Below are 110,317 nucleotides of genomic sequence, written 5' to 3'. Positions count from 1 at the left end.
CCTTGGCGCATATGCGCGAAGTGGTGCAACAGGTGCGCGCCGTGATCGCCAAAGGGCACACGGGCGAATTGCAGAAGCTGGAGGGCGAATATGCAACGCTCGATCTCTCGCACTTCCGCCTGACCGGCCCGGCGCGCAGATCCGCCGTTCCCATCTACCTGCCGGCGATTTTCGAGAAGGCTTGCGAACAGGCAGGCGAAATTGCCGATGGGCTGCTGGGCCACCCGCTGTGGACCACGCAATGGATCCACGAGAAGGTTGGCCCGCACCTTGGCGCTGGGCTTGAAAGGAGCAATCGGGATAGGTCCGACTTCGACCTGAATCTGATGATCTTCACGGTGATCAATGACGACCGCGATGAGGCCATTGCCGACGCGCGCGCCAATGTGGCCTTCTACACCCAGTCTCCCCAGTACCTGCGATATTTCGAGGCGATCGGCTTCGGCAAGGAGGCCAAGGCCATCCAGGCGGCCTTCGCACAGCAGGATTACGCGGGGATGGCACAGTCCTGCCCCGATGAAATGGTGAGCGCAATCACCGTACTTGGCTCTGCTGATGATGTGAAGACGCAGGTAATCGAACGAGCTGCTTTTGCCGATTCCATCACGCCCGTTGTGCCGCAATTCGGCATGAAGGAGGACAAGGCGGCCACATACCGCAAGCGAATCGCCGATCTGTTCTTCTAAGAAGCTGTCTGTCGACCGTCGCCCCGCGCCGGATCAGCCAGCGAACAGCCCGGCCAGCAGGAATTCAGCCATGGTATCTGCGCGATCTTCGTCCGTCTGCCTGCCAGCACTTCCCTGCGGCGCATCGGGCAGCATCCTTTCGTACAACGGACCAAGCGCAAAGAACGAGCCCACGCCGTGAACCAGCAGCGCCAACAGCGCAGACGAGCCAAGCGGGCGCAAACTGGTGCCGGAGGCAACCTGTTCCAGCAGCTTCTGCAGGCGGCGCTGGAACGGCAGAGTGAAGCGTTCGGTCAGGTAATCGAGGCGCCAACTGGGCTCCCTTCCCTCTTGCTGGCTGATCGCCACGATGTCCGAATTGATGATGGCCCAGCGACAAAAGCGAAACACGAGGTCGCGCAGTTGTTCTTCGGGCGAGCGGGTTGGATCGAAGGCAATCTCCACGTCCCGCGCAGCCTCTTTCAGTCGCCAATCGACCGCAGCCTTCCAAAGCTGCGACTTCTTGCCGAAGCGCACATTCAGCAGATTGTGGCTTACGCCCAGTTCACGCGCCATCGCGCGCATGGTGGCGGCTTCATATCCGAGATTGGCAAAGGTGGTGAAGGCGGTGCGCAGCAGCGCGGCCTCATCCACCGATTCCTTTGCATCCGCACGTGGGCGGCCCCTGCCCCGTTCACGCCGGACCGGCTGACTTGAACCCTGTTTCGCAGAATCCGCAGGATTTCGAGCTATCGTTGCCATTCTCAGACATTGACAATTAAATTGTCATCCGTCAATTTAATTGTCATAAGACACCCATTGGGAGATGCGAGTCGATTATGACCGAAACAGTTTGGTGGGCAGTGGCCCGCTCTGAAGAAGTAAGTGCGGAAAAACCGCTCAGCGTTGATATTGGCGATCAACCGATTGTGCTCTGGCGCGACACCGATGGCGCTGTCCGCGCGCTGGAAGATCGCTGCCCGCATCGCCGCGCGCCGCTTTCGCTCGGCTGCATCCTGGGCAATGGTGCAATACAGTGCGGTTATCACGGCTGGACGTATGACGGCGCAAGCGGCCGGCTGATCGACATTCCCAATCTGAAGAGCGAGCGAAAATTTCCCCCGGTTTACAAGGCCAGATCCTTTGGCGTGCATGAAAGCGCGGGCTTCGTGCGCATCTGCCTCGATGCAAAGGCGCCGCTGCCAGCCGATGATGGCTATACATTGCCCCTTTCGGGCACGTCCACCGTGGCGCTGGAGCATGGCCAGTATATCGCGGCGCTGTTCGATGATCCCTCGCTGCTGATTTCAATCAAGGGCGTGCGCTTCTCGCCCTACCTGCTGTCAGACCTTTGCGAACAGGAAGGGCAACTGGTGATGGAACGGTCTTGCCAATGGGCATCGCCGCACTGGCCCGCCCCCTTCACATCCGATTTTCCGATCAGCCTGCGGATCGCCACCGATCCCGTAACCGGCGAAAGCGATCTCACGTTGCGGGATGACGAATTCAACCTGCTTTTGCATGCCACGCTCGCGCCGGTACCTGGCGCGCGCCGAGTCACGCAGGTGCGCTGGCGCGCCATACTTTCGCCCGAACGTCATGGCCTTGCAGCCAAGGCCATGGGTGTGGGCACGCCACTGCGCGTGCACGATCATATCGATGGCGCTGCGCTGCGGGTGCTGAAACCCTCAGCATCGATCCACGCAGACGATCTGCGGGAAAAGGTTGCGGCCAGCGTTGAACAGCAAGACAAAGTCGCCTGAGAGCAAACCGTACCAGGATAAGGAGCCTGCCATGCTAGAAACTACCGAAAATCCGGCAACCCTCGCGAACGATGACCCGATCACTTCAGACCCGCGCCAATTCTCGGCCAAGGTCAATGCCTGGATGCCGCACGAAATCATGCTGACCGATGCCTGGTTCCCGCTGGCCCACAGCTTTGCCGTGGACAAGAAGCCGGTGCGCCGCGCTGTTTACTCCCAGCCGTTCTACCTGTGGCGCGGACCCGATGGCGAGGTGCTTGCTGCAGAGAACCACCCCAACGATCCGCTGGCTGACACCAAGAGCGAATACACGGACGAAAGCGGCCACTATCCGGTTCTTGAGAAATACGGGTATGTCTGGGGCTGGCTTGGCAAGCCTGAAAATGCCGCGCCCGAGCATGTTCCCAGCATCCCCTACCTGCCAGAAGACGGCGGCCTGCCGCTGCACATGCTGGGTACCGTTCGCTTCGATTGTTGCGCACCGCTGAGCCTGGAAAACCTGATCGACCTGACGCACGCAGATTTTATCCATGCCGACGTCGTGGGTGACGAGAAGATGGATTCCGAGAAGGTGGAAGTGTTCCACGACAGCGAAACCATCACCATGGTTCGCACCTGCGTGAACAAGTCGGTTGCACCGATCATGAAGATGTTCGGCGGCGTTCGCGACGATGTGCAGCAAGTGCGCCAGGTGATCCGCATCTACTTGCGCAGTCATGCCGCGATTGCCTATGGCCGGTTCAGCCCAGGTGACAACGTGCAGTTGTTCCACCCTTGTGTGCCGGAAACCCGTGACCGCACCCGGCTGGACTACGCGATGAACACGTCGAACGTTAAAAAGAGCAATCTTTTTCGCTATATGATGCCCAAGGCGAGCTACAAGGTTTCACGCCAGGACAGTTCGATGACCTCGCCGCAGAGCCCACGCTACATGCGTCCTGAAAAACGTAAGGACTTGCACTCCCCGCTGGATGAAGCAGGCCAGAAATACCGCGTGTTGATGACGGAACTTGCCGAAAGACAGGCGCGCGGCGACTTTGCCTATCGTGATGATGTCAGCGCAGATTGCAGCGACATCATAGGATACGAAAAAGCATGACGAGACTGACGAACGCGACTGGCGGTGAGCGCAAGTGGTGGGGGGTGATGCCAGTTCTGCCTGCACCGGCGATGGGCGGCATTGCAAAGCAGATGGAGCAGGTTGGCTTCGAGGGCGTCTTCTCGCTGCAAATCTATGGCGCGCCCTTTGTGCCTATGGCCGCCGTCGCCGCGATGACGGATACGCTCAAGGTCTCCACCGGCATTGCCGTGGCGGGCACCCGCAGCCCGGTGGAAACCGCCTATTGCGCAATCGAGTGTGACACGATCAGCGAAGGGCGTTTCATCCTCGGCCTGGGCACGTCGCTGCACAGCGCGCTGGAAGGTATTTATGGCGAACCGCACCGCAAGCTGCTGACGCACCTGCGCGAAGTGGTGAAGATCGTCCGTTACGTGAACGCCAACGGTCACAAGGAAATGGAGCCGCTGCACGGCGAGTATTACGACCTTGAATGGACCGAGAAAATGATGACCGCGCCGCCCGTGCGCGAGAATGTCCCGATCTGGATCGCCGCGCTCAAGGACAAGCTGACCAGCATGACGCTGGAGATTGCCGACGGGCTGATGGTGCATGCGCTGTGGACTGTCGATTACACGGTACAGAAGAACGATTTCATTCATTCCGAACTCGCCCGCTTTGGCCGCAAGCGCGAGGATATCGAGATCAACGCCTGGCCCTGGGTCGCCATTAACGACGATAAGCAGCAAGCCATCGACGACAGCCGTGCCACCGTGGCCGGATACGCCGGGTACAAGGAATACGAGGATTTCTTCGATTCCATCGGCTTCGGCGATCTGGCGCGCGATTGCCAGCTTGCCGCAGGCGAGCATGGCGATGTGTCGGGCGTGATCGACAAGGTAAGCGATGAAATGGTGCAGGCCTTCGTCAAATGCGGCCCGGTGGACGAGGTGCTGGAGGAGCTCGAACCCGTCTGGGGCGTGGTGGATTCGCTGTGCCCGATGACCCCCTATCGAAATCTCTCGATGGAACAGCTGACGAAATACAACGAAGGCCTGTTTGGCATGGTCGCGGAGACGAAACACCGAGAGGCCTGAAAAAGAATCAGGTCGGGGAGCGTGAAAATCGCAACCGCAGTCGAACATCGGCGGGCAAACCCGGGAAGTTGAGAGGTTTGTTGCAGGCAGCGCCGATCGATTAGAGCAGTTTCCACTCATTCTGGTTCATAGCCGCACGAGCTGAAGTAGTTGGCGCATTCGTTGGGTTGGAAGATATCGACGAGCTTGCCGATCAGGTCCCAAAGGCCGCTGACGGTTCGCTCGCCAGCCTTGCGCAGCATGGCTTTGAGCCGCGAGAATGCCTTTTCGATGGGATTGAAGTCGGGGCTATAGGGCGGGAGGAAGCGCAGGGTTGCCCCCGCCGCTTCGATCCGCTCCCGGACTGCCGCGCGCTTGTGGCTCGACAGGTTGTCCATGATGACGACGTCGCCGCGGCGCAGTTCGGGCACGAGGACTTGAGCCACGTAGGCTTCGAACCAGTCGCCGTTGATCGGGCCATCGAGGACCATCGGCGCGACCATGCCGGTCATGCGCAGGCCCGCGACCAAGGTGGTGGTCTTGCGATGGCCGGTAAGCATCCGGCGAGCCCCGCCTTGCTGAGGCGTTGAGGGACCGGTCTTAAGGACGCTCTTGTGAGCGCGCTTAGGAGCGATTGATGGGCCAGATTACGGTGTTTTCGGGGCCGGAGCGTCGGCGGCGGTGGAGCGAGGAAGAGCGGCTGCGGATCCTGACCGAAGCGTTTTCGCCAGGAGCCAGTGTGACCGATGTTGCACGACGTCTCGACGGGGCTGATCTATACCTGGCGCCGCAAGCTTCGCGAAGCGAACGCCGAACCGATGCCGGAGGCATTGCCTGAACCAGGCTTCGCAGAGGCCATGATGGCCGAGGACGAAGGGACCGCGCGCACCGGTGTACATCCCACGATGGTTGTCGATCTTGCGCGCGGCAAGCGGGTGAGCATCTTCGCGGCGGCATCGCCAGGACAGGTGACCGCAGCCCTGAAGGCGCTACGATGATCCCTTCGGGCGTGCGGGTGTGGATCGCGATGGGCCACACCGACATGAGGAAGGGGATGCCGGGATTGGCGCTGCTGGTCCAGCAAAGCCTCAAGCGCGATCCCCACGGCGGCGACCTGTTCGTGTTCCGGGGGCGGGCCGGCTCGCTGGTGAAGATCATCTGGCACGACGGGATCGGCATGTCGCTTTACGCCAAGCGGCTCGAGAAGGGCCGCTTCGTGTGGCCTTCGGCCAGGGACGGGGTCGTGTCGCTGACCAGTTCGCAACTGGCCTGCCTGCTGGAAGGCATCGACTGGCGTAATCCGCAGTATTCCTGGCGCCCGGCAAGCGCTGGATAATCGCAACCGGTTTGCCATTTTGATCTTGCGGCTGCGGGTGGATGCTGATTCACTCTCCCTTGTGGAAGCTGCCGTTTCGCCCCTCCCAGACGACGTCGAAGTGCTCAAGGCGCTGCTGGCGGCGACGACTCAGCGGGCTAACGAAGCCGAGCAGCGTGCGGTGACTGTCGAGGCCCAGTTGGCCAACGCCCGCGCCCGGGAGAGCGCGACCGAGGCGCTGATCGCGCATCTCAAGCTGCAGATCGCCAAGCTCAGGCGCGAGCAGTACGGCGCCAGCGCCGAACGCACCCGCCGGCTGCTCGACCAGATGGAGCTGCAGCTCGAAGATCTCGAAGGCGATGCAGCCGAAGACGATCTGGTGGCCGTAGATACTGCCGCGAAGACGGCCACCGTCGCCGCGTTCGAGCGCAGGAAGCCGGCCAGGAAGCCATTTCCCGAGCACTTGCCGCGTGAGCGCATCGTCGTCCCCGCACCGTGCTCGTGCCCGGCTTGCGGCGGCGGCCGCCTGTCAAAGCTCGGCGAGGACGTGACCGAGACGCTCGAGGTGATCCCCCGTTCGTGGAAAGTCATCGAGACGGTGCGCGAGAAGTTCTCATGCCGGGACTGCGAGAAGATCACCCAGCCTCCGGCGCCGTTCCACGTCGTCCCGCGTGGCTGGGCCGGCCCGAGCTTCCTCGCCATGCTACTCTTCGAGAAGTACGGCCAGCATCAGCCTCTCAACCGTCAGGCCGAGCGCTTTGCCCGCGAGGGTATCCCGCTCAGCACATCGACGCTCGCCGACCAGGTCGGCGCCGCGTCATTCGCGCTGATGCCGCTCTATCGGCGTATCGAAGCCCATGTCCTGGCCGCCGAGCGATTGCATGGCGACGACACCACCGTGCCGGTCATGGCCAAGGGCAAGACCGATACCGCCCGATTGTGGGTTTACGTGCGCGACGACCGGCCGTTCGCCGGCACCGATCCACCGGCCGCGCTGTTCCATTACTCGCGTGATCGGCGCGGCGAACATCCCAGGACGCATCTCGCCTCCTGGTCAGGGATCCTGCAGGCCGACGCCTATGGCGGTTACGGCGAGCTCTATCGCGAGGGACGCGAGCCTGCTCCCGTGCGCGAAGCCGGCTGCTTCGCCCATGCGCGGCGCAAGTTCTTCGAGCTGGCCGATGTCGTGGGCACGGCCCGCAGGAAGAGCCGGGGAGCGCGAACCGCCATGATCTACCCGATCGCGCTCGAGGCGGTGCAGCGGATCGATGCCCTGTTCGATATCGAGCGTACCTTGGGCGGCAAGAGCGCCGCCGAGCGGTTCGCCGTGCGCCAGGAACTCAGCGCACCGCTGATGGCCGAGTTGCACAAGTGGCTGACGACCCAACTTGCCAGGCTGTCACGAAGCCACGACCTCGCCAAGGCCATCAACTACATGCTCCGGCGTTGGCATGCGTTCACCCACTTCCTCGACGATGGCCGGGTCTGCCTGACCAACAATGCCGCCGAACGCGCTCTGCGCTGTGTTCCGCTCGGCCGGAAGGCCTGGCTGTTCTGCGGCTCCGATCGCGGCGGCCAGCGTGCCGCGATCCTCTACACACTTATCCAGACCGCGCGCCTCAACAACGTCGATCCGCAGGCTTGGCTCGCCGATGTCCTCGCCCGCATCGCAGAGCATCCTGTCAGCCGGCTCGATGAGCTGCTACCTTGGAACTGGCAGCCCCGACAGGCCGCCATCGCCGCCTGATCCAAGCTAGGCTGCGGCCCTCACCGGATGGCTACGATGGCCGTGCGGGAAGCCCATCCGCAGCCGCTCGCCCTTGGGACAGCGGCCGTGGCTGCGGGTCATGTTGGTCGCGGTCCAGGTCTCGTCGATGAACACGAGGCGCTCGGGCTCCAGATCGAGTTGGCCGTCGAACCACTGGCGACGCTGTTTCAGGACGTCGGGACGGTCTTGCTCGATCGCGTGCCCGGTCTTTTTTTGCGTGTGATGCCGTGGCGCACGAAAAAGCGGTGCAGGGTGCCGATCCCGACCGAGACGCCGCGCTCGATCAACCGCATCTGGATCTCAACCAGGGTCATGTCGCCCTGCTCGGCAACAAGCTCCCGGATGAAGCGGCCATGCGCCTCGATCCGGCCCGAATGCCTGTCACCGCCGCGCGGCTTGGCCACTGCCTGACCATGCTCCAGCGCGCGTTGCCGCCAGCGGATCGCGCTCGACACGCTGACACCGAACCGTGTCGCCGCTGCCCGACAACTCAATCCACCATCAATCGCGGCGATGACCCTGTCCCGAAGGTCCTGCGAAAGCGCTCGTGCCATCCATGCTGGCCTCCTTCCACCAGCAGGAAGCGTGAATCACATCAGCGCCGAAAAGGGAATCCCTGCCGATTCCGTTCGTGTGGAAACCGCTCTAGCTGGCCGGTCGACCCGCCTTGGCCTCCAGATCCTCGCTGATCCGCCACAGCCGCGCCGCGCCGCGCATTCGTCGCTCTGGGCAGCAGGCGTTATGTCACCAATCTTGCGTTTTGCGAGATATTGACCGGTCGCGTCGGGAGCCCCGCCACGCGCCAGCCAGAGAATGGTTTACAGTCTTCATGCAGCCACGCTCCTCCCCGCGATGAAACCAGTCACCAGGGCCGGGCCGACATTGCAGCCATGAGCGGGAGACTTGCCCTGCCAGATCGAATTGGCATCAAGTCCCGCCGCCCACAGTCCGGGGATCGGCTGTCCGTCTTCACCCTTCACCCGGCACTGAGCATCGATTTTCACGCCGACTGTGGTCGAACCATCGCCGGGGAAGATCTGGATTGCGTAATAGGGCCCCTCGCCCACCTGGCCGAAGCAGGGATTGGGCGCATGGTTGGGATCGCCGATTTCCTGATCGATCAAGGTATCACCTTTGCCGAATGCGCTGTCCTTACCCGTTGCGGCATCGGCGTTGACCTTGGCTGCGGTGGCTTCCAGCCCTGCCGCATCTACACCGATCTGTGCGGCCAGATCTGCCAGCGTGTCGGCGGTTTTCAGATACCCCGACGCAACCAGCTCCTTGATTTTTCCGCCACCGGGTAGCGACAGGCCAAAGCCGTATTTCTTCACGTTCCTGGCATTGGAGATAATCCATGCTGGCACATTGCCCGTGGCATGCATGTCTTCCACGAAATGAACGCTGGCCTCGTTGCCAAAACGTTTGCCGTCTTCGCCCACGGCGATGCAGCCCGGTTTCGACATATCTATGAGGTGGGCATAGCGCTCGACATAGCCATCGTCGCGTGTGCGCTTCGAAACAACAGCCCAGACGGCGTTGGCGTGATTGTCCGCCCCCATGACTGCGCCAGAGGCGGTAGCGACCTTGATACCATCGCCGGTGTTTTCATAGGGCAGGATCGAAACGTGCTGTTCGGCAAAGGGAATATATTCCTTGCGCATCTGCTCGTTGGCGGAAAAGCCGCCTGCGGCCAGGATAACGCCTTTTGATGCAAGGACTTGCGTTTCCTCGCCGCCGATCGTGGCCATAACGCCGGTTACCCTGCCGCCCTCCACCAGCAACCGTTCTACCGGCGCATCTGCATATAGATCGACACCTGCATCCAGCACCGAACGGTACAACCTGCCCATCAGGGCGGTGCCCATGGTGAGACGCGAGCCGCGCCCCAGCTTCTTCTTGTCCCGCGCAAACCGGATAGCGATCTTGGCCATGTGCCACAACGCGCCGGGGCGCGGCAGCCTGGCGATGTATGGCAGGTCGAATAGGTCGATCATCATTCCGCCAGGCGCGTTGAATTCCTGACGCGGTCTGGACAGGCTGTCGAAATACGGGCCAAGCTGCTTCCCGTCATACTCGGCAGGTGCGAGCAATCGACCTTCGTGCATCGCTCCCTCAACGTCCGGATACCAGTCGCTGGAAGGCGGAGAGAGCAGGAAGTTTACCGAACTGTTGGCCTCCAGCCACTCGACCATTTCCGGCCCCGTTTCGATATAGGCTTCGATAAGCTCACGTTCCGCCCGGTTGCCCACCACTGACATGCAATAGTCGAGTGCCTTCCGCTTGCTGTCATCCACGCCTGCCGCAACCGCCTGCGGACTTTCGGGAATCCACACACCGCCACCGGAGATCGCAGTCGTCCCGCCAAAGTGCGGCGCCTTTTCCAGCACGGCCACCTTGCGGCCCGCCTTGGCGGCGACCAGCGCTGCTGTCAGGCCTGCACCGCCAGAACCCATCACCACTACATCATACTGCATCGCCATTCCCCTCAAGCACACATGATCGAACGCATGGCCTGGTCATCGATCCCCAGTTGCCCGGCGCAATCCAGACCATCCCAATATTCCCGCCACCACACGATTTTGCCCGCAGCATCCACGTCGAACACACCGGCGACACTGGTGGTCGTTTCCCGCCCATCTTTCAGCTGGCGACAGGTATCGACCCGTTCCGTAAAGACGGTAAAGCCGGAAGTAGCGGGGCTCAGAATGTTGCAGGCACATTCGTCATACAGTTCGTACTGGCGTTCCAACTCTTCGCAGATGGCATCCGCACCCTGCCTGACTGGCGCGATCGGAACGACCGGCTGATACCGGGCATCGTCCGCCAGCAAGGCCCGCACCGCGTCGACATCAAGCTTGCGGGTATGAAACAGTGAGAGGAATTTTCGCACCGTGCTTTCAGGGTTCATGCGGCATCTCCTTGCGACCCGAAGAACGCGGCGACTTTAGCGGTGTCAAAATACTCGCGCCCGTGAACGATCTTGCCGTCGCTGATCACAAACAGATCATGGTATTCATTGGCATAGACCCGCTCGCCGAAATGCATTTCTGAACGCACTTCTGCGGTCACGGTATCACCTTCGGCGACCATGCCGACGATCTCGACCTTGCGTGGGGAAGCAGTCAGCAACATGCCTTTCACCGCATCTGTGTAGGATTCCCGCGAAATTTCGCCGGTTCCGATGATCCACCAGCTACATGCGGATGCCTGCAAGGCCTCGATCGTATCGATCTCGCCAGCTTCTACTGCGCCCAGGAAACGGCGGACAACTTCCTTGTTCTGTTCTTCCTTCGTCATACCGGTTTTACTCTCCGTTTTCGCTTCATCACGCGATGCCTCACTCCCCGCGCCTTTCCTTGGACAGGTTGCGGCATCGGCGACTCTGCAATGCAGGCAAGCGAGAGAGGAATTCGGATGGCTGGCGCCTATATCAGCAAGGAGCAAGGCAACTACCGTTGGTATGTGCTTGCTATCCTGACAATTGCCCAGACCTGTCACGGGATCGACAGGGCCATCATCGGCCTCGTGCTAAAGCCGCTGGGCGACGAATTCAGCCTGTCTGGCGAACAGTTGGGCATCCTTGCAGGCCTGGCATACGGAATTCCCTTTGCCATCGCGGCCCTGCCTTTTGGCTACGCCGTTGACCGCTTCAACCGCAAGAACCTGATGACCCTGGCGCTTGGCGCATGGAGCGGAGCTACCGCACTGTGCGGTGCTGCCACGGGTTTCTGGACCATGCTGATGGGCCGCGCCGCAGTTGGCGTGGCGGAAGCCGGCGGATCTCCCACAGGAATGTCGCTGTTGTCCGACTACTTCGGCCCGGACAAGCGCGCCACCGCCATCGGCATCTGGTACCTCAGCACCGGCATCGGCACGGCGCTGGCATTCTTTCTGGGCGGCTGGATCGTGGAGTTTTACGGCTGGCGATGGGCCTTCGTCGCAGCCGGAATTCCCGGCCTGATGCTGGCACCCCTGCTGTTCCTGACAATCCGGGAACCCAAGCGCGGGCAGCAGGACGCACCGTCCGAAGAGGCATCCGGCCCCTTCCGCCAGCGCGCAGGGGAATTGCTCGGCAGGCCCGGCATCTTCTTTTGCATCGCCGCCATCACCTGCATCGCCACCGGCATCTATGGCATGAGCACATGGCTCGCCACGTTCCTTATCGACAGCCATGACCTAGCAATCTCCAGCGCCGGCATGGTCGTGGCCATCGCCTATGGCATCCTGGGATCGGTCGGCAATCTGGTTGCGGGTTGGGGCACGGATCGGATCAATGCCGCGCGCGGCGGCTTCGATCCGGGCCTGACCGCTTTGCTGGGTGCGATCATCCCGTTCCTGACCGCCATCACCGGGCTTGCCGCCGTGGGCGCGAGCGATACCACGCTTGCGATAGTGCTGGTGTTCGCCGCGGGAATTTTCAGTTCATCCTACAATGGCCCGATCTACGCTGTGATCGTGACCATCGCAGGGCCGCAATTGCGCGGTCTGGCGGTATCCTTCGTGCAGCTTAGCGCGAACCTGATCGGTGTGGGCCTTGGCGCATGGTTGATCGGCAGGGTCGCCGATGAAGTGGGCGGCCGCGATGGCGTTGCCTGGGGCATCGCAGCGGCAATGATGTTCTGTGTAGTCGGCGGCATCCTGCTGCTGCTGGCCGGCCTTCAAATCAAGAAATCACAAGTTGCCAGGAGTTGACCATGGATCCGCAAGCCCCCGCTCAATACAAGGCCGCAGTCGTCGATCCGAACTGCGTGCCCCGGCCCTACCCGGCCCGAACGGAAAAGCTGCCGACGAGTCTGGAACAGGTGGATGCCGCGTGGCTGGGCCGGATGATGAGCTACAAGTATCCGGGCGTTGCCGCCAACTCCATGGAGACGGTGGAACTGCTCAACAGCCACACCACCAAATGGCGGGTAAAGGTTGACTGGAACGATGCCGGCAAGGCGGCTGGCCTGCCCGACCATGTGTGCATGAAAGCCAACTGGTCCGGCTCTTTCGACAATGTCGATATTCATGCCCTGGAAGCCCGCTTCTACCATTTCATGGTTCAGGAAATGAAGGTTCCGACAGCGAAGTGCTACTACGCCGACTGGGACGACGATGGCAGCGCGCACGGTTTCGTGGTGCTGGAAGACCTGGTCCAGCGCGGCGGGAAGTTCGGCCACAGCACCGATGCCAACGGCGTCGACATGATCATGGACAACCTCGAAGGGCTGGCCAAGCTTCATGGCAGCCTGTGGGGCAGCGACAAGATCAGCCCCGCCAATGCGCCGTGGCTGCAGACCCAGATGGATACGCCGGTCGACAGCGACCAGGTGCGGATCATGTGGCAGTGGATCGAAGCCAACCTGAAGGATCCGGCTTTCTGCGAAATTGCGCCGCAGCATTATCTCGATGATCCGCGCAAGGTGGAACGCGCGTTCGACCGGCTGGGTGAAATCGAGCGCGCATACGACGCACCGCACTGCATCGTGCTGGGCGATTGCCATCAGGGTAACACCTACATCCTTCCCGGAGGCGAGCGGCTGTGGCTGGACTGGCAGCTGGTGCGGCGCGGACGGCCCTGGCGCGACCTGACCTATTTCGTGATCGGTGCGCTGAGCATCGAGGAACGGCGCAAGCACCACAAGGACATGGTGAAGCAATACCGCGAATACCTGATCGCAACCGGGGCGCAGGGCGTGCCCGATTTTGACGAGGCGTGGGAGCAGACCCGGCTGTTCGTGATGTACGGCTTGCAGGCCTGGGTCGCCAATCTCGATGCGTGGGGCCAGAACGGCGTGCCCATGAACGAGCGCTTCTTCACCGCCGCCGAAGATTACGGCACGTGGCAACTTTTGGGAGAATGACGATGCGGCTGGTCGAAGGGAAAATTGCAATCGTTACCGGTGGCGGCGCCAACATCGGGGAAGCCTGCGCAAAAATGCTGGCAGATCATGGTGCCGCAGTCGCCATCGCGGACATTAACGAGGAAGGGGCGCAGCGCGTTGCCGGGGAGATCGGCGAAGCTGGCGGCAAGGCAATCGGCCTGAAGGTGGACCTGGGTGACGAAGCAAGCGTTTCCGCGATGGTCGCTGCCGTGGCAGAAGAGTTTGGCCGCATCGACATCCTCCACAACAACGCCGCCAATACCGGTGCCGCGCAGATGACTCGCGACGGCTCACTGGCGGAAATGGAACCGGAGGTGTGGGACGCTGCCTTCGACATCAACGTGCGCGGGACCATGTTCGTGACCAAGCACGTGGTGCCGCAAATGATCGCTGCCGGTGGCGGCTCGATCATCAACACCAGTTCTGGCGTGTCCCTGCTGGGAGACGTTCTCAACCCCGCCTACAGCGCATCAAAGGCCGCGGTGAACGCGCTGACGCGTAACACTGCCACGCAATTTGGCCGGGCCAACATCCGCTGCAACGCAATCCTGCCCGGCCTTGTCCTCAGCCCGGTTGCCCGCGCACAGATGACAGAGGAACAGCTCGGCATGATCCAGCGGCACGTGCTGCTGCCGCGCGAAAGCGTTGCAAACGACATTGCCGGCGCGGTGCTGTGGCTGGCATCGGACCTGGCCAGCTTTGTCACCGGTCAGATCATCTCTGCCGACGGCGGCATCGTCCACCACCAGCCGCATTACGCAGACATGCTGGATATGTTCGCCGCAATGCAGGCGCAGCAATAAGGCCCGCCGGTGCACCCCGGGCTGTAACCCGGAGCCACCCGATCATATCGCTGGCATGATCTCCTCGGCCACCCAGTGCTGGCGGTCGATCCAGGCCTGTTCGCCGGTCAGACCCGGCGGCAGGGGCACGATGGTTTCGGTAATGCCCAATTCCTTCAGCCAGCCGATCTGATCGAGGATCTTCTGCTTGTCGGCGGTACCCGGCGCGCGCGGATCATCGAGAATTTCGTGGTGTGCACCGACGTTGAGCATTTCCAGCGCGAAGAACACATCGATGTGCCGGCCATCGTATTCCGGCTGCGACTTGATGTAGTCGATGCAGTCCGGAAAGGTTTCCGGCGGAGTGCGGAAGGGCGACCAGCCATTGCCGAACTTGGCCACGCGGCGCTGTACCGCCGGGGCATCCCCGCCAAACCAGATCGGCATATGCGGCTTCTGGATCGGCTTGGGGGCAAAGCCGCAATTCTTGAACTTCACGAACTCGCCGTCGAATTCGGGATCGTCCTTGGTCCACAGCTCGATCATGGCGGCGATGTATTCGTCGGCCATCGCGCCGCGCTTTGAAAACGGCACGCCCAGCATGTCGAATTCTTCCTTCAGCCAGCCAACACCGAAAATCGGTTCCGCGCGGCCCCCGGTCAGCCAGTCGAGCGTGGACCACGCCTTTGCCTGCACGATGGGATTTTGCAGCGGCAGGATGGAAATGGAGGAAGAAAGCCGCAGATTGGTCGTCTGCCCGCCGAAGAAGCCCAGCGCCACCGCCGTGTGGAAATACCAGTCGCCCGAAAGCTCGATATGCTCCTTGGGGATAATGAAGTGCTCGCCCAGCATGCATTTGTAGAAGCCCAATTTGTCCGCAACGGCCATCAACTTGCCCACGTCGGCGCCGGACAGGGGATCCTCCCACGGCTGAACCATGGCGGCGACCTTCATGGTCTTGGGAATACCGATACTCAGCTTCATCACCCACTCTCCTGCGGTTTCAGAACCGTTCGTCTAGCATCGCGGCAAGTCGGGCCGACCTGCCGGAAGGAAGGAGGTCAAACCCGCAACCCGCGCTGGCGAAGAAAGGCAAGATCGTCCGGCGTATCGAGATCGGCAGACAGGCCATCCCGTTGCAGCACCGGCATCTGTTCCTCTGCCGCGCCGTGCAGCGCGCGGCTGCCTGGCCCGAACCGGAAGACAAACTTCCTGCCATCGGCCAGCGCAATGGCATTGGTGCCTTCGCCCGTCCGATCCGTCGCCATGGCAATGCCGTGCTCGGTGGCCGCTTCAAGCAGGCCCTTAACATCAGCCTGTGCCAGCAGCGGAAGGTCGGCATGGATCACAAGTAGGGGAGCCGGTCCGAAGTCATCGCGAAAAGCGGATATCTCCGGGTTCAGACCACGCCCGGCATCCATCGCGAACGTGGCCGCAGGATGGTCAAAAGCCTTGTTTGAAAGCACCACGATCCGCTCGATTTCGGGGCAGCGCGATAGCATGTCGATAACATGCTGCGCCATTTCCCGCGCTAGCCGTTCGCGCGTGGCAGCATCCAGCACCGCCTCCAGCCGGGACTTTCCGCCGGTTCCGGTGCGAAAGGGAATGAGCGCGGTCCACCCCATCAGCGGCGACACCGTTGCGCCAGATCCATCGCCGCAAGCGCAACCCGGCGTCGATCTTCCGCCTGTTTCATCAGCGTGTCGGTAACGCCGATTGCTAGATTGCCGGGCGCAGCGTCACCTTCGTGGATCACCATGCCATCCAGCAGATCGCCGTAGTGATCGGCGATAGACCGGTTGGTGACCTGAAGGCCCAGCTCTCCCATAAGTTTCGCGGTCGGCCCTTTCACTGCCTTGCCCCCGACCAGCGGCGACACGGCGATCAGCGGCGCGCGCCTGTCTTTCAGTGCCCGGTAAAGGCCGGGAACGGCCAGCAAGGGATCGATGCTGAGCCAGGGGTTCGATGGCGCGAGAAGGATCATGTCCGCAGCGGCCAGAGCTTCCACCACGCCGGGTGCGGGTTTTGCCTGTTTCGCGCCTTCAAACCGTATGGCGCTGACACGCGGTTCGCAGCTCTGTTGCACGAAATAGCGCTGGAAGGGAAGCAGTCCTGCGTCGGTTTCCAGCCAGGTTGCCACCGGATCATCGCTCATCGGCAGAATGGCAAGGCCAATGCCCCAATTGCGGGCGAAACCCTTCACGATTGCAGACAACGGCTGGCCGGCATCTTTCGCCATGCGGCGCAGCACGTGCAGCGCCAGGTCACCATCGCCAAGGTTGAACCATTCCTCGCCGCCAAGGCTCTTGATGGCCGCCATGAAAGACCATGTCTCGCCCTCGCGCCCCCAGCCAAGGCTGGTGTTGGCCAGGCCTGCGAGGGTATACAGCAAGGTGTCGATATCGGGCGAAATCGGCAATCCGAGATGTTCGAAATCGTCGCCCGTGTTGACGACGGCGGTCAACTGCGCGCCAGGCACGACTTGCTGCAAGCCTTCGACCAGCTTTGCCCCGCCAACGCCGCCTGTAAGCACAACCACACGCTCGTTCACCGGAACAGATCCTCGCCTTCGGGTCGCAGCAGGTCGCTGCTAGTCTGGCTACCTTGCTGCCAGGCAAGACCGCGTACCACGCAGGCGGGCAGGCCTTCCGCCCCCTCGCCCATCGCCAGGCCCGCCGCGCCCGCAACCGCATCGGCAAAGGCGATCTGCGTGACCTGCATGATCCGCCCGTCCCGGTCTGGCTGGCCGCGCTGATCGAAAACCGCTGGCGGCCCTGCCACGCCAATCGCCACATTCGTGGTGCCGACACGCCATGGCCGGCCAAAACTGTCGGAGATGATTACGCCGGGCCTGACGCCAGTCCGCGCATGGCATGCCTCGGCAATGCGCGCGGCGCTCTTGTCCGGGTTTTCAGGCAGCAGCAAAACGTTTTCCAGCGACTTCGAACCTAGGTTGGAAGCGTCGATCCCGGCGTTTGCCATCACGTGGCCCAGCCGGTGCCGGGTAATCAGAACGTTGGGCACGGCGCGCACCACGGCGCTGGATTCGCGCAGCACCAGTTCCACAAGTGCGGGTTCCTTGCGGGTCAGCAGGGCCAGTTCCCGCGCCTCGTCGCTCACCTCGACAGAGGCAAGCGCGACACTGCGCCCCTCTGCCTTGGAGACGATCTTTTGCGTCACCACCAGAATATCGCCCGGCGCAAAGTCGGGTTCGCCTGCCGCAAGCCGTTTGGCCAGCAGCGCAGGCAGATCATCACCTGCGAGGATTTCCGGCAAACCGCTTATGGGTTGGACGCAGAACATCGTCAGTCGAGCGGTTTCAGTTCGCCCGTAATCCGAATGCCGGCACCGTCTACCTTGTAGTTCTTGTTGATGAAGATGAGCAGCGAGGTCATCGCCTCTGCCGCTGCTGCATTGACCAGCGGACCTGCGTGGATGCCGCGCAGGCCCACGGCATCGGCCAGCGCGACCACTTCGGCGCGGGCCGACTTCTCGTCACCGAATACCAGGATATCGCAATCGACCTCGCCTTCTTCGGCCAGACGATGCGCTGCGACATTGTGGAATGCCGCCACCAGCCGCACATCTTCGCCCAGCAGTTTGCTGGCACAAGCCGCTGCCGAACCTTCTTCGGGCAGTTGCACGCGCATCACCTTGGGCGGAACCAGCGGAACCGTGGTGTCGACCACGATCTTGCCCGCCACGTGCGGCTTGATTTCGGCCAGCGTTGCGGCCTGCGCGGAAAATGGCACGGTGACCAGCACGATCGCGCCTTCCCTTGCCGCATCGGCATTGGCCATGCCGACAATTCCATGACCCAGTTCAGCTGCCCGTGCACTTGCCGATTCCGCAGCGCGCGATCCGATGATGACTGTGTGGCCTGCCTTGGCAAGCCGCCATGCAAGCGCGCTGCCGAGTTGGCCCGTTCCGCCGATCACGGCGATTGTCTGGCTCATATTTGTTTCCTAACTAATTAAAAAGTTGCAAGAACCCGGTCTGCGCGCATCGTGTAAGAGGTCGTGCGTTCGCACAGGCGGCGGCCAATGCCCTGCGCCAGCGCACGCATCTGCGGCACATCAAACTCCTGCCCGTTGACACCGCCCGCTGCGCGGGTGATCGATTCATCCATCAGCGTGCCGCCAAGGTCGTTGGCACCGGCCTGCAGGATCCGCGAAGCGCCATCAGGCCCCAGCTTTACCCAGCTCACCTGGATGTTGGGGATGGCGCCATCCAGCGCAATACGGGCAATGGCATGCATCAGCACGGTTTCTCGCCAGGTCGGGCCGGAACGGGTTTGCCCTCGCCGCCAGTTGGGGGCTTCCATGTGGACGAAGGGCAGCGGCACGAACTCGGTAAAGCCCCCGGTTTCCAGCTGCAGCGCGCGCAGGCGCTGCAGGTGCGTGGCCCAGTGCGAGTAATCTTCCACGTGGCCAAACATGATCGTGGCCGTGGTCTTCAATCCCACCGTATGCGCCGCGCGCATGATCGAAAGCCATTGCTGTGTGGAAACCTTGTCCGGGCAGATCAGTGCGCGCACATCGTCCGATAGGATTTCGGCCGCAGTGCCGGGCAAGGTGGCCAGTCCAAATTCCTTTAGCGAGGCCAGGTATTCTTCATAGCCAAGCCCAAGCGTGGTGGCCCCGTGATGGACTTCCAACGGCGAAAACGCGTGCACGTGCATGTCCGGCACGGCATCCTTCACCGCTTGCACGATCCCGCGATAGGTATTCCCGTCATAGCTGGGATGGATGCCGCCCTGCAGGCAGACTTCGCTTGCCCCGCGCTCGTGCGCCTCGATCGTGCGGCGCGCGATTTCAGCATGGTCGATGTTGTAGGCCGGCCCGCGCTCGCTTTTGGTGCTGCCCTTGGAAAACGCGCAGAAGCCGCAGCGATACAGGCAGATGTTGGTGTAATTGATGTTGCGGTTGATCACGTGGGTGATGGCATCGCCCACCCGGTCGCTGCGCAGTTCGTCGGCAAACCGGCAGATCCGCTGGAAATCGCGGCCTTCGGCGGTGAACATCCGCGCGATCTGCCTGCTGTTCAGTTCCTCACCATGCTCCACGCGGCCCAGAGCGATGCGGATTTCCATGTCGCTGGCCGTGCTCAGCAGCAACGGCGCCTCGGGTATCGCCTCTCCCGTGCCGGGGTGCCAATCACTCTCACGTGGCAAGCCGCGTGCATCGGTTGCCTGGCGGATGCATGGCTGCAGAGCGTTGTCGACCCAGACCGCCGGATCGCGCGCGAACAGCGGACCAATGGCCAGTCGCTGGCGCAAGAGGCGACCGGCGCTCGCAGTCTGCGTTTCCAGTTGTTCGAGATGCGGCCAGGGTGCCTCGGGATTGACGTGATCCTGCGTGACCGGGGAAACGCCGCCCCAGTCGTTGACACCTGCACGGATAAGCTTGCCTAGTTCTCCCGGCTGCAAATTTGGCGGAGCCTGCACCACCATCTCCGCTGGCAGGATCAGCCGTGCAGCGGTGATCGTCCAAAGGTGTTCATCGAGGCCGAGATCGGGCGCATTGGCCATCAGCGTATCCGCCTTGGCGCGGAAATTCTGGATGATCACTTCCTGGATATGGCCATAGCGCGCGTGCAGGTCGCGAATGGCCAGCAGGGCTTCCACCCGCTCCAGCCGGATTTCCCCGATACCGATCAGCAGGCCGGTGGTGAACGGCACTTTCGCTTCGCCCGCATCGCGAATGGCGCGCAGGCGGACCTCGGGATCCTTGTCCGGCGATCCGTAGTGCGGCATCCCCTTGGCACACAGCCGGTCCGACGTGCTTTCCAGCATCAATCCCATGGATGCCGAAACCGGGCGCAGGCGCTCGTAATCGGACGGTTGCATGATGCCAGGATTCAGGTGCGGCAGCAGGCTGGTCTCTTCCAGCACCAGCGCCGATACATGCGCCAGGTAATCCAGCGTGCTGGCGAAGCCGCGTTCTTCCAGCCATTGCCGGGCTGCGGAATATCGCGCCTCCGGCTGATCACCCAGAGTAAACAGTGCCTCCCTGCAACCGCGCTTCTCTCCCGCGCGAGCAATCTCCAGCACTTCTTCCGGCTCCAGGAATGGCGCTGTCAGTTGTGAAGGGCGATGGGCGAAGGTGCAGTAATGGCAAACATCGCGGCACAATTTCGTGAGCGGTATGAAGACCTTGCGCGAATAGGTGACCAGCGTGCCATGCGTCGCTAGCGTCTTGGCTTCGGCTTCAGAGGAAAGCTCGTCCAGCGAGAAGCACTCCAGCCTGGCCAGCCAGTCGCGTGCCTCGGTCTTGTTCCACCATTCGGCCATAGCGCGTTACATTCTCTTTCGTGCAGCGGCGAGGCCGCGGATTGTGGTTAGCGGGTCGGCATGCCCCGGCAAGGCGGCGATCACGGTCGAGACGCCCATTGCTTCCAGCCGTTTCAGCACGTCGGCCACGTGCTCTTCGGGGCCGGTAATCGTATCGAAATCCTGCAGGAATTCGGTCAGTCCCATCTCATCCATCAGGCGGACGTTCTTGCCTCCAACCACAACATGTTCGGAAGGATCATACCGCGTCTGGAAGGCCTCGACGAGTGGCCGCACGTTCTCTGGCAACATGGCCAGCGCCTGCGGCGTGCGCAAGGCCATGGCGTTGACCGCGATGAAGGCCTTGAGATCGTCTATCGCCTGCACGCGCCGGGGGCGGACCGAGATAAAGCTGGTAACCCAGATATCCAGCGCATCGGGATCGCGCCCCGCCTTGGTTGCCGCATCGCGCAGCATGGCGATCCGGGCTTCGACCGCGTCAAGGTGCTGATCGCCTGCAAACAGTATCGCCCCGTCCGCCTCCTGCGCGGCCAGTGCCAGCGCCTTGGGACCGAAGGCTGAATAATAGATCGGCACGTTGCGGGCAAAGCGCAGTGATTTGACCGATCGGCCTTCCCACTCGATTTCTTCGCCTGCAAACAATTGGCGCAAGGCAGTAAATTCGGCGCGCACTTCGGCCTGTGTTGCCGGCGGGCGACCGATCGCAAGCACGGTGCTGCCACCGGTAGCAAAGCCCAGAACAGCGCGGCCGCCAGTCAATTCATCGAGTGTGGCAAAGGCATTTGCGGCAACCAGCGGGTGCCGCATGAACGGCGATGTCACCAGCGAACCGATCTGGGCACTCGGTGCTTCCAGCGCGGCAATCGTCATCGAAGTGACCATTTCATGCCAACCCGATGGCGAATCCCCTACCGTGACCAGTTCATAGCCCAGTTCTGCAGCCAGCCTGACTTCGCTGCGAAACAGATCGAGCGAGGTTCCCCACATCGAACAGATGCCAAGTTTCACTGAACTCTCTCCCTTTGCGGAACAGGGTCAGCCATGGGCACCTGGCCGAGGTCTGCAGCTTCGTTCAGGCCATGCTCGCGCACATAGTTCTGCCACACCTCCATCATGGTATCGAAAAGCGCAGGCTCGGCATCTTGCCTGTCTTGAAGTTCGCCTGGGTCATCCGCCGTGTTGTAAAGGTGCCATTGCCCGTCACCAAGCGGACCGACCAGGCGGATGGCTTTCCACTGGCCGAACCGCACCAGCCCCTGGCCGTTGAACCCGAATGCAATTGGTTCGTAATCCGGCAACACGGCGGCATCGAACAAGGATGGCACGAAGCTGGTGCCGGTAATCGCGGCGACGCTTCGCCCACCAACATTATCGGTGGCAGGAACACTGGCCAGCGCCAGCAAAGTCGGCGCGATATCAGGGAACTGTGTCACGGCGTAACTAATGGCACCTGCCGAAACGCCGGGTGCCACAAGAATACCCGGTACCCGCGTGCCCCCTTCGGTAACGAAGCCCTTGAACAGGCGCGATGGTGCGGCAATTGCGCTGGCCCAGCGCGGATCCTGCAAGACGAAACTGGCCGCACTACCCATGGACGAATGCGAATTGTCGGCGCTGCCGTACGTTTCGCTGAAGCCGGAAACAACGGCATACTGGCGCGGATCTTCACCGGCCGGACCATTATCTGAAATGAACAGGATAGTCGTGTTGTCCAGCTCCCCCGCTCTCTCCAGCGCATCCAGCAAGCGACCGATGTTGTGATCCATCCGGTCCACCATGGCCGCGTAGATCGCCATGCGCCGGGCTTCCACGGCCTGCTGCTGGGGCGAGAGGGCATCCCACTGGCTTTGCAGCTGCACGAAAATGGCATCCGCATCGGGCAAACGGGGCTGGAGAATCCCTGCCTGCTGCATGCCCTCTATGCGCCTTCGGGCCAGAGCGCCCCAGCCATCTGCATAGGTATCGGCATAGCGGGCGATATCCTGCGGCAATGCCTGCAAGGGCGAATGCGGCGCAGTGAAAGAGAGGTAGGCGAAGAACGGTGTCTCGTCGTTGCCCCCTTCAAGCTGGTCGATCAGCATGGATGTGAACACATCGGACGAATAGAAGTCCGGCCCCGGCGTCCATGGTGTATCGTTCAGCAAATAGGTTGCACCGCCTATGCCATCGCCATCGCCGCCGAAACCGCCCGCGCCGAAATGGTTCGATGCGCACTGCATCAGGGCAAAGCTGCTGGAAAAACCGCGTTGCGCGGGGCGTTGGCCCTGTTCCATTCCCAGGTGCCATTTCCCCGCCATGGCCGTGCGGTAACCGGCCTCGGCAAAGCGTTCCGCAAGGGATGCCACGCGGCTGGACAGGACGCCTTCGAAACCCTCCTGCCCGCGATAGTGCGGTGGAATGGCCTCCGCCATCGCGCCAAGCCCGGCAACGTGGCTATCGGCTCCTGAAAACAGCATGGCCCGGCTTGGCGAACACGAGGGGGCACTGTGCAGCTGGGTCAGCCGAATACCGCGCTGCGCCAGACGCGAGAGGTTGGGCGTGGCAATTTCCCCGCCATATGGTGCGATATCCGAAAACCCCAGATCGTCTGCAACGATGACGAGAACGTTCTGGCGCTGGGCAACCGGTGTTCCTTCAGCAGCAGGCTGGGTGCCACTGACGCAGCCCGTCAGGACAAGCGCAGCCGTGCAGGCCAGAAGGAAACGCCAAAGGGTCATGAAAGCGGATGCATCATGCCACGATCAGACATTCGTCCGATCGCCGCCCTTCAGGTCCAGGATCTGGCGCGCTTCGTCAGGCGTCGCGACGGAAAGGCCCATGCTTTCCACGATAGACCGTGCCGTTGCCACCTGTTCGGCATTGGTTTCGGCCAGCCTGCCCGGCCCTGCCCACAGCGAATCCTCCAGCCCCACGCGCACATTGCCGCCCATGGCCGCAGCCATGGCGACAATGCTCATCTGCCGCGCCCCTGCGCCCAAAACGGACCATTCGTACTGGTCGCCGAACAGCCGGTCTGCCGTGCGCTTCATATGTGATACGTCATCGGGATGGCTGCCTATGCCGCCAAGGATGCCAAAGCAGGTCTGCACGAACAGCGGTGCCTTCACCAGTCCGCGATCAAGGAAATGGGCCAGGTTGTAGAGGTGGCTGGTATCGTAACATTCGAATTCGAACCGGGTGCCAAGCGGGGTCAACAGGGCCAGAAGCCCCTCGATATCCTTGTAAGTGTTCTTGAACACGAGATCGCGCGAGGCCTCTAGCGTGGCCGGCTCCCACTCATGCTTCCAGTCCTTGTAGCGATCGAGCATGGGGAACAGGCCAAAGCCCATCGAGCCCATGTTCAGGCTGGCAACTTCCGGGGCAAAGCGCGTGGCGGGCCGTAGCCGCTCCTCCAGCGCCATCGACGGGTGGCCGCCGGTGGTGATGTTGAGCACGGCATCGCTGCGCTGCTTGATGACCTTCAGAAACGGCTCGTACAGATCGGGGTTCTGATCGGGGCGGCCGTCCTGCGGATTGCGCGCATGCAGGTGAATGATCGCAGCGCCAGCTTCAGCTGCGCCGATGGCAGCTTCGGCGATCTCGTCGGCTGTCACCGGCAGGTGCGGCGACATGCTTGGCGTATGGATCGCGCCGGTCACTGCACAACTGATGATTACCTTGCCCTTGGCCACAATGCTCTCCCGCCAGAAATATGAATTTTCCTACGGGTAGGAGCCACGGAAGGGAGCGCAATCTAACCTTAGATAGGGTCTCAGGACAAAATCCCCAGCTGTCTGGCTCGCAGCACGGCTTGCGGGCGGCGGCGCACGCCCAGCTTGTCGTAGATTTGCTGCATGTACCACTTCACGGTGCCTTCAGTCAGGCCAAGGCGATCACCGATTTCGCGGTTGCGCAAACCGCCACTGACTTGCGTGAGGATTTCGATTTCGCGCAGCGAAAGGCCGCCACTCGGCCCGAATTCCTCGCCGTCCTCATCCTCGATCTGCGGATTGCCCTTGAGCGAGCGCACAAGCCGGTCTGCAAACCTGTCGACCGGGTTATCCAGTATCGGGCCACTGCCATAGGCCTCGATGATCAGCGATCCGATGGCTTCCCCTTCATCCAGGAACGGACGCACCCAGCCGCCGGGTTCGGCCAGTTCGACAGCCGATCGGACAGATCGGCGGGCTTCTGAACGGTTTCCTGCAAGCACCGCGATTTCCGCCAGCAACAGCTCGAACGAAAGGGCCGAGCGCACGGCCCCGCGTCGCCGGACGAATTCAAGCCAGCGCCGGGCAACCTTGCGGGATCGCACCAGGCGGAAACGATGCATCTCGATCCGTAACCAGGCCAGCGCCAGCCATTCATTGAGACGCGATGGGTTCAGCGTGGGGACGGGTTCGCCCTCGGCTACCAGATCGCAAGAATAGAAGAGGTTTTCGGCTTGCTCCAGCTGGCCGCTTTTGATCAGGGTGCGCACCTGTTCCGAAACCACCATTGCCCGCAGCCGGTCAAGGCCACATTCGATGGCCACGAGGTGGGCGTCTTCCAGAACCGACAAGGCCGATGCAAGATCGCCCTCCGCAGCGGAAAGCCGGGCACGCACCAGATATCCCGAAGCCACCTGGTCGACAAAACCCCATTGCCTGATCGATGGCATATACTGATCGACCAGGCTGCCGGCTTCCTCCAGTTCCCCGCATTCGTAGAGGATTTCCGCCATGGGCAAGGCCGGCAAGGCGCCCAGCCCCGGCACTTCGTTTTCACGCTGACGGGCAATTTCCTGGGCCTCGCGCAGGAATTGCTTGGCGGTCTCGGTCTTGCCTTGCGCAACAAGCGTGGGCGCAACGGAGGATTTCAGAGCGATAGATGCGAAGGTCGAACCAGGCCGGGCCAGCGCCTTGCGCAGTTCGCCTTCCAGTCGCAGCATGTCATGGAAGTGATAAAGTTCACGACGTGCAGACAAGAGCTGTGCCAGCAGCGTGCAGCTGAGATAGGGATGGTCGTCACCCAGATCGGCCAGCAAGGGCCCGCAACCCTCTTCCACAGCCACCATGTTGTCGCGCGCAGCTTCCAGCATCAGCTTTCTGTGGCGGACGTGGAAATTCAGCTGCCGCGCGGAGTAGGCATCGAGTTCACCCGACTCGACCTTGGCCTCGATCGCCTGTTCCGCAGCCTCGATCATCCGTTCAGCCGAACTGAAAGCCAGCCGCCTGCTGCGCCGCCACGACATTGCCAGCAGGATTGCAGGCTTGTCCTCGATAACTTGCCAGGGCAATTGGCTCGCCAGTTCGTCCAACCGTTGCAGCAGACCCGCATAGATCATCTGTTCGGCCAGATTTTCGATCTGCGTCGCCAGAAATTCCTGATCGGCGCTTTGCTCTGCATGTTCCAGCGCCAAATGGTAATTGCCCGATTCCGCATAGAAGCGGCTGGCGCGGCGATGCAATTCCGCTGCCCGTTGCGGCGCCAGTTTGGTCAACCGTCCACGCACCATCTCACGAAACAGCTTATAGTGGCGATATTCGCCGAGTTCGCGATCCAGCTCGATCAGGAACAGGCCGCGCTCGAACGCCTCGTCAAGGTAGTGGCGCGCTTCGTTCTGGCCGATCACCGCCGCACAGGCAGAAGGTGTGAGTTCCTTCAGGATGGACGTATCGATGATGAAGTTGCGCAGTTCGTTGGGCAGGCCCTCCACCACTTCCTCGTGGAAATAGCTGGCGTATTCATAACGCAGCCGACTCTCCGCCCTTTCCGGCTTTTCCTCGCGCAGGCTGTCCTTGTGCCAGGTTTGCGAGGCGAGGATAAGGCCGGCTGCCCAACCCTGCGTATCCGAAATCATGCGCTGTATCTGCGAGGCAGTGGGCTTAGAGCCAATCTCCTGCCGCAACAGGGTGCTTGCCTCTTCGGCATCGAAGGACAGGTCCTGCATGCCGATTTCCAGAAGGTATCCCAGCGACCTCAGCCGGGCGAGGTGCACTTCGTTTTCTCCGCGCGAAGCAATCACGGTGGTCAGGCCATCGCGCGAGCTGAAGATAAGCTGCTCTACAAATTCGTGCACTTCCTTGGGCAGCAACTGGCCATCGTCGATGAACAGGATCGGTGCTGAACCGGATCGCTTGCCCAGTTCCACAAACCATGATCGCGGATCGGTGGATGCAACCCCCAGTCCCGCCACGGTGCAGGCCTGCGACAAGGCTTCAAGGAAGGTTTCCAGGCTGTCGATTCCGGCCCGCGCCGCAATCCAAAGCACCGAACGGCCGCTTTCGGAAAGCACATCGGCCCAGCGCAGCATGGCCGTGGTTTTCCCGAAACCGGCGGGCGCAATGACCGTTACCGCGCGATAATCGCCGATCTTGCCCGCCAGGGTCTCGATCCTGTCACGCTTAACATATACGCGCGCCGAACGCGGCGGCACTATGGTCGTCTGGACTACGCCCATTCTCGCAAACCTCTTCCCACATCCCGGTTGGTCTGTTCTGCCAACTTCAAGATCCCTTATCCTCCACCGAAACAGGTCTTGCAAGGGTCATTTCCTATCCGCAGATAGGTTTTGACAGGCAGGTTTCCCTACACCCTGTAATCAAAGGAGCGCCCGCTGCGTGCGGATCGGGCGTTGGGAGAGCTAAATGGACTTTGATCTACCAGAAGAACACAGCGCGTTTCGCGACGTGATCAGGCGCTGGGTGGACAACGAGTGCCCCAAGGATTCGGCGCGCGAGCTGGAAGCCGATGAAGACAATTATCCGCATGCCCTGTGGGACAAGTTCACCGAAGCAGGCCTGCACGGCGTTGGAATTGACGAGGAATTCGGTGGCCAGGGCGGCGATGTGCTGATGCAGATGGTGCTGGCACGCGAACTGGCACGATCGTTGGGCGGGCTTTCATGGATCTGGGGCATCACCTCGTTCGCGGGATCGAAATCCATCGGCCTTTACGGCTCTGAGGAACAGAAGGCCAAGTACCTGCCCAGGATCGCCGCCGGTGAATTGAAGGCGGCCATTTCTTTCACTGAGCCTGGCGGCGGCACAGACCTTCTCGGCAGTATGGCAACCACTGCAGAGCGGGTTGACGGCGGCTGGGTACTCAACGGCGAAAAGATCTGGAGCTCGTCTGCCCATGTGGCGGATTATCTCCTGTGTATCGCCCGTTCCGACAAGACCGTTGAAAAGGCACACCAGGGGCTGACGCTGTTCTGGGTTCCGGCAGATTCGCAGGGCGTATCGATCACCCCGCTGCCCAAGCTGGGCATGCGTTCGATGGGCAGTTGCACCGTCGTTTACGATAACGTGTTCGTGGCTGACGAGAACGTCCTCGCCGAGCCGCACAACGCCTGGTACACGCTGCTTCCCACGCTGAACAACGAACGCATCATGGTCGGCGCATTTTGCCTCGGCGTGATCGACGGTGTGCTGGAGGATGCGCTGGCTTACGTCATGCAGCGCAAGGCATTCGGCCGGTTTATTGGCGAATTCCAGGCCCTGCAGCATTACATCGCCGATATCGCGACTGCGCAGAAGACGACCGAGCTGCTTCTCTATTACTGCGCCTCGAAACAAGCCCGCGGAGAGCCGGTGGGCAACGAAGCGAACATGCTCAAGCTGCACGCTTCCGAAGCCGCTAACCAGGCCGCAGACCTTGGCATCCAGATGCTGGGCGGCATGGGCTATTCAGCCGAGACCGACATGCAGCGATACTGGCGTGACAGCCGCCTGTGGCGGATCGGCCCAATCACCAACGAGATGGTCAAGAACGGCATTGCCCAGTCGCTTGGCCTTCCCCGCTCCTACTGATCACAAAAGGACTTTGCTCACATGAAAGCTCTCTTGCTTGAAACCACAGACGGTCCCGAATCCGTTCGGGTCGCCGATGTGGAAACGCCCGAACCCGCAACCGGCGAAGTGCGCGTGGCGATCAAAGCAGCATCGATGAACCACCGTGAAATGTGGATTTCACGCGGTCTCTATCCCGGCATGGTTACCCCGTGCACGATGGGCTGCGATGGCGCCGGTGTGGTCGACATGATCGGTGATGGCGTCGAAGGCGTAAACATCGGCGACGAGGTGGTGCTTTACCCGGGCCGCGACTGGGGACCAAACCGCCATGCACCGCAAGCCGAATTCGGCCTTCTGGGCATGCCGCATCCCGGCACGATCGCGGAGTATGTCTGCGTTCCGGCTGACAACCTTGCCCCCAAGCCTGCGGGCATGAGCTGGGAAGAGGCCGCGGCATCGATCCTCACCGGGCTGACCGCCTGGCGGGCGCTGATGTTCAAGGGCCAGCTACAGTCCACCGACACCGTGCTGATCAGCGGCGTCGGCGGCGGCGTGGCAACCTTTGGGCTGGTCTATGCCGTGGCGCTGGGCTGCAAGGTCTATGTCACCGGCGAAAGCGAGGAAGTGATCGAACGGGCCAAGAGCATGGGCGCGGTTGACGGCCTGCTCTACACCGATCCTGAATGGCGCAAGAAAGTCGGCCCGATGACCGGCGGGATCGACGTGGTGCTCGATGGCGCACCGGGGCCGAGCTATGCCAACTATATCCGGGCCATCAAGCCCGGCGCGCGGATCGTGATCTATGGCTCCACTGCGGGCGACAAGTTCGAGATCACTGCGACAGGGGTGTTCCTGAAGAGCGCTAGCATCGTTGGCAGCCAGGTCGGTGATCCGGAAGATTTCCGCAACATGCTGGCCTTCATCGACAAGCACAACATTCGCCCGGTGATCGAAAAGACATTCCCGCTGGCAGAGGCCGACAAGGCGCTGCTTTACCTCGAAAACGATCACAAGTTCGGCAAGGTGGCAATCACCGTATGAACGAGCTGTTTGACCTGACAGGGAAGGTGGCGCTGGTGACCGGCGGTGCCCAGGGCCTTGGGCGCATGATTGCAGAGGGCCTGCTGAAAGCCGGCGCAACTGTTGCCATCACCTCGCGCAAGGAAGACATCTGCAACGCGGCGGCAGAGGAAATGTCCTCGCTGGGAACCTGCATCTCCCTGCCCTGCGACCTTTCCAGCGCCGAAGCCGCGGTCGATCTGGCCGCGCGGGTACAGGCCGAATTCGGCAACAAGTTGCATATCCTGGTCAACAACGCGGGAAAGACCTGGGGCGGAAAGCTGGATGATTTTCCCGACAAGGCCTGGCCGGGCGTGATGATGGTGAACGTGCAGGCGCCTTTCACCCTGATCCGCGAACTGCTGCCCGCGCTGGAAGCAGGCGGAACGAGTGACGATCCCGCCCGCATCATCAACATCGGCTCTGTCGCGGGCCTGAAGACCGCCCGCCTCTCCGCCTATTCCTATTCGGCGAGCAAAGCCGCGATCCACATGTTGAGCCGCGATCTCGCGGGCGATCTGGCGGACCGCAACATCAATGTGAACGCGCTGGTTCCGGGTTTCTTCCCCACGAAGATGACTGCTCACCTGCGTGATGAGGACGAGGTTGACCCGGCAGTGCTGGCCAAGATCCCGATGGGCCGGCTGGGTCGCGCGGACGAAATCGCCGGTTCGGTGGTTTACCTCTCTTCCCGTGCCGGTGCCTACATCACCGGCGTCGCGCTGCCCGTCGATGGCGGCGCGGCTGGCTGCGGATAGAACTGCAATTCCCACCGTCCCTATCCTTGGAGAGGGGAACTGGTGGCTCTTGGACTGAAGTAAGATGCGCGAAGTTGGGCAGGAATTGGAGGAGGCACGCGTGTCTGGTAATGGCGAGGATGCGTCCAGTATTCGGATCAGCGTAAGTCCGCTTGCAGACATGCTGCTCAAGGCCTGGGATGCCCATCCAGAAAAAGAAGCGCTGGTCTTTCCTGCGGGCAGGCGCAGCTACGACGATGTCGTGCAATCGGTGCTGCACCGCGCACGCGGCCTGATCGGACTGGGAATCAAGCAGGGTGACCATGTCGGCATTCTGCTGCCTTCCGGCATCGATTTCGTGGAAACGCTGTTTGCGGTCTCCATGGTTGGTGGCGTTTCAGTGCTGATGAATGCCCGCTATCGCGCGCCCGAAATTGCCTACGTGGTCGAAAATGCAGACCTTGTGGCGGTCGTCACCAACAGTGAGGCCGATGATTTCGTCGATTTCACCACGCGCCTGGCCGAAGCCTTCCCCGAAATCCGCGAGTGCAAGGATCCCGCGGCGCTGCATGTGTCGCAGGCGCCGTTGCTGCGGCGCCTTGTCCTCAGCGGCGGCAAGCAGGCACCCGGCTTTATCGACCAGCAGGCTTTCGATGCCGCCGCGCAAGGTGTTGACGAAAGCCTTGTGCATGATGCCCGGCTTTCGGTGCGCCTGCGCGATACCTGCATGATCCTGTATACTTCGGGGACATCGGCCAACCCCAAGGGCTGCCTGCTGTCGAACGAAGCGATCTCACGCGAAGCCAGCAACCTTGCCCGCAACCGCTGGGCCTTCAAGGAAGACGAGCGCGTGTGGTCGCCCATGCCGCTGTTCCATATCGCCGCCATGCTGGCGATGCTGGGCGCGGTGGAGGTTGGCGGCACATTCATCGGCCAGCCGCATTTCGATGCGGGCGAAAGCCTACGACAGATTGAGGCGGAACGCGCGACCATGCTGTTCCTGCCCTTCGTCACCTTCCACCAGGCCATGATCGCCCACTGCGATTGGGACAAGACCGACATGAGCAGCGTGCGGCTGATGAACAGCTGTTTCTGCCAGATGCCCCAGTCAATCGGCGACGCATATCGCCGCAAGATGCCCAACGCCTTGCAAGTAGGCACCTTCGGCATGTCGGAAGCCAGCGGAATCGTGACCACCGGCGGTTATGACATGGACCCGGAGATGGGTTTCAAGACGCTGGGCTATCCGCTCAAGGGCGTATCGGTGCGCATCGTGGATACAGAAACCGGGCAGGATGTGCCGACGGGTGAACGCGGGGAAGTGCTGATAAAGGGCTACAACATGCTCGATGCCTACCACCGCGATCCGGTGAAAACGGCAGAGGTGATAGACGCGGATGGCTGGTATCACAGCGGTGATATTGGTTCGATCGACGCCGATGGCCACATGCAGTTCCATGGCCGTTTCAAGGATATGCTGAAGGTCGGTGGCGAGAATGTTGCCGCTGCCGAGGTCGAGGCCATTCTCGACACTCACGAAGCGGTCGAATTGTCTCAAGTGATCGGCATCCCTGATGAACGGCTGGCAGAAGTGCCGGCAGCCTTCGTCAAGCTGGCGAACGGCATGCGCCCCGATGAAGCGGAACTGATCGCCTTTGCCAAGGAAAGGATCGCTTCCTTCAAGGTGCCGCGCCATATCCGCTATGTTGACGACTGGCCAATGTCGGCGTCCAAGATCCAGAAGTTCAAGTTGCGCCAGCAATTGATGGCCGAACTGGGAATTTCGGAATGAGGTGTTTTGCATGCGCGTGGTGATTACAGGAGCGGCCAGCGGCATTGGCCGCGCGGTGGCAGAATTGCTGGCCGCGCAGGACGAACCGCACCAGATGCTGCTGACCGACCGGGACGAGGAAGGCGTGAACGCTGTTGTCGCCGCGATCGGTGCGGGGGCGCGTGCGCATTTTGGCGATCTGTCCTCCGTCGATTGCGGGCGCGATATCGTTGCCGCCGCGGTGGATCACATGGGCGGTATCGATGGTGTGGTCAGCAACGCCGGGATCATCTCCAGTGCGCCGCTGGTGGAGCAGACCGTCGACCAGTTCGATCGGGTCTATGCCATAAACACCCGCGCAACCTGGCTGCTGGGTCAGGCTGCCCAGCCCTATCTTGCCCAGTCACGCGGCGCATTTGTCGCCACGGCATCCATGTCTGCCACGCAGCCAACGCCGGGGCTTGGCTTCTATTCTTCCAGCAAGGCCGCATTGCTGATGCTGATGCGCCAGTGCGCGCTGGAATGGGGACCGGACGGAATTCGCTGCAACACCGTTTCGCCCGGACCAACCTATACGCCCATGACTCAGGCCGGATACGACGATCCGGACCGCAGGGCACAGCGGGAATCGATGATCCCGCTGGGCAAGCTGGGCATGGCCGAGGACGTGGCCAATGCGATCATCTTCCTGCTCGGGCCGCAAGCAGGCCATATTTCCGGTGTCGATATCCTTGTCGACGGCGGGATGAGCAGCAACCTTATGCCCGCCACCGGTGGCGGAACCGGCCAGAAGGCCAGCAAGTAACACACGATCGGAGAATGACATGCGCCTTGCACGGGTAAGCAAAGACGGAAAAACCGGCCTCGCGGCCAAGATTGATGGCGAAACCAAGGTGGTCTGGGATGCCGGCCTGACCGATCTGGATGCCCAGATTGCCAGTGGCAAACTGGCCGCCGCCGGTGCTGCCGCTGCTGCCGGGGAAACGGTAGACGAAGCATCGTTGACGTTCCTGCCGCCGGTTGCAAAGCCACCCAAGATCATCTGCATGGGGCTGAATTACCGCGATCACGCGGAAGAGGCAGGCCTTGGTATCCCGGATTTTCCGGTGCTGTTCGGTCGTTTTGCATCCAGCCTTATCGGCCATGGCGCACCGATCATTCTGCCCAAGGTATCCGAGCAGCTTGACTGGGAGGCGGAGCTTGTCGTCGTTCTTTCCAAGGGCGGCAAGAATATCGCCGAATCCGGCGCACTTGATCACGTGGCTGGCTATTCCGTGTTCAACGATGCCTCCATCCGCGATTACCAGCTGCGCACGCCGCAATGGACCGCGGGCAAGAACTTCGATGATACCGGCGCCTTCGGCCCATGGCTTGTCACCCCGGACGAAGTGCCTGCCGGTGCTGCCGGCCTGAAGATCGAATGCCGGGTGAACGGCGAGGTCATGCAGTCGTCCAACACCGGCAACCTGATCTTCACCGTCGCCAACACCATCCACCTGCTGTCCACTTTCATGACGCTTGAAGCGGGCGACGTGATCGTGATGGGCACGCCAGGCGGCGTGGGCGTGGCGCGCGATCCGCAGGTGTGGATGAAGGCCGGCGATGTCTGCGAAGTCGAAATTGAAGGCATCGGATTGCTGAAAAACACCGTGGTGGCTGAATAACGGACCACTGCTGCAAGGGAGAGAGACATGCCGCAGAAACGCGCTGGCGCCCTGGGCGTCCACTCGATCGATCATTTTGGCCTCCAAGTACCCGATCTTGCCAAGGCCAGGAACTTTTACGAAACGTTCGGACTGGACGTGCGTGAAACGGCAGACGGGCTGGAACTTTACACCTTCGGCAACGACCACTGCTGGGGCCGCATTGTCGAAGGGCCGGTAAAGCAGCTGCGCTACATCAGCTTCGGCATTTACGCCGAAGATGAAGACGCGCTGCTTGCCCGCCTTGACGAGAACGGCGTGGAGCGGATCGATGCGCTGGACGGGACGCCCGGCAAGGGCAGCTGGTTCGCAGGGTTTGACGGCATGCCGCTGAACATCGCGGTGGGAGACAAGTGCTCCCCCGATGCCAAGACGCAGTTCACCGTCCAGTCTTCCAAAGCAGGTGAATCGGGCGCAGTCTTCAATTCCAAGGCACCGCAGACGCGGCCCCGCAACCTGTCGCACTTTGCGATCTACACCACCGATGTGATCGCAGCCACGGACTGGTATGAGAAGAACCTCGGCCTGCGTCTGTCTGACGGCAGTGGCCCCGTGGTGGCCTTCCTGCACGGGCCGCACGGCAGCGACCATCACCTGCTCGCCCTTGTCGGCTCCACGCATCGCGGGATGCACCACAGCAGCTGGGATGTCGGCTCGATCCAGGAAGTTGGCCTCGGCTCGGCGCAGATGATGCGCGCAGGCTACAAGGAAGGCTGGGGCGTAGGCCGCCACGTGCTTGGCGGGAATTACTTCTATTATGCCCGCGATCCCTGGGGCAGCTACGCCGAGTTTTCCGCCGATATCGATTATATCCCGGCGGATTGCGAATGGCCGGCAGCGCAGCACGCGCCTGAAGACAGTTTCTACCTGTGGGGCCCCGATGTGCCGCCCGAACTCGTCTCGAACCTTGAACCTGGAGCGCCCGAATAATGGCTACTTACCTTCTGATGCACGGTGGCGGCATGGGCGGCTGGACGTGGAAGTTCATGCGCGCCGAACTGGAAGCGAAAGGGCACACTGTCTACACGCCCACCTTCACCGGCTTTGGTGAGCGCGAGCACCTTATCGGCCGCGACATCGGCAACAGCGTGCATGTGGCCGATATCGTCAACGTGCTGAAGTACGAAGACCTGACCGACGTAATCCTGGTCGCACACTCCTATGCCGGAACCGTTGCGCCGGGTGTTCTGGCACAGGCTGGCGACCGAATTTGCCGGGTAATTTACCTTGATGCCATCGTGCCCCATGCCGGGGAACGCATCGCCTCCATGATGGGCTTTGCCAGCGAGGAAGAAGCCGCCGGACTGGACGCCATGCTGGACGCAGGCGAAGGGCCGATAGGTTCGGGCGTTCACGAACAGCAGCGCGCAATGGCCAAGGAACATCCGCACATGATGGACCGTGACCGCGAGAAATGGCTGCTGGATCACTTGTCAGACCAGCCGATGCGGGCGACCAGTTGCGCCATTCCCGTGGGCGCAGAAGCGATCACCCACCCGGTCGATTACATCGCCGCCGAGCACACCATCATGGGCATGATGCACGAACGTGCCGAAAAGCTGGGTTGGCCGGTGCACAAGCATCCGGGCGATCACGCCTTCAACGTCGGTGATCCCGAAGGTCTGACCAAGATGATCCTGGAGATCGTCGAATGATCGATGCCGCAAACCTGTTCTCGGTCGAAGGGCGCGTTGCGCTGGTAACCGGCGGCAGTGCCGGGATTGGCCGGATGATTGCAGAAGGCCTCGCCGCCGCAGGTGCACGGGTCTACATCTGTGCGCGCAACGCCGAAAAGGTGGCAGCCGCTGCAGAGGACATGGCAGGCGATGTAACTGGAATTTCCGCCGATCTCTCCACGCTCGATGGCATCCAGACGCTGGCAGCCGGCCTTTCCGCCCGGGAAGATGCGCTGCACATCCTCGTCAACAACGCCGGAACCCTGTCTGACGCGCCGATAGATGCATTCTCGGAACAGGACTGGGACGGGGTTCTCGATCTCAACCTTAAGAGCCCCTTCTTCCTGCTGCAGAAACTGCTGCCGCTGCTGCGCAAGGGGGCCACGGCCCAGCGCCCGGCAAGCGTGATCAACATTGGCTCGGTCGGGGCGCTCAAGATCGGCCCGCGTGAAGTCTACGCCTATCAGGCATCGAAGGGCGCGATCCACTGGCTTACAAAGTCGCTGGCGAAGAACCTTGCCGGCGATCACATTACCGTGAACGCGATCGCACCTGGCTTTTTCGAAAGCGACATGACCGTGATTACCGACGATGCCATGCGCCAGATGGTGGAATCGATGGTTCCGCGCGGGCGCACCGGCATGGCAGAAGACATGGCCGGGGCAGCAATCTACCTGGCTTCTCCGGCAGGCTCCTATGTCACCGGTTCGGTAATCCCGGTGGAAGGCGGACTGTCAATCTAGCCCTCCGTTCGATAGGTTGCCAGGCGGAGATCCGGAAGCAAGAGGCGAGCATGGATTTCAATCTTACCGAAGAACATATCGCGTTCCGCGATGTCGTGCGCCGCTGGGTGGATGCGGAATTGCCCAAGGATCTCATGCGCAAGCTTGAAGCGGATGAGGAAAACTACCCCTTTGAAATCTGGGATAAACTGAAGGAGCAAGGCTTCTTCGGCATCGGCATCCCCGAAGAGTATGGCGGCCTTGGCGGCGACGTGCTGATGCAGATGATCTTCGCCCGCGAAATGGCCCGCACGGCGGGCGGCCTGCTGTGGGTGTGGGGGCTGACCTCGTTCGGCGGCGCGCATTCGGTGGCGATTGCCGGCAGCGAAGAACAAAAACAGCGCTGGCTGCCCGAGATGGCAGCCGGAAACCTGCGCGTTTCGCTCTCCATGACAGAGCCTGACGGCGGGACCGACGTGCTCGGCGCGATGAAGACATTTGCCGACAAGGTCGATGGCGGCTGGAAGCTGAACGGCGCGAAGATGTGGACCACCGGCGCGAAGGTTGCCGACCGGCTGCTGGTGCTGGCGCGCAGCGATCGCAATGCCGAAAAGAAGCATCACGGGCTGATCGCCCTGTTCGTGGATGCCAAGTCTCCCGGTATTACCGCCAGCCTGCTGCCCAAGCTGGGCATGCGCGCCATGGGCAGTTGCGAAGTGCACTACGAAGACGTGTTCGTGCCGGACGAGGACGTGCTCGGCGAACCCGGCAAGGCATGGAGCGCGATGCTGCCCAGCCTCAACAACGAACGCATCATGGTGGGCGCACAGTGCCTGGGCGCGATTGACGGCGTGCTTGAAGACGCGCTGGAATACATGATGCAGCGCAAGGCTTTTGGCGGCGTTATCGGGCGTTTCCAGATCCTGCAGCACTATGTGGCCGATATCGCCACCGCACAGAAGGTGACGGAGCTGCTTCTCTATAACGTGGCATGGATGCAATCGAACGGCATGCCCTGCGGCAACGAAGCAAACATGCTGAAGATGGTGGCCACGGAAAACGCCGTGAAGGCAGCCGACATGGGCATCCAGATCATGGGCGGCATGGGCTATTCCGCCGAAACCGACATGCAGCGATATTGGCGTGATCACCGCATCTTGCGCATGACGCCGATCTCCAACGAGATGGTGCGCAATTCGATTGCCGAGAATCTCGGCCTGCCACGGTCGTTCTGAAGGATATCGCAGATGGAAGAATTCCCCCCTGCCCCCAACGTCGCCGGAACATCGCTGGATGGCACCGCGATCTTTACGATCAGCGCCGATGAAAATGCCGCCCTGTGCAAGTCCACCAGAGTGGAACCGTCCAGCGATGGCACCGCGCATCCCATCTATTATTACATCGCCACCCAGGTCGCCATGGGCAAGACCGTGGCAGGCGTTTGCGAAACCTGCGAATTCGACGTTGAAGATGGCCCGATGATGGGTTCATCCGGCGTGCGCTTTGCCCAGCAGCTGATGGTGGGGCAGGACTACAAGGTTACCGGCGAAATCCTCAGCCTGGTGCGCAAGAAAAGCCGCAAGCTTGGCGTGATGGACGTTCTTACTTACCGCCTGCGCCTGCACCCGGCTGAAGGCGGCGATGCAGTGCTGGAGACTGACAACGTGTGGGTTCTGCCGCGCAAGGAGTTGGCCGCATGACCGCCGCAAGCACCATCAAGCCAGGCGATGCCTTGCCGCCCTTAGTGATCGAAAGCGTCAGTCCCGATGCCATGCGAGACTGGTCGGTGTTTCTGGCCGATCCCAACCCGATCCACCTCGATGTGGAAGTGGTGAAGGCAAAGGGCCTTGGCGACAAGCGCATCAACCAGGGTCCGATCAACGTGGCCTATATGATGAACATGCTGATGGCGGCCTTTCCCGGCTGCCGTATCGAAAGCATGGATTCCCGCTTTCTCGACAACGTCTACGAAGGTGACCGCGCGGTCGCTTCGGGCGAAGTTACGGCGGTTGAAGGAAACCGTGTTTCCTGTGACCTTAAACTCGATGTGGATGGGCGCGGCACCGTGAATGCCGGCACCGCCACAATCATCATTTAATTCAAGGAGAAGAACAATGCCCAGCGGTCCCTTTGCCCATGTATGCATGGTGGTTCGCGATCTCGATCAGGCGATCGAGGACTGGACCAAGATCCTCCGCGTGCTCGATCCGCAGTCGCTCGAAAAGCCCATCGTGAAGTACGATGAATTCTCCAGCGGCGATGATGCCGGCATGAAATGGGCTACCTTCGTCAACGAATATTCGACCGAGATCCAGTTCATCCAGCCCGCTCCCGGCACGCCGCTGGGCAAGCGGCTGGACAAGGTTGGCGAGCATGTCCATCACCTGTGCTTCAGCACCGACGATGTGCCCGCCGCGATGGAGAAGCTGAAAGCCGAAGGTCTGCACCTTCCCGGCGGTGGCGAAACCTTCAACGATCCTGACATGACCTGGCAGAAGTGGAGCTGGGTCGGTCCCAAGAGCACGCACGGATGCCTGATCGAAGTGGCATCACCTTATGAAAGCCACGACGATGGCAAGTGGCACCATGCACCCGGAAAGTTCGCCTACAAGGGCCCGGGAGAGCACCCCAGCCACGCCGAAACAGTGCCCATCACGGCCTGATTTGCGCGGCCAAACTGTCAGCTACCAAGGGGACGGACTGCAGCTTTCCGGGGAAGCCTTCGGCGATCCGGAGGCTGCACCCGTCCTCTTTTTTCATGGCGGCGGACAAAGCCGTAACGCCTGGCGCGGCTCTGCCCGGCAGGTTGGCGAGGCAGGCTTCTATGGCATTGCTTTCGACCTGCGCGGCCACGGTGAAAGCGATTGGGCGGCAGATGGCGATTATCATGTCGAGGCGTTTGCCCGCGACGTGGAGGCCCTGCTTGCGCAGTTCACGAGGCGGGTGACGCTGGTCGGCGCTTCGCGCGGCGGGCAGGCCGCACTGATCGGGGGTTCGCGCCACCCGGCAAGGATCCGGCTGATCATGCTGGCCGACGTGGCGCCCGACATGCCCGACGACGGGATCGACGGAATTCGCCAGTTCTTCGCCGAAGGTGCCAGGGGCTATGACAGTCTGGACGCGGCTGCCGATGCGCTGTCCCGCCATCTGGATCAGCCGCGCGTGGCCGATCCCGCCCGGCTCGCCCGATCGATGCGACAGGACGACAAGGGGCGCTGGCACTGGCACTGGGATCCCGCCGCCGGGAACGATGAATTCCTGCATCCACCAAGCGAGAATGAAGCCGTGCTTGCCGCAGCCGCGCGGGTAACTTCCCCGCTGGTGATGGTGCGGGCAGAGCTGAGCCATCTCGTCAACGATACCAACACCGCGCGTTTCAAGACGCTGGCCCCGCATCTGGACGTGTTGACCGCGCCCGGCGCCGGCCACATGTTCACCGCCGACCGGAACGATGCCTTTGCGGCACAATTGCTGGCACAGCTGGCCCGTTATCCAGAGGAGCCTGTCGGATGAGCGCAAGGAATGCCTTGATCGTGGGCGCCACCGGCGGCCTTGGGCAGGCAGCCGCAATGGCACTGGCCGAAGATTTCGACGGCCTCGCCCTCACCTATCGTTCCAGCAAGGCAGAGGCGGAGAAGCTCTGCGCCGGCCTGCCCGCTTCGTGCAAGGGCTGGCCGGTATCCTGCGACCTTGCCGATCCCGCTTCGGTGCATTCTGCCATCGCCGATGCGGCCGCTCAGCTCGGCTCCATCGATACCGTGGTCTTTGCCTCCGGCGTGGCCATAGAGCAGCCGTTCGTCAGCCAGATCGGTGAGAGCCAGTGGCGCGAAGTCATCGAGACCGAACTGATCGGACTGACGCGCGTGGTGGCGGAAATCCTGCCGATCTTCCGCGCGCAAAAGCACGGCAATCTCGTAATCGTTGTCTCGGTGGCGAACTACACCTTCCCTCCGGGAGATGCGCTTTCATCAGTCCCCAAGGCGGGCATGGAGGCGCTTGGCAGAGCCATCGCCAAGGAAGAGGGCAAGTTCGGCATCCGTGCCAACATGGTGGCGCCCGGTATCATCGATGCGGGCCTTGGCACGCACTTTCTGAAGACCCTCTATTCGCCCGAAGTTTGGGAGCAGCAGAAGAAGGCGATTGCACTGCGCCGCTTCGGCACGGGCGGGGAGGTCGCAGAGGCGGTGCGGTTCCTCGCTTCCGACCGGTCTGCCTACATAACCGGGCAAACAATCATCGTGGATGGAGGATTTAGCTTGTGAGCAAGAGCAACCATGACCGTGTTCTGGCGTTTCTGGACGATTTCCACGTTGAGGGAATGCCCGATTTTGCACGCCTTTCGGAATATTTTGCCGAAGATGGGGTATACCAGCCTCTGGTTCCCGCCACCGACCGGATCGTGGGCCGAACGGCAATCGCCGATGCCCTGCAAAAGCAATATCGCACTTACTACGAATGCCGCTGCGAAATCCACGCATCGGCAGCGATAGGCCCCTTCGTGTTCACCGAACGCACCGACCACGTCACGCTGCACAAGGGCGACAGGAAGGTTGGTTCCCGGGTTTGCGCGGTATTCGAACTGAACGATGCAGGGCTGATCGTCAGCTGGCGTGAATACTGGGACAGCGGCGACGTGATGCGGCAGATGGGCGTCACGGCGGATGAACTTGCGGCCGCCATGTGACCATGCTGACGCTGCACCATCTGAACAATTCGCGTTCGCAAAAGATCGTCTGGCTGCTTGAGGAACTGGAGCTGGACTATCGCCTCGAATGCTACCAACGCGATCCCGAAACGCTGCTTGGCCCGCCTGAACTGAAGCGGCTGCATACGCTCGGCAAAGCGCCCGTACTGGAAGACGAAGGCGGCGTTGTGCTGGGCGAATCCGGTGCCATCGTGGATTACGTGCTCGATCGCCACGGCGGCGGGAGGCTGTCGATAGACCCGGCTGATCCGCGCCGGGCTCGGTTTCTGGAATGCCTGTATCTCGCCGTATCGGGCGGCATGAACCCGATCATGATCAAGGTCTATTGCAGCGCTTTCGGGCTAAAGGAATGCGCCATGGACCAGGCGGCTTCAGCCGAACTGGCAAAGGTGCTGTGCTATATCGAGGAATTGCTCGGCAGCGGCGAATACCTGCTGGGCGAAGACTTCACCGTCGCAGACATCCAGATGAGCTTTATCCCCGAGCTGGCCACCGCAATCGGTTGTGCGGGGGAGCATCCCGTCATCCGCCATTGGCAGCAGCGCATCTATGCCAGGCCAGGTTTTCACCGCGCCATTGCCCGCGGCGGCCAATATGATTTCGCTGCCCCGGTCTGACAGCTGCAAGGAGATCATGCCATGGAAGCAAGCATCCGTTCGATCTACTCCTGCTGGAACGCTGGCGATCAGGATGGCGTGATCAGGGCATTTCGCGCGCTTGGGCCTGACGGTTTTACCGTCGAATACGTAGGCAGCGCGCCCATCGAAGGCGAGGCGGCGGTGCAGCAGATGTGGGATGAATTTGCCGGCACCTGCACCGTAGAGATATCCGAACTGCTGGTGAACGGAGATGAAGCCGCGGCTTTTATTCTCGACCACGTGCACGGCGAAGACGGAACAACCACCCTGCCCAGCATCGAAACCTACCACGTGCGCGGTCAGACGCTGGACGTGCGCTATTTCCACCGCTCGCCCGCCTATGGCTGAGATCTGCGCGCGGGGCCTGCGCGCCGCACACAGAAGGAAAGGGGAGGCATTGCTGCCTCCCCTTTCGTGTTCTGCAAAAGGAGGTTTGCCTTACTTGTAGGGATCGACCGGCTGCGGAGCCTCGATCACTTCGAGATCGATCAGCATCGAAAGCACATCCGAGATGGAATAGATGTGCACGATCTTGTCGCCTTCGAACTTGATCCAGCTGAACCATAGCACGTCCAGCTGGTTGCCGGTCGGCTGCACGCCCATGTAGGGTCCGCCGGTGTGCTTGCCATGGTGGTGGCACAGCACACAGATCTCGTCGTCGCCCTTACCCCAGGCCTTCAGCGTGCGATAAACCGACGGCGGGAAAGTTGTGAACAGTGCCATCGGTGAAGTCGACCATTCCTCGAACGTGCCCAGATCAGGACGGTTCGGATTGTCGTAGGTCATTTTCGACTTGTCCATGAACTCGTCAAAGCCCGACCAGTCGCCAACGTTGAGCTTGTCGTGCAGGTCCATCCACTGGTTAACCATGAAAGTCTGGCGCTCGGTCAGACCATCGCAAATTTCTGCTCGCTTTTCGGGCGAAAGCTTGAAGTCGTCCATTGTGAAGGGCGGAATCCTTCCGGCCATAAATTCTCTCCAGTTATCTGCGCTGCGGATTGCAGCTTCGGAATGCATGCGACCGGTATCCATGCGGATCACGGCCTTCGAACTTGGCCCTTTTCAATTTCAAGACTGATGCTGCAACCTACCAATGGGAAGGCACAAGCCACCGTGCGCAGGCGCATTCAGGCAGGGCTTACGGACAGAAGGGAGACTGCCGTGCTTTCTATGGAAGAGATGTCTGACAGGTTCGAGATCCAGGATCTGCTGGTTGGCTATTGCTATGCCGTGGATAACAAGGATTTCGATGCCCTGGACCGGTTTTTTACCGATGACGCGGTGATCGACTACAGTGAGATGGTTGGCGTCAGGGGCTCGCTGCCCGAGATAAAGGCCTTCCTCGAAGCCAGCCTTGGCCCGATCCCGATGGCCCAGCACGCGGTTTCCACCACGCAGTACAAATTCGATGGCGATACCTGCGAAACGCGCACTGTCTGCTACAACCCGATGGTCGTCCCCGGCGACGATGGTGAACCGCAAACGATCTTCTTCGGCCTCTGGTACATTCACCGGTTCCGCCGCACTCCGCAGGGATGGCGCATTTCCAGCCTCTACGAAAAGAAGAGCTACGCCCATAACCTGCCCGAACATATCAAGGCACTGACCCGATGAACCCGGAAGCAATCGCAGCGCAAACCATGGGCGATCCGGTCAATCCCTGGATGATGGAAACCGGCAGCATCTATCTGTGGTGCGGCCTGCTGCTGGCAGCAGCGGCCCTTACCGCGAAAAACCGCCGGATTCCCCTTTTCGGCCTTATGCTGGTGGCCGGATCAAGCGGTTTCTGGCAGGAATTCTTCGCCGACTGGGGCGCCTATGTGGCGTGGAACCCGCAGTTCGAACGCCTCCCCTTCTGGGGCGAAATGGCCTTCACCACTCCGGTGAAGCCGATGTTCATGCCGTTCAGCTGGGGCTGGTGGTTTGCAGTCTCCATCCCTCTGCTGACATCGCTGGTGCTGTTCCTGAAGCGCAAGTTTCCTGCCCGCTCGGTCTATGCCCTAAGCTTCCTCACTGCCTTCCCGTTGTTTCTGGCTTACCAGATCTATGTCGAAGGCAGTTCTGTCGCCAATGGCTGGTGGACATATGATTCGGTGATCGGCCCGGCTCTGGAAAGCGAGCAAGGGCGCTTACCACTGATCTTCCCATTGCTGATCGGGCTGTGGGCGGCATGGTTCGTCGGCCTTCTGGCAGACAGGAATGCGGATGGCTTCATGGCTCATGAAGTGCGCCTTGGTGCGGCTGCAAAACCTGCCGGATGGCGCCGTGAATGGGCCCGGCTGTGGGGCATGGCCCTGCTGTTCCAGGTCACCTTTCTCGCCATCAATCTGGTGCCCGCGATGCTCGGCCGGATCCTGTTTGGCGGGCCTAGTGCGCTGGTGCCCTGATGCATCAATATCGAGGATAAGACCCGCATGACCTGGCTCAACCGTTTGCTGGCAATCGTGCTGTTGTTGCTGGGCCTCGGCCTGGTGTGGTTGGGCGGGAAACTGTTGCTGGCAGGCGGCTCACCCTATTACCTGGCCTGCGGCCTCGCGCTGATCGCCGTTGCATGGCTGCTGTGGCGCCAATCGCCAAAGGCACTGGTGGCCTATGGCGCGCTGTGGGCGGTCTCGCTTGCGTGGTCTGTATGGGAATCGGGGATCTCGTTCTGGCCGTTGCTTGGGCGGATGGGCCTGCTGACAGGGATTGGCATCTGGCTACTGCTGCCGTGGGTCCGGCGATCACTGGCTACGAAGCCCGTAACCCGATTGAGCGCCGGCCTGCTGGCCACTGCAGTGCTGGCATTGGCAGGGGGGCTATCGTGGACCTTGTGGAACGATCGCATTGCCGGTGGGGACGATCTTTCGCTACTTGCCGCCGGCCCCGAAGCCGCGCGCGATGGTGAATGGCACCACTACGGCAACCTTCAGGCCGGACGGCGCTTTTCGCCGCTAGACCAGATTACGCGCGCCAATGTGGGGGCACTCGAAGAGGTGTGGCGCTTTTCAACCGGGGCAGAGCCTAACGGCGAGGCGGCTCCCTTCCAGGCCACGCCCCTGATGATCGACGGCCGGCTGTATTTCTGCACCGGCTACAACGATGTGATCGCCCTTGATCCTGAAAGCGGTGAGCAGTTCTGGCGCTTTGCCGCCAATGCCGACACCGCCGGGGTATTCGGGCAAACATGTCGCGGGGTCAGCCATTACGCCGTGCCCGATGGGGACGAGACCGAAAGCTGCGCCGCACGCATCTATACCGCCACGATAGACAGCCGCCTGATCGCGCTGGATGCCCGCACCGGCGAGCCTTGCGCCGGGTTTGGCGAGGCGGGCGAGGTCGACCTTCTGCGCGGCATGAGCGACGCCCCGCCGGGCTACTATCACATCACTTCGCCGCCAACCGTGGTTGCCGGAAAACTGGTCGTGGGCGGCTGGGTGACCGACGGCCAGATGACCGGAGAGCCATCCGGCGTCATCCGTGCGTTCGATGCGGTCACCGGCGAACTGGCCTGGGCATGGGACATGGGCGCGCCCGATCGCCTTGGCGAACCCGGCGAGGGTGAAACCTATACTCCCGGAACGCCCAACAGCTGGAGCGTGATGAGCGCGGATGAAGAGCTGGGCATGGTCTATGTGCCGCTGGGCAATGCCACCCCCGATTACACCGGCCTGCACCGCACGCCGGAGATGGAAACCTATTCCAGCAGCATCGTTGCTCTCGATGTCGAAACCGGCCGACCGCGTTGGCACTTCCAGACAACGCATCATGATATCTGGGACTATGACATCGCTTCCCAGCCAGTGCTGTTCGAACTTGCCGATGGCCGCCCTGCCCTTTTGCAGCCAACCAAGCGCGGCGAAATGTTCATGCTTGATCGCCGCACGGGTGAACCCATCGCGGAAGTCGCCGAACTGCCGGTAGCCGTGTCCGAAGCGGAGGGCGATCGCGCCTCTCCCACCCAGCCGTTCTCTGTCGGCCTGCCCAGTTTCGAAGGCCCGCGCCCGAGCGAGAAGAGCATGTGGGGCATGGCCCTGCTGGACCAGGCGTGGTGCCGCCTGCAATTCCGCAAGGCCCGTTTTGACGGCCATATGACCCCGCTGGAAACCGAGCGCGCATCGATCATCTGGCCGGGGTCGCTTGGCGGCAACAACTGGGGCAGCGTTGCCATCGATCCGGGCAGCGGCATCGCCTTCGTCAATTCATCGCATGTCATCAATTACAATCGCCTGATTTCCCGCGAAGAGGCTGACCGGATGGGATTGCAGCCGGCCGAGATCGCCAGCTTCGAAAGCGTGGCTGGCCCGGTGCCGCAGGCCGGAACGCCCTATGCCGCTTCGGTCGCGCCGTTCCTTTCCCCGCTGGTGGCACCGTGCACCCAGCCGCCTTACGGGCTGGTCAGCGCGGTTGATCTCAATTCGGGCGAGTTGCTGTGGCAAAAGCCCTTCGGCACCGCGCGCGACAGCGGCCCGCTGCTGTTGCCCCTCGGCATACCTATCCCAATGGGCGTTCCCAACATCGGCGGGGCCGTGATTACCGGGTCGGGTCTGGCGTTCATTGGCGCAACGCAGGAACACATGATCCGCGCCTACGACATTCGCACCGGTGAAGAGCTGTGGCATGGCAGGTTGCCCGCAGGCGGCAACGCCACCCCGATGACTTACTGGTCCGACCAGTCCGGGCGGCAGTTCGTGGTGATCGCAGCTGGCGGCCACGGCGGCATCCTGTCCGGATACAGCAACGAACTGATCGCCTACGCCTTGCCGCAAGGCGTGCGCACAGCGGGAGAGAATTGATGGGCATTGTCACAGTCGTGACCGGCGCAACCAGGGGTCTTGGGCGCGGCATCGCGCGCGAATTCGCCAGCAAGGGGGCAACGGTTGTAGTAACCGGACGCAACGAGGCTGACCTTGCACAAGTCGCCGGCGAGATCGAACAACGCGGCGGCACGCCGATCACCATCGCCTGCGATCATTCCGACGATGAATCGGTGGCAAGCGCCTTTGCCCGCATCAAGGCGGAAGCGGGCGGGATCGATATCCTGGTCAACAATGCCGCCGCCGTTCACGCGATGGACCTGATCGCGCCCGGCCCCTTCTGGGAAAAGCCGTTGCACCTTGTCGACATGATCGACGTGGGCCTGCGCTCCAACTATGTCGCCGCCTGGCACGCCGCGCCTGTCATGGCAGCTGCGGGCAAGGGCCTGATCGCCAGCATATCCTTCTACGGCGCCGTCTCCTACTTCCACGGCGCGGCATATGGCGCGGCAAAGGCGGGGACCGACAAGATGATGGCCGATATGGCGGTGGATCTTGCGCCGCACGGCGTTGCCGCAATTTCCTATTGGCCGGGCTTCATCCTTACCGATGCCGTGCGCGCGATGCCGCTGGAAATGCTGCCGCCAGACATGCGCGAAGCCCTGCCCAACTGGGAAACGCCGGAATTCACCGGCCGGGTGCTGCACGCACTCTATTCGGCGCCGGATCTGATGTCGCTCAGCGGTCAGGCACTGATCGGGGCCGAGCTGGGCCAGCGCCTTGGCGTGAAGGACACCGATGGCAAGCAGCCGATCTCCTATCGCGAGGCGATGGGCGCGCCGCACATGCCCTTCACGCCAGTCAGCGGAGAGCAGGCATGATCGAAGCCGTGCTGGTGGTGCTGACCAAGGCGCATCCGGGCCGCGAAGCCGATCTGGACGACTGGTATACCAACATCCACATCCGCGATGCCTTGCGCTTTCGCGGTTCGATCACCGCGCAGCGCTTCGTCCGTAGCGAACACCAGCCGATGGCTGTTCCGCCGGAATATGACTGGCAGTATTTCGCGCTCTACGATGTTTTCGACCCGGAGCGATTTTCCCGCGAGCACTGGGAAAATGCGCTGACCAGCCGGATGATGGTGACCACCGCCATCGATGACAGCGTGCTGGAGGACTATCACTACTACCCGCTGGCCTTTCGCAACAACGATCCTGACACGGCCCATTCTGGCGGCGTGGTTTTTGAACAGTTCAACGCCGCGCCGGGCAAGGATGCCGAATTGCGGGCCTGGTATGCCGATCACTACCTGCCCGCAGCCGCGCGGCGGGCAGGCGTGCAAAGCGCCGCACTGCTGGCCTTTCGCAGCTTCGGCCAGATGATCCCCACCACGCCGAAATACAATTATGTGGGCATCTACAAGGTCAATTCGGGTGACAGCTGGAAGGCCTGGAAAGACTTGCCTGAACTGGCCGGTTCACCGCTCGTCGAACAGGAAAGCCTGCTGATCACCCATTGGGACAAGCTGACCGAAAAACTGACGAAGGATCACGTGCAGCACCCCACATCTGAAGGCCTTGCCGCCGAAGAGGGCGCACGGGCGCGCATGGGTGATGATGTGATGACCGGCGGCACCGAAAAGCTGGGCGCGGCCTGACAAGACTTCCGCTTACCAGCGACGGCGCATCTGCACCGCGCGGCGACGCGCGCGCAGGGATTGCTGGCGTTCCTCCGGCGTAACCCGCCGGGTGCCCGGACCAAGTTGCTCCAGCACGTCTCCTGCCGCGATGCAACTGAGCGTTGGCGCAGGTCCGCTGCTGGCACCGGTCCACCGCAGCATGATTGACCCTTGCGCGTGGCCAGCCGGGTCCAGCCAGTTTGCAATGCCCGGATCTTCCATGGCGATAACCGCGCGGAACTTGCCATCTGCATCGATGCTGGCCTGGCCACCGTTCAGGCTGCACTGGTGGTTCATCCAGTCCAGCGTGTTCCAGCGCATGTCGTTCAGCTGGACGTTCCAGTAGCGGACCGTTTCCGGAAGGTCGGTTTCCAGCACCAGCGCGCAATCCGGCTCCAGCCGGAATAGGCCCTGATAGTAACGCTGCCCCTCCACGCCGCCACGCCCGGCCCAGTCGTCATGCTCGAAGGCGTTCCACAGCCCTTTCTGCTGCTGCCCGGCGATGAATCCCATGGCCATGCCCGCCAGTCGCTTGGGATAGGCGCACAAGGCCATCAGCCGCTCGGCAATCTCCGCCTCGCTCCAGCGGCGTGGCGCATGGGTCAGATCGGTGCGTTCGATGGCGATCCGCGCCTCCCGCTCCGCACCCCAGTCATAGCTTGCCTGCCGCAGCGAGAGCGAACGCGCTGTCGGATCGAGAGGGTGCCAGTCACCCTGCCAGTCTGCCGGTTTTTCCGCGCTCAGCATCAGGGAAAAGCGCCCTGCCCCATCCAGTGCCAGATCGTCGAAGTCGATCGTACCCAGCGACGGCCCCAGTGCGTCCATCACGGCCAGCCCGCCAGCGGCAATATCCATCTGCAGGAACAGGCATTCCCCTCGCTCCCCGGTAATCAGATAGCTGCCACTGCCATCAATCGAGGCTGCGGCGTAGATGAAATCGGGGTTGGTGCCGACAAGGTTGAAATGCGTGCCTACTGCGGGAACGAAATCGGGGCGGTCACGATCTGCAAAGGTCGTCAACCAGCCCGATGCCAGCGCCGCGAACAGCATCTTCTCGACTTCCGCCCGCTCCAGCCCGTCAGCATCGCCCGGCAACATGGCGAGGACATCCTCCGCCGAAGTAAGCTTCGCAAGATAGTCGGGCCAGCGGCTCACAGATAGGCCTCGTAGGCGCTGATGTAATCGGCATAGACGCTTTCAACCTGCTCGCGCGTCAGCCCGTAATCGGCCAGTTCATAGCGGTGCTGCCCGTGCTTGTCGGATGGATGCTCGCGCCACCAGCGCGCCACCGCTTCCTCCGTCTCTACCGAAAACGCGATGTCGGCGTGCTCGTAAACCTTGCGCACCGCGGCGACAGGATCCGAAATCAGGTCTCGGAAGGCGAGGTCCAGCACCTGCACTTGCGGGTTAGACTGCCGCCAGGAAAGTGCCGCCGCCTGGCCATCGTGCCACAGGTGCAGCAATTCCTGGCCCAGCTCGTTGCGGTCGATCCGGTCAAAGGCAACGCAGCGGATGACTTCAATCAGGCGCGAGATTGATGCCATCACCGTTACCGGGTCTCGGTGCGGCTGCACCAGCACGGCGTCAGGGTAGATATCCAGCAATTCGGGCAGGTGGTGCGCGTGTTCTTGCACCTTGAGAACCCAGCGCTTGCGCGGATTTTTCCATGCGAGGTGCTGCAACCACATCTTGTGAACGCGGTAGCCAAAGCGCGTATCGGCCTTGCGATACCAATCGTAATAGGCAGGCAGGCGAAACAGCATCGTGGGATTGATGCCCTGAAACGCGGTTTCCAGCATCATGCCACATTCCTGCGGGATGCGTGCGCCGATCGGATGCGCTTTCAGCACATCGGCCCAGGCCCCGGTGAAATTCTCGCGTACATAGGCATCGAAGCCATCGGCACGCGGATCGGTATCGAATGTCGCGGCTTCTGGCGGCGGCGATGGCGCGGCAACTTCCCATTGCAGGGGCGTGCGGATTTGCGGATCGGCACCGATCAGCGCGTGCAGGATCGAAGTGCCGCAGCGCGGCAGACCAAGGATAAACACGGGCCGCTCGATAACGACATCGGCGATCTCCGGATGCGCCTTGCGGTCCGCCGCGATTGCGGAAAGGCGCGACAGGTTATCACGGAACTGCGCCAGCGCCCTCTCGCGCCCCGTCTGCGACAGCCCGCTTTCCTGCGCCAGCGCATCCATCGCCGCTGTAAGTCCAGGAAGGACGCCTGCGGCCATCTCTGCATCCAGACCGGCTTCGCCGATCAGTTCCTGCGGTGTCGGATCTCCCATGCGCGCGCCCTCTCATGCAGCCATTTGCGACGTTCTTTTCACTATGCAGGCTAGGCACGGGAAAAATCGCTGAACCTGTCACTGGGTAGGACAGAAGGGGGGCATGAGCGGCGACATATCGGCTCATGGAAGGGAGCAGATATGGAACCGTCTGAACATCTGGAGCCGTACTGCCAGTTGCCGGTTCGGCGCTGACGCGATGGCTACGGATACCACATTCGATTTCATCATCGTGGGCGCCGGATCGTCCGGCTGCGTGCTGGCCAACCGGCTGAGCGCCGACCCGGCGACCAAGGTGCTGCTGATAGAAAGCGGGCCTGACGACAAGAGCCCGCTGATCCGCATGCCGCGCGGCGTCGGCAAATTGCTCGACCCTGCCAATCCGCATGTCTTTGCCTACAACGTCAAACCCGCAGGCAACCAGCCAGAAGAGATGTGGCTCAAGGGGCGCACGGTTGGCGGCTCAAGCTCGGTCAACGGCATGGTCTACATGCGCGGCGCGCCGCAGGATTACGACGAGTGGGAAAAGGCCGGCTGCGCAGGCTGGGGCTGGGATCGCATGGGGCGCCATTTCGTGGCCTTGGAAGACCATGCACTGGGCGCGGCGGAATGGCGCGGCACCGGCGGCCCATTGCGCATTTCAGTATTTGCTGACGGCAATCCGGTTACCCAGGCGATGCTTAAGGCAGGCGCGCAAATGGGCGTGCCGACTGTGGCCGATGTCAACGCCGTGGACGTGGTGGCCGATCAGGGCATGGGCTACCAGACCACGACCACCTGGAAAGGACAGCGCTTTTCCGCTGCGCGGGCCTTCCTCGATCCGGCGCGCGCACGCGCGAACCTCAAGATCATCACCGGCGGCACCGTGGAAAGGGTCGTGTTCGAGGGCGACCGGGCTGCAGGCGTGGTTCTGGATGGCCAGCAGATCGCCTGTCGCGGCGAGATCATTCTGTGTGCGGGCGCTGTTGAATCCCCCAAGCTGCTTGAGCTGTCGGGAATTGGCGATGCGGCGCGCCTGAAGGCGCTTGGCATACCGCTGGTCGCGCACAGCCCCAACGTTGGCGAGAACCTGCGCGAACACCGTTATGTCGCGGTCGACTGGCGTATTCGCGGCCACAGTTCCAACCAGAAACTAAGCGGGCTAGGCCTCATTGCATCTGTCTTGCGCTATTTCCTGTTGCGGCGCGGCGCGATGACCGATGCGGCGCACGAAGTAGGCGGCTTCATCAAGACCGAACCCGGGCTGGATCGCCCCGATGCGCAGATCGGCTCCATGATGGTGACCATGAAGCAGGACGCCAAAGGCAAGGTCGTGCTGGACTCGTTTCCCGGCATGCGCCTGCTCGGCTATTTCACGCGGCCTGAAAGTCGCGGCTCCACCCACATCCGGTCGAGCGATCCTGCTTCCCCGCCGCAAATCGATGCAAACCACTTCGCCGAGCAAGTGGACCGTGACCGCGCACTGGCCCTGTTCAAGTGGATCCGCCGGTTCGGCCAGCAAGGGGCGCTTGCGCCTTGGGTTGTAGAGGAAGTGGGGACCGCTGCTGACGTGAAAACGGACGAGGATATTCTCGCCAACCTGCTCCGGCTGGGCGGCACCTCGCTCCATATCGCCGGCACCGCCGCAATGGGCGCAGAGGCCGATAGCGTGCTTGATCCGCAGCTGCGCGTGCGCGGCGTAAGCGGCCTGCGCGTTTGCGACACATCGATCATGCCCGCACTGGTTTCGGGCAACACCAATGCACCGGCGATGGCCATCGCCATGAACGCTGCGGACATGATCCTCGGCAAGGAACAGACAGCATGACAATACCTTATACCGACATCAGCCAGGTCTATTACGATGGTGCATGGCACGATCCGCAGGCAGGCACCGAACCGGTCATCAATCCGGCCACAGAAGAGGTGATCGCCGCCGCACCGGTTGCCTCTGCACAGCAGGTGGATGCCGCCATTGCAGCGGCGCGCGAAGCCTTTGACCATGGCCCCTGGCCGCGCATGTCCATGGATGAGCGGGCTGACATGGTCGAAAAGATGGCGCGCGCCCTGCGGGCAAAGCATGCCCAGATCGCGCAACTGATCGTGGCCGAAGTGGGCTGTGCGGCCGGCATCACCCACCTGATGCAGGTCGACAACCCGCTGCGCCTGCTGGAAGCGGCCATCGGCCATGCACGGCGCGAACAGCCCGAACGCCTGCCGATCGATATAACCCCCAATCCCTTCGCCCCGGATGGCCCGCGGTCCATTGGTGGCACCACGGTGGTGCGAGAACCGCTGGGCGTGGTTTCCGCCATCACCGGATACAACTTCCCCTTCCTGCTGAACCTGGCAAAGATCGGCCCTGCCCTTTTGGCGGGCTGCACCATGGTGCTCAAGCCATCGCCCTTCACCCCGTTTTCCGCTCTGCTGTTCGGACAGGTGGCGGAAGAAATCGGCCTGCCCGCAGGCGTGCTGAACATCGTCACCGGCGGCATCGAGGAAGGGCAACTGCTGTGCACCGATGAACGGGTGGACATGGTGACCTTCACCGGTTCCGAAGGTGTTGGCGCGCAGATCATGGCGCAGGCCGCGCCCACGCTGAAGAAGGTTCATCTGGAGCTGGGCGGCAAGTCGGCACTGATCGTTCGCGAGGATGCCGATGTTCAGAGCGCGGCGGCCATGGCTGCCACGGTCATTTCCATCAACGCCGGGCAAGGCTGCGCCATCCCCACCCGCTTCCTGGTTCACGAAAGCCTGCGCCCGGCCTTTGCCGCAACGGCTGCTGCCGTCGCCGGGCAAATCGCCATCGGCAATCCGGCAGACCCGGCCATCGGAATGGGTCCGCTGATCCGCGAGAGCCAGCGCAGCAAGGTGGAGCATTTCATCGAACTGGGCCGCTCTGCGGGTGCCCGGCTGGTGTGCGGTGGCGGCCGCCCGGCGGGACTCGACAAGGGCTTTTTCACCGAAGTGACCGTTTTCGACGATGTGACCAACGACATGGCCATCGCGCAGGAGGAAATCTTCGGCCCGGTCGGCTGCATCATCGGCTTTTCAACGGATGAAGAGGCGATTCGTATCGCCAATGATTCCCGTTACGGCCTGAACGGCGCGATCCAGACGGCGGATGCCGCAAAGGGTTACGAAATGGCCCTGCAAATAAGGACCGGCAGCGTCTCGCTCAACGGCGGAACAGGCACGATGAGCGACGCGCCCATCGGCGGCTACAAGCGATCGGGCATCGGACGCGAGTACGGCCCCGGTTGGCTGCGTGAATACCAGCACGAGAAATCGATCTTTTACCCGATCGGCAAGTAAGGAATTCTAGAGAGGAGGTTCCGGTGAGCGATACAATCATTGTTACTTTGGATTTGTCGTTGAAGCCCGAAGTGGTGGAGGGGTTCTGCCAGCAGATTCCCGCCACGCTGGAAGGCACGCGAACATTTCCCGGCTTTGTCAGCATCGCCATCAGGCGCAATACCGATGATCCGAACCGCGTGATCTTCATCGAAGAATGGGAATCGCGCGCCGCCTACGATGCCTATGTGGCCTTCCGCACGGAGCAGGGGATGATGGACCAGATGGCAGCCATGCTGACCGCGCCTCCTGAAACGCAGTTCTGGGATGCCAAGGTTGCCTAGGCCCGCAAGGATCGCGGCGCAATTGGAGAGGCTCGAACGATGAGTCTTCACCGCCGGATAGACAGTGGGCTGAGCGCGCAGGACGAACGCTCCATCAACGCCCTTCTCATCGCCTATGCCACCGCCATCGATACGCGGGACTGGGCCTTGTTCAGAAGCTGCTTCACCGCCGATTGCAAAACCGACTACGGCGAGTTCGGCAACTGGACAGATGTTTCCACACTCACCGATTACATGCGCGAAGCCCATTCCCGGCTTGGCCCCACCATGCACCGGATCAGCAATATCCAGCTATCGGGTGCGCAAGGCGGTGCCACGGCACATTGCTACGTCGATGCACTGCTGTGCCAGATGAACAATGATGGTCCCGTTCACCGGGGCATTGGCAGCTATGAGGATTTCCTCGTGCGCACGGGCGATGGCTGGAAGATCGCACGGCGCATTTTCAAGCCGATGATACTGGAATAGAAAAAGGTGGACGGGATGGAACTGAAAGACAAAGTCGCAGTGATCACGGGCGCATCTGCCGGGATCGGTGCGGCAACCGCACGCAGTCTGGCGCAAGGCGGTGCAAGGCTGCTGCTGGTCGCGCGCCGGGAAGACCGGCTGCAATCGCTGGCACAGGAAATCGGTGGGGACACGCGGTTCCTCGCGCTTGACCTCGCCGATCCATCCGCACCGCAGGCCATGCTCGACCATGCCCTGGGCGAGTTCGGCGCGGTTGATATCCTCGTGAACAATGCGGGCATCCTGCGCACCAGTCATTATGAGGAGTTTGACCTAGCCGAGCTCGACCCGATGATTGCCGTCAACTATTCGGCTGTCGTTCGCGCAAGCGTGCTGTTCGCTCGCCACATGAAGGCGCGCGGCACTGGACAGATCGTCAATATTTCCAGCATCGGTGCAGGCATTACCGCCGCTGGCACGGGCGTTTATGGCGGGCTGAAAGCTGCGCTGGAACGGTTTACAGACGTCTTGCGGATAGAACTCGCGGGGTCAGGTGTGTGCGTGGGACTGGTGGCGCCGGGCACCACCACCACCGAGATTTTCGAAGACATGAAAGCCAAGGGCCAACCCGGCTGGGACGAATACATTCCACCGATGCAGCCAGAGGAAATTGCCCGCGCGATCCGTTTCATGTGCGAACAGACAGGCAATGCCAATGCCGCGCGGATGCATATCTACGCGACATCGGAAAGCTTCTGAACGGGTCGATCTTGTGCGGCGATCAGTCCAGCCGTGAATAGGCAGATATGTCGAACGGCTTGAACGGCTCGCCCTCGCGTGCCTTCACCACCCATTCCGCATCCATCAGCAAGGCTCGGCCAAGGGCCACCAGGTCAAATTCTCCGGCTTGGAAACGGCGGACAACCTCTGCGAGGTTGTCCACTGCGGCGGTCGGTTGGGTGAAGCTTGCGGCCAGTTCCTTGTCGAAACCAATCCCGCCAACCGTCATCGTCGGCAGCCCTGTAAGTTTGCGGATCCACCCGGCCAGGCCCATGTCGGAACCTGCGAAGGCCGGCCTGGAAAAGACCCGCGTGCTGACATCGAAAATGTCTACCCCGGCATCGACCAGCGCCCCGCAAATCGCGCCAAGTTCGTCGGGCGTTTCGGCCAGGCTGCCCTCGTAATCCTGCAGTTTCCATTGCGAGATACGATAGGCGATGGGCAGATCGGGGCCGATGGCTTCGCGCACAGCCTTGATCACTTCGACTGGAAAGCGTGTGCGCGCCGCGGCATCGCCGCCCCAGGCATCGTCGCGCGTGTTGGTCTGCGCCCAAAGGAAACTGTCGAGCAGGTAGCCGTGCCCGCCGTGCAAGGCGATGCCATCGAAGCCAGCGGCCTTGGCGTTTGCCGCACTGCGAGCAAAAGCGGCGATGACCGCGGCGATATCGCTTTCGTCCATATTGTCCGGCCCAAGCGACCGGGCTTCAGGGTGTGGCGGCGAATTGTCCTTGCGCAAGGCGCCCATGTGCCACAGCTGCGGCATGATCTTGCCACCTGCCGCATGCACTCGGTCTACCACCTCGCGCCAGCCGTTCAGGGCCGCTTCGCCATGCAGGACGGGAATGTCCTTTTCCTCCATGCTGCCCTGGCCGATTGCCGAGGGGTGATCCACGCCAACGCCTTCGGTCACGATCAGGCCTACATCGCCCCTCGCCCTGCGCGCATAATATTCAGCGACATTCTCTCCCGGGCTTCCATCGGGGCTGAACTGCCGGGTCATGGGCGACATCACGAAGCGGTTGGCCAGTTCCAGGCTCTTGCAGGAAAACGGCGAGAAAAGCGGGTCCAGTGCGTTGCGCATCCATTAAACTCCTTTGGCTGCGCCTCCCTATCAGAAGCGGCGCACCGTGTTTGCCCTGTCGACAGGTAGGCTGCGCAATGCCGACTGGTTCAAGGGGCCAGAGATCAGCAGCGGATGACAGTGAATTTGGTTCAGATCAATTTCACCAGCGCGATACGGGCATAAGGCAGGCGTATTGCCGCTAAGGGGATCAATGCCAGTGGAAAATGACCTTCTCGTGGGAGACACAGCCAGGGCAGACATCCTTGAGCAATCCCTGTGGGTCGTTGCCGAGGCGGACAGGGATATCACGCCGATTTTCTTCGACCGGCTGTTTGCCCGCTATCCGGAACAACGCCGATCCTTTCACCATGCGGATTCCACGTGCGGTGCGATGGTGAACGAGATGATCGAGACCCTGATGGGGCTGGCGACAGGCGAAGACTGGGTCGAGCGCTCTACGCAAAGCCTGGTCATGGCGCATCGCTGCTACGGCGATATTGGCCTGCCGCTTTACGCAGCTTCGATCGACATGCTGATCGATACCCTCGCCGAAGTGGCGGGGCATGGCTGGTCAAAAGCGTTCGATGCCGCCTGGCGCGAACAAGGGGCCGCTCTCAAGGGCATCCTTGCGCGGGTCTATTAAAGCCCACTGCAGGGCCGCCGTCACGCATCGACGATGGCGAGGGCCGATTGCGGACAGGCATCCGCGCCCTCGCGGGCTGCGTCTTCCAGACCTTCGGGCACGATTTCATCGTCGACATAGACGATGCCGTGCTCGTCCAGCTTGTACACTTCCGGGCAGATTTCCGCGCAAACACCATAGCCGCAACACGCAGGCTTGTTGATCACGACCTTCAGCTTACCCTTCTCAGACATCAATCTCTCCGTTGTTTGTCCTGGTTTTTGTCGCTTTACATATTGAACAGATATTATTCAATGTGTATAACGCGAATCAATCACAAAAAAATGCACTACCGGGAGAATGCCGAGATGCTCCAGAAATCGAAGCTAGTATTGCGCGACGGAACCTCGCTTGACGATCTGATCATGCGCGAGAGCAATGAGGTCTCGCTTCGCGTGATGACCGACGAAGAGCTTTACCACCTCGAAATGGACAAGATTTTCGCCAAGACCTGGCTGCTGCTGGGTCATGAAAGCGAAATTCCCGAGCCCGGCGATTTCATCGTTCGCGACATGGCGGAAGACAACGTGATCGTAGCCCGCAGCCAGGATGGCGAAGTCAATGTTTCGCTGAATGTCTGCCCGCACCGCGGCATGCGCGTGTGCCTTGGCGAAGCCGGCAACAAGCGCATCCACCAGTGCATCTACCACGGCTGGGCATTCCGCCCGAACGGCGATTTCATCGGCGCACCGGTTGAGCGCGAGAAGATGCACGGCAACGATGTGGACAAGAAGACCCTGGGCCTGAAGAAGGCCAAGGTGCACCTGTATGGCGGCCTGATCTTCGCCACCTGGAACATCGATGGCCCCTCGTTCGACGAATACCTGGGCGACATCAAATACTACATGGACCAGCTGTTCTGCCGCACCAACAACGGCCTTGAACTGCTTGGCCCGCCGCAGCGTTTCACCCTTCCCTGCAACTGGAAGGTGCCTGGCGAACAGTCGGGTTCCGACGGGTTCCACACGCTGACACTGCACCGCTCGCTGATGGAAGGCGGTGTGATGGGCGGAACGGCCGAAAGCATCTATGACCAGGCGCCGGGGATGTACGGGGTCGACGTCTCGTGCAAGCAGGGCCACTCGCTGCGCTGCCTCGAAGCCGAAAAGACCTTCAAGATGTTTGCCGACGTGCCGTTCGAGGGCAAGTCCACGCGTGAACGCCTGGAACTGCTCACCCCGCCGGGCATCACCAAGGAAATGATTCCCGAACTGTTCGAAAACCTCACCGAAGACCAGGTGGCTCAGCTGGCGACGATCCCGCCTCAAGTGGGCGGCATGTTCCCGAACGTCCTGATCGCTTTCATCTTTGCGCCCCGTACCGATGGCGGTTCATCCGGCGCGCTGTCATTGCACACCTATGTGCCCAAGGGGCCGGACAAGGTCGAATTCGTGAACTACCTGTTCGCGGAAAAGGATGCGCCCGAACAGATGAAGCGCGACATGCTGCAGAACTCGATCTGGAACACCGGCACATCCGGCGTGATCGAGCAGGACGATGCCGACGTCTGGCCGGTGATCATGAAGAACGCGCGCGGCGCGGTCAGCAAGGACATTACGCTCAAGTACCAGGCTCTGCACGGGCACGAACGCCCCGAAGGCTGGGTTGGCGAAGGCTTGCTCTATCCCGGTTTCACCAAGGACGACACCCAGTGGAACTGGTGGCTGGCTTATTATGACCTGATGGACGCGGTTTGAGCGGGGGAGACACAGACATGACCTGGAAGACCAAATCGACCGCCGCCCCCGATTCAACCACGATCCTTCGCGGACTGGTTTCCAAGAAGCGCGTGCCGCTGGGATCGGAAGTGTACAACCGCATCCTGGAAACGCTCTATGACGAAGCGGCCGCGCTGGACGAGCGCCGCATCGATGACTGGATCGCAATGATTGCGCAGGATATCATCTATCAGGCACCGATCCGCCTGACGCGCACCGGTGCCAACCGCGACCGCGACGTGATGCGCACCATGTTCCATTTCGACGAGAACTACGATTCGCTGCTGATGCGGTCTGGTCGTTTGCAGAAAAGCGCATGGGCGGAAGATCCCCCGTCGCGCTGCCGCCGTTTCGTGACCAACGTCCGTGTTGCAGAGTGTGACACGCCCGGCGAATATGAAGTGGTGAGCTATCTCTTCCTCGAACGCAGCCGTGGCGACAGTCCGGACAACGAGAACACGACGGCTGAACGCCGCGACGTGTGGCGTGAAGTTGAGGGTGAATACAAGCTGGCCCGGCGCGAGATCATCGTCGACCAGTCAGTGCTCGGCATGTCCAACTTCGCAGTATTCCTGTAATCGGAATGAGCGAGCCTGTTGCCCCCACCATCGTCGTTGTCGGCAGCGGTCTCGCCGGCTTTGGCGTGCTGCGCGAACTGCGCCGGCTCTCGCCGGAAGCGCGCCTGGTCATGGTCACGCTTGAGGATGGTCACTTCTATTCCAAGCCCGCGCTGTCGACCGCGCTGGCCAAGGGCAAGACCAGCGAAACGCTGGTAACCACACCTGCGGAAAAGATGATCGCCAACCTCAAGCTGGATGCCCGCATCGGGCGCGAGGCAGAGGCTATCGATCGGGCTGGCAAGGCCCTGCTGACCACCGGCGGGCCGATCCATTACGATGCCCTGATCCTGGCAACCGGTGCCGAACCGATCCGCCCGGCTATCGGCGGAGACGCCGCGCACCGTGCCATTTCGGTCAACCAGCTGGAACACTACGATCGGTTTCGCAAGGAACTGCCCGAAGGCGCGCGTGTGCTGATCATGGGTGCAGGCCTTGTGGGAACCGAATTCGCCAATGACCTGGTGACCAACGGTTACAAGCCGATCGTGGTCGATATGCTGGGCCAGCCACTGGCGCAGCTTGTGCCGCCCGCAGTGGGAGAGACGGTGCAGGAAACCCTTCAGGATAGCGGCGTCGAATGGCAGCTGGGCCGCAAGGTCGAGGCAATCGATTACCGGCACACGGAACGCGGATATGTTGCCACGCTGGACGATGGCACGCGGATAGAAGCCGATATCGTTCTTTCCGCAGTGGGCCTTCGCCCGAACGTGAAGCTGGCGCAGGAAGCCGGCCTCGACATCGGGCGCGGGATCAAGATCAATGAATTTGGCCAGACCAGCGACCCCGATATCTATGCAATTGGCGACTGCGCCGAATATCCCAATGGCCTGGCTGCCTATGTCACGCCGATCATGGCGGCTGCGCGCGGTATCGCGCCCAGCGCGCTGGGCACGCCCACGCCGATCAAGTTCCCGCCGCTTTCGGTGCAGGTCAAGACCACGCTTTGCCCCATCAACCTGTTGCCGCCAGCCGCGGCCATCCAGGGCGAATGGCGCGAGGTGGAAAGCGATAGCAAGGGCGCCAAGCACCTGTTCGTCGACAACGACAACAAGATCCAGGGCTACGTCCTGACCCGGGAAAAATGCGAAGAACGCATGGAAATGGATAGAATGGTGGGGGAAGCAGCATGAGCGGATTGCTCGAAGGCAAGGTGGCAATCGTAACCGGCGGGGCAAAGGGCCTTGGCTATGGCATTTCGCGGCGCATGGCCGGCGAAGGCGCTTCGCTGCTGATCACCGGGCGCGATGGCGCGGCCACGGAAAAAGTTGCGAAGGAAATCCGCGAGGAATTCGGCACCAAGGCTGTCGGCATGTCGGCTGACATGGCGGTGAAGGAACAGGTCGAGGCGATGGTGCAGCGCGCTGTCGATGAATTCGGCGGTCTCGATACGCTTGTCACCAATGCTTCCAGCCTTTCGGACAATGTCCTGCTTGAACACAAGACCGACGAGATGCTCGATGCCACGCTGAAGATGGGCGTTTGGGGAACATGGTGGGCAATGCGCGCCGCCCTGCCCCACATGAAAAAGCGCGGCGGTGGCTCTGTAATCAATTTCTATTCAATCGATGCCGATACCGGTGCCTGGCTGCACAGCGATTACAACATCAACAAGATGGGCATCCTGGGCCTTACCCGCAGCGCCGCAGTGGAATGGGGCCGCTTCAACATTCGCGTGAACGCCATTGCGCCCACCGGGCTGGGCCAGGTGTTCGCGAGGCTGGTGGAAGAAGTACCCGGCTTCCTGGAGAAGGCAACGGCCAACAACCCGCTCAAGCGCGCGGGCGATCCGGAAAAGGATATCGGCCCGGTCGTGGTGTTCCTGGCTTCGGAAATGTCGGCTTTCATCACTGGCGAAATGATCAATGTCGATGGCGGGCAAAACCTGCCCGGCTACGTCAGCATCCCGCACAATCTCGAAGAACTTGAGAAGGGCGCGACATGAAATTCCAGCCTGACCTGATCCAGGGGCAAGAGGTGAGCGAGGATTTCATCTCCTCCCCCAGCGTCATCAAGATCCTGTCAGGAGCGCTTGATGCCATCGCGGAACGCGGTGTGCGCCGGCTTTCCATGAGCGACATCATCGAAGCCAGCGGTGTATCGCGTGGCACCATGTATCGCTATTTCTCAAACAAGGAAGATGTCCTTGCAGCAGTTGCGGAATTCGTTTGCACCGGGTTTGAAACCGGCGTGCGCGAGGCAGCCGAGAACATCGACGATCCGATAGAGCGGTTCCGCCAGGTCATGCTGTTCTATGCCCGTTATACCAACGAAAACTCACCCGATCGGGTTTTCGAGGTGGAGCCGCGCTTTCACCTCTCCTTCTTCCGCAGCCGCTTCGATCGCTACAAGGTTGCGGTCTACCTGGCGCTGGAACCCACATTCGAATACCTCGAAGCCAAGCTTGGCAAGAAGATCAATACAGAAGGCTTCGTGGAAGTGCTGGTTCGGCTTCAGCTGAGCACCCTGCTGGTGCCTGCTGATGATAACTGGTCCGCGCTGTGGAACGAGAGCGCTGATAATCTCGAAAACTGGGTGCTCGACCTGGCGCACCAATCTGCCTGAATAATCGAAAGGATGCATGAAATGGCTACTTTGGCAAAAGCTCCTGTTGAACAAGTTAGTGGTTGGGCGGACAAATCAGTCGCCGACAAGCTTGTTGCCCGCGCAAAGGAACTTCGCGGGTTTCTCTCCGAAAACGCACCCGAAGGGGAAAAACGCCGCAGTCCCACCGATGCGGTCGACAAGATGCTGAAGGAAGAAGGCTTCCTGCAGATGCTGGTTCCCCAGCGCCTGGGCGGCTTCGGTCTTTCCCCCACGGATTTCTGCCGCGTGCAGATGGAAATCGCCAAGGGCGACCCTGCGGTCAGCTGGGTCATCCAGATCATCAACGGCACCACCTGGGTAACCAGCCTTGCGCCCGACAGCGTGCAGGAAGCGGTTTTCGCCAATGGTCCGGAGCCGGTGTGTGGTGCCTACAACCCGCCGGGCAAGGCTCGCAAGGTTGATGGTGGCTGGATCATCAATGGGGCATGGCCCTACATGTCCGGCTCGCGCCAAGCGACATGGACCCAGCAGGGCGTGGTGTTGGAAGGCTACGATGGCCCCGTGGTTCCGGGTATCAGCATGTGCTACATCCCGATGAGCGAGTTCGAGATCAAGGATACCTGGTTTGTCAGCGGCATGCAGGGTACCGGGTCCGATACGGCGATCGCCGAGGATGTGTTCATTCCCGAAGGCCAGATGGTGCTGATTGACAAGCGCGCCGGACAGATCGATCCTACCAAGAAGCACTTCGGCGCCCCTTCCGATCTGATCCCGGCCGTGCCGATGGTGCGCACAACCGGTCTGGCCCAGCTGATCGGCGCGGTTGAGGCCATGCTTGAGATCGTTGCGGCGGAATCGGGCAAGCCGGTGCTGACCACCACGATCGGTCCGCGTACCGGTTCGGGTGCTTACATGCGCGATCTGGGTGAAGCAGCGGCGCTAATCGAAACTGCCAAGACCATTCTCTTCAGCCTTACCGCGAAACTTGACCGGGTGGGGCTTGGCGAAGAGTTCACTGCGGAAGAAAAGACGCAGCACCGCGCTGCCGGTGGGCAGATGGTGCAGTCGATCCACGCCGCCAGCGAATCCCTGATGTTCCAGGCCGGATCTTCGGGCTTCTCGCTGGAAAAGCCGATCAACCGCTACTGGCGCGATATCTCGATGGCGCTGCGGCACATCCAGAACATCCCCACGATCGGTTACGAGATCCAGGGCCGTGCGCTTGCCGGTGGCGATCCGATCGCCCCTCCGGGTTCGTACTAAGAAGACCTAGACACCGTCGATCAGGCGCGCGCGAAAGAATTCCAGTATTTCGTCGCGCGCCTGCGCGGTGGGCTGACCGGCCTCGTCGATCAGGTGCAGCGTAACCACGCTGTGCGGCGTCTTTAGCGGAGCATCGGGATTGGCGGCACTGTCCGGCAACACCGTGCCGACAAACCTGTCTCCCAGCGCCTTTTCGTAAGCCGCAAACTTTGTCGCAGGGCAGAAAGTATCGCCCTCGAAACGATAGCCCCTTACCGTCAGGTCTTCGTTCTCCAGGCGCTGTTTCACGCGGGCCAGTTCGTCCGGGTGGATCGCCAGACCGGCGGCATCGTGCATGGGTAGCGATGGCTGTGACAGGACGGGTGCAACCACTGCCTTCTCCAGCATCATGTGCAAGGCGAAATTGCCGGTAAAGCACATGCCGATCGCGCCTACGCCGTGGCCGCCGCACTCCTTGTGCGCAAGCGCCGCCAATGCTCGCAGCCACTGTGTCACCGGGCTAGATTTATTTGCTGCAAAAGCGCGGAATTCCCGGCTGATGCAGGTGCGTGCCAGCGTGACCATGGTGCCGGGAACACCTGGCATTACGCCATCCCTGCCGAACAGCGATGGCATGTAGACAGTAAGCCCGGCATCGCGCACCCAGCGGGCGAAACGCGCCACGTAGGGACTGATCCCCGGCATTTCCGACATGACGATTACCGCCGGCCCCTGGCCTGCAACATAGACGCGCCGGGTCTTGCCCAGCAGTTCGATCTCGCGATGTTCGAAATCTTCCAGCTTGTCGCGTTTGCTCGGGTCGAATGACGGCATCAGTTATCCCTCCTCTTGCTAGGCAATCAGGCATGCCGCTTCGAACGGCAATCTCGGGTTGCGCGGATAAAGGCTATCCTTGTCACCATAGCCCAGCGTGCAGATGAAATTGGCCTGCCAGCGCCCATCAGGAAAGAATTCCCGGTTGATCGCTTCTGCATCGAAGCCCGACATAGGCCCGCAATCCAGCCCGATCCCGCGTGCGGCGATGATCATGTAGGCCCCCTGCAACGGCACGTTGCGCGCCAGCAGATCGGCAATCACATCGTCCTTGCCGGCAAAGACCGATGCAAAATCGCGCGACGGGAAAAGCTTCGGCATTTCCTCGTAAAAGCGGGTGTCTGCCGCAACGATGGCTGTGACCGGCGCAGATTTCACCTTGGCCACGTTCCCTTCGTTCACGCAGCCCAGCAAGCGCTGCTTTGCTTCGCCGCTGGATACAAAGGCAAAGCGCGCGGGACAGGAATTTGCCGCCGTCGGCCCCCATTTCAGGTGGTCGTACAATTCCCGCAAGGTCGCCTCGCTTACGGGCTTTTCAGTGTAGCCGTTGAACGTTCGCGCTTCCGAAAAAACCGGATCGAGATTGGTCGCGCTCATGCTTTTCCCCTTGTGTTGCTGCCATGGTTTTCCCACCAGGCCATAAGCGACTTGATGGTGGGCTCCAGCTCTCTTGTGGCATCGGTCATGGTGTATTCCACGCGTGGCGGCACCTCGGCGAATACCTTGCGCGTTATCAGCCCGTCGGCCTCGAGTTCGCGCAACTGCTTGGTAAGCACGTGCTGCGAAACGCCAGCGATTGTCTTCTGCAATTCCCCGAAACGATGGGTGCGATGATACAGCAGCCAGAGAATCTCCAGCTTCCACTTGCCCGAAATCATCGTCAACGCGCGGCGCAGCGATTCATATTCGTGCGGGCTTACATCCCTGCTTTCGGGCCAATTTTCGGGCGATTGGTTGTCTATAGTCATCTCAAAGTGACTAACCCTCAGAAAGTAATCCTACTTGTTGGATTCGGGTGTAGGGCCTAGTCTGCGATTTGAAAACAGCAGTCAGGCTGGCCAGCACCCGGCAACCGGGCGGGCCTGCCGAATTGGGAGCCAAGAATGCAGAACGAATTGCCCGAGCCGACCATCCCGGCGCACGTCCCCGCCACCCTGGTGAAGCACTTTCCCTACATCTTTGGCACCACCACCACGCAGGAGCCGCATCTTGACTGGGCCCCGGCCATTCACACCGAAGGGCCTGACATCTTTTATGCGCCTCATGCCTATCCCGGCGGAAGCCCGGCCTGGGTGGTGCGGCGCATGGATCACCTGCGCGAAATCTATTTCGATACCGATACGTTCTCCAGCAAGGATTTCTCGCCATTTGCGAAGCTGATCGGTGAAAGTTGGATCAACACGCCGGTAGAGATTGATCCGCCCGAACACGCCAAATACCGCAAGATGGCCAATCCGCTGTTCACGCCAAAGGCCGTGTCGGCGCTGGATGAGAAGATCCGCCACTACGCAGTAAATTACGTGGAGGCCTTTCGCGCCAAGGGCGAATGTGAATTCATGTCCCAGTTCGCCTTCGAATTCCCGATCAAGGTGTTCCTCGAACTGATGGACTTCCCGCTCGAACACACGAAGCAGTTTCTCGAATGGGAATATGATCTGCTGCACGTGGCCGACATGGGCAAAATCGCGGCTGCAACCCGCAACGTGGTGGACTTCCTGCGCGAGCAGATCGAAGATCGCCGCAAGGCTCCGCGTGATGACATCATCAGCTATGCGCTGGATGTCGATGTCGATGGTGCGAAGCTGAACGATGACGAGCTTGTAGGCTTCTCGTTCAACCTGTTCATCGGCGGGCTCGACACCGTTTCCACCAACATGGGGCTGCAATTCACCCACCTGGCGCGCAACCACGAAGACCAGGATTTCCTGCGCAAGAACCCGGAGGAAATCCCCCATGCGATTGACGAGCTGATGCGGGCCTACGCCGCTGTCACCACCTTCCGCACTTGCACCAAGGAAACCGAATTCCACGGCGTTACCATGATGCCCGGCGACAAGGTGATGATGAGCACCACGCTGGCCGGGCGCGATCCGGCAGAGTTTGATAACCCCGGCAAGGTCGATTTCAGCCGCCGGCCCAGGCACGTCGCTTTCGGCTTCGGCCCGCACACCTGCATCGGCATGCACCTTGCCAAGCGCGAGATGCGCATCGCGCTGGAAGAATTCCTTGGCCGCATCCCGCAGTTCAGCATCAAGCCGGGGCACGACGTGGAATACCACCTTGGCATGATCCAGCCCGTCACCCTGCCGCTGGTTTGGGATATCTGACCGCGCTGGCGGCAATTGGTGAGGTGGCGATGAGCGAAGGCGAATTTTCCGGCAAGAGCGTGCTGGTGACAGGGGCGGCGTCCGGACTTGGCCGCGCCGCCAGCCTGCGGTTCGCGAAAGAAGGGGCACGTGTGTGCCTCGTCGATCTGAACAAGCAGGGGCTGCTGGAGACCGCCAAGCGCATCAGAGAGGCCGGCGGCGAATGCGTGGCGAACGATGGCGATCTGGCGAACCCCGTATTCTGCGCAAGCGCGGTGGCCATGGCGGTCGAAGCATTCGGCGGTCTTGACGTGCTGTGCAATGTGGCGGGCATCCTGCGCTTCCACGCGCTTGGCGATGTGACACCGGAAAACTGGAACAAGCTGTTCGGGGCGAATGTCACAGGACCATTCTTCATGATGCAGGCCGCCATGCCGCACCTGGCTGAAAGCAAGGGCAATGTGGTGAATGTGGTCTCCACCGCCGCCTTTGCCGGCCAAGCCTACACTGCCCCCTATGCCGCGACCAAGTCCGCGCTGCTGAGCCTGACAAAATCGCTGGCCATGGAATTCATGCATGCACCTGTGCGGATCAATGCCCTGGCACCGGGCGGCATGCTGACAGAAATGGTGAACGGGCTGGAATTCCCCGCCGATGCCGATCAGGCACTCATCGCGCGGTATATCGGACTGCGGCCACCTTCCCAGCCTGAAGACATCGTGGAGCCGCTGCTTTTCCTGGCATCGGACCGCGCCCGTTCGGTGCACGGTGCGTGCTACACCGCAGACAGCGGAATCACTGCCGGCTGACCCGTCCCGCTCCTTTCCTGCGATAGGTGTCGGCAAGCCGGCGCCTGGCTTTACCCGCGTCAAATCCGATCTTTGGACATCTACCCCCCGATGGCGGTATCCGGGGTCGGGAAATGGAGAAAGCTCACCCCCTGCAAAGGGAGAGCGGATTGGGAAGCGAAATGACTGCCAAATACGACGCCATGCTCGACCAGATGGTCAAGGATTACTCCCTTGTGACAAATGGCTATGCCGGAGCTGCTCCGGCCAACCCCTATCCCATGTTCGAGGAGAGGCGCGCGAAGTGCCCTGTTGCCCATGGGGACTTGCTGCAGGAAAACAGCATCCCCAGCATGGCTGACTATATGATGACGGGCCGTCCCGTCGTGACCTTGTACCGCTACAACGATATCCACTCTGTGCTCATGAATCCGCAGGACTGGCTCAGCCATATCGTGGGTGACGGGTTTGGCGCAGCGGTGGACAACATGCTTCTGACCGCAATGGATGGCAAGAGCACACCAAGTATCGCAAGACTCTGCAAAAGCCATTCATGCGCAGCCAGATCCGCAAGCTGATGGACACGCTGATCCGCCCGGTGGTGGTGAACGAATTCGTCAATCAGCTGCGCCCCAAGGGCAAAGCAGACCTGCTGCGCGAATTCGCCCTGCCCTTCCCCATTCGGGCGATGTACGCCTATTTCGGGTTCCCGCATAACGAGGATCTGCTGGGCAATCTGGCGAGCTGGGCAATCCAGGTGGTCGCAGCACCGCAGACCGACCCGGAAGTGGTCAAGATCACCATCCCGCAATCGATGGTGGCGGGCCAGTCCATGTACGAGACCCTGATGCCGATCGTGCAGCAGTATCGGGCGCGCGGGGAAATGCGCAACGACATCCTCGGCTACATGATGACGACAGAGCATGAGGGCGAGAAGTTCAGCGATGAAGACATCGCCAATTTCATCCGCATGCTACTGTTGGCCGCAGGCGAAACCACAACCCGCAGCTTCGCCAACATGATGGTGCAGTTGCTGGAAGAACCTGAGGTGTTGGAGGAAGTGCGCCAGGATCGCAGCCTGGTGCCCAAGGCGGTGATGGAAACGATGCGCCGCGATCCCACTGCCGGCGCCGTTGCCCGCATTGCCGCGCGCGACATGGAAGTGGGCGACATGACCATTCCCAAGGGCACTGCCGTGCTGTGTTCCATCGCCTCTGCCAACCGCGATCCGGAAGTCTACGAAGATCCCGATCGCCTGTGGCTCAAGCGCCCGATGCGGCCGCTGCTCAGCTTCGGGTTCGGCCCGCATATGTGCATGGGCATGCACATGGCGCTGACGGAAATGGAAGTGGCGCTGGAAGAAATTCTCGAACTTCCCAACCTGCGCTTCGATCCGGACTATCCCAAGCCCGAGATCCGCGGCCTCAACATGCGCGGCCCCGATGCCCTGCATGTGTTGTGGGATGCAGACTGAAGGTCAACGCACACCGGGAAGCAATAAGACGAAGGGGGGGACAGGGCCGGTGACCAATCACAGGGCATGGCGTTCAGGGCTTCTGGTGGGGCTTGCCGTCCTACTCGGCTCCGCACCGCTGACCGGACAGGATCTCGACCGCACCATCCTGCCCATTCCCACGCCGGAATACCAAGGCACCATCGCGCCTTCGCTGGACGATGCCGTGCCCTATTGGCCTCCGCTTGTGCAGGCCCCAGCGGATGCGCCCAACGTGTTGCTGGTGATGACAGACGATGTGGGGTTTGGTGCAGCCAGCACCTTTGGCGGCCCGGTGCCTACGCCCAACCTTGATCGGCTGGCGCAGCGCGGCACGATCTACAACAACTTCCACACCACGGCCATGTGTTCCCCCACCCACGCGGCGCTGTTGACCGGGCGCAACCACCACGCGGTGGGCACCGGCGCGCTGACCAATGTCGCGATGGGCTTCCCCGGTTATGACGGCATAATTCCGCCCGAGTCCGCCACCATCGGACGCATTCTGCAAGGCAATGGCTACGCCACCGCATGGATCGGCAAGGATCACAACGTCCCCAACGAGGATACGCACGAAGCCGGTCCCTACGCCCACTGGCCAACCAACAAGGGCTTCGATGAATTCTACGGTTTCATCGGGTCGGAAACCGACCAGTTCCGCCCCACGCTGTTCCACGGCACCAGCCGGGTGATGCTGGACGATACGGACGCGGATTACATCCTTGATCGCGATCTTGCCGATCACGCCATAGACTGGCTGCGCCAGCTTGATGCCGATCACCCGGAACGGCCATTCTTCCTTTACTACGCCACCGGTTCCGCCCATGCGCCGCAGCAGGCACCCGCAGACTGGATCGCCAGATTTCGCGGACAGTTCGACCGGGGTTGGGACGCGGTTCGCGAAGAAACATATCGCCGCCAGCTGGCACGCGGGATCATCCCGCCCGGTACGCTGATATCGCCCCGACCCGATGTGATCCCGGCGTGGGAGAGCCTGTTGCCTGATCGCCAGCGGCTCTATGCCCGCTACATGGAGGTTTTCGCGGCCCAGCTGGCCTACCAGGATGATCAGTTCGGACGCATCCTCGATGAACTCGAGGCGAGCGGAGAGATCGACAACACGATTATCGTCTTCGTGCAAGGTGACAATGGTGCCAGCGCCGAAGGCGGGCCGGAAGGTAGCCTGAATGAACTGATGGTTGTGATCGGCCAGCCCGATCAGGATTTTGAGGAACAGCTTTCCAATATCGATCGCATGGGAGGGCTGGATACCTATCAGGTCTATCCCGCAGGTTGGGCATGGGCGACGAACGCGCCCTTCCCGCTGTTCAAGCAGATTGCATCGCACCTTGGCGGAACCCGCAACGGGCTGGTCATTTCGTGGCCGCAGAGCATCGTCGATGGCGCGGCAATCCGCAGCCAGTTTCACCATATAATCGATATCGCGCCCACCCTGCTGGATATCATCGGCATACCCCAGCCACACGTGGTGGATGGATTGAACCAGGATCCGTTCGACGGGATCAGCATGGCCTACACCTTTGCAAATCCCGCAGCACGCGATCGCCGCAACACCCAATATTTCGAGCTGCTTGGCAACCGGGCAATCTACCACGATGGGTGGATGGCATCGACCAACCCCGGCCGCATGCCATGGCAGAACCGCTCTTCGGTGGAACCGGCGGAATTCAGCTGGTCGCTTTACAATCTACGCGAAGACTTTTCCCAGACAACAGACGTTGCCGCGCAGTATCCTGACCGGCTGCGCGACTTGCAGGCGCTTTTCGATGAACAGGCCCGCCTGTATGACGTCTATCCGCTGCGCAGCGATCTTGATGCGCGCATTTCGGCACGGCTGCGCCGACCAATCCCGCCGCGCAGCGAGTATCGCTATCGCGGCAACCGGGTGCAGATCGCCTGGTCGGAACAGCCGCGCCTTGCTGGGGCCTTCACGGTCGCTGTGCGTTATGCCGCTGGTGATGGCGCGCTTAACGGTGCCTTCATGGCGACCGGCAGCAGGCTGGCCGGGTGGGCCTTCGCTGTAGAAGACGGCGTGCCGCTGGTGATCCACAACGCATCGAGCTCGCGCAACGACCAGTTCGTAATCCGCGCAGGCGAGCCGCTTGGGTCAGACGATGCCGAGGTGCGCTTTACCTTCGTGCCCGACGATGCGCAGCTACTGTTGCTCTGCCACCTGAAAACTGGACCATTTCTGGTTAGAGTTTTCCGCCGTAGACATCCTTGGCTGGACAAGGAGTTTTGGCATGAAAGCTTCGAAGTTCACGGACGCACAGAAGGCGTTCGTCATCAAGCAGGGTGAGGAAGGAACGCCGGTGGCGGAGATCTGCCGCAAGGCAGGGATCAGCCAGGCGACTTACTTCAACTGGAAGAAGAAATACGCAGGGCTGATGCCGTCTGAGATGCGGCGGCTGCGCGAGCTGGAAGACGAGAACGGACGGTTGAAGAAGATCGTCGCCGACCTGACACTGGATCGCGAGATGTTGCAGGACGTCATCCGCCGAAAGCTCTGAGGCCGGATCGGAAGCGCGAGCTGGTCGACGGGATGCTGGCGGACTGGGGCGTGTCGATCCGGAGGGCCTGCCGGGCTCTGCCGTTCGACACTTCCAGTTATCACTACCAGTCCCGCCGAACCGATCCGGCCTTTCTGAAGAAGCGTATCAAGGAGATCTGCGAGACGCATGTGCGCTATGGCTACCGGCGTGTGTATTACATCCTGCGCCGGGATGGTTGGGCTGTGAACATGAAGAAGGTCTACAGACTTTACGGGGAGTTGGGCCTGCAGCTGCGGAACAAGACGCCCAAGCGTCGAGTGAAGGCGAAGTTGCGCGAGGATCGTGCACCGGCGATCAGACCGAACGATGTCTGGGCGATGGACTTTGTGCACGACCAGCTGGCGACTGGGCGCAAGCTGCGCATCCTGACGGTGGTCGACACGTTCTCGCGGCTATCGCCGGTGATCGATCCCCGGTTCAGTTACCGTGGCGAAGACGTGGTTGCCACACTGGATCATGCCTGCCGGAAGATCGGCTACCCCAAGACGATCAGGGTGGACAATGGCAGCGAGTTTATCTCTCGGGACATGGATCTGTGGGCCTATCAGCGCGGTGTGATCCTGGACTTCTCCCGCCCTGGCAAGCCCACAGACAATGCGTTCATCGAGGCGTTCAACAGCAAGCTGCGCAGCGAGTGCCTGAACGCTCATTGGTTCCTGAACCTGCAAGACGCTTGCGAAAAGCTGGAGGCCTGGCGTAGACACTACAACGAAGAACGACCGCACAGCGCGATCGGGAATATCCCCCCGATCATGCTGGCAAACTCAGCCGGTGAAACCAGCCCACCGGATCTGGGAAAGGCGGAAAACTCCAGACCCGAGTGGTCCGACGTTGGGTAGCAGTGCAGAAGGTGCGAGACTCTACCTCTGAATGGTAACAATCAGGGGAGCACGTCACTGTCAGCGGGCACGATGCAAATTCATGCAGGCGATCGTCTCATCGGCAGCGGTCGCATCGAACGGGTAAGTTTCCTCACCATGGGCCCTGGCGAGACGATGGATATCGGCAACGATACCGGTCGCCGCGTAATGGAATATCCCGCCGGTCCGGAATTTTCGGGTCAGATCGACGAAGTAATCATCGGAAGAGGTAACTGATCCTCCTCTGATCGAAAACCAGATGAAACGATCGGGTTAAGCCGCAGAAAGTCCGCTGTGGCTGGCCTAATCGTCGTTCAGGCTAAAACCGATTTTCAGCATCACCTGATAACCATCAATTGTCTGATCTGAGATTGCGCCGCGAAGTTCGGTGACCTGAAACCACTGCAATCCTTCGATAGTTTCAGAAGCCCGACTGATTGCGCCCTGTATGGCATCTTCAACGCTCGTCTCGGACGTCCCGACAACCTCGATAACTTTTGCGACATGGTTCATTTTAGTGGCCTCGTGATTTGCTTCACAAACTAAGGACCGCCGAGATGTAAGTTGGTTCCTAATCCTCACGATTTGAGTGGACACGTTTTTGACTTTGAATTGAGAAGTCTCCCTACTCGAACTGTCTTTTCAATCAGTGAGTTGCCTTACACTATCCTTCGCAGATAATCATCGTCGTCACCTGCGATCCAGCTTTCGATCTCATCCTCATGCCAAGCGACAAGGAAGCTGCCCAAGCGAACCGATTTCGGAAATTTTCCCTGATTCATCCATCGGTAAATCGTCGAGCGTCCGAGACCTGTACGATACTGGACCTCCTTTATACGAATAAGGCGCGAAGGCCGTTTCGGACCATCGCGATCGAACTCCCATTCTTTAGACATTCGACACCTCTTGCTCACGGCTGAGGAAACTTTCAAGAAACTGGTCCTTGCGCTCGAGTTCAGTAATGTGATCGGAAAGCATCTTTGCCATCCGGTAGGCTGTTCCCTTCGCCCAGCGCGGTTTAACGTCGGCAACTTGCTCACCCAAGGATCGCTGCAGTGCTTCCGGAAATTCCACACTGAACTCGTCGAAGAATTCAGCCAAGTCGGAGCGCAACCAGTCAATCGCCTGATCTGAACCGCAGACAAGGAACAGAAAAAGATGAGCACGAGGCGCAGTACGGCTTGCCTCAAGGATGCGCAGCGCCTCGCCCAGTGTCGCCGCGCGATCACCTTGTAGCACTCGCCGAAAGGCGTCCTTGTGCAGTCCAGCATCGGCCGCGATTTCGCGTTTCGCGCGCCCGCTCGCCTCGACTGCAGCGGTTAGCAAACGCCCCAGTCCTGCCCTTATTCGCTTTTCTGAAAACTCTGCTCCGTCAGCCACGGACGAATTCCTTTCGCATTCCTCTTCGGTTCGAATCGAGAGATAAAGCGAAGGAGAGATGTAGGAAAACGAAAAGAACAATTGAGGAACACATAGGAGCGAACGAATCGCTGTGCGGCGATGATTCGCGCAGAATCCGGTCGCCAAATCGCAAAATCCGGTAGCCTCCGCGCCGAACCCGGTCGTCCCCGCGCATAGTCCCACCCTGCTGGCGCAAGATCCGGCCTTGCTCACGCAAATTGTCGCTTTTTGCTTGGTCAGAAGCCGCAATTGCGCGCCGCCCCATTTCCTACATCACCGCTCCGGTTGAAGGAAAGAACATACAGCGAACACGAAAGCTCGCTGTTGTCGATCTACCAACCGGAGTTTTCCTTCATGACCACCAAGAACCTGACCCGTTCCGCCCCGCGGATGCGCGACTACATGGTACCCGCCGCGCTGGCGCTCGCCATCGCCGGTGCCGCCTATGCAGGCGCCGACACGACCTTCGATCCGGCGCTCACCATGTTCACCGATTTCCTCGAAGGCTCGGGCGGCAAGATCATCACCGTTCTGTCGCTCGCAGGCGGACTGATTGCGCTCGCTTCGGGCCGGTTCGCGCTCGGCCAGGTTGCTGTGCCCGTCGGCGTCGGGATCGGTGTCGGCACCGGCGTACCGATCGTCACTTCTGTCGTGACTGCGGTCATCTGACGCGTTCCTCGCGGTTCACGACAGGGAGGGCGGCATGGCCGACAGGTATATTGTTCCACGGCGGCTCGACGATCCGGAGCTTATCGGTTTCTGGACCGTGGATGAATTCGCGGGGATGCTGATCCCCTTCGCCTGGGGCATCCTTACGCAGCACATCATCATCGGCACTGGCCTTTCGGTCATAGCCTGGTTCGGCCTGCGGAAGGCGAAGTCAGGTAACAAGGGCGCGAAGCTGGTGCATGCTGCATACTGGTACCTGCCGGGATCATTCCTCGGGCTGAAAGCCACGCCGCCCTCCCATTGCCGCCTGCTTGCAGGCTGACGGGAGGACCAAAATGCAATCCGAATTCGCGCACGAACAGGCCCAGCGTCACCTGGCACAGCGCAACCGCTTTGCCGCGCTGGCCGGCGTGCTTGGCGTCACCAGCCTGATTGGCATCGGCGCTGCCGTCACCAGCGACGAAGCGGTGGTGCTGGTCCCGATCACCGCCGAGACGCTCACCGTCTCGAGCGGTGGGGTGGACACGCATTATCTCGAGCTCGTCACTCGCGACACCGCGCTGATGCTGCTCAATCGTGCGCCCGAAAGCCTCGACTACTGGATGGAGCAGATCCTCAAAGTCGCCGATCCGGCAGCCCATGGCCGCCTCAAGGCCGAGCTCGTCGCCATCGTCGAGGAGCAACGCGGCTCGGACATCAGCCAGGCCTTCGTCATCCGCGCGATGGAGGTCGATACCAAGGCGCTGACCTCGACGGTCAGCGGCACGCTCAAGACCTTTGTCGGTGCGCAAGTGATCGCCAGCCAGGAACGCCAATTCACATTCCGCTGGTCGCGGCGGGGCCTCAGTCTCGCGCTCTCCGGCTTCGAACAGAATTCAACTCCAGAGGACCAGGACCAATGAACCTCCTCAGCAATCCCGCATCCGCCATGCTTGCCGCAACCGGTGTCGGCCTGTTCAGCGTGGGCGCGCGTCAGCGCCGCGATGTCGCGCTCAAACTTGCGGGGCTGACCGCGCTCGGCCTTGCACTTGTGCCGACACCGGCGCTGGCCGACCAGTTCATCGAGGCAAGCGACGGCTCGACGATCGACTGCGAGCTGGCGCGCGGCGAGCTCACCCGCATCGCGCTGATCGAGGACGGCTTTGCCAATGTCTCGAAGATCGCCAGCGGTTTTCCCTACAACGATTTCCAGGTGACCCACGAGCCGGTGCGCGGCGACATCTATATCTCGGTCCCGCCGCAATATGCTTCGGACCGGATCAGCTTCTTCGCCACCAGTCAGGCTGGCCATGTCTACAAGTTCGCCTGCCGCCTCGGTGGAAGCGAAGCGACCCAGCTCTTCATCACCAACCCCGCGCTTGCGCGCAGCGAAGCCGAGGAATGGCAGGCAAGTGCAAGTCCGTCCGACAATGCCATCCGGCTTATCGAGGCCATGGCCAGCGACGCGGTCCTGCCCGGCTTTGCCGCGCGCGCCGAACTGTCGCGCCCGCGTCGCACCGGTACCATCGAAGTGCAGCAGGTCGCGCAATATGACGGCGCCGAGCTGACCGGCCAGCGCTTCCTGATCCGCAACCTGGGCGGCGAAGCACTGGACCTTGCCAGCGAACGCGAGGCTCCTGCTGGTGCACTCGCCTTTGCCTATGGCCGCGAGACGCTCGCTCCCGGCGAAGCGACCAGCGCCTTCCTGGTCTTTGCCGCAGGAGGGCTCGAGTGATGGCCGAAGCCGAGGACACCAGGGGCAAGACCGAAACCCGCCCGACCGAACACAAGGATTCTGGTCACAAGGATTCTGGGCGCAAGGATACGCGGCGCAACCTCAATGCGAATATCGCACAGCGGCAGAAGCTGCTGCTGGCAGGGATCGGAGGCGTTGCTCTGCTCGCTGGGGCCTGGTTCATCCTAGACGATGACGACAGCGCGTCGGCTGACAGCGAGAGCGTCGCCAGCATCGACACCGGCGGGCTCGTCAATCGCAACCTGTCGCAACGCGAGTTCGTCGCCACCTATGGCAATCGCCTCGATGCGCAGGGTCGCGCGATCAAGGACCTGCAGGACACCCAGCTCCCGCGCCCCGAGATCGAGCAGGAACTCGAAGCCCTGCGCGCCGAGAACGCGCGTATGATGAGCGATGGCCAGGTCGCGATCGATGCCATCTCGGCCGAGAATGCGGCACTCAGGACCGAACTCGAACGCTCGCGCGAAGTGGTGCCCGCTGCGCCTGCAATGCCGCCGCCAGCCTACGGACCCGGCGTGACACCGCCCGACGATAGCGGCGGCACAGCAAGTGCTCCTGCCACAAGGCCAGGCGGGCTCGACATGCTGACCTTCGGCGAGCGCACACCAACAAGCGCGCGACCCGCCGCTGCCGAACGCGCGCCCGCGCTGATGCTTGAGGCAAGCCGCGATTACCTGCCGCCCAATTCCTATGCGCCGGCGCGCGTCATCGTCGGTGTTGATGCCTCGACCGGGGTTGCCAGCCAGACCGATCCGCTGCCCGTGGTGCTGCGGATCACCGGTCCCGCCCGCTCGGTCATGCGCGGCAACGAGCTGCTCTCGACCGACATCACCGGCTGCCTTGTCAACGGCGCGGCGCGCGGCGATCTCTCGGCGGAGAAGGTCTATGTCCAGCTGGTGCGCATGACCTGCGCCCAGCCCGGCGGCCGCTATGCAGTAAGCGAGGTCAAGGGCTTCATCGCCTTTGCCGGCAAGTCGGGCGTGCGCGGCCGCGTGGTCAGCCGCGAAGGCAGCCTTGTCAGCCAGGCACTGCTCGCCGGGATAGTTGGCGGGTTCGGGCGCGGCTTTTCGGCCAACGCCAACGGCGTGTTCACCGGCCAGGTCGGAGCCAATGGCCAGCGCGAGGCGCTCTCGCCGACCGACATCCTTGCAGGCGGCATCGGCCAGGGCGCGGGCGAAGCCGCCGATACAGTCAGCCGCTACCTCATCGAACGCGCCGAACAATACCAACCAGTCGTCGAGATGCCGACCGGCATCGAGGTCGAGATCGTCTTTCTCGACGGCGTCCATGTCAGGAGCACACCCCAATGAACTTTTCCGAGAACCAGCCAGGCCTCAAGGCCCGCCTCGCCCATGTCGCCATTGCAGCTAGCAGCGCCGCCGCAGTCCTGACCGTCGGGGTCAGCGCTGTGACCGCCATGCCCGCAACGGCACAGGATCTGGCGAGCGAGGTCGCCGAGGCGCTGCAACTGCGCTTGCCCAAGACGCCGATCGACGAGATCGCCTGCGACCGCTTCGGTCCCTGGTGCGAGGTCGTCTCGGGCGAGACGCTGTTCTATATCGATAAGAGCGCACGCTACCTGCTGGTCGGGCGTCTCTACGACATGGAAGAGCGCCGCGATGTCACCGCTTCGCGGCTGCTCGAACTCAATCCCGACCTGATCGCGGCAGGCGCGGCGCGCGCCAAGCCATCGGCACAAGATGATGCCGCCGCCGCTAGTGCGCCTGCGACCGACCAAGTCGATCTTTCCACCCTGCCCGCCGAAGGGTCCATTCATTGGGGGAACAAAAGGGGTCCAAAGCTTATCGTCTTCTCCGATTTCCAGTGCGGCTATTGCCGCCGCCTGGTGGATGAACCCGGCAAGGCGGGTGTTTGGATCGAGGAGCGCCCCATCTCGATCCTCGGCTCTCAAAGCCGCCGTCTTGCCGAGACCGTGATCTGCGCGGGTGATCCCGCAGCTGCGCTGCACCAGGCCTATGAAGGGGCACTCGATCCGAGCGGTGCAAGCTGCGCGGAGACCCGCGGGCTTGATGCCAACGAAGCCTTCGCCCGTGCCAACGGCTTTGGCGGAACCCCGGTGATCATCCGGGCGAGCGATGGCGCAGTGCTCCACGGCTACCGCGATGCGGCCACGCTGCGCGAGTTTGCCGCTCATGCAAAGGAGCAGCGCAAGTGAGCGCGCTCTCGCATCTGCGCGCACCGGGCCTTGCCTTGCTCATGCTGACGGGCGGCTGCTCAACGCTGGGCGGCAATGTGTCAGGCGACTTTGCCTGCCGCGCGCCCGAAGGCTCATGCGCGCCGACGACGCTGATCGATGCGGCGGCCACGGGGATCGATGCGCAGCCGAGCGCGGCGGCGTTTCCGTCAGCAGCGCCCCCTAGCGCAGGTGGCCAGAGCCTGCGGATCGTGCTCGCCGCCCATCGCGACGAGGCTGGCCGCACCCACGAAGCACGCGTCGTCCATGTCACCCTGCCCGAACCGGCAACTGCCAGCTGGCGCGCGCCGCAGCGTACCGGCGAGGTTCTGCGCGCTATCGGCAGTTCGATCGAAGCATCCAACGGGGTGCGATCGAACGCTTCCACCAACACCACCGAGCACATGCCGGACGTGCTGCTTCCCCCCTGGCAGCCCGTTCCGGCAGAGCCCGGCGCTGATGCGCCGGCAACAGGGGCACCCGGCGCCGAGCAGGCGGCCCGCGTCCGGGTGCCCCACCCTCTTCAATCCCATGGAGACGAGGAATGAACTTCTCCTTTGCTGCTGCGCGCGACGCGCTCATGGCAGGCCTGTTCGCCGATACCGACCGCGCCGAGAAAGACGCTGCGCATTTCGCGCTCGACATGCTCTCGGACTGGCTACCCTACCGCGTCTATGACGAACGCGCGGGGCTCTATCGCAACCGTGCCTCGAAAGGCTTCGTGCTCGAAGTGACCCCGCTCGTCGGCGCGGACGAGCGCACCGGCGAGATCCTCGGGCAGTTCTTCTCCGAGGGCCTGCCGCCCGGTGCCTGCCTGCAGGTGCTCAACTTCGCCTCGCCCAGGATCGGCAATGTCGTCGGCCCGTGGTTCGCCTTGCGCTACGAACAGGGCGGGATCTACGAAGCGATTGCCCGCGCACGCACAAGCCGCCTTTACGATCTCGTCTGGCAATCGGGAAGCGCGCATGCGCCATTCCATGCCCGCAGCAGCCGCTTGGTCGTCTCCTTGGGCGTGCCGGTGCCCGGCAGCATCAGCGATGCCGAGCTCACCGAATGCCGCGAAGGCCTGCTCGGCATGCTCCATTCACTCGGCCTCCACGCCGCGCCGCTAGAACCGGCAGGCCTCCTCGCGCTGATTGACGAGCTGACTTCGCCCACCACGGCGCGCGAGCCCGACCGGATCGACTGGAACCCCCACGAGACATTGGATGTCCAGGCCATCCGCCGCGATATCGAACTCGAAGTCGAAGACGACCGGCTGATCTTGCGCACCGAACGCTTCCGCGAGACTGGGCGCGACCGGCAGGGCGTGCCACAGGTCGGTGAATGCTATCCCGACCGCTTTGACCTTCGCCACTTTGCCTTCCGCACCGCGCCCGAACGCTGGGCGCCGTGGGAATGCGCGCGGCTGATCGGCGACATGTTCACCGACAAGCTGCGCTTCCCCTGTCCTGCTGCGACCATGCTCTGCCTTGTCTATCCCGACCAGGAAGCAGCTGCCGCGCGTGCGGGCTACAAGTTCATGCGCACGACCAGCCTTGCCGATACCAAGAGCGCGCGCTTCCTGCCGCGCCTTGGCGAACAGTCTTCCGAATGGAAGCACGTCCAGGCCGAGCTCCAGGAAGGCAAGAAGCTGGTAAAGCTCTTCTACGGGCTCACCACCTATTCACCGCTCGGCGAAGGCGATGCCCACGAGCGGGTGGTGAAAGCCATCTACAAGGCGGCAGGCTGGGATCTTGCCGACGAACGCTTCCTGCAATTGCAGGGTCTGGTCGCGGCCTTTCCGCTCAGTCTTGCCGATGGGCTTGCTGCCGACATGACGCGCCTCAAACGCCTTCGCACCATGCTTTCGACCACGGCCGCCAATATCGCCCCGATGCAGGGCGAGTACTTGGGCGGCCCCGTCCCGCACTTGTTGCTCGTTGGCCGCCGCGGCCAGCCCTTCTTCTGGTCGCCCTTCGAGAATGGCGCGGGCAACCACAATATCGCCATCTGCGGCAAGTCGGGCTCTGGCAAGTCGGTGCTGCTGCAGGAACTCTGCGCCGCCCTGCGCGGTGCGGGCGCCAAGGTTGTCGTCATCGATGACGGGAGGAGTTTCGAGCATTCGGTGAAGCTCCAGGGCGGACGCTTCGTCGAGTTTACGCTCGCCTCGGGTTTTTCCTTGAACCCCTTCTCGCTGATCGACGACGCCCGCGCAGAGATCGACGAGGATTACCGCCTCGATTGCTTCGCCATGGTGAAAGCAATCGTCGGGCAGATGGCGCGGCCAAGCACCGCGCCGTCGGACACCGAACGCGGCCTCATCGACAAGGCGATCTCGCAGGTCTGGGCGAGCCTCGGCAGTGGCGGATCGATCGACGATGTCGCCCATGCCTTGCACGAAGGCGAGAACGAGACCGGCAAGGAACTTGCACTCGCCATCGCGCCCTTCTGCCGTGGCGGCAGCTATGCCGGGTTCTTTTCCGGGAAAGCGAGCTTTGCTTTCGACGACGATTTCACCGTCTTCGAGATGAGCGATCTCGCAAGCCGCGAGGAGCTTCGGAGCGTGGTCCTTTCGGCGATCATGTTCATGACCGGCCAGGCGATGACGCGCTCATCGCGGTCAACCAAGAAGCTGCTGCTGATCGACGAGGCCTGGGCCATGCTCAAGGGCGGATCGATGGGCGAGTTCGTCGAGACCTATGCCCGCACCGCGCGCAAATATGGCGGCGCGCTCGCCACCGCGACCCAGTCTCTGAACGACTATTACAAGTCCGACGGTGCGCGCGCCGCGCTCGAGAACTCCGACTGGATGCTGGTGCTCCAGCAAAAGCCCGAGACCATTGCCGATTTCCGGAAAGAGGCACGGCTCGACATGGACGACCGCACCGAAACGCTGATCCGTTCATTGAAGCGCTCGGGGTCCGAATATAGCGAGCTCTATATCAAGGGACCCGAGGTCGAGGCCGTTGGAAGGCTCGTGCTCGATCCGCTCTCGGCGACGATCTTCTCCTCCGATCCCGACACCTACGCCGCGATCCATGGCCATGTCGAAAGCGGTATGCCGCTCGACAAGGCCATCGCGCTCGTCGCTGGCCGCCCTGACGTTCTTGGGGGAGAGGCATGATGTGCATGCATGTCGAAACCATGCTCGATCGGATCGAGCACGGCAATCTTCCTAAGCCCCGGATCGCGATCAAGCCCATGGTGCAAGGCACCTGTCTGGTGCTGATCGAGGCGGCGGGTTTTGCCGCAAGCACGCTGTTGATCGTGCTCGGCCTGCCGCTGTTCGTCTTCCTGTTCCTCGCCGGATGGGATCTTGCGCTGCTGTTCGCGCAGCTCGGCAATCTCGCCGACCACTATGCCAGTGCCGAGCCGCACGCGCGCATTGCCTTCAGCCGCGACCTGCAGGTGGCATTCTTGGTCCTTGCGGGCGGGTTCACGCTGCTGCGCCTGCCAAGCTTCATCCGGCGTCTTTGCACCAAATTCGAGCGGGAGATGCCGCATGACTGAGCAAGCTTCCCTGCGCCCGCTGGCGCTGAAAATCTCCGCCACGCTCGCTCTTGCAGCCGTGCTGCTCTGGGCGGGCTGGATCACGCGCGCGTTGTTCTTGGATGAGCCGCCCCGGATCGTCACCGTCCGGCTTGCCGAGACGATCGGCCACTTCATTGACGAGGCCGCGCGCGCCGATGCCGATCCCGCCACTGTCCAGGCAGCAAGCCTTGCCTATCTCCAGGCCGCCGAGCTGGCGGTCGCCGACATGGGCAAGGACGGGCGCGTGGTGCTGGTCGCCGAAGCCGTGCTTGCGGGCGCTGCCGAAGACGCAACCCCCGAACTCGAAACCCGCATCGCCGCAAGGCTCGAGGTGGAGGCGCAGCCATGAGGCACTTCTTCAACTGGAAGCGCGTCGGCCTGCTGTGCGGCCTCGTCGCGCTGCCGCTCGCCTGGGCGCCGATCGACGCTTTCAGCAAGAGCCATGCCTTCCTCATCAATGCGAGCCCGAGCCTGCCCAACTGGGCCTTCTGGCTCGACAAGGCAGCGCCCATCGAGCGCGGCAGCCTCATTTTCTTCAAGCCGCCCGCAAGCGCGCTCGTGGCGAAGCATTTCGGGGAAGACCCGCAGATGTTCGGCAAGCGCGTGATCGGCCTACCGGGCGATGTAGTGAGCCATGAAGGCATGGAGGTCTTCGTCAACGGGACAAAGGTCGCCACGCGGCTTGCCCGGACCCGGCTCGGCATTGCGCTAACGCGCGGACCTGACGGACCAGTGCCGGAAAACTGCTTCTATGTCGGGACCGATCATCCGCGCGGGTTCGACAGCCGGTACGGCGAGATCGGCTTTGTCTGCCGGGGCCAGATCCTCGGCAGTGGAAAGGCGATCCTGTGATGCGCCGCGCCCTTCTCATGTTCGCCTTCGCGCTCGCCATGCCTACAACGGCGCAGGCCCGCGACTACGGCCAGCGCGGGACGGTCTTCCCGGTGGTGGAGCGCGATCTCCTCGAACAGATCCAGTCGCGCCTCACAAGCATGGAATCCTCGGGCGAGACCGCGCGGCTCAACGAGGAACTGAAGCGCCGCACGCTCGCGCGCGTCGAACGCCCTTCGCCCGTCGCCGGGATTGCGCGCGCCAGCGAAAGCCGCTCGTGGACCTTCGATCCGACAATTGCGCTGCAGCAGGATATCAGGGGCGCGCGCGGCGAGCTCATCCACGCCGCCGGGACGCGCGTCAATCCGCTCGACAGCGTCTCCCTGCGTGCCGATCTCCTCTTCCTCCACGGCGACGATGCCGAACAGCTCGCCTGGGCGCTGCGCCAGCAAGGCCAGCCCAAGCTGATCCTTGTGAGCGGAGCGCCGCTGCAGCTGATGCGCGCGCGCCAGCGGCGGTTTTATTTCGACCAGCAGGGCACGCTCACCTCGCGCTTCGGCATTACGGCGGTCCCTGCGCGCGTGCGACAGCAAGGCCGCCAGCTTGAAGTCAGCGAAATCGCGCTGCCAAACAAGGCGGAGGCTGGTCGATGAGCACCTTGCGCAAACTCCTTGCCGCCATGCTCGCGATAGTCTCGCTGGCGCTCGCCACGCCTGCCGCTGCGGGCGGCGAACCAGGCAAATGCACCGGTAGCTTCGTCAACCCGATCACCGATATCTGCTGGTCGTGCCTCTTCCCAATCTCGATCGGTGCGCTCGACATCTGGCCCTCGAACCGTCCCGATCCCGACAATCCCGACCTGCCCTTGTGCCTGTGTGGTATCCGCCCCGGCATCGCCATGGGCTTCTGGGAACCGGTACGGCTTGCCGATGTCAGCATGAAGCCCTGGTGCTTTGTGAATCTCGGCGGCACCAAGCTCGATCCCGGCTTCGATATCGGCTTCCGTTCGATCTCGGGACCCTCGGCGATCGGCGGGGCGAGCCAGTATTATTCGAGCTGGCACGTCCACTGGTATGCCTATCCGCTGATCTACTGGATGGAAATCGTGGCCGATTTCCTCTGCCTAGAGGCAGGTTCGATCGACATTCTCTACATCTCCGAGATCGATCCGCTGTGGCAGGATTCAGAACTCACCGCGATCATCAACCCCGAAGCCGTGCTGTTTGCCAATCCGCTGGCGCTCGCCGCCTGCGCGGCCGACTGCGCCGCATCGACCGCCAACCTGCCGCTCGACGAGATGTTTTGGTGCGCCGGCTGCCAAGGCTCGATGTACCCGATGAACGGCAATGTCTCTGCCTCGATCGGCCATGTCCAGGCCTCGCGGCTCGTGCTCTCGCGCTTTGCCTACAAGCTCCACCGTGAATTGGTCTCCTGGGGGACCATGGGAAGTGCCGGGCTGTGCGGCAAATACCTCATGCCGGTGATGCGGAAGCAGCAATACCGCTTCCAGATGACCAACCCCAATCCGGCAACATCGGGCCGCTACGCCTGCGCCCCGATTGGCGCCTCCACCACGCTCCAGGAACCCGGACAGGTCATTCCCGCCATCGGCGAGGACATGGGCTACCTCGTCTGGCGCAAGAGGAACTGCTGCGCGCTATGAAACATACATTTCCCCTTCTCGTCGCCATTTCTCTCCTAACCGCTGCCGGCTTTGCCGCCGTCGCGGCGCAGGACACCGATCCAGAGCTTGATCTCGAAGAGATCCGAGCGCGGGCCAATGAGTTCACCGAAGATGCCAAGGCGCTTGCGACCAGTGTGCGCAATCGCGCCGAGACGCTGGTCGAGGATGCGCGGACAACGCAGAGCGAGGCGCAAGCCAATCGCGCCGCCTATTTCGCGAGCGTCGGAGCAGAAAGCTCGGGCGAGGTGCTCGATTTCGATGCCATGGTGCGCGAACAGGCCGCTGCCGAGCGCAGCACAATGGGCACCAGCCCGCGTTTCATCGCCTTTGCCTCGCTTTCCATGCCAGAAGCTTCATTGAAGGCCCTGGTACAGGACATGGCGCGCGCGGGCGGTGTCACCGTGCTGCGCGGCTTTCCCGAAGGCAATGCCGATCTCTTCAAGCGGCGCCTGGCGTCGATCTGGAGCGATGGCAGCGAGACAGGTGCGCTCGGGATCGATCCGCGGCTGTTCCGCGCCTTCGATATCGAGGCCGCACCGAGTTTCGTCATGCTCGGCGGCGATTTCAGCCCTTGCGACGGCTTCGATTGCACCAGCCATGTGCCCCCGCACGACCGCCTCGCGGGCAATGTCAGCGTCGCCTACGTCCTCGAGACTTTCGCCGGAGGCGGCGGTCCCGGGGCCACTGCCGCTCGCCATCGCCTCACCCAGCTTGAAGGAACCCGGCCATGAAACTGGCACCAATCCTCGCTTGCCTGCTGGCCCTCGCCTTGCCGGGAAGTGCATTATCCCAATCGCCCGATGCCGCGCGCGCCGATGGCAAGGAAACCGCGCGCGAGCTTCTCGAGACCGCACGAAGCAGTGCTTCTGCGCCGGTCGATGCCAATCGCCTGCCCAATTTTGATCCGGCAGGCGTGCAGGGCCTCGAGACGCTGGCCGACGATCCCGACCGGATCGATAACAATTCGCGAAGCGCGGCACAGGTCCACGAAGGCTATCGGGCGATGGAAGAAAGCCTCGCGCGCCGCGCGCGGTTTGATCCCAGCGAAATCGAGGCGGTGATCGCGCGCGCGGGCGCGATCAGCGATGCCCCGCTCGACTATACCAGCGGAATGGCCATCGGCGGCAGCCAGGGCCAGTGCGTTGAACTGCCGCCGGGTTCGGCCTCGGCAGGCACATACATCGCCACCTGCAACAGCGGAACCTCGGGCGAACTGGTCGATGCCAGCTGCACAGCGAGCCTCGTGCCGGAAGTCACGACGACCAGCGAATTCGACTACTATTGCCTGCCGAACAATGCGCCCGATGACGGCAAGTGGTCGTGCACGAACTATACTGGCGGTAGCTGCTACCTCTATCAGACCGCCTTCGTGCATTGCGCGAGCCTTCCGCAATTCTCGAGCATTCCCTGCCGCGGGCAGAACATGATCGAGGTACACCGCTTCCGCTGCGGCGATCAGATCGGCGGTTTCGCGCCTGACGATGTGACGACCACCCGGACGGTCGATGTCCGGCTCGACGACAGCCAATGTCTGCCGCTTGCCCAGGCCTCCACCTGCTCGCAGGTCACCGAGACCTGCACCGATGCCAGTCCGCAGACGCGCATTGTCGATGGCGTTGCAATCACCCGCAGCTGCTGGGAATGGCAACGCGACTACCAGTGCCTCGACACGGTCACGGGCAATGATTGCGGCGAGATCGAAGCCAATCCCGAATGCCGTTTCAGCCACGAAGAATGCCTCACCGACGATATTCCCTGCCAGACCAGCGAGAGGCTCTACGAATGTGCCTTGCCGCCCGATGGCTCGGCGCCCGCCCAATATATCTGCGATGGCGACGTTTATTGCATCGACGGTTCGTGCGAGACCATCGAGCGCCAAGCCAATGACGAGTTCAAGGATGCCGTCGTTGCCTTGAACGCGATGAACCAGGCACGCGGCGAATTCGATCCCGACACGCTCACGCTCTTTACCGGAACGCGCAACACCTGCTCGTCCAAGGTCTTCGGCATTCTCAACTGCTGCAAGGGCAAAGGCTTCCCGCTTATTCCGGGGATCGGCCTGCTGGTGGCGCTGGGCTGCGACCGCGAGGAAGTGCTGCTTCACGAGCGCGATGCGCAGGGCCTTTGCGCCTATGTCGGCACCTATTGCTCGGACAAGTTCCTCGGAGTCTGCCTCACCAAGCGCAAGGCCTATTGCTGCTTTGAGTCCAAGCTCTCGCGCATCCTGCAGGAGCAAGGCCGCGCGCAGCTGCCCAAGCCCTGGGACGAGCCCAAGGAAGAGACCTGCGAGGGTTTCACGCTCGACGAGTTCGCTCAGCTTGATTTGAGCCAGATGGATTTCTCCGAAGTCTATGCCGAGTTCACCGAGGCGGCACGCCTGCCCGACGAACTCGAGACCAGCGTGCTCATCCAGCAGAAAATCGAAGACTACTACGCAAGGAGCACCCCGTGATGCGCCGTGCCGCCCATTCCATCCGCCTTGCGCTGGTGCTGTCGATGACCGTGCCTGGCGTCGGCCAGACTGCCATGGCGCAGGAGGCCCAGGTCAGTACCGATACTGCCGATATGCTGTACTGCGAGGAGCGGCAGCTCGGTTACTGGTTCTACTGCATCGACCCCGATCCGGAGCCGCGCGAGGACGAGGCAACCTCGATCCCGACGGCAAGCGCGGCTGAAGAACTCGACGCCATAACCGGCGAGCTGCGCGAGTTGAAAGCCCAGGCGATCCTCTATCCCACGCCTGCAAACGTCACCGCCTATATCCGCTTCCAGCGCGAACAACTCGACCGCGCCTCGCTCTTTTCCGATGTCTGGCAGCGCGCGCTCTGGCAGGATCCCGCGCTCGATTATACGCTCGAACGCCCGGTCGGCGCGCTCGCCAAAAGGCAATGGCAGGACGCGCGCGCTGCCGAGCGTGACGTGGTCATGGCGCGGCTGTCACAGCGTTACGGCCTGTTCTATTTCTTCGCCCAGACCTGCGGCGCCTGCGAGGTCATGAGCCCGATCGTCAAATCGGTCGCGGAGCGGTGGCGCATCACCGTGCGCGCCATCTCGACCGATGGCGGACCCTCGCGCCACTTCCCGAACTACACCGTCGAAAATGGCCAGCGCCCGCGCATGGGCCTCGAGCCCGGCTGCGGTCGTCCTGTGGGACAGCGAGACCCGCCGCCCGATCCCGATTGGCTACGGCGTGCTCTCGGCCGACGAACTGCAGGACCGCATCTACCTCCTCACCACCAGGGAAGCCGGCCATGACTACTAGGATCGGAAAATTAGCACTCACGCTGAGCGCGCTCGCCATGAGCACCGCACCGATTGCCGCATCGGCGCAGGACGTCGGCGACAGCATGGACCGGTTTATGGATGACATGGGCGCGGCGGCCAATGTCACCGGCCCGACTGCCTTCGAAGGCCAGTCGGCAGGCTATTACTCCATGGGCAATGTCTGGACGCGCTTTCCGCAGAAGACCACCAACATTGCCAATCTCCAGCTGCCGCGAGCACGGGCAGGTTGCGGCGGTATCGATATCTTCGCCGGGTCCTTCTCCTTCATCAATGCAAGCGAAATGGTCGCGCTCTTGAAAGCCGTCGCCAACAACGCGGTGGGATTTGCCTTCAGCCTCGCGATCGACACGATCTGCCCCGAGTGCAACAAGATCATGCAGGAGTTTTCGCAAAAGGCGCAGCTCATGAACGAGCTGTCGATCAACTCCTGCGAAATGGCGCAGGGCCTTGTCGGCGGTGTCTGGCCGCAGGGCGATCTTGCCGACAAGGCGATCTGCGAAGCGATCGGCAATTCGACCGGGATCTTTACCGACTACGCCGCTGCCAAGCATGGCTGCGGCACGCGCGGCCAACGGACAAGTACCAACAATGCAGGCGGCAGTGATTTCGAGGACGTCAATCCCGGCGTGCCGCGCAACTACACCTGGCATGTCCTGAAAGAGTCCGCCTTCTTCAATCCCGGCGGCACCTTCGACCGCGATCTTGCCGAATATGCCATGACGTTGATCGGCACGGTGATCTACGTCCCGCCAAGCGATGATGATCCGGGTAGTTTCGTGCCTTTCGCGGGTGACGCTTCCTCGACGCTGGTGACCGCGCTGCTCGACGGGACGCAGGGCCAGAGCGTTGAGGTCTTTCGCTGCGACGAGCCCAATCTCTGCCTCAATCCCACCTTCCAGCAGCTGAGCCTGTCTTCGACCAAGGCGATCCGCCCACGCGTGGCGACCATGATCGGCAATATGGTCGAAGCGATCCGCGAGGATACCGCGATCGGCGCTGCCGAGATCGAGCTGCTGCAGGTGGCTTCGCTGCCCTTGTACAAGATACTCACCGTCCATGCCGCCTATGGCCGCGGCATGGCAACCGACGATCGCGCCACACTTGCCGAGGTCACCAGCATCGATCTCTTGCACGCGATCCTCGAGCGGATCTCGTCCGAAGCGAGCCGCTCGATGGCGAGCTTCATCGCTGCCGACGAAGCCAAGCTGACGCTCTGGCGCGCGCAGGTCGCAGAAGTGAGGAACCAACTCGCCAGCAGGCAGGCGACCGGACAGGCGCGCATTACCGCTATCGTCCAGATCATCGAGAAGACCGCGATGATCGAGAACATGCTCGCAGCCTCGATGTCGCCCTCGATGGCCGCCGCGCTCGACTGGTCGCGCGGCTTCCAGTCACGCTCGATCGTTCCATAAAGGTAATCCCATGGTCGAAGTCTACACGGTCGGCGGCGGCGAATATCTCGTCAACGTCTTCAACGCGGTCGCTGCCTGGACCGGCGCGGGCGGCTACAAGAGCCTGATCCAGGTCGCGCTTGTCATGGGCATGGCGCTTGGCGTCATCGTGCTCGCTTTCAACCAGGACTGGCGCGCCTGGGTGAACTGGTTCCTTGGCGCGACGCTCATCTACATGTGCCTGATGGTGCCGCGCATGGACGTCCATGTCACCGACCGAGTCAATCCAAGCCTTGCACCGGCAACGGTGGCCAATGTCCCGCTCGGCCTTGCCCTCATGGCAAGCTTCACCAGCCAGGCGGGCGACTATCTCACCCGCTCGGCCGAACTGGTTTTTGGCCTGCCCGACGATCTCAACTACTCGAAGAACGGCATGATCTACGGCGCAAGGCTTTTGGAAGCGACCCGGGGCCTGCGCATCTCCGATCCCGAGTTCGCCGCCAATCTCGACGAGCATTTCAAGCAATGCGTCTTCTACGACGTCCTCTTGGGCCGCTATTCGATGCAGGAGCTTGCCGAAAGCGCCGATATCTGGGCGACGATCGGTCCTGGCAGCGAAGCCCGCGCGCAGCGTTTCCTGATCCGCGACGTCAACACGGGCGAGGTGACTTCGGTCGTCACCACCTGCCGCGAAGCCTACAATACGCTTGGCGGCCAGTGGACGAACCTCATCGACGACATGGGCACTGCCTTCGGTCGCCAGCTCTATCCGCGCCAGACCGAAGCGCTCGCCCGCGCCAAGCTCTTTGCCGACCTTCCCATCGCCTACAGCTATCTTTCGGGGGTTTCGAGCAATGCCAGCGACATCTTCCGCCAGGTGCTCTCGATCAACGCCATGAACCAGGCGATGCACGGCTTTGCCGGAGCCAGCGGCATGGGCAGCATCGATGTCTTCGCCCAGACCCGTGCCGATATCCAGACCGAGCGCAGCTATGCCTCGATCGCGCACAATTCGATGAAATGGGTCCCGATCCTCAATGTGGTGTTGACCGTTGTTTTCTACGCGCTCTTCCCGGTGCTCTTCCCACTGTTCCTAATGCCACGGACCGGGCCGATTGCTTTGCGCGGCTATGTCACGGGCTTCTTTTACCTCGCCGCCTGGGGGCCGCTGTTCGTGATCCTCCACATGATCCTCATGTTCAAGGGTGCGAGCGATGTGGCAGCGGCAGGTGGTGATACCGGTCTCAGCCTCGCGACGTTCGCGGGCATGAGCGATGTAAACTCCGATATCGGGGTGCTCGCGAGCTACCTCGTAGCCTCGATACCGTTCCTTGCTGGCGGCGTGGCGCGTGGCGCCATGGCGATCTCGGGCCAGGCGACCTCCTACCTCAATCCCAGCCAGAACGCCGCCGAGGAGGCCGCGCGCGAAGCGAGCACGGGGAACATCTCGCTCGGCAACACCAATCTTGAGAATTCGTCGGTCTTCTCGCGGCAGTTCGCGCAGGGCAATCTGGCACCCAATATCGCCTATGGCGCGGGCCAGACGCGCAGTTTCGGCGATAGCGGCACACAGACCACGGGCTTTCCAGTTGCCGAGTTCGCTCACGTTCCGACCTCGAGCTATCCCTTCTCGCCGACGCTGGGATCGGACTTCTCGAGCAGGCTGTCGACCATTGCCGGGCAAAGCCGCAGCCAGAGCGAGACCTATTCCAACCTCGCGCAGCAATCGACGAGCTCGGCGATCACTCGCTTCTTCGAACTTCGCGATGCCTATTCGACCGGCCAGTCGAACGAGACCGTCAGCGGCACCTCGTCGGGAGACAGCATCGGCACCGCCTTCAGCGAGATCGACAATGCCTCGCGCACGCTGCAGCAGCAGTTTGGCCTCTCACGGCGCGCCTCGGACGACATCACCGTCTCGTGGTTCCTGAATGGTGACGCGGGGCTGGGCCTTCGCGGGCAGAGAGGGCCGTTACGCGGCGATATTGGTTTGCGTGGTGGGCGAAACCAAAGCTGGACTGACAGCGATATCGGCATAGCCTCGGAAGATCGCTCGCGACTCTTGGCCGCGCTCACACAGATCTCCGAGAGCCGCAACTGGTCGAGCACACGCGAAGGTTTCCTGCGCGAGACGAGCGCAAGTTCGGAGAGCCTGGTTTCGACCACTGCCTCGGGCCTCAACACCTCGCTCACCGAGGCCCAGAGTTACACTATCGAGGCCCGCCGTGCCGAGGAGCTTGCCAGCCGTCTCGAGGACCAGGCAAGCTGGTACGAGAGTGCCAATGCTGCGGGTACGCTCAATCTCAGCCAGGCCTATCGCGAATGGGGAATGGCCGAGATCGAGGCCAATCGCGACTATTATGGCCCTGTCCGCTTCGACGATATCGCGTTTCAGATGAGTCCAGCCGGACAGCAATTGCAGGCTCGCTTTGTCGCCAGCTACGCCGACCGCATCCACGAAGATATCGAGGGCGAGCTTACCTTGCCCCCGGCCGCACCAATCTCGCGACCGAGTGTTGGGAGCAGAGGTGACGTCCGCGGGTCTGTGCGATTGGGATCGGTGCCAGGAAGCCTGTCGGAACCTTCATCCGCGCGGGAAGATATCGGCCGCGCGGTAGACCGTGTGCAGAGCCGCGGTGGGGACCGGGTCGATACCGTTGGAGACTACCTCGAGGGCCGCACACGCAATGCGCGGGGAGCAAGCGCGGAAGCGGCCGACGAGATCAAGGAATGGTAGGTCAGAGCAGGCCGTCGTAGATCACGACAAAGATAACGAATGCGACGAACAGTACGGCAAAGAGGATCAGGCCAGCTCGGCTCCAGGGGTCCGCCCACGCCTTCGTCCAACTGTACGCGGTCATTCGATTTTCAGCGATAGCTCGATCGATTTCGCGAAAGCCCTGCCAGTCTTCCTTAGATGGCGGCGGAGAGTTGTCAGGATTGGTCATCGATTGTCTCCTTCGCCAGATCCAGAGTGGCCTCTCCTCTTGGACGCGCCAGTCTCGAGCCTGTCGAGCATAGCCGAATTGTCCAGATATTTGAATTGCTCACTCGCACGCCCGTTCGTGATGCGGTCGTTCCCACACTGGCATGCACACGCCTCGGCGCCACACTCCGCAAGGTAGGCTTCCAGCCGCATCACGGTTTTGCGGCGCGGATTACGGCCATTCCTGAGATCGAGCACGAAGCGGGGATCGCCGACCGCCTCCCTCCCGAAGGTGGTCGCCGAAATGTCGTTATCTCTCAGATGGTTTTCGATCCGTTCCAGGAGGGTCATCTACAACTCGCATCGCTTCAAGAATCACTTGTGTTCTTGTTATGTTCTTAGTAGGAAGACATCCTCAGGTCTAGGAAGAATCCTACGATCCAGAACGAAGGCACGAGACGATGGAACATGTCCGACAAGAGCTCGACCGGCTCCTGCGTGAGCGGGGAAGCGGCTACGCCGCGATCTCGCGGATGCTCGGTCGCAACCCCAGCTACATCCAGCAGTTCATCAAGCGCGGTTCGCCCAAGACGCTCGAACCGGATGATCGCCGGATGCTCGCTTCCTTCCTGGGCGTCGACGAACACGTGCTCGGCGGGCCGGATAAGAGCGACAATGACGGCATGGTCGAAATCCCCATTCTCGATGTCCAGGCCTCAGCTGGGTTCGGGGCGATTGCGGCAAGCGAAAATGCCTACACAAGGTTCGGCTTCGACGAACGTTGGCTGCGCGCGCTTACCCCTGCGAAGAGCGCAAGCCTGTCGATCGTGCGTGTGCTGGGAGACTCCATGGAGCCTACCCTCAGCGATGGTGACGAGGTCCTCGTCGATGCATCGGATCATTGCGCCCGACTGCGCGATGGCATCTATGTCCTGCGCACGGACGATGTGCTGGCGGTCAAACGCATCGCTATCAAGCCGGGAGCGAAGCAGATCACAGTCGCCAGCGACAATCCCGCCTATCCGACGTGGAACGATATGGATCGTTCCGAAGTGCACGTGGTCGGGCGGGTCATCTGGTTCGGGCGGGCTCTTTAGGTCGCCTGCCGAAGCGACGTCATTTCATGTCGTCGGCCTGACTTCCCCTAGACAAACGTCGAAGCCAAGAGGCAGAAGCAATTGCGATATCAGTCGCGCCTGACTTGCATGAAAGCTATCCGAAGGCGCCTTCACTTCGACAAAGCGGACCGTTTTGCCCTTCCACAGGGTTAAGTCGGGCCAGCCTGAGCGAAGATCATAGGGCGCGGTAGCAAAGACATTGGCAATCTCTGCAAGACGATCGCTACCCAATGCCTCGAAGAGGCCGAAGACATGCTCTGCACGGACGCTGGGATAGAATGCGGGAGTATCGCCTGCGCTCGCTGAGATGATCTTCCAGTTGTCTTCGATCTGGGACCGGGTCGCTCGGGAAACCGAGGCGAGGAGTTGGTCTTTTGCAAATTTGTCCTGCGCGAAGGCGACATTCTGAGCATAGAGCGCTTCGACAAACGTATCGGCGTGGCGCGGATCAAGCCTTGGGAATGATGCAGCCTTGATCAATGTGAGGATCAAGCCGCCTTCGGAGGCAGCACCTGACCATCCTTGTTCAAGATAGTGTTCGAGCGCGGCGAATTCGACCAATGACCAGTCGTGGACCGTGTGAAGTCTCCAGTCCTTGCCGGTGCCCTTGTCGAGCATGATCACATCGTGCCCGATACCAAGACGTTCGGCCTGCTTTTCAAACCGACTCTGTCTCCCTCTCGCGCGTTTGACCTCCTGCTGCCCCGTTTCCTTGCGAAGCTTTTCAACCCTCCGGGCAACACCCACCTTTGGATCCAGCCTCAGCGCATCATCATAGGCCTTGATCGCCTTTTCCGGCTCGCCTTCTGTTTCATGCAATTCGCCCAGAAGACGAAACGCGCGGGCCTGGCTCCAAATCTCTCCCTCGCGCACTGCGCGTCTCAGTCCAGCGGCGATGTCTTGCCGCATTTCGCGGTCAAGGGGAGCTAGCGATGACAGGACATCCTTGATCACGCCCAGATCACCAGCAGCGATACGGCGGCGCCGCCAGCCCTCTCGATCGACCATGGTGCCGGTAAGGTCGTAGATCGCTTGCTCGCCGTCCTTCAGGCAAATCACTACCCTGCCGGCATCACAATCCCAATTATAGCCATCGGCCCAACCGGTCTCGACTTCCCATCGCGCGATCTCCCGACCAGCTTCGAGGTCGAAAAGCATGTATCGACAACTGTCGTCGCTCCCTGGGGCATTGGCTGTCTGGCAGATTGCGTAACGACCGTCGGGAGACAGGCCGTTACTCATGAGATTGGCAGAAAACTGCTGCGCGATGAGCGTTTGGCCCTGTGAATCGCAGGCTACAAATCGACCGTGCAAGCCATGTCCGAACATCCAGTCGTGAAGGATGAAAGTGCCGTTGTCGGCGACTTTCCCCTCCTGCGGTCGCTCAAGCTTGCCCGATTTCACGATACTCTCGTCGAAAAGCAGCGACCAGGAGCCGTGCCCGCTCTCGCGGTTTCCACCGCGCAAACCGTCAGGCGTTCGGTCGGTCCAGATCAGACGGAACCGGCGATTGGGCGACCTAGCTTGATGGCCAACAAAATCGAGTTGCGGAATGCTGACAAGACCGTGAGCGAACTCGTCGATCTCGAGCCTTTCCTTTGACCGCGCGACCTGCCCTGCCTGGTCGGGAGCACGCTTACCGAACAGGCGCTCGAAGAAGCCCGTCATGCCTGATCGTTAAGACGGTGCTGCAGGTCGGCCACCGCCTCTATCACTTCATCGAAGGGTGGCGGTTCGCCGAAGATCATGACACTCATTGCGCGATAGTCTTGGCGCAAATCATCGATCATCCCTTTCTCCGGACACAGAGCAAACGTTGGGGCATGTGCCGACGCCAGGTCAAACGGCGGCCTGTTGAAGAACATGCGAGCATGGGCGACGCAGTCTTCGCCCAGCGGCTGGTCTGCCAGCGCTGCCTGGCCAGCGTCGGACTGGAGCAAACGGAACACATCGTAGTAATGGCGAGAAACACGTTGTCCGTTGCCGCGCAGTTGTCCTCGAATGTCGTACCAGCGCCGCAGTCCATGCAAGATGACGACCTTGTCCCAGAAGGTACGCTCGGCATCGACAACGGTGACGTTTGGCACGGCGACGTCGATATCCGGCACGTCGGCATCGACATAGGGTGTAATGGTTCGCAGTGAATTTGGGTCGAGCGCAGATTTCGCCCCTGACTCGATCTTCACCGACTTGGCGATATAGGCGTCGGTCGGAGTTGCACTGGGATAAACCAACAATAGTGTCTGTCGGTCTTGTGGGTCGGGCTTCACCTGTAGTGCGCCAGCTTCGATCCCCGTGCGCGCGCACGTTTCGTCGCATATTGCCGCAAGCCGTTCCAGCAATGACCCGTTGATAAAGGCCTCACAGGCTTCGCGGATTTCGTCGAGCGCGGCTTGCCGTTTCTTGCCACTGAGCGCTGCGAGTTCTTCGACCGAAGCCGGATGTCCCAGATCATCGCGGAAGACAGTCACATCGATGTCTTCGGAAAAGCGTTCGATCAAACCGAAAGCCTTCGACAGCGAAGTGCCTCCCTTGAACAGCAGCCGCGGCCCCTCTCCAAGCCCGTTGAACAGCGCATCGAGCGTCCAGCAGACCCAGAGATCCTTTTCTACGTTCTGCGGCGTCGTACCGAGCCTCTGCGCGGTTGCTGTATATAGCCCGCTGCGTGTTTCTGCATCGGCACGCAGGATTTCATCGAATGAAGGGTTCACGAGAACGATGCCTGATCGCGCAGCAGAGGGCGGAGGAGATCCTGCATCCAGGCGGGAAGCGTAGCGAAGCCATCCGTCAGATCAGCTCGCAACTTTTCGCCGTGCAAAGGATCGGCGAGGAGGCTGATCAGGCGATCTTGCCAATCTGCAACATCGTCACCAGGCATCGTATCGCGCAGCCAGTGCAGGGCCTGAACGATCCGCATCGCCGGGCGCCCGGCCCAATAGAGTTTACTCGCAGCCGTCTGCTTGAATTCGATGGTGAGATTGCCAAGCTTGATCAACTTCGGCCTTGCTTCGCTGTGAACGACAATTTTCGCCGGCACTGCATTTGTAAGACCGAGGTCGTTTGCGGCCGTCATACCGTCAACCAGCACACGTATCTGATCGCGGCGCGCAACTGCCTCGACAATGGCACGAGGATCGGGTGCACTTTTTTCCCTGGTCAGGCTGTTGATGCCCGGTTTGTCGTACAGTCCACGGTCAATCCTGCGCAGGTCTCCTGCCTTCACCAGGCGTTGAAGTGTCTTGTCGACAGCATCCCGGCTTGCGAGATCGAGGAAGTCCGATGGCGTCCAGACAGCATTATTCGCCCCCTTTGCGATACGCTCGAGGATTTGCGACTTTAGCGGAGAGATTTCAACGCCCATGTCCGAAATATGTAGCATAATTTCGGACAAAGTCGAGCCGGAAGCTGTCCGAAAAATGTAGATGAATTTCGGACAGCACCGAAGGCCAATCCTTCCCGCCCCCTATACCCTTCCAGAATAATCCAGAAGCAAGAATTCGGCATTCGGAATATATGATGCAGAAACAGTCAATCAGTCGAATGAGAATGCGCAAAGCCAAATTAGCCCAACCATGAAGAGCCCGGAGTGCGACCAATCATCCGGTCGTAGGTATCTTCGCCCTCTTCCTCGTCATCGTTCTGAAAACGCCTGACGGGGGCAGGCCCGAGATGAAGCAGCGTATATGTCTTATCGAAACGCTCGGAAAGGAACGTCTCTTCAACGCAGGGCTCCTTCAGCCAAGTGAAGGCATTGTGTTCGATGCGCCCTTTGCCGTTATCGAGCAAATGCGTCTGCGCGGCCAACGAACCGGATGGCAAGGACACAGGCGGCAGGTTTGCCGTCTTGATGAACGCACCCGTCCGCAATGCTTTTGGGCTCGACCTTGCCCAAAGCACATAACCATCTCTCGATACCACGAACATCGAACGCTTCTCGGTGAACTGTAGCCACCGCAGCGTCGCAGCGGAAAGAGACACCCCGTAGCGCTCGGCACAGGCACCAAGCTCATCGAAGCCGGGTTGGGCGCTGGGCGTAATCTGCCGCTGGAAGTCGTCCCTTGGCATAAGCAGGCTTGCAGCGAACTCGTTCGCCTGCTGCTCGATCTGGCCATACTCGCTGTCCCATTTCGCCATATCTTCGGCGCTGCATTGCAAGCCATCGGGAAACTGGTGCCTGTGTACGAGATAGTGGCCAAACTCGTGAGCGAGGGTGAAGTTGATCCGGCCGGGGGACTTGATCTCCGAATTGTAGATGATGCCCCAGCCCTTCTTGCCAGGCGGGGCCTTGTAAAGCCCGCCTTCAAAGCGATCGAGGTCGCCACCTTTGATAAGCGTGACGGGGTCATTGGGGAAAACCTGATGCGAATAGTCCTTTGCCAGCGACTTCACATCAACGGGAAAGCGGTCGTCGCCGTCGCGGGCATTGAGAAGCAGGGTCAGGTCAATGGCCCAGCGTTGCGGCGACTTGTTATCCATTATTCGCTGTCATCCCACATTTCGGCGATCTTGCGGATTTTCTCCCGCGTTTCGGCGGGCATACTTCTGTATTTCCTGTAGAATTGCGCATCGACGGCATCGACTTCGGCAACTTTGTTCTGGTCATCGAGAAGATACTCAATTGTCACCCCCAGCTGTTCGGCAATCTTCGACAGCTTCTCTGCCGATGGGCGGGGTGGATTCTTGTTTTCCAGCTCCCAGATGTAGCTCTTGCTGGAGCCGGTCAGCTCCGCGAGCTTGTCGAGCGTCAGCTTCTTCTCCTTACGCAAGTCACGAATCTTGTCGCCTAAGACATTGGCCATAAGCGGTCCTCCTCAAAAAGTTCGGTGTAGGCATACAATAACCTCTTGACTTCCGATTTTCAAGCAATATATGATGTTCGGAGTAGGCGCACTTTTTTTGCGTCATAAATGTTAAACAATGAGGTATCCGCCAATGAGCAAAGGCCCGAAAAGCCACCACGTGGTCCCGAATCCCAACGGGGGCTGGGATGTAAAGAAGGGCGGCGCCAGCCGCGCCAGCAGCCACCACAGCACGAAACGCGAAGCCATCGATCGCGGCCGCGAAATCAGCCGCAATCAAAGCACCGAGTTTCGCATCCATAACCAGGACGGAAAGATCGCCCGCAGCGATAGCCACGGCAACGATCCCTGCCCGCCTAAAGACAAGAAATAGGAGGTTCGCATGACGAACGACAAAGACAAGAAAGAGAAGGAAACCACGGTCATCGTGAACGGTCGCGAGAATGTCGTGAACGGCAAAGAAATCTGCTTCGACGAACTGGTGAAGCTGGCTTTCGACAATCCGCCGACCGGCCAGAACATCTGCTTCACGATCACCTACCGCAAGGCGATGGGCAACAAGCCCGAAGGCACTCTTGCCGAAGGCGAATGCGTGAAGGTCAAGAAGGGAACTATCTTCAATGTTACCGCAACTGATAAGTCGTAGCGACGATCTGAAGCGGCTGTTTGATGATGGCTATGAGCTGTCCATCGTGGGTGGGCAGCTCGTAGTCAGCAACATTCCCTATGTTGCGGCGGACAAGACCGTGAAGCGCGCCGCGCTGGTAAGCGAGCTGCGCCTGTCCGATGACACGACGCTGGCACCAAAAACCCATGTGATGAAATTCACCGGCGACCATCCTTGCGACAAGAATGGCAAGGAGCTGGCATACATGAAGCACAGCATCAAGAACGAAGTGATTGGCGACGGGAATACCGTCACACGTTCGTTCTCATGCAAGCCGACCACAGGCCCCTACCCTGACTATTATGCGAAGGTAACGACCTACGCCGAGATGATATCGGTTCATGCGCAGCAGCTTGAGCCAGGAGCAACGGGGCGCACTCATGCTGTGACCCAGATTGATGAACCCGACAGTCCCTTCCGCTACCTCGACAATGCCTCCGGCCTCGCTGGTATTACCGACATGGCGCAGCGCGTTGCTGGTAAGAAGGTGGGCATTGTCGGCCTTGGAGGAAGCGGTTCCTTCGTCCTCGACCTGATTGCCAAGAGCTGGGTGGCCGAGATCCACCTCTATGATGGCGACGACCTTATTCAGCACAACGCTTTCCGCTGCCCTGGCGCGGTATCGGCTGAGACGTTGCGTGACAGGCCGATGAAGGCCGATCATTACGCAGCCATCTATGACGTTTTCCGCAAGGGCGTCGTGCCCCACCCCTATTACATCACCGAAGCCAATCTGGCCGAACTGGACGAACTCGACTTCATCTTCATCTGCGTCGACAAGGGAAGCGCGAAGGAGAAGATCGTCGACCATCTGGAAGCAACGGGAAAGAGCTTCATCGATGTCGGCATGGGCGTCGAAATCGCCGACGGGAAGCTGCTTGGCGTGGTCCGCACCAGCACCAGCACGCCCGAGGACCGCGACACGTTGCGGAAGTTCGTCCGGTTCGGCGATTGCGAGGAAGATGCCGCCTACACGAAAAATGTGCAGATTGCGGAACTTAACGCGCTCAACGCGTGCCTTGCCGTGATAAAATGGAAAAAACTGAACGGGATTTATCTCGACCTCGAAGGCGAGATGAACGCGAACTACACAATAGACGGGAACCACATGTCGAATGAATAAGCGCGCCCACCTCAGTCCAGAATTTGTAGACACCATTCCAGCGACAATCGAACAAGGCAAAATCTACATCTCGATTGATTTTGCGACGGCTATTCATAGCTGCGCCTGCGGGTGCGGGATGGAGGTGGTCACCCCCTTCTCGCCGACCGACTGGAAGCTGGTGTTCGACGGAGTTTCCATTTCGCTGTCACCATCAATCGGGAACTGGAGCTTCCCGTGCCGTTCGCATTACTGGATCAGGCAGAATCAGGTCCACTGGGCGGGAGACTGGACCGACGAAGAGATTAACGCCGGACGCGCGAATGATCGCAGAAGCAAGGAGCATCACTACGGAATCGGCACCCTAAGTAGCACATCAAGCAAGAAGACGCTGAAAAAGCCGGGGTTCTGGAAGCGTTGGTTCGGCTGGCTAATAAATTGATCGGGCTTATTGGCCTTGGGGCGTGCCATCATGGTGGTTTGACACCATCCAAGTGGTCGGCTCAATGGAGCTCAAGCTCACCATTGCGCGGAGGACCTCCCCTCAAATCCCAAAGTCCATGGAGCGATTGCGCTCCTTGGCGAGTTCCGGCTCGGGAGCCTTGGGGTTCTTCTCAGTTACATCCTTGCCCGCCCCGACCTGCGCGGCCACTTTCAAACGCTCAGTCACCTCAAGCGCCGATGATTTCTCGCCCCTGTTCTTCGAGACTGCCGCCCCGAGTCTTGCGGCGCTGTCGACCACGAGAGTCAAATGATCACGCAAGCGCGTGACAGTCACGAGGAAGGTCTTCTGGTTGGCAAGGTTGCGCTCGCGGCTGTCCATCACGGCAATGCCGCGGTCGGAGGTGAGGCCCTGCGCCATGTGGGCATTGAGCGCGTAGGCAAGGTCGAGACGCTTTAGCATCGGATCGTCCTTGCCGAGCCTGTTCTCGACGCCCTTGGAAGTCTCGACGGTGACGCGAGCACCATCGATCTGGACAATGTGAGCCTGGTCGGCATTGAACAGTCCGCGACGATGATCGTTCCTCGTCCAGCGAATGCGGTCACCCTGGTGGACTTCAAGTTTGCGCCGGTCGAACAGCGCCAGATTGTCGTTCTTGCCTGTACGCCCGATCCGCGACGGCTTGAGCGTGCGTAGCTTGCCTTGCCTGTCCTCAAGCTCGACGATGTCCTTCTGGTCGTCGACCTTCCGCACCGAATACTCGCCGCGCCTAAGCCCAAGTGTGCGTTCGAGTTTCGCGACCTCTAGGACCATTCCTGGCTTGTAGGCAGCAAGGTAGCGCAGTTCCTCGCGCGTGAGATTGACGCGGTCGAGAACCTCCAGTTGGATCTTCTCAGGGCTGATCTCGCCATTGGCGGCAAGGCCGGTCTGGACTGCCTCGTTGACGGCGGCGCGGATCTTGCGGCCCGAGGCATAAATTGCCGTTCGCTCCCGCTCTTTCGGTGAGAGCGCCAACCAGCGCTCAGCCGCGACGATCGCTCCATCGCCCTTGGCCTCGACCATGTTGCCCTTGAGGTGGTCTAGCGCCGTGCGAACCAGCCCCGCCTGCGCCGCTGCCTGTGCCTCGCGCAAGACCGGATCGCGGCCGCGCAGATTTGTGTTCATCTGCGCCTGCGCGATGCCTCCCTGTTGCAGGAGGTCGAACGGCTTGCCGGCATCGACCGCACCCAGTTGCTTGCGGTCTCCCATCAGAACAAGCCGCATGGCACCGGCGCGATTGGCGATGCGGATAAGCTGTTCCTTGTCGGCATTCGAGACCATCGACGCCTCGTCAAGGATAAGCACACTTCCGCCCAGTTCCTTGCTCGCCTCGCGATCGAGGCCGGACCGCCCTTCCCCCTCGGTGATCGCTCCCCATCGCCTGAGGAAGCTCGCGAGCGTTTGCGCCTCGATACCTGTGTCACGTTCGAGCATCTGCACCAGCGTGTTCTGGACCGAGAGGCCTAGAACCTTGTGGCCTTCTTCGCGCAGCACATCGGCGACAGGCTTAAGCACACTCGACTTCCCCGCACCGGCCACGCCCTGCACAGCAATGGTACGATCGCGCGATGTCAGGATGAGCCGGGCAGCGCCCAGTTGCCCTTCGTTCAGTTTGAAGCCCTGATTGACAAGAGCCGATGCCTGGACACTGGCGTCGGCCCGCCGTTGGGTGAGGATGGGTTCGACCGCGCCCTTTCCTTCATTTGCCCAGGCGAGGATGCGCGCCTCGCGCTCGACTTCTTCGCGGCTTGCCAGCCACCCCTTGTGCTCGCCCTTGCCCCGCAGCAGCTGTCCAGAGCGCACCAGCGAGCGAACCGCCTTCTCGACCTGCGCGATGGTGGTAGGTAGCCCGAAATCGAGTGCTGCCTTGTACAGGTCTTCACGCGCAAAGCCTGCCTCGCGCTGCGACAAGTGGCGCACTGCAGATGCTACGGCTTGCGCCGCCGCTATCTCTTGAGGCCCCCGCTTGAGGACATGGTCCGGAACAAGCGGATCGCGTTCCCTGCCCTTGATGCTTGCCGCAAAGTCCTTGAGCAGCGCCAGGCCCCGCTCGACCAGATTGGGGACTTTTGCATCGGCAGCGTCACGCTCGCTGGCCCGCGTCCTCGCGGTATCAACCAGTCGCGGAAGGTCGAGGCCGATAGTCTGCGCAGCCGTCTGCCATTGCTCGCCCAGAACCGCGCGATCCTCGATCGGCTGCTTGGGCGAACGGGTCGCGAGCGCCGCCACCTTGCCTGCTTCCAGCCCCGGACCACGGCGCGCTTCGAGCACTTCCTTGCGCCGCGAGGAGAAGGCCATGACCTGTTCGCGGGTGATCCCGCGGGCTTCGAAATTGCCGTGCTGGCCAACAGGGCCAGTTTCGTAGCCGAGTTTCTCGACTGCGATCCGGAACCGCGCCATGGCCATCGAGTTAAGCAGCGTCCCGAGCGCAAAGAGCTTGTCGTTCTTGAGCGTGCGCCATTTCCCGTCCTTGCCCTGGGTCACATTGGCCACGACCGCATGGAAGTGCAGGTTTGGCTCCTGGTTGCGGTTGGTATCGTGCTGGAAGAGGCCGATGGCGAAGTTGCCGGTTGTCACGGTCCTGACCTTGCCGCGTTCGACAAGGCGGGTTTCTGCGGCGTTCTTCTCGGCCCATTTGAGGGCCTCCGTTACCGCCTCGCGGTAGGCGATAACGATCCGCTCATCCTTGCCGACCAGCGCCAGCAGCGACCAGCTCTTGGGTAGCGAAAATGTGAGATCGGTGCCCGGCCGGTGCGGCTGACCAGGATTGCCGACGCTCGATCCGTCGGGGAGCTCACCGCGCAAGAGCGCATCGAATTGCTTCGTCTCGACGCGCCCCGATAGGCCGAGCGATTTCGCGCCTTCGCCGACCCATTGCCCGGACCGATCGGCATCGGCCCGGGCATAGTAATTGTCGTCGGCAAAGTAGCTGGCGGCAGCAGAAGGCGAACGCACATTGGCAATTGAGAGCATCGCCCTAGTCCTCCAACGAGCCCACTGCTGCCGCGCGCCCACGCATCAGAGATCGGGCTCGATATCGCCCACGTCGGGTTCGTCCCGCTCGGGCTTGTCGCGGTCCCTGTCGTGTGCAGCACCACCCAACAGACCCTGATGTCGGCGCTCATGGTCGGCACGATTGCGTCCCTCTCTGCCCACCTTGTCGCGATGCGGATCATGATCCTCACCATCCTTCACGGAGCGACCCTTGGTGGTCACATCGCGCGCCCGATCCTTGTCGGTACCTAGCGGTAGTTCGCTTTGCCGATTACCCTCTTGGTTTGCGCGCCCATGCGCCTTGGCGGGGTCTTCGCCACGAACCGACCTTTCACGTTCGACAACCGAATGCCTGTTCCGCGCTTCCTCATTCGACCGGTCTCGTACGCGTTTGCGTCGTGACCTCCGGCTAGTCTGCTTCTCCCGATCACTATCGAAGTCCTGACCGCGGTGCTTCTCGTCATGGCGACGACGTTCACCGGAATCGTCGCTGTCGCCGCCTCGATGCCCGGTTTCGTCGTCATCATCGGGTTCAACGGAGACCGGCCTCGCGGCAAGTCTTGCGAGCTTCGGTGTGTCGCGGGGGATGAACCCTTCGGCCACGCGGGGCCAATCCTGGGGCTCAAGCGTGATGGGTGCGGTGGGAAGCCCTTCGGGAAATTTGATGTATCCCTCAAGGCTTTTGAGCCCCATGAACTCGTCAGGAAGCAGCAGGGGGGCGATCTCGCGGCGGGCGGTCAGGCTCACAGCATCGCGGGCATTGTTGTGCCCGTAGCTCTGGTTTTCTTCGACCTCGCGCACCTCTCGGTGACCGACAGTGTCGGAGCACCAGGTGGCCGTCTCGCGGTCGGCAGTGCCCAGCATAAGCTTGGTCTTGGCGAGCGATGACAAGGTCATCGCCATGTTCTCTCCATAGACCTCCTTGAGCTTGGCATAGGCATGCACGCCGGTGACGATGGCGCCGCCGTAGTTGCGCGCGGTCTGCAAGCCCTTCTCAAGCGAAGGAAGCCGATGCAGCGCGCCCAGCTCGTCGATCAGGAACCACAGTCTGAGGTCAGACGAGGTCCGTCCGGTCATCAGCGTGTTGATCGCCGTATCGAGCCACAACGTGAGCATCTGCGAGAGGACGGTGAGGTCGGCGTAACGCGCCGAGAGGAACAGGAATGATCCCTCCTTGCCGCCGCCTTTCACCCAGTCGCGGATCGAGAAGGGCTTGCCTTCGGTCGGCAGCAGTTGCAGCGCCTTGGCGTTGACGTTGAACACGGCGCGGACCGATTCCGCCATTTTCGCGGCCTGCGGATCGGTCATCGGCCCTGCCATCGTGTCCGCAAGCAGGTCGTGCAGGTCGGAGAGATTGGCGTTCATCATATCGCTTGCGAGCGCCGCATTGGTGCCCCTGCCTTTCTCGACCAGCTTGAGGCATGTCTCGACGAACAGGGTACGTGCTGCGAGCACCCAGAACTGCTCTGCTCCGCCGCCGTCATGCGGTACGAGCGATTCCGCAGCGGCATGGAACTCGGAACTGGTGGTGCAGTCGTTGAACACGCTCCAGGCCGGACAGCGGGCATCAAGCGGGTTCAGGATAACGTCGCATTCAGGCTCGTAGAAGGCCTCGATAAAGGCCCCCGTGAGGTCGAAGATGACCGCGCGTTCTCCCCTCTGTCTGATCTCGTCGACGAGTTCGAAGAGCGCCACCGTCTTGCCCATCCCGGTTGTGCCGACCAGCATGCCGTGCCCCTGTTCCTGCCGCCAGGGGTAGCTGACGCCGGCCAGATGCGCGGGCGAATAGAGACCCGCTTCCCGCAATGCGTTGCGACCAGCAAGTCGCCATTTCCATCCCAGCTCGCGGCCATACTCGAGGGCGCGTTTGCCGCGATTGTGGCGGGCGATGTCGGCCTTGAGTTCGGGTAGCGATACAAGCTTGGCACCGCGCAGATGGCGCCTGGCTTTGGACTTCTCGCCGAAATGCTCGGCGACCCACCAGAAGAGTGCCATGAGCGGCACAAGGCAGACCGTGGAGAGCACTACCGCCTGCTTCACGGTGGCGAAGAACAAGGTCCAGGCTTCGCGCATCGGCGGGAAGTCCCTGACGACTGCCATGGGGAACGCAATCATGTCGCCATCGGGCAGGCGCAGGTTCACGAGCTTGGCGGGATCGAACTCCATGAACATGTAGCCCGAGGCATAAAGATGCATCCACAACAGGTAGGCCTGGTAGTCATCAAGCGCGCTGCTGACCTGCCACCAGCAGATCCCCAGCATAACCAGTGCAGAGATGATAAGCGGCAGCTTGAAGCCGGCTGCAAACATGAAGCCGAAGTGTCCCAGGAGCTGGGTGCCGCGGGTGAAGTTGACGATACTATTCTTCATCGCCGGCCTCCTTCGCACGCGCAGGAATGAAGCCGAGCTGGGCCAGGCGGCGGTGGTAGGCGGCATGGGTTCGCTTGCGCAGATTGTCGTCGGAATGGCTTGCCAGCAGCGCATCGAGCGCCGTGGTGAGGAACACCATCTGGCGAGCCGGATCGCTCCCGCCGGGACGGTCAGCGCTATCGTTGTCGCGGTTCCATGCCGTGACGAGGTGGTCACGAATGACCACGCTCACGCTTGTATCGCGGGTGTTTGACTGCTCCAGAATCCAGTCCGCAATCAGCTGCGGGACGTAGGTCTGGAGGACCCTGTAACGTTGCATTTTTCCAAGCTCCTTGTGCTCAAGGAGCCTGGTTCGGCCTGCGGAAGGCGAGGATCACACTAAATAGGAAAGGCCATGTAGGAAAACGAAAAGTTCCCTATCTATTCCAAGGCGTTAGACTAAGGTGAATTGCAGCCAATTTGCGAATCCAATTCGCGATTTGCGGTCAAATCGGTCGATGCACACCGCGAATTTGCACCGCAATGCATTGAGAACATTAAAAGAACAAAGGCGGCAGCGCTGCGTCCGGTGTGCATCTCGTCCCCAATTGCGCGGGTCGTGGCCAGTGACTCTGGCTGTTCTGTCTCAAGGGTGATTGACCACCCTTACCAAGGGAGCGTGAGCAACCCTCAAACTGGCCCAAGTTCGCGAACGATCTGTCCCAGTCTCCATTCCAAACAAGAGACCGCACCTGCGCGAGAGGGACCGGCAAAGGACCACGTGTGGAGCGGCAGGAACGGGGTCTGTCGGTCCTGCCGCGCGCGCTGGTCCGACCCGGTTCCGGTGCGCAAGTGCGTGCGGGGCCTAAAAACAAATCAGGCCGCGCCCTCAGGAGCGCATCGCGAGATGCGCGGGACAGAGCGCGTCCACAGCCCCGCTCAATTTCTCGGACCGTTGCCAACGCAGGCGAGCATGAAAGAAGGGCGGGAACCGTTACCGGCCCCGCCCCGTTTGGCGTTTCAATATTCGTCGAGCATGCCCCCATGGACCGTATGTACTACGCGGTGTGTCAGGTGTGCCGGGAGCGCGTTGTAGTCGCCCTCGTCGAGTGCGAAGTATCCGAGATCGTCGTCCTCGATCACGTGCTGGTCGAAGAAGCTGTGCAATGCCCGCCGTTCGGCCGTGGCAAGTGCCTCGAAGTAGCTGTTGGAAGTGGTCTGAACCGTTGCAAGTGTAGCCATGATATCCTCCTGATTTTGTCGGAAAGCCGACAGGAGGTTGGCGGACGGGGATGCGGCCGCCGGGTCACAGGATCGCCCGTATGGGCGACCGCGCCCGCGGCGGTGGGGGTAACGGTTTTGTCGGACCGTAGCGCCAGCGAAGGGGAGGCAAAATCGTGGGGCCCCGCCGTCCTTGACGCGGTGGTTGCATTCCCGTCAGCATGGGAGTTCCGTAAGCTAGGACCCTCTCACCTTTCCTGCTGGCGCGAGGTCAGAATTCATTTTCCTACATGCCTGGATCCGGGGCAGGATGCGTGCGGGCTGCCGCCACAAGGGGATTGAGGAAAGGACCCCCATATGCCGTCGCAACGAAGCGCGATTGCCGCATTGAAGAAACTTGAAGCCGACCGGGAAGCGCTCGACCAGCGTCAGCGCGAACTGGAAGAGAAGGCTGCCATTGAACTGGGCCAGGCGCTGCTCGGCACCGGTATCGAGGCCTTCTCGAAGAAGGGCATCAGGAGGGCCGGTGAACTGCTCGGCAAGCTGGGCGAAGAAGAAGGCCTGCGGCGGCTGGAAGGAGCCGGCCCTGCCACTGCTCGCGAACCCCTGGCATCGTCCGGTTAGAACAAGGAGAAGGGGCCCTGTCCGGTTTGGACAGGACCCCTTCGGATCGAGATCAATGATGAATGTCAGTCGATCTCGGGAGCGTCGGTGTTGTCGTTGTCGTCGCTCGATCCGTTACCGCGGGTGAGGAAGTCCACCTTGTCGGCGAGGATCTCGGTGCCGTAGCGCGTGACCCCGTCCTTGTCCTCCCACTGGGTGTAGTGGATGCGGCCCTGGACGGAAACCAGCTGGCCCTTGGAGCAGTACTGGCCGACGGTCTTGGCGAGGCCGTTGAAGCAGGTCACCCGGTGGAACTCGCTTTCCTTGGCGGTGTAGCCGTTCTCGTCCTTGTAGGTCTTGCCGTCCTTGTCGCGTGCGGGACGATCGGTGACGACGGTGATCCCGGTAACGTTGGTGCCGCCTTTGGTCTCGCGGGTTTCCGGATCGCGGGCGATGCGACCGGTGAGGATTGCGATATTGGTCATGATAATAGTCCTTCAGTTCCTCAAACCGGAGACCATCTCCGGCTTGCGAACATCCAGACGAAGCAGGGCATGGGAGGACTGCACCGCAGGAGCGAAGCTCCAAGGGAAACCTGTTCATGACGGGTGGTGCGGGCAGGCGCGCGAAGCGCGACAACACGGCCGGAAAGGAACGGGTTGCTGTCCTCAGCTGACCTGGTTCAGGACTGTTCGCGAAGAAAGCCGGATGGGTATCGGGTGCGGGTCTGAAGGTGCCGTGACCGGCGCTTGCAATCAGGCTTCGCCTTCGCCTTCCGATGCCGCCAGCAGATCCATGAAGTTGCGCGCGGCCTCCCGGTCCTCCTCGTTTTCGAACGCCACATCGAGATCGGGGGCGGACCCGAACATGTGCAGGAACGACCACAGTGCAAAGCGCTTGCCTCGGTCCTCCTCAAGGCCGAGATCGACCCGGCAATGCTCGATGCCGGCTGACAACGTGTCGGGAGCAACCCCGGAGAGGTCGGTGGTGGCAAAGTAGCGCTGCAGCAGATCGTCAAGTTGCATGACCCGTCCATAGTCGGGTCTGCGCCGAATGCACATCCGGGCAATTCAGATATTGATGACGAAGGGCCCCTCAGGACCCGGGAGAGGTGCCCAACAAACCGCGACGATCGACCACGGTGATACGTCGTGCCTTGGCATCAATGACGAGCCGTTCGGTCACGCCGTTACCTGGAAAGGCGACAATGTAGCGCGGATTGAGCGAGAGCATCTGTTCGTTGCGTTTGAACCCGGCGCGCGCGCCAAGCCGACGATCGAGCGAGTAGGTGAGCTGCTGCACTTCGCGGCGCTCGGCCCAGCTGGCGGCCAGGCGATCGGCACCTTTGCCGTCGCCGCCATGGACCAGGAAGAGATCGGGAACTGCATCGCGAACCTTGTCCAGCGTGGCCCAGATATTGTCGGCGTAGGCGCGCGCGTCCTCGGCGCTTTCAAAGCTCTGGCGACCGCCGGCGAAGACGACCGGAGTGCCTTCCGGGATCAAGGCGTGACGCCGGTTCTCGGCGCGCGCGCGGAGGAAATCGCGGGCATCGATCACGGCCGATGTGAGGTTTCGCGAATGGCTCGTTCGCGAGCCGGAAACAGGCTTCCAAGAGGAACCGGTCTCGTCGCGGTAGAGTGCTGCTGCAGCCTCGCGCATCTGCTCGAACGCCAGCATGCTGGCTTCGGCAGCCTGCGCGCGCTCGACCTGCTCTTCAAGATTGCTCGAATGCACTTCTGACCCATCGGCGGATGCGAGCAGAACACGGATCTCGTCGCTGGCCCGATCAAGCTGAGCCGACTTGCGGCTGGCAGCGCGGTGGAAGAGATTGACCATGCCCCAGGCAATATCCTCGGCATCGGCCTCGAGGACCGTGTCGGAAAACATCGCGAAAAGGTCAGACCATACGGCGCCAAGCGTCTGCTCGATCGCGTCCTCACAGGGAAAGTCGGTTTCGTTAAATGGGGCTGGCCGGATGCTGAGGCCTGAGAGTTCAAGGCCGCTCAACTGGTCGATGAAGCTGTCGTACATGGGGTGTCTCCTGATCGCGGGGACAAGGAGAGGAGGCACCATTGCCTCGGCCCTGTCCGCCGGAGCCCGATCAGGGCCGGGAGAAGGGGCGAGACGCACCGCGCAGCGGGAAACCTGCGGCCCTAGGCTGGCGCGGGCAACACGGGCCGACGGGCCGCAGGTTGCGGCGCGCCCCGACCGGCCCAAGGGTCTCTCCCGGCGGACAGGGATGAGGCAGAATCAGGACCCGGCAGCGCAAGCGGATCGGGAGCGCTCGAAGATCGCATCGCCATTCGAGAACCGACCGACCAGGCGCAACTCACCCAACAGGTCGATGAACCTACCCGAGACCTGGCCAAGCCAGTGCCGTGCCCTTGCCGTTCGTGGCATGTAGAAATCCGCCTCCCAGTACTGGGCATCATCGCGTTCGGCGAGCCAGATCGCGGCGAGCCCGCAATAGGTCGATATGCCGCAATCGACGAAGGCATTGCGCAGGAGGATGCGATCCTCGCGGCCGCGCCATCCATCGAAGCGCTGAAAGGAAGGGAAGGCCGCCCTCGTGGCATCGATGATCTCTTCGACGAGGCATTCGTAGGCCCAGTCGATATCTTCGTCTTCGCTGTCATCGAGCAGGCGAAAGGCCACCACGGAGCCGGGCGGATAGCTGACGGAACGTCCCATCTCACTGCTCCTCAGGCTGCATCAGCGAGATCGACGTCGGGCTCGCTTTCGCTGGATCGGTGCCCCCCTAGGTCAAGCAACAGGCTGGCCGCTTCCTCGGCCTTGGCCGCAGCGGTGAGGATCGCGCGCTCGTCCGATTTGAGGATCTTGAGCCAGGACGCGATGTAGCTGGCGTGATGGTCGAGGTGGGTGACCGGAAGACCCAGTTCTGCTCCAAGAATGGCTGAGGACAGTTCGGCAATCAGTTCCTCGGCGGCATAGGCGTCGCTACCGAAACGGTTCTTGAGATCGCGGTTGAGCCGCGAAGAATGCCCCGTCCAGTGCGACAGCTCGTGTGCGAGCGTCGTATAGTAGTGGTCGTAGGCTTCGAAGAGTTCGGCTGGCGGCATCGTGACGCGGTCGTGCAGCGGTTCGTAATAGGCTTGCGCACCATGATGCCGCAGGTTGGCGCCCACTTGGGCGAAGAAGGCATCGAGCCGGTCTTCACGTCCTTCGGGTTCCAGCGCGGCAACCAGCGGCTTGGGATGGTAGAGTGCAGGGAGGCCATCGCACTGGTCAGCGTTGAACACGGCGTAGGCCTTGAGCACGCGCCGGTTCTCGGTGTCCGCTTCGCCCTCGGCGTTTTCGACCTCCTTGGTGTAGCTCTTGTAGAAAATCGCGATGGTCGATTTCTCGCCCTTGCGGACTTGTCCGCCGAGCGCCTGACACTGGCGATAGGTCATCCAGTAAGGCGAGGCGTAGCCGCAGCCATCGGCCACCATCCATAACCAGAAGGTGTTCATGCCGCGATAGGGCGTCCCGCAGGAGCGCAAGGGCCGCGAGACCGGCACACCGCGCCATGGCTTGACCCAGGGTTTTGTGCCTTGCTCGAGTTTTTCGATGATGGCGGCGGTGATGCGCTGGGCTGGCGAAGCTGAAGCAGTGCGGCGGGATCTGGTCATGGGAGTTCTCCTGATCGCCGGGACGGAAATGCCCCGGCTCAGGAAGAGCAAAGCTCCCTCCCCTCTCCGCCTCTTAGGCAGGCGATAATCAGCGAAAACGC

General features: G+C 61.5%; 117 protein-coding genes and 3 pseudogenes (1 of these 120 cut by a window edge). 77 read left to right on the top strand and 43 right to left on the bottom strand.

Annotated features, from left to right (window positions below):
- On the top strand, positions 1–686 hold the 3' portion of the coding sequence (locus tag K4G67_RS12505) for an LLM class flavin-dependent oxidoreductase (RefSeq protein WP_239806690.1). Its footprint begins 334 nt before the window's first position; the window shows 686 of its 1,020 coding nt (coding positions 335–1,020); its start codon lies beyond the left edge, outside the window; its stop codon occupies positions 684–686.
- 33 nt (positions 687–719) lie between these two features.
- On the opposite strand, the gene K4G67_RS12500 is transcribed toward K4G67_RS12505, so the two are convergent.
- Entirely contained in the window at positions 720–1,319 is a 600-nt protein-coding gene (locus K4G67_RS12500; RefSeq protein WP_239806689.1) for a TetR/AcrR family transcriptional regulator, read from the bottom strand.
- Between the two features lie 185 nt (positions 1,320–1,504).
- On the opposite strand from K4G67_RS12500, the gene K4G67_RS12495 reads away from it, so the two are divergent.
- Genes K4G67_RS12495 through K4G67_RS12485 form a run of 3 tightly spaced genes read left to right on the top strand, consistent with a single transcriptional unit; the run spans position 1,505 to position 4,582 of the window.
- Positions 1,505–2,428 (top strand): Rieske (2Fe-2S) protein, encoded by a 924-nt coding sequence (locus K4G67_RS12495; RefSeq protein WP_239806688.1) that lies wholly within the window; start codon positions 1,505–1,507, stop codon positions 2,426–2,428.
- Between the two features lie 31 nt (positions 2,429–2,459).
- Positions 2,460–3,527, top strand: coding sequence for an aromatic ring-hydroxylating oxygenase subunit alpha (locus tag K4G67_RS12490; protein WP_239806687.1), 1,068 nt, complete (start codon positions 2,460–2,462; stop codon positions 3,525–3,527).
- A complete protein-coding gene (locus tag K4G67_RS12485) occupies positions 3,524–4,582 on the top strand; it encodes an LLM class flavin-dependent oxidoreductase (protein WP_239806686.1) in 1,059 nt (352 codons plus the stop codon). Before K4G67_RS12490 ends, K4G67_RS12485 begins: the two co-directional genes overlap by 4 nt.
- A gap of 116 nt (positions 4,583–4,698) precedes the next feature.
- Here K4G67_RS12485 and K4G67_RS12480 read toward each other — a convergent pair.
- Positions 4,699–5,112 (bottom strand): annotated as a pseudogene (locus tag K4G67_RS12480) (transposase); the annotation flags it as partial.
- An 86-nt stretch (positions 5,113–5,198) separates the two neighbouring features.
- On the opposite strand from K4G67_RS12480, the gene K4G67_RS17775 reads away from it, so the two are divergent.
- The 4 genes from K4G67_RS17775 (at position 5,199) to tnpC (ending at position 7,623) form a co-directional block, all read left to right on the top strand.
- On the top strand, positions 5,199–5,399 hold the full coding sequence (locus tag K4G67_RS17775) for a transposase (RefSeq protein ID WP_420830033.1): 201 nt from the start codon (positions 5,199–5,201) through the stop codon (positions 5,397–5,399).
- Complete coding sequence (locus tag K4G67_RS12475; protein WP_239806685.1) at positions 5,308–5,559, top strand: hypothetical protein; 252 nt, start codon at positions 5,308–5,310, stop codon at positions 5,557–5,559. Before K4G67_RS17775 ends, K4G67_RS12475 begins: the two co-directional genes overlap by 92 nt.
- On the top strand, positions 5,556–5,897 hold the full coding sequence (tnpB, locus tag K4G67_RS12470) for an IS66 family insertion sequence element accessory protein TnpB (protein WP_047819821.1): 342 nt from the start codon (positions 5,556–5,558) through the stop codon (positions 5,895–5,897). The genes K4G67_RS12475 and tnpB overlap by 4 nt, the downstream gene beginning before the upstream one ends.
- A gap of 61 nt (positions 5,898–5,958) precedes the next feature.
- A complete protein-coding gene (gene tnpC, locus K4G67_RS12465; protein WP_047819822.1) occupies positions 5,959–7,623 on the top strand; it encodes an IS66 family transposase in 1,665 nt (554 codons plus the stop codon).
- 36 nt (positions 7,624–7,659) lie between these two features.
- Here the strand turns inward: tnpC and K4G67_RS12460 are convergent.
- The 4 genes and pseudogenes from K4G67_RS12460 to K4G67_RS12445 all read right to left on the bottom strand — a co-directional run.
- Positions 7,660–8,198: pseudogene (locus K4G67_RS12460) on the bottom strand (helix-turn-helix domain-containing protein); the annotation flags it as partial.
- A gap of 273 nt (positions 8,199–8,471) precedes the next feature.
- Positions 8,472–10,124: an FAD-dependent oxidoreductase gene (locus K4G67_RS12455; RefSeq protein ID WP_239806684.1), complete on the bottom strand. Its 1,653-nt coding sequence runs from the start codon at positions 10,122–10,124 to the stop codon at positions 8,472–8,474.
- Between the two features lie 5 nt (positions 10,125–10,129).
- Entirely contained in the window at positions 10,130–10,552 is a 423-nt protein-coding gene (locus tag K4G67_RS12450) for a limonene-1,2-epoxide hydrolase family protein (protein WP_239806683.1), read from the bottom strand.
- Positions 10,549–10,941: a nuclear transport factor 2 family protein gene (locus K4G67_RS12445; RefSeq protein ID WP_239806682.1), complete on the bottom strand. Its 393-nt coding sequence runs from the start codon at positions 10,939–10,941 to the stop codon at positions 10,549–10,551. Before K4G67_RS12445 ends, K4G67_RS12450 begins: the two co-directional genes overlap by 4 nt.
- 117 nt (positions 10,942–11,058) lie before the next feature.
- On the opposite strand from K4G67_RS12445, the gene K4G67_RS12440 reads away from it, so the two are divergent.
- From K4G67_RS12440 to K4G67_RS12430, 3 genes are read left to right on the top strand one after another with little or no spacing between them, the layout of a single operon-like run.
- Positions 11,059–12,336 carry a spinster family MFS transporter gene (locus K4G67_RS12440; protein WP_239806681.1) on the top strand — a complete coding sequence of 426 codons (1,278 nt, stop codon included), beginning with the start codon at positions 11,059–11,061 and terminating at the stop codon, positions 12,334–12,336.
- 2 nt (positions 12,337–12,338) lie between these two features.
- Complete coding sequence (locus K4G67_RS12435; protein WP_239806680.1) at positions 12,339–13,490, top strand: oxidoreductase family protein; 1,152 nt, start codon at positions 12,339–12,341, stop codon at positions 13,488–13,490.
- 2 nt (positions 13,491–13,492) lie between these two features.
- On the top strand, positions 13,493–14,314 hold the full coding sequence (locus tag K4G67_RS12430) for an SDR family NAD(P)-dependent oxidoreductase (protein WP_239806679.1): 822 nt from the start codon (positions 13,493–13,495) through the stop codon (positions 14,312–14,314).
- A gap of 42 nt (positions 14,315–14,356) precedes the next feature.
- Here the strand turns inward: K4G67_RS12430 and K4G67_RS12425 are convergent, their stop codons facing one another.
- The 10 genes from K4G67_RS12425 to K4G67_RS12380 all read right to left on the bottom strand — a co-directional run bounded on the left by K4G67_RS12425 (position 14,357) and on the right by K4G67_RS12380 (position 27,006).
- A complete protein-coding gene (locus tag K4G67_RS12425) occupies positions 14,357–15,277 on the bottom strand; it encodes a TIGR03619 family F420-dependent LLM class oxidoreductase (protein ID WP_239806678.1) in 921 nt (306 codons plus the stop codon).
- A gap of 77 nt (positions 15,278–15,354) precedes the next feature.
- Entirely contained in the window at positions 15,355–15,930 is a 576-nt protein-coding gene (cofC, locus tag K4G67_RS12420; protein ID WP_239806677.1) for a 2-phospho-L-lactate guanylyltransferase, read from the bottom strand.
- The gene (gene cofD / locus K4G67_RS12415; protein WP_239806676.1) at positions 15,918–16,844 is read right to left on the bottom strand and encodes a 2-phospho-L-lactate transferase; all 927 of its coding nucleotides are present in this window, start codon (positions 16,842–16,844) and stop codon (positions 15,918–15,920) included. Before cofD ends, cofC begins: the two co-directional genes overlap by 13 nt.
- A complete protein-coding gene (gene cofE, locus K4G67_RS12410) occupies positions 16,841–17,596 on the bottom strand; it encodes a coenzyme F420-0:L-glutamate ligase (protein ID WP_239806675.1) in 756 nt (251 codons plus the stop codon). The genes cofD and cofE overlap by 4 nt, the downstream gene beginning before the upstream one ends.
- A gap of 2 nt (positions 17,597–17,598) precedes the next feature.
- Positions 17,599–18,249 carry an NADPH-dependent F420 reductase gene (npdG, locus tag K4G67_RS12405; protein ID WP_239806674.1) on the bottom strand — a complete coding sequence of 217 codons (651 nt, stop codon included), beginning with the start codon at positions 18,247–18,249 and terminating at the stop codon, positions 17,599–17,601.
- 17 nt (positions 18,250–18,266) lie between these two features.
- On the bottom strand, positions 18,267–20,585 hold the full coding sequence (gene cofH / locus K4G67_RS12400; protein WP_239806673.1) for a 5-amino-6-(D-ribitylamino)uracil--L-tyrosine 4-hydroxyphenyl transferase CofH: 2,319 nt from the start codon (positions 20,583–20,585) through the stop codon (positions 18,267–18,269).
- A gap of 6 nt (positions 20,586–20,591) precedes the next feature.
- Positions 20,592–21,593: an LLM class flavin-dependent oxidoreductase gene (locus K4G67_RS12395; RefSeq protein WP_239806672.1), complete on the bottom strand. Its 1,002-nt coding sequence runs from the start codon at positions 21,591–21,593 to the stop codon at positions 20,592–20,594.
- Positions 21,590–23,302: an arylsulfatase gene (locus tag K4G67_RS12390; protein ID WP_239806671.1), complete on the bottom strand. Its 1,713-nt coding sequence runs from the start codon at positions 23,300–23,302 to the stop codon at positions 21,590–21,592. Before K4G67_RS12390 ends, K4G67_RS12395 begins: the two co-directional genes overlap by 4 nt.
- Before the next feature lie 24 nt (positions 23,303–23,326).
- Complete coding sequence (gene kce / locus K4G67_RS12385) at positions 23,327–24,256, bottom strand: 3,5-dioxohexanoate:acetyl-CoA acetone transferase (protein ID WP_239806670.1); 930 nt, start codon at positions 24,254–24,256, stop codon at positions 23,327–23,329.
- Between the two features lie 80 nt (positions 24,257–24,336).
- Complete coding sequence (locus K4G67_RS12380; RefSeq protein WP_239806669.1) at positions 24,337–27,006, bottom strand: winged helix-turn-helix domain-containing protein; 2,670 nt, start codon at positions 27,004–27,006, stop codon at positions 24,337–24,339.
- Positions 27,007–27,193: 187 nt separating this feature from the next.
- Between K4G67_RS12380 and K4G67_RS12375 the strand changes: the two genes are divergently transcribed.
- The 18 genes from K4G67_RS12375 (at position 27,194) to K4G67_RS12290 (ending at position 41,698) form a co-directional block, all read left to right on the top strand.
- Complete coding sequence (locus K4G67_RS12375; protein ID WP_239806668.1) at positions 27,194–28,357, top strand: acyl-CoA dehydrogenase family protein; 1,164 nt, start codon at positions 27,194–27,196, stop codon at positions 28,355–28,357.
- 21 nt (positions 28,358–28,378) lie between these two features.
- Positions 28,379–29,380 carry a quinone oxidoreductase family protein gene (locus K4G67_RS12370; RefSeq protein ID WP_239806667.1) on the top strand — a complete coding sequence of 334 codons (1,002 nt, stop codon included), beginning with the start codon at positions 28,379–28,381 and terminating at the stop codon, positions 29,378–29,380.
- A complete protein-coding gene (locus tag K4G67_RS12365; protein ID WP_239806666.1) occupies positions 29,377–30,156 on the top strand; it encodes an SDR family oxidoreductase in 780 nt (259 codons plus the stop codon). Before K4G67_RS12370 ends, K4G67_RS12365 begins: the two co-directional genes overlap by 4 nt.
- A gap of 160 nt (positions 30,157–30,316) precedes the next feature.
- Complete coding sequence (locus K4G67_RS12360; protein ID WP_239806665.1) at positions 30,317–31,927, top strand: class I adenylate-forming enzyme family protein; 1,611 nt, start codon at positions 30,317–30,319, stop codon at positions 31,925–31,927.
- Between the two features lie 10 nt (positions 31,928–31,937).
- A complete protein-coding gene (locus tag K4G67_RS12355; RefSeq protein ID WP_239806664.1) occupies positions 31,938–32,711 on the top strand; it encodes an SDR family NAD(P)-dependent oxidoreductase in 774 nt (257 codons plus the stop codon).
- Between the two features lie 19 nt (positions 32,712–32,730).
- A complete protein-coding gene (locus K4G67_RS12350) occupies positions 32,731–33,570 on the top strand; it encodes a fumarylacetoacetate hydrolase family protein (protein WP_239806663.1) in 840 nt (279 codons plus the stop codon).
- Between the two features lie 27 nt (positions 33,571–33,597).
- Positions 33,598–34,539: a VOC family protein gene (locus K4G67_RS12345; RefSeq protein WP_239806662.1), complete on the top strand. Its 942-nt coding sequence runs from the start codon at positions 33,598–33,600 to the stop codon at positions 34,537–34,539.
- Positions 34,539–35,264, top strand: coding sequence for an alpha/beta fold hydrolase (locus K4G67_RS12340; protein ID WP_239806661.1), 726 nt, complete (start codon positions 34,539–34,541; stop codon positions 35,262–35,264). The genes K4G67_RS12345 and K4G67_RS12340 overlap by 1 nt, the downstream gene beginning before the upstream one ends.
- Positions 35,264–36,028: an SDR family oxidoreductase gene (locus tag K4G67_RS12335; RefSeq protein ID WP_239806755.1), complete on the top strand. Its 765-nt coding sequence runs from the start codon at positions 35,264–35,266 to the stop codon at positions 36,026–36,028. Before K4G67_RS12340 ends, K4G67_RS12335 begins: the two co-directional genes overlap by 1 nt.
- Positions 36,029–36,078: 50 nt before the next feature.
- A complete protein-coding gene (locus K4G67_RS12330) occupies positions 36,079–37,242 on the top strand; it encodes an acyl-CoA dehydrogenase family protein (RefSeq protein WP_239806660.1) in 1,164 nt (387 codons plus the stop codon).
- A 12-nt stretch (positions 37,243–37,254) separates the two neighbouring features.
- Positions 37,255–37,707, top strand: coding sequence for a hypothetical protein (locus K4G67_RS12325; protein ID WP_239806659.1), 453 nt, complete (start codon positions 37,255–37,257; stop codon positions 37,705–37,707).
- Positions 37,704–38,105, top strand: a complete 402-nt coding sequence (locus tag K4G67_RS12320) for a MaoC family dehydratase (RefSeq protein WP_239806658.1) — start codon at positions 37,704–37,706, stop codon at positions 38,103–38,105. The genes K4G67_RS12325 and K4G67_RS12320 overlap by 4 nt, the downstream gene beginning before the upstream one ends.
- A gap of 16 nt (positions 38,106–38,121) precedes the next feature.
- On the top strand, positions 38,122–38,670 hold the full coding sequence (locus tag K4G67_RS12315; RefSeq protein ID WP_239806657.1) for a VOC family protein: 549 nt from the start codon (positions 38,122–38,124) through the stop codon (positions 38,668–38,670).
- A gap of 1 nt (position 38,671) precedes the next feature.
- The gene (locus tag K4G67_RS12310) at positions 38,672–39,520 is read left to right on the top strand and encodes an alpha/beta fold hydrolase (RefSeq protein WP_239806656.1); all 849 of its coding nucleotides are present in this window, start codon (positions 38,672–38,674) and stop codon (positions 39,518–39,520) included.
- Positions 39,517–40,269 carry an SDR family NAD(P)-dependent oxidoreductase gene (locus K4G67_RS12305; RefSeq protein ID WP_239806655.1) on the top strand — a complete coding sequence of 251 codons (753 nt, stop codon included), beginning with the start codon at positions 39,517–39,519 and terminating at the stop codon, positions 40,267–40,269. Before K4G67_RS12310 ends, K4G67_RS12305 begins: the two co-directional genes overlap by 4 nt.
- Positions 40,266–40,691 (top strand): limonene-1,2-epoxide hydrolase family protein, encoded by a 426-nt coding sequence (locus K4G67_RS12300; protein WP_239806654.1) that lies wholly within the window; start codon positions 40,266–40,268, stop codon positions 40,689–40,691. Before K4G67_RS12305 ends, K4G67_RS12300 begins: the two co-directional genes overlap by 4 nt.
- A 2-nt stretch (positions 40,692–40,693) precedes the next feature.
- On the top strand, positions 40,694–41,329 hold the full coding sequence (locus tag K4G67_RS12295; protein WP_239806754.1) for a glutathione S-transferase family protein: 636 nt from the start codon (positions 40,694–40,696) through the stop codon (positions 41,327–41,329).
- Between the two features lie 21 nt (positions 41,330–41,350).
- Positions 41,351–41,698 (top strand): nuclear transport factor 2 family protein, encoded by a 348-nt coding sequence (locus K4G67_RS12290; protein WP_239806653.1) that lies wholly within the window; start codon positions 41,351–41,353, stop codon positions 41,696–41,698.
- A 90-nt stretch (positions 41,699–41,788) separates the two neighbouring features.
- Here K4G67_RS12290 and K4G67_RS12285 read toward each other — a convergent pair whose 3' ends face one another.
- On the bottom strand, positions 41,789–42,382 hold the full coding sequence (locus K4G67_RS12285) for an ester cyclase (protein ID WP_239806652.1): 594 nt from the start codon (positions 42,380–42,382) through the stop codon (positions 41,789–41,791).
- Positions 42,383–42,427: 45 nt separating this feature from the next.
- On the opposite strand from K4G67_RS12285, the gene K4G67_RS12280 reads away from it, so the two are divergent.
- From K4G67_RS12280 to K4G67_RS12260, 5 genes are read left to right on the top strand one after another with little or no spacing between them, the layout of a single operon-like run.
- A complete protein-coding gene (locus tag K4G67_RS12280; protein ID WP_239806651.1) occupies positions 42,428–42,964 on the top strand; it encodes a nuclear transport factor 2 family protein in 537 nt (178 codons plus the stop codon).
- A 26-nt stretch (positions 42,965–42,990) separates the two neighbouring features.
- Positions 42,991–43,737, top strand: a complete 747-nt coding sequence (locus K4G67_RS12275; RefSeq protein ID WP_239806650.1) for a hypothetical protein — start codon at positions 42,991–42,993, stop codon at positions 43,735–43,737.
- A gap of 27 nt (positions 43,738–43,764) precedes the next feature.
- Complete coding sequence (locus K4G67_RS12270; RefSeq protein WP_239806649.1) at positions 43,765–46,125, top strand: membrane-bound PQQ-dependent dehydrogenase, glucose/quinate/shikimate family; 2,361 nt, start codon at positions 43,765–43,767, stop codon at positions 46,123–46,125.
- Positions 46,125–46,967, top strand: coding sequence for an SDR family NAD(P)-dependent oxidoreductase (locus K4G67_RS12265; RefSeq protein WP_239806648.1), 843 nt, complete (start codon positions 46,125–46,127; stop codon positions 46,965–46,967). Before K4G67_RS12270 ends, K4G67_RS12265 begins: the two co-directional genes overlap by 1 nt.
- Complete coding sequence (locus K4G67_RS12260; RefSeq protein ID WP_239806647.1) at positions 46,964–47,743, top strand: hypothetical protein; 780 nt, start codon at positions 46,964–46,966, stop codon at positions 47,741–47,743. The genes K4G67_RS12265 and K4G67_RS12260 overlap by 4 nt, the downstream gene beginning before the upstream one ends.
- Positions 47,744–47,755: 12 nt before the next feature.
- Here K4G67_RS12260 and K4G67_RS12255 read toward each other — a convergent pair whose 3' ends face one another.
- A complete protein-coding gene (locus K4G67_RS12255; RefSeq protein WP_239806646.1) occupies positions 47,756–48,919 on the bottom strand; it encodes a DUF1214 domain-containing protein in 1,164 nt (387 codons plus the stop codon).
- Positions 48,916–50,055, bottom strand: a complete 1,140-nt coding sequence (locus K4G67_RS12250; protein WP_239806645.1) for a sulfotransferase family protein — start codon at positions 50,053–50,055, stop codon at positions 48,916–48,918. The genes K4G67_RS12255 and K4G67_RS12250 overlap by 4 nt, the downstream gene beginning before the upstream one ends.
- 199 nt (positions 50,056–50,254) lie before the next feature.
- Here K4G67_RS12250 and K4G67_RS12245 point away from each other — a divergent pair, with 199 nt between their 5' ends.
- The 5 genes from K4G67_RS12245 to K4G67_RS12225 are packed head-to-tail and all read left to right on the top strand — an operon-like array spanning position 50,255 to position 54,878.
- A complete protein-coding gene (locus K4G67_RS12245; RefSeq protein ID WP_239806644.1) occupies positions 50,255–51,862 on the top strand; it encodes a GMC family oxidoreductase in 1,608 nt (535 codons plus the stop codon).
- Positions 51,859–53,349 (top strand): aldehyde dehydrogenase family protein, encoded by a 1,491-nt coding sequence (locus tag K4G67_RS12240; protein WP_239806643.1) that lies wholly within the window; start codon positions 51,859–51,861, stop codon positions 53,347–53,349. The genes K4G67_RS12245 and K4G67_RS12240 overlap by 4 nt, the downstream gene beginning before the upstream one ends.
- A 23-nt stretch (positions 53,350–53,372) precedes the next feature.
- Entirely contained in the window at positions 53,373–53,672 is a 300-nt protein-coding gene (locus K4G67_RS12235; RefSeq protein WP_239806642.1) for a putative quinol monooxygenase, read from the top strand.
- A gap of 39 nt (positions 53,673–53,711) precedes the next feature.
- Positions 53,712–54,140 (top strand): nuclear transport factor 2 family protein, encoded by a 429-nt coding sequence (locus tag K4G67_RS12230; RefSeq protein WP_239806641.1) that lies wholly within the window; start codon positions 53,712–53,714, stop codon positions 54,138–54,140.
- Positions 54,141–54,155: 15 nt separating this feature from the next.
- On the top strand, positions 54,156–54,878 hold the full coding sequence (locus tag K4G67_RS12225; protein ID WP_239806640.1) for an SDR family oxidoreductase: 723 nt from the start codon (positions 54,156–54,158) through the stop codon (positions 54,876–54,878).
- A 22-nt stretch (positions 54,879–54,900) separates the two neighbouring features.
- Here the strand turns inward: K4G67_RS12225 and K4G67_RS12220 are convergent, their stop codons facing one another.
- Positions 54,901–55,980: an oxidoreductase gene (locus tag K4G67_RS12220; RefSeq protein WP_239806639.1), complete on the bottom strand. Its 1,080-nt coding sequence runs from the start codon at positions 55,978–55,980 to the stop codon at positions 54,901–54,903.
- 193 nt (positions 55,981–56,173) lie between these two features.
- Between K4G67_RS12220 and K4G67_RS12215 the strand changes: the two genes are divergently transcribed.
- Positions 56,174–56,605: a globin family protein gene (locus K4G67_RS12215; RefSeq protein ID WP_239806638.1), complete on the top strand. Its 432-nt coding sequence runs from the start codon at positions 56,174–56,176 to the stop codon at positions 56,603–56,605.
- Between the two features lie 20 nt (positions 56,606–56,625).
- Here the strand turns inward: K4G67_RS12215 and K4G67_RS12210 are convergent, their stop codons facing one another.
- Positions 56,626–56,838 carry a ferredoxin gene (locus K4G67_RS12210; RefSeq protein WP_067399300.1) on the bottom strand — a complete coding sequence of 71 codons (213 nt, stop codon included), beginning with the start codon at positions 56,836–56,838 and terminating at the stop codon, positions 56,626–56,628.
- A gap of 90 nt (positions 56,839–56,928) precedes the next feature.
- Between K4G67_RS12210 and K4G67_RS12205 the strand changes: the two genes are divergently transcribed.
- From K4G67_RS12205 to K4G67_RS12180, 6 genes are read left to right on the top strand one after another with little or no spacing between them, the layout of a single operon-like run.
- Complete coding sequence (locus tag K4G67_RS12205; RefSeq protein WP_239806637.1) at positions 56,929–58,341, top strand: aromatic ring-hydroxylating dioxygenase subunit alpha; 1,413 nt, start codon at positions 56,929–56,931, stop codon at positions 58,339–58,341.
- A gap of 17 nt (positions 58,342–58,358) precedes the next feature.
- On the top strand, positions 58,359–58,940 hold the full coding sequence (locus K4G67_RS12200) for a 3-phenylpropionate/cinnamic acid dioxygenase subunit beta (protein WP_239806636.1): 582 nt from the start codon (positions 58,359–58,361) through the stop codon (positions 58,938–58,940).
- 5 nt (positions 58,941–58,945) lie between these two features.
- Entirely contained in the window at positions 58,946–60,112 is a 1,167-nt protein-coding gene (locus tag K4G67_RS12195; protein WP_239806635.1) for an NAD(P)/FAD-dependent oxidoreductase, read from the top strand.
- Positions 60,109–60,924: an SDR family NAD(P)-dependent oxidoreductase gene (locus K4G67_RS12190; protein WP_239806634.1), complete on the top strand. Its 816-nt coding sequence runs from the start codon at positions 60,109–60,111 to the stop codon at positions 60,922–60,924. Before K4G67_RS12195 ends, K4G67_RS12190 begins: the two co-directional genes overlap by 4 nt.
- Positions 60,921–61,544, top strand: coding sequence for a TetR/AcrR family transcriptional regulator (locus K4G67_RS12185; protein ID WP_239806633.1), 624 nt, complete (start codon positions 60,921–60,923; stop codon positions 61,542–61,544). The genes K4G67_RS12190 and K4G67_RS12185 overlap by 4 nt, the downstream gene beginning before the upstream one ends.
- A 21-nt stretch (positions 61,545–61,565) precedes the next feature.
- Positions 61,566–62,789, top strand: a complete 1,224-nt coding sequence (locus tag K4G67_RS12180) for an acyl-CoA dehydrogenase family protein (protein WP_239806632.1) — start codon at positions 61,566–61,568, stop codon at positions 62,787–62,789.
- A gap of 6 nt (positions 62,790–62,795) precedes the next feature.
- Here K4G67_RS12180 and K4G67_RS12175 read toward each other — a convergent pair whose 3' ends face one another.
- Genes K4G67_RS12175 through K4G67_RS12165 form a run of 3 tightly spaced genes read right to left on the bottom strand, consistent with a single transcriptional unit; the run spans position 62,796 to position 64,570 of the window.
- Positions 62,796–63,602, bottom strand: a complete 807-nt coding sequence (locus K4G67_RS12175) for a dienelactone hydrolase family protein (RefSeq protein WP_239806631.1) — start codon at positions 63,600–63,602, stop codon at positions 62,796–62,798.
- Between the two features lie 18 nt (positions 63,603–63,620).
- Positions 63,621–64,199, bottom strand: coding sequence for a malonic semialdehyde reductase (locus tag K4G67_RS12170; protein ID WP_239806630.1), 579 nt, complete (start codon positions 64,197–64,199; stop codon positions 63,621–63,623).
- Positions 64,196–64,570 carry a winged helix-turn-helix transcriptional regulator gene (locus tag K4G67_RS12165; RefSeq protein ID WP_239806629.1) on the bottom strand — a complete coding sequence of 125 codons (375 nt, stop codon included), beginning with the start codon at positions 64,568–64,570 and terminating at the stop codon, positions 64,196–64,198. Before K4G67_RS12165 ends, K4G67_RS12170 begins: the two co-directional genes overlap by 4 nt.
- Positions 64,571–64,705: 135 nt before the next feature.
- On the opposite strand from K4G67_RS12165, the gene K4G67_RS12160 reads away from it, so the two are divergent.
- The 7 genes from K4G67_RS12160 to K4G67_RS12130 all read left to right on the top strand — a co-directional run bounded on the left by K4G67_RS12160 (position 64,706) and on the right by K4G67_RS12130 (position 71,858).
- A complete protein-coding gene (locus tag K4G67_RS12160; protein ID WP_239806628.1) occupies positions 64,706–65,929 on the top strand; it encodes a cytochrome P450 in 1,224 nt (407 codons plus the stop codon).
- The gene (locus K4G67_RS12155) at positions 65,917–66,717 is read left to right on the top strand and encodes an SDR family NAD(P)-dependent oxidoreductase (protein WP_239806627.1); all 801 of its coding nucleotides are present in this window, start codon (positions 65,917–65,919) and stop codon (positions 66,715–66,717) included. The genes K4G67_RS12160 and K4G67_RS12155 overlap by 13 nt, the downstream gene beginning before the upstream one ends.
- 161 nt (positions 66,718–66,878) lie before the next feature.
- Entirely contained in the window at positions 66,879–67,274 is a 396-nt protein-coding gene (locus tag K4G67_RS12150) for a hypothetical protein (protein WP_239806626.1), read from the top strand.
- Positions 67,250–68,170: a cytochrome P450 gene (locus K4G67_RS12145; RefSeq protein WP_239806625.1), complete on the top strand. Its 921-nt coding sequence runs from the start codon at positions 67,250–67,252 to the stop codon at positions 68,168–68,170. The genes K4G67_RS12150 and K4G67_RS12145 overlap by 25 nt, the downstream gene beginning before the upstream one ends.
- Positions 68,171–68,219: 49 nt before the next feature.
- Positions 68,220–70,508: an arylsulfatase gene (locus tag K4G67_RS12140; RefSeq protein WP_239806624.1), complete on the top strand. Its 2,289-nt coding sequence runs from the start codon at positions 68,220–68,222 to the stop codon at positions 70,506–70,508.
- Positions 70,453–71,600 (top strand): IS3 family transposase gene (locus tag K4G67_RS12135; RefSeq protein WP_420830032.1). Its coding sequence is split into 2 segments (ribosomal slippage): positions 70,453–70,705 and positions 70,705–71,600, totalling 1,149 coding nucleotides; the frame shifts between segments, so codons are not numbered across the junction. Before K4G67_RS12140 ends, K4G67_RS12135 begins: the two co-directional genes overlap by 56 nt.
- 72 nt (positions 71,601–71,672) lie before the next feature.
- Complete coding sequence (locus tag K4G67_RS12130) at positions 71,673–71,858, top strand: hypothetical protein (RefSeq protein WP_239806622.1); 186 nt, start codon at positions 71,673–71,675, stop codon at positions 71,856–71,858.
- Between the two features lie 66 nt (positions 71,859–71,924).
- Here the strand turns inward: K4G67_RS12130 and K4G67_RS12125 are convergent, their stop codons facing one another.
- From K4G67_RS12125 to K4G67_RS12115, 3 genes are all read right to left on the bottom strand, one after another.
- Positions 71,925–72,134 (bottom strand): dodecin, encoded by a 210-nt coding sequence (locus tag K4G67_RS12125; RefSeq protein ID WP_239806621.1) that lies wholly within the window; start codon positions 72,132–72,134, stop codon positions 71,925–71,927.
- Between the two features lie 146 nt (positions 72,135–72,280).
- Positions 72,281–72,517, bottom strand: coding sequence for a helix-turn-helix transcriptional regulator (locus K4G67_RS12120; protein ID WP_239806620.1), 237 nt, complete (start codon positions 72,515–72,517; stop codon positions 72,281–72,283).
- On the bottom strand, positions 72,510–73,001 hold the full coding sequence (locus tag K4G67_RS12115) for a hypothetical protein (protein WP_239806619.1): 492 nt from the start codon (positions 72,999–73,001) through the stop codon (positions 72,510–72,512). The genes K4G67_RS12120 and K4G67_RS12115 overlap by 8 nt, the downstream gene beginning before the upstream one ends.
- A gap of 411 nt (positions 73,002–73,412) precedes the next feature.
- On the opposite strand from K4G67_RS12115, the gene K4G67_RS12110 reads away from it, so the two are divergent.
- From K4G67_RS12110 to K4G67_RS12025, 18 genes and pseudogenes are all read left to right on the top strand, one after another.
- On the top strand, positions 73,413–73,691 hold the full coding sequence (locus K4G67_RS12110; RefSeq protein WP_420830038.1) for a hypothetical protein: 279 nt from the start codon (positions 73,413–73,415) through the stop codon (positions 73,689–73,691).
- A gap of 34 nt (positions 73,692–73,725) precedes the next feature.
- Positions 73,726–74,013: a type IV conjugative transfer system protein TraL gene (gene traL / locus K4G67_RS12105; protein WP_119585960.1), complete on the top strand. Its 288-nt coding sequence runs from the start codon at positions 73,726–73,728 to the stop codon at positions 74,011–74,013.
- A gap of 13 nt (positions 74,014–74,026) precedes the next feature.
- Positions 74,027–74,593: a type IV conjugative transfer system protein TraE gene (locus K4G67_RS12100; protein ID WP_239806618.1), complete on the top strand. Its 567-nt coding sequence runs from the start codon at positions 74,027–74,029 to the stop codon at positions 74,591–74,593.
- Positions 74,590–75,405: a type-F conjugative transfer system secretin TraK gene (locus K4G67_RS12095; protein ID WP_239806617.1), complete on the top strand. Its 816-nt coding sequence runs from the start codon at positions 74,590–74,592 to the stop codon at positions 75,403–75,405. Before K4G67_RS12100 ends, K4G67_RS12095 begins: the two co-directional genes overlap by 4 nt.
- Entirely contained in the window at positions 75,405–76,736 is a 1,332-nt protein-coding gene (locus K4G67_RS12090) for a TraB/VirB10 family protein (protein ID WP_239806616.1), read from the top strand. Before K4G67_RS12095 ends, K4G67_RS12090 begins: the two co-directional genes overlap by 1 nt.
- Entirely contained in the window at positions 76,733–77,602 is an 870-nt protein-coding gene (locus K4G67_RS12085) for a DsbC family protein (protein ID WP_239806615.1), read from the top strand. The genes K4G67_RS12090 and K4G67_RS12085 overlap by 4 nt, the downstream gene beginning before the upstream one ends.
- On the top strand, positions 77,599–78,168 hold the full coding sequence (locus tag K4G67_RS12080; protein WP_239806614.1) for a hypothetical protein: 570 nt from the start codon (positions 77,599–77,601) through the stop codon (positions 78,166–78,168). The genes K4G67_RS12085 and K4G67_RS12080 overlap by 4 nt, the downstream gene beginning before the upstream one ends.
- The gene (gene traC, locus K4G67_RS12075; protein ID WP_239806613.1) at positions 78,165–80,726 is read left to right on the top strand and encodes a type IV secretion system protein TraC; all 2,562 of its coding nucleotides are present in this window, start codon (positions 78,165–78,167) and stop codon (positions 80,724–80,726) included. Before K4G67_RS12080 ends, traC begins: the two co-directional genes overlap by 4 nt.
- A gap of 20 nt (positions 80,727–80,746) precedes the next feature.
- The gene (locus K4G67_RS12070; RefSeq protein WP_239806612.1) at positions 80,747–81,112 is read left to right on the top strand and encodes a hypothetical protein; all 366 of its coding nucleotides are present in this window, start codon (positions 80,747–80,749) and stop codon (positions 81,110–81,112) included.
- Positions 81,105–81,482 carry a TrbI F-type domain-containing protein gene (locus K4G67_RS12065; protein WP_239806611.1) on the top strand — a complete coding sequence of 126 codons (378 nt, stop codon included), beginning with the start codon at positions 81,105–81,107 and terminating at the stop codon, positions 81,480–81,482. Before K4G67_RS12070 ends, K4G67_RS12065 begins: the two co-directional genes overlap by 8 nt.
- A complete protein-coding gene (locus K4G67_RS12060; RefSeq protein WP_239806610.1) occupies positions 81,479–81,985 on the top strand; it encodes a S26 family signal peptidase in 507 nt (168 codons plus the stop codon). The genes K4G67_RS12065 and K4G67_RS12060 overlap by 4 nt, the downstream gene beginning before the upstream one ends.
- Positions 81,985–82,617, top strand: a complete 633-nt coding sequence (gene traW / locus K4G67_RS12055; RefSeq protein ID WP_239806609.1) for a type-F conjugative transfer system protein TraW — start codon at positions 81,985–81,987, stop codon at positions 82,615–82,617. Before K4G67_RS12060 ends, traW begins: the two co-directional genes overlap by 1 nt.
- Entirely contained in the window at positions 82,614–83,627 is a 1,014-nt protein-coding gene (gene traU / locus K4G67_RS12050; protein WP_239806608.1) for a conjugal transfer pilus assembly protein TraU, read from the top strand. Before traW ends, traU begins: the two co-directional genes overlap by 4 nt.
- Positions 83,624–84,379, top strand: coding sequence for a type-F conjugative transfer system pilin assembly protein TrbC (gene trbC, locus K4G67_RS12045; protein WP_239806607.1), 756 nt, complete (start codon positions 83,624–83,626; stop codon positions 84,377–84,379). The genes traU and trbC overlap by 4 nt, the downstream gene beginning before the upstream one ends.
- Positions 84,376–86,100: a conjugal transfer protein TraN gene (locus tag K4G67_RS12040; RefSeq protein ID WP_239806606.1), complete on the top strand. Its 1,725-nt coding sequence runs from the start codon at positions 84,376–84,378 to the stop codon at positions 86,098–86,100. The genes trbC and K4G67_RS12040 overlap by 4 nt, the downstream gene beginning before the upstream one ends.
- Positions 86,100–86,910, top strand: a pseudogene (locus K4G67_RS12035) (conjugal transfer protein TraF). Before K4G67_RS12040 ends, K4G67_RS12035 begins: the two are co-directional and overlap by 1 nt.
- 37 nt (positions 86,911–86,947) lie before the next feature.
- A complete protein-coding gene (locus K4G67_RS12030) occupies positions 86,948–88,345 on the top strand; it encodes a conjugal transfer protein TraH (RefSeq protein ID WP_420830037.1) in 1,398 nt (465 codons plus the stop codon).
- Positions 88,346–88,355: 10 nt separating this feature from the next.
- The gene (locus K4G67_RS12025) at positions 88,356–91,061 is read left to right on the top strand and encodes a conjugal transfer protein TraG N-terminal domain-containing protein (protein ID WP_239806604.1); all 2,706 of its coding nucleotides are present in this window, start codon (positions 88,356–88,358) and stop codon (positions 91,059–91,061) included.
- 1 nt (position 91,062) lies between these two features.
- Here K4G67_RS12025 and K4G67_RS12020 read toward each other — a convergent pair whose 3' ends face one another.
- Positions 91,063–91,272, bottom strand: coding sequence for a hypothetical protein (locus tag K4G67_RS12020; protein WP_239806603.1), 210 nt, complete (start codon positions 91,270–91,272; stop codon positions 91,063–91,065).
- Positions 91,269–91,601 (bottom strand): hypothetical protein, encoded by a 333-nt coding sequence (locus K4G67_RS12015; RefSeq protein WP_239806602.1) that lies wholly within the window; start codon positions 91,599–91,601, stop codon positions 91,269–91,271. The genes K4G67_RS12020 and K4G67_RS12015 overlap by 4 nt, the downstream gene beginning before the upstream one ends.
- A 110-nt stretch (positions 91,602–91,711) precedes the next feature.
- Between K4G67_RS12015 and K4G67_RS12010 the strand changes: the two genes are divergently transcribed.
- Positions 91,712–92,347 carry a LexA family transcriptional regulator gene (locus K4G67_RS12010; RefSeq protein ID WP_239806601.1) on the top strand — a complete coding sequence of 212 codons (636 nt, stop codon included), beginning with the start codon at positions 91,712–91,714 and terminating at the stop codon, positions 92,345–92,347.
- Positions 92,348–92,371: 24 nt separating this feature from the next.
- Here the strand turns inward: K4G67_RS12010 and K4G67_RS12005 are convergent, their stop codons facing one another.
- The 5 genes from K4G67_RS12005 to K4G67_RS11985 all read right to left on the bottom strand — a co-directional run bounded on the left by K4G67_RS12005 (position 92,372) and on the right by K4G67_RS11985 (position 97,167).
- Entirely contained in the window at positions 92,372–94,036 is a 1,665-nt protein-coding gene (locus tag K4G67_RS12005; protein ID WP_239806600.1) for a VRR-NUC domain-containing protein, read from the bottom strand.
- On the bottom strand, positions 94,033–95,079 hold the full coding sequence (locus K4G67_RS12000; protein ID WP_239806599.1) for a nucleotidyl transferase AbiEii/AbiGii toxin family protein: 1,047 nt from the start codon (positions 95,077–95,079) through the stop codon (positions 94,033–94,035). The genes K4G67_RS12005 and K4G67_RS12000 overlap by 4 nt, the downstream gene beginning before the upstream one ends.
- Positions 95,076–95,747: a DUF6088 family protein gene (locus tag K4G67_RS11995; protein WP_239806598.1), complete on the bottom strand. Its 672-nt coding sequence runs from the start codon at positions 95,745–95,747 to the stop codon at positions 95,076–95,078. Before K4G67_RS11995 ends, K4G67_RS12000 begins: the two co-directional genes overlap by 4 nt.
- Before the next feature lie 182 nt (positions 95,748–95,929).
- On the bottom strand, positions 95,930–96,844 hold the full coding sequence (locus K4G67_RS11990) for an ImmA/IrrE family metallo-endopeptidase (RefSeq protein WP_239806597.1): 915 nt from the start codon (positions 96,842–96,844) through the stop codon (positions 95,930–95,932).
- Complete coding sequence (locus K4G67_RS11985) at positions 96,844–97,167, bottom strand: helix-turn-helix domain-containing protein (RefSeq protein WP_239806596.1); 324 nt, start codon at positions 97,165–97,167, stop codon at positions 96,844–96,846. The genes K4G67_RS11990 and K4G67_RS11985 overlap by 1 nt, the downstream gene beginning before the upstream one ends.
- Positions 97,168–97,300: 133 nt before the next feature.
- Here K4G67_RS11985 and K4G67_RS11980 point away from each other — a divergent pair, with 133 nt between their 5' ends.
- Genes K4G67_RS11980 through K4G67_RS11965 form a run of 4 tightly spaced genes read left to right on the top strand, consistent with a single transcriptional unit; the run spans position 97,301 to position 99,378 of the window.
- Complete coding sequence (locus K4G67_RS11980; RefSeq protein WP_239806595.1) at positions 97,301–97,540, top strand: DUF2188 domain-containing protein; 240 nt, start codon at positions 97,301–97,303, stop codon at positions 97,538–97,540.
- A gap of 9 nt (positions 97,541–97,549) precedes the next feature.
- Complete coding sequence (locus tag K4G67_RS11975; protein ID WP_239806594.1) at positions 97,550–97,813, top strand: multiubiquitin domain-containing protein; 264 nt, start codon at positions 97,550–97,552, stop codon at positions 97,811–97,813.
- Positions 97,788–98,957 (top strand): ThiF family adenylyltransferase, encoded by a 1,170-nt coding sequence (locus K4G67_RS11970; protein ID WP_239806593.1) that lies wholly within the window; start codon positions 97,788–97,790, stop codon positions 98,955–98,957. Before K4G67_RS11975 ends, K4G67_RS11970 begins: the two co-directional genes overlap by 26 nt.
- Entirely contained in the window at positions 98,950–99,378 is a 429-nt protein-coding gene (locus K4G67_RS11965) for a ubiquitination-like system serine protease family protein (RefSeq protein ID WP_239806592.1), read from the top strand. The genes K4G67_RS11970 and K4G67_RS11965 overlap by 8 nt, the downstream gene beginning before the upstream one ends.
- Positions 99,379–99,480: 102 nt before the next feature.
- Here the strand turns inward: K4G67_RS11965 and mobF are convergent, their stop codons facing one another.
- The 4 genes from mobF to K4G67_RS11945 all read right to left on the bottom strand — a co-directional run bounded on the left by mobF (position 99,481) and on the right by K4G67_RS11945 (position 106,002).
- Positions 99,481–102,390, bottom strand: coding sequence for a MobF family relaxase (gene mobF / locus K4G67_RS11960; RefSeq protein ID WP_239806591.1), 2,910 nt, complete (start codon positions 102,388–102,390; stop codon positions 99,481–99,483).
- A 45-nt stretch (positions 102,391–102,435) separates the two neighbouring features.
- Entirely contained in the window at positions 102,436–104,781 is a 2,346-nt protein-coding gene (locus K4G67_RS11955; protein ID WP_239806590.1) for a type IV secretion system DNA-binding domain-containing protein, read from the bottom strand.
- Positions 104,771–105,100 (bottom strand): hypothetical protein, encoded by a 330-nt coding sequence (locus tag K4G67_RS11950; RefSeq protein WP_239806589.1) that lies wholly within the window; start codon positions 105,098–105,100, stop codon positions 104,771–104,773. The genes K4G67_RS11955 and K4G67_RS11950 overlap by 11 nt, the downstream gene beginning before the upstream one ends.
- Positions 105,101–105,780: 680 nt before the next feature.
- A complete protein-coding gene (locus tag K4G67_RS11945) occupies positions 105,781–106,002 on the bottom strand; it encodes a hypothetical protein (RefSeq protein WP_239806588.1) in 222 nt (73 codons plus the stop codon).
- A gap of 336 nt (positions 106,003–106,338) precedes the next feature.
- Here K4G67_RS11945 and K4G67_RS11940 point away from each other — a divergent pair, with 336 nt between their 5' ends.
- Complete coding sequence (locus tag K4G67_RS11940) at positions 106,339–106,605, top strand: DUF6437 family protein (protein ID WP_239806587.1); 267 nt, start codon at positions 106,339–106,341, stop codon at positions 106,603–106,605.
- Between the two features lie 65 nt (positions 106,606–106,670).
- Here the strand turns inward: K4G67_RS11940 and K4G67_RS11935 are convergent, their stop codons facing one another.
- From K4G67_RS11935 to K4G67_RS11915, 5 genes are all read right to left on the bottom strand, one after another.
- On the bottom strand, positions 106,671–107,069 hold the full coding sequence (locus K4G67_RS11935) for a single-stranded DNA-binding protein (protein WP_239806586.1): 399 nt from the start codon (positions 107,067–107,069) through the stop codon (positions 106,671–106,673).
- A gap of 270 nt (positions 107,070–107,339) precedes the next feature.
- Positions 107,340–107,609 carry a hypothetical protein gene (locus K4G67_RS11930; protein WP_239806585.1) on the bottom strand — a complete coding sequence of 90 codons (270 nt, stop codon included), beginning with the start codon at positions 107,607–107,609 and terminating at the stop codon, positions 107,340–107,342.
- 70 nt (positions 107,610–107,679) lie between these two features.
- Positions 107,680–108,615, bottom strand: a complete 936-nt coding sequence (locus K4G67_RS11925; protein WP_239806584.1) for a DUF2493 domain-containing protein — start codon at positions 108,613–108,615, stop codon at positions 107,680–107,682.
- 219 nt (positions 108,616–108,834) lie between these two features.
- The gene (locus tag K4G67_RS11920) at positions 108,835–109,275 is read right to left on the bottom strand and encodes a hypothetical protein (protein WP_239806583.1); all 441 of its coding nucleotides are present in this window, start codon (positions 109,273–109,275) and stop codon (positions 108,835–108,837) included.
- Positions 109,276–109,286: 11 nt separating this feature from the next.
- The gene (locus tag K4G67_RS11915; protein ID WP_239806582.1) at positions 109,287–110,216 is read right to left on the bottom strand and encodes an ArdC family protein; all 930 of its coding nucleotides are present in this window, start codon (positions 110,214–110,216) and stop codon (positions 109,287–109,289) included.
- Between the last annotated feature and the right edge of the window lie 101 nt (positions 110,217–110,317).

This window comes from Croceicoccus hydrothermalis (genome assembly GCF_022378335.1).
In the GTDB taxonomy this organism is placed as follows: Bacteria; Pseudomonadota; Alphaproteobacteria; order Sphingomonadales; family Sphingomonadaceae; genus Croceicoccus; species Croceicoccus hydrothermalis.
This window is presented reverse-complemented; position numbering and strand designations above follow the sequence as displayed.

Excerpts from the sequence above, each read along its gene's own strand:
- K4G67_RS12495 (WP_239806688.1), top strand. The coding sequence starts at position 1,505 with ATGACCGAAACAGTTTGGTGGGCAGTGGCCCGCTCTGAAGAAGTAAGT.
- K4G67_RS12490 (WP_239806687.1), top strand. The coding sequence starts at position 2,460 with ATGCTAGAAACTACCGAAAATCCGGCAACCCTCGCGAACGATGACCCG.
- K4G67_RS12485 (WP_239806686.1), top strand. The coding sequence starts at position 3,524 with ATGACGAGACTGACGAACGCGACTGGCGGTGAGCGCAAGTGGTGGGGG.
- K4G67_RS17775 (WP_420830033.1), top strand. The coding sequence starts at position 5,199 with ATGGGCCAGATTACGGTGTTTTCGGGGCCGGAGCGTCGGCGGCGGTGG.
- K4G67_RS12475 (WP_239806685.1), top strand. The coding sequence starts at position 5,308 with ATGTTGCACGACGTCTCGACGGGGCTGATCTATACCTGGCGCCGCAAG.
- tnpB (WP_047819821.1), top strand. The coding sequence starts at position 5,556 with ATGATCCCTTCGGGCGTGCGGGTGTGGATCGCGATGGGCCACACCGAC.
- K4G67_RS12455 (WP_239806684.1), bottom strand. The coding sequence starts at position 10,124 with ATGGCGATGCAGTATGATGTAGTGGTGATGGGTTCTGGCGGTGCAGGC.
- K4G67_RS12450 (WP_239806683.1), bottom strand. The coding sequence starts at position 10,552 with ATGAACCCTGAAAGCACGGTGCGAAAATTCCTCTCACTGTTTCATACC.
- K4G67_RS12445 (WP_239806682.1), bottom strand. The coding sequence starts at position 10,941 with ATGACGAAGGAAGAACAGAACAAGGAAGTTGTCCGCCGTTTCCTGGGC.
- K4G67_RS12440 (WP_239806681.1), top strand. The coding sequence starts at position 11,059 with ATGGCTGGCGCCTATATCAGCAAGGAGCAAGGCAACTACCGTTGGTAT.
- K4G67_RS12435 (WP_239806680.1), top strand. The coding sequence starts at position 12,339 with ATGGATCCGCAAGCCCCCGCTCAATACAAGGCCGCAGTCGTCGATCCG.
- K4G67_RS12430 (WP_239806679.1), top strand. The coding sequence starts at position 13,493 with ATGCGGCTGGTCGAAGGGAAAATTGCAATCGTTACCGGTGGCGGCGCC.
- K4G67_RS12425 (WP_239806678.1), bottom strand. The coding sequence starts at position 15,277 with ATGAAGCTGAGTATCGGTATTCCCAAGACCATGAAGGTCGCCGCCATG.
- cofE (WP_239806675.1), bottom strand. The coding sequence starts at position 17,596 with ATGTTCTGCGTCCAACCCATAAGCGGTTTGCCGGAAATCCTCGCAGGT.
- npdG (WP_239806674.1), bottom strand. The coding sequence starts at position 18,249 with ATGAGCCAGACAATCGCCGTGATCGGCGGAACGGGCCAACTCGGCAGC.
- cofH (WP_239806673.1), bottom strand. The coding sequence starts at position 20,585 with ATGGCCGAATGGTGGAACAAGACCGAGGCACGCGACTGGCTGGCCAGG.
- K4G67_RS12390 (WP_239806671.1), bottom strand. The coding sequence starts at position 23,302 with ATGACCCTTTGGCGTTTCCTTCTGGCCTGCACGGCTGCGCTTGTCCTG.
- K4G67_RS12380 (WP_239806669.1), bottom strand. The coding sequence starts at position 27,006 with ATGGGCGTAGTCCAGACGACCATAGTGCCGCCGCGTTCGGCGCGCGTA.
- K4G67_RS12375 (WP_239806668.1), top strand. The coding sequence starts at position 27,194 with ATGGACTTTGATCTACCAGAAGAACACAGCGCGTTTCGCGACGTGATC.
- K4G67_RS12370 (WP_239806667.1), top strand. The coding sequence starts at position 28,379 with ATGAAAGCTCTCTTGCTTGAAACCACAGACGGTCCCGAATCCGTTCGG.
- K4G67_RS12365 (WP_239806666.1), top strand. The coding sequence starts at position 29,377 with ATGAACGAGCTGTTTGACCTGACAGGGAAGGTGGCGCTGGTGACCGGC.
- K4G67_RS12360 (WP_239806665.1), top strand. The coding sequence starts at position 30,317 with ATGCTGCTCAAGGCCTGGGATGCCCATCCAGAAAAAGAAGCGCTGGTC.
- K4G67_RS12355 (WP_239806664.1), top strand. The coding sequence starts at position 31,938 with ATGCGCGTGGTGATTACAGGAGCGGCCAGCGGCATTGGCCGCGCGGTG.
- K4G67_RS12350 (WP_239806663.1), top strand. The coding sequence starts at position 32,731 with ATGCGCCTTGCACGGGTAAGCAAAGACGGAAAAACCGGCCTCGCGGCC.
- K4G67_RS12345 (WP_239806662.1), top strand. The coding sequence starts at position 33,598 with ATGCCGCAGAAACGCGCTGGCGCCCTGGGCGTCCACTCGATCGATCAT.
- K4G67_RS12340 (WP_239806661.1), top strand. The coding sequence starts at position 34,539 with ATGGCTACTTACCTTCTGATGCACGGTGGCGGCATGGGCGGCTGGACG.
- K4G67_RS12330 (WP_239806660.1), top strand. The coding sequence starts at position 36,079 with ATGGATTTCAATCTTACCGAAGAACATATCGCGTTCCGCGATGTCGTG.
- K4G67_RS12325 (WP_239806659.1), top strand. The coding sequence starts at position 37,255 with ATGGAAGAATTCCCCCCTGCCCCCAACGTCGCCGGAACATCGCTGGAT.
- K4G67_RS12320 (WP_239806658.1), top strand. The coding sequence starts at position 37,704 with ATGACCGCCGCAAGCACCATCAAGCCAGGCGATGCCTTGCCGCCCTTA.
- K4G67_RS12315 (WP_239806657.1), top strand. The coding sequence starts at position 38,122 with ATGCCCAGCGGTCCCTTTGCCCATGTATGCATGGTGGTTCGCGATCTC.
- K4G67_RS12305 (WP_239806655.1), top strand. The coding sequence starts at position 39,517 with ATGAGCGCAAGGAATGCCTTGATCGTGGGCGCCACCGGCGGCCTTGGG.
- K4G67_RS12295 (WP_239806754.1), top strand. The coding sequence starts at position 40,694 with ATGCTGACGCTGCACCATCTGAACAATTCGCGTTCGCAAAAGATCGTC.
- K4G67_RS12290 (WP_239806653.1), top strand. The coding sequence starts at position 41,351 with ATGGAAGCAAGCATCCGTTCGATCTACTCCTGCTGGAACGCTGGCGAT.
- K4G67_RS12285 (WP_239806652.1), bottom strand. The coding sequence starts at position 42,382 with ATGGATACCGGTCGCATGCATTCCGAAGCTGCAATCCGCAGCGCAGAT.
- K4G67_RS12280 (WP_239806651.1), top strand. The coding sequence starts at position 42,428 with ATGCTGCAACCTACCAATGGGAAGGCACAAGCCACCGTGCGCAGGCGC.
- K4G67_RS12275 (WP_239806650.1), top strand. The coding sequence starts at position 42,991 with ATGGGCGATCCGGTCAATCCCTGGATGATGGAAACCGGCAGCATCTAT.
- K4G67_RS12270 (WP_239806649.1), top strand. The coding sequence starts at position 43,765 with ATGACCTGGCTCAACCGTTTGCTGGCAATCGTGCTGTTGTTGCTGGGC.
- K4G67_RS12265 (WP_239806648.1), top strand. The coding sequence starts at position 46,125 with ATGGGCATTGTCACAGTCGTGACCGGCGCAACCAGGGGTCTTGGGCGC.
- K4G67_RS12260 (WP_239806647.1), top strand. The coding sequence starts at position 46,964 with ATGATCGAAGCCGTGCTGGTGGTGCTGACCAAGGCGCATCCGGGCCGC.
- K4G67_RS12250 (WP_239806645.1), bottom strand. The coding sequence starts at position 50,055 with ATGGGAGATCCGACACCGCAGGAACTGATCGGCGAAGCCGGTCTGGAT.
- K4G67_RS12245 (WP_239806644.1), top strand. The coding sequence starts at position 50,255 with ATGGCTACGGATACCACATTCGATTTCATCATCGTGGGCGCCGGATCG.
- K4G67_RS12240 (WP_239806643.1), top strand. The coding sequence starts at position 51,859 with ATGACAATACCTTATACCGACATCAGCCAGGTCTATTACGATGGTGCA.
- K4G67_RS12230 (WP_239806641.1), top strand. The coding sequence starts at position 53,712 with ATGAGTCTTCACCGCCGGATAGACAGTGGGCTGAGCGCGCAGGACGAA.
- K4G67_RS12225 (WP_239806640.1), top strand. The coding sequence starts at position 54,156 with ATGGAACTGAAAGACAAAGTCGCAGTGATCACGGGCGCATCTGCCGGG.
- K4G67_RS12220 (WP_239806639.1), bottom strand. The coding sequence starts at position 55,980 with ATGCGCAACGCACTGGACCCGCTTTTCTCGCCGTTTTCCTGCAAGAGC.
- K4G67_RS12215 (WP_239806638.1), top strand. The coding sequence starts at position 56,174 with ATGCCAGTGGAAAATGACCTTCTCGTGGGAGACACAGCCAGGGCAGAC.
- K4G67_RS12210 (WP_067399300.1), bottom strand. The coding sequence starts at position 56,838 with ATGTCTGAGAAGGGTAAGCTGAAGGTCGTGATCAACAAGCCTGCGTGT.
- K4G67_RS12205 (WP_239806637.1), top strand. The coding sequence starts at position 56,929 with ATGCACTACCGGGAGAATGCCGAGATGCTCCAGAAATCGAAGCTAGTA.
- K4G67_RS12200 (WP_239806636.1), top strand. The coding sequence starts at position 58,359 with ATGACCTGGAAGACCAAATCGACCGCCGCCCCCGATTCAACCACGATC.
- K4G67_RS12195 (WP_239806635.1), top strand. The coding sequence starts at position 58,946 with ATGAGCGAGCCTGTTGCCCCCACCATCGTCGTTGTCGGCAGCGGTCTC.
- K4G67_RS12190 (WP_239806634.1), top strand. The coding sequence starts at position 60,109 with ATGAGCGGATTGCTCGAAGGCAAGGTGGCAATCGTAACCGGCGGGGCA.
- K4G67_RS12185 (WP_239806633.1), top strand. The coding sequence starts at position 60,921 with ATGAAATTCCAGCCTGACCTGATCCAGGGGCAAGAGGTGAGCGAGGAT.
- K4G67_RS12180 (WP_239806632.1), top strand. The coding sequence starts at position 61,566 with ATGGCTACTTTGGCAAAAGCTCCTGTTGAACAAGTTAGTGGTTGGGCG.
- K4G67_RS12175 (WP_239806631.1), bottom strand. The coding sequence starts at position 63,602 with ATGCCGTCATTCGACCCGAGCAAACGCGACAAGCTGGAAGATTTCGAA.
- K4G67_RS12170 (WP_239806630.1), bottom strand. The coding sequence starts at position 64,199 with ATGAGCGCGACCAATCTCGATCCGGTTTTTTCGGAAGCGCGAACGTTC.
- K4G67_RS12165 (WP_239806629.1), bottom strand. The coding sequence starts at position 64,570 with ATGACTATAGACAACCAATCGCCCGAAAATTGGCCCGAAAGCAGGGAT.
- K4G67_RS12160 (WP_239806628.1), top strand. The coding sequence starts at position 64,706 with ATGCAGAACGAATTGCCCGAGCCGACCATCCCGGCGCACGTCCCCGCC.
- K4G67_RS12150 (WP_239806626.1), top strand. The coding sequence starts at position 66,879 with ATGACTGCCAAATACGACGCCATGCTCGACCAGATGGTCAAGGATTAC.
- K4G67_RS12145 (WP_239806625.1), top strand. The coding sequence starts at position 67,250 with ATGCGCAGCCAGATCCGCAAGCTGATGGACACGCTGATCCGCCCGGTG.
- K4G67_RS12130 (WP_239806622.1), top strand. The coding sequence starts at position 71,673 with ATGCAAATTCATGCAGGCGATCGTCTCATCGGCAGCGGTCGCATCGAA.
- K4G67_RS12125 (WP_239806621.1), bottom strand. The coding sequence starts at position 72,134 with ATGAACCATGTCGCAAAAGTTATCGAGGTTGTCGGGACGTCCGAGACG.
- K4G67_RS12120 (WP_239806620.1), bottom strand. The coding sequence starts at position 72,517 with ATGTCTAAAGAATGGGAGTTCGATCGCGATGGTCCGAAACGGCCTTCG.
- K4G67_RS12110 (WP_420830038.1), top strand. The coding sequence starts at position 73,413 with ATGCGCGACTACATGGTACCCGCCGCGCTGGCGCTCGCCATCGCCGGT.
- traL (WP_119585960.1), top strand. The coding sequence starts at position 73,726 with ATGGCCGACAGGTATATTGTTCCACGGCGGCTCGACGATCCGGAGCTT.
- K4G67_RS12100 (WP_239806618.1), top strand. The coding sequence starts at position 74,027 with ATGCAATCCGAATTCGCGCACGAACAGGCCCAGCGTCACCTGGCACAG.
- K4G67_RS12095 (WP_239806617.1), top strand. The coding sequence starts at position 74,590 with ATGAACCTCCTCAGCAATCCCGCATCCGCCATGCTTGCCGCAACCGGT.
- K4G67_RS12090 (WP_239806616.1), top strand. The coding sequence starts at position 75,405 with ATGGCCGAAGCCGAGGACACCAGGGGCAAGACCGAAACCCGCCCGACC.
- K4G67_RS12085 (WP_239806615.1), top strand. The coding sequence starts at position 76,733 with ATGAACTTTTCCGAGAACCAGCCAGGCCTCAAGGCCCGCCTCGCCCAT.
- traC (WP_239806613.1), top strand. The coding sequence starts at position 78,165 with ATGAACTTCTCCTTTGCTGCTGCGCGCGACGCGCTCATGGCAGGCCTG.
- K4G67_RS12070 (WP_239806612.1), top strand. The coding sequence starts at position 80,747 with ATGCTCGATCGGATCGAGCACGGCAATCTTCCTAAGCCCCGGATCGCG.
- K4G67_RS12065 (WP_239806611.1), top strand. The coding sequence starts at position 81,105 with ATGACTGAGCAAGCTTCCCTGCGCCCGCTGGCGCTGAAAATCTCCGCC.
- K4G67_RS12060 (WP_239806610.1), top strand. The coding sequence starts at position 81,479 with ATGAGGCACTTCTTCAACTGGAAGCGCGTCGGCCTGCTGTGCGGCCTC.
- traW (WP_239806609.1), top strand. The coding sequence starts at position 81,985 with ATGCGCCGCGCCCTTCTCATGTTCGCCTTCGCGCTCGCCATGCCTACA.
- traU (WP_239806608.1), top strand. The coding sequence starts at position 82,614 with ATGAGCACCTTGCGCAAACTCCTTGCCGCCATGCTCGCGATAGTCTCG.
- trbC (WP_239806607.1), top strand. The coding sequence starts at position 83,624 with ATGAAACATACATTTCCCCTTCTCGTCGCCATTTCTCTCCTAACCGCT.
- K4G67_RS12040 (WP_239806606.1), top strand. The coding sequence starts at position 84,376 with ATGAAACTGGCACCAATCCTCGCTTGCCTGCTGGCCCTCGCCTTGCCG.
- K4G67_RS12030 (WP_420830037.1), top strand. The coding sequence starts at position 86,948 with ATGAGCACCGCACCGATTGCCGCATCGGCGCAGGACGTCGGCGACAGC.
- K4G67_RS12025 (WP_239806604.1), top strand. The coding sequence starts at position 88,356 with ATGGTCGAAGTCTACACGGTCGGCGGCGGCGAATATCTCGTCAACGTC.
- K4G67_RS12020 (WP_239806603.1), bottom strand. The coding sequence starts at position 91,272 with ATGACCAATCCTGACAACTCTCCGCCGCCATCTAAGGAAGACTGGCAG.
- K4G67_RS12015 (WP_239806602.1), bottom strand. The coding sequence starts at position 91,601 with ATGACCCTCCTGGAACGGATCGAAAACCATCTGAGAGATAACGACATT.
- K4G67_RS12010 (WP_239806601.1), top strand. The coding sequence starts at position 91,712 with ATGGAACATGTCCGACAAGAGCTCGACCGGCTCCTGCGTGAGCGGGGA.
- K4G67_RS12005 (WP_239806600.1), bottom strand. The coding sequence starts at position 94,036 with ATGACGGGCTTCTTCGAGCGCCTGTTCGGTAAGCGTGCTCCCGACCAG.
- K4G67_RS11995 (WP_239806598.1), bottom strand. The coding sequence starts at position 95,747 with ATGCTACATATTTCGGACATGGGCGTTGAAATCTCTCCGCTAAAGTCG.
- K4G67_RS11990 (WP_239806597.1), bottom strand. The coding sequence starts at position 96,844 with ATGGATAACAAGTCGCCGCAACGCTGGGCCATTGACCTGACCCTGCTT.
- K4G67_RS11985 (WP_239806596.1), bottom strand. The coding sequence starts at position 97,167 with ATGGCCAATGTCTTAGGCGACAAGATTCGTGACTTGCGTAAGGAGAAG.
- K4G67_RS11980 (WP_239806595.1), top strand. The coding sequence starts at position 97,301 with ATGAGCAAAGGCCCGAAAAGCCACCACGTGGTCCCGAATCCCAACGGG.
- K4G67_RS11975 (WP_239806594.1), top strand. The coding sequence starts at position 97,550 with ATGACGAACGACAAAGACAAGAAAGAGAAGGAAACCACGGTCATCGTG.
- K4G67_RS11970 (WP_239806593.1), top strand. The coding sequence starts at position 97,788 with ATGTTACCGCAACTGATAAGTCGTAGCGACGATCTGAAGCGGCTGTTT.
- K4G67_RS11965 (WP_239806592.1), top strand. The coding sequence starts at position 98,950 with ATGAATAAGCGCGCCCACCTCAGTCCAGAATTTGTAGACACCATTCCA.
- mobF (WP_239806591.1), bottom strand. The coding sequence starts at position 102,390 with ATGCTCTCAATTGCCAATGTGCGTTCGCCTTCTGCTGCCGCCAGCTAC.
- K4G67_RS11955 (WP_239806590.1), bottom strand. The coding sequence starts at position 104,781 with ATGAAGAATAGTATCGTCAACTTCACCCGCGGCACCCAGCTCCTGGGA.
- K4G67_RS11950 (WP_239806589.1), bottom strand. The coding sequence starts at position 105,100 with ATGCAACGTTACAGGGTCCTCCAGACCTACGTCCCGCAGCTGATTGCG.
- K4G67_RS11945 (WP_239806588.1), bottom strand. The coding sequence starts at position 106,002 with ATGGCTACACTTGCAACGGTTCAGACCACTTCCAACAGCTACTTCGAG.
- K4G67_RS11940 (WP_239806587.1), top strand. The coding sequence starts at position 106,339 with ATGCCGTCGCAACGAAGCGCGATTGCCGCATTGAAGAAACTTGAAGCC.
- K4G67_RS11935 (WP_239806586.1), bottom strand. The coding sequence starts at position 107,069 with ATGACCAATATCGCAATCCTCACCGGTCGCATCGCCCGCGATCCGGAA.
- K4G67_RS11930 (WP_239806585.1), bottom strand. The coding sequence starts at position 107,609 with ATGCAACTTGACGATCTGCTGCAGCGCTACTTTGCCACCACCGACCTC.
- K4G67_RS11925 (WP_239806584.1), bottom strand. The coding sequence starts at position 108,615 with ATGTACGACAGCTTCATCGACCAGTTGAGCGGCCTTGAACTCTCAGGC.
- K4G67_RS11920 (WP_239806583.1), bottom strand. The coding sequence starts at position 109,275 with ATGGGACGTTCCGTCAGCTATCCGCCCGGCTCCGTGGTGGCCTTTCGC.
- K4G67_RS11915 (WP_239806582.1), bottom strand. The coding sequence starts at position 110,216 with ATGACCAGATCCCGCCGCACTGCTTCAGCTTCGCCAGCCCAGCGCATC.